This is a genomic window from Pseudoalteromonas sp. NFXS39, assembly GCF_040148775.1.
GTDB lineage: Bacteria > Pseudomonadota > Gammaproteobacteria > Enterobacterales > Alteromonadaceae > Pseudoalteromonas > Pseudoalteromonas apostichopi.
Genome location: NZ_JAGDEC010000012.1, coordinates 1 through 109,050 on the forward strand (window position 1 = coordinate 1; position 109,050 = coordinate 109,050).

At 40.8% G+C, this 109,050-nt stretch carries 102 protein-coding genes; 58 read left to right on the top strand and 44 right to left on the bottom strand.

Translation table 11 applies throughout. The features are described 5' to 3' along the window. The first annotated feature begins 431 nt into the window (after positions 1–431). The 5 genes from J3455_RS18090 to ihfA all read left to right on the top strand — a co-directional run bounded on the left by J3455_RS18090 (position 432) and on the right by ihfA (position 5,960). Positions 432–1,487, top strand: a complete 1,056-nt coding sequence (locus J3455_RS18090; protein ID WP_349562132.1) for a DUF2066 domain-containing protein — start codon at positions 432–434, stop codon at positions 1,485–1,487. Continuing rightward, the gene (gene hda / locus J3455_RS18095; RefSeq protein WP_178927468.1) at positions 1,487–2,197 is read left to right on the top strand and encodes a DnaA regulatory inactivator Hda; all 711 of its coding nucleotides are present in this window, start codon (positions 1,487–1,489) and stop codon (positions 2,195–2,197) included. Before J3455_RS18090 ends, hda begins: the two co-directional genes overlap by 1 nt. Before the next feature lie 77 nt (positions 2,198–2,274). Then, positions 2,275–3,255, top strand: a complete 981-nt coding sequence (gene pheS / locus J3455_RS18100) for a phenylalanine--tRNA ligase subunit alpha (protein ID WP_062568835.1) — start codon at positions 2,275–2,277, stop codon at positions 3,253–3,255. A gap of 15 nt (positions 3,256–3,270) precedes the next feature. Then, positions 3,271–5,658: a phenylalanine--tRNA ligase subunit beta gene (pheT, locus tag J3455_RS18105; protein WP_349562133.1), complete on the top strand. Its 2,388-nt coding sequence runs from the start codon at positions 3,271–3,273 to the stop codon at positions 5,656–5,658. A gap of 2 nt (positions 5,659–5,660) precedes the next feature. After that, a complete protein-coding gene (ihfA, locus tag J3455_RS18110; RefSeq protein WP_002960690.1) occupies positions 5,661–5,960 on the top strand; it encodes an integration host factor subunit alpha in 300 nt (99 codons plus the stop codon). Positions 5,961–6,022: 62 nt separating this feature from the next. Here the strand turns inward: ihfA and J3455_RS18115 are convergent, their stop codons facing one another. After that, the gene (locus J3455_RS18115; protein ID WP_130051796.1) at positions 6,023–6,829 is read right to left on the bottom strand and encodes a DUF2989 domain-containing protein; all 807 of its coding nucleotides are present in this window, start codon (positions 6,827–6,829) and stop codon (positions 6,023–6,025) included. 174 nt (positions 6,830–7,003) lie between these two features. Between J3455_RS18115 and J3455_RS18120 the strand changes: the two genes are divergently transcribed. The 9 genes from J3455_RS18120 (at position 7,004) to ccoG (ending at position 18,663) form a co-directional block, all read left to right on the top strand. After that, a complete protein-coding gene (locus J3455_RS18120; protein ID WP_239977884.1) occupies positions 7,004–8,446 on the top strand; it encodes a glyceraldehyde-3-phosphate dehydrogenase in 1,443 nt (480 codons plus the stop codon). Between the two features lie 202 nt (positions 8,447–8,648). Continuing rightward, positions 8,649–9,776, top strand: a complete 1,128-nt coding sequence (locus J3455_RS18125) for a M14 family metallopeptidase (protein WP_130051794.1) — start codon at positions 8,649–8,651, stop codon at positions 9,774–9,776. A gap of 287 nt (positions 9,777–10,063) precedes the next feature. Next, a complete protein-coding gene (locus tag J3455_RS18130; protein ID WP_130051793.1) occupies positions 10,064–11,566 on the top strand; it encodes an alanine/glycine:cation symporter family protein in 1,503 nt (500 codons plus the stop codon). A gap of 151 nt (positions 11,567–11,717) precedes the next feature. After that, positions 11,718–12,044 (top strand): hypothetical protein, encoded by a 327-nt coding sequence (locus tag J3455_RS18135; RefSeq protein WP_130052303.1) that lies wholly within the window; start codon positions 11,718–11,720, stop codon positions 12,042–12,044. A 1-nt stretch (position 12,045) separates the two neighbouring features. Next, complete coding sequence (locus J3455_RS18140) at positions 12,046–12,327, top strand: YeaC family protein (RefSeq protein ID WP_054561213.1); 282 nt, start codon at positions 12,046–12,048, stop codon at positions 12,325–12,327. Then, positions 12,317–14,998, top strand: coding sequence for a DUF349 domain-containing protein (locus J3455_RS18145; RefSeq protein WP_349562134.1), 2,682 nt, complete (start codon positions 12,317–12,319; stop codon positions 14,996–14,998). Before J3455_RS18140 ends, J3455_RS18145 begins: the two co-directional genes overlap by 11 nt. Before the next feature lie 54 nt (positions 14,999–15,052). Continuing rightward, on the top strand, positions 15,053–15,610 hold the full coding sequence (locus tag J3455_RS18150; protein WP_130051790.1) for a YceB family lipoprotein: 558 nt from the start codon (positions 15,053–15,055) through the stop codon (positions 15,608–15,610). 112 nt (positions 15,611–15,722) lie between these two features. Then, positions 15,723–17,129 carry a sigma-54 interaction domain-containing protein gene (locus J3455_RS18155; protein WP_349562135.1) on the top strand — a complete coding sequence of 469 codons (1,407 nt, stop codon included), beginning with the start codon at positions 15,723–15,725 and terminating at the stop codon, positions 17,127–17,129. A gap of 151 nt (positions 17,130–17,280) precedes the next feature. After that, the gene (gene ccoG / locus J3455_RS18160) at positions 17,281–18,663 is read left to right on the top strand and encodes a cytochrome c oxidase accessory protein CcoG (RefSeq protein WP_130051788.1); all 1,383 of its coding nucleotides are present in this window, start codon (positions 17,281–17,283) and stop codon (positions 18,661–18,663) included. 30 nt (positions 18,664–18,693) lie between these two features. Here the strand turns inward: ccoG and J3455_RS18165 are convergent, their stop codons facing one another. The 3 genes from J3455_RS18165 to J3455_RS18175 form a co-directional block, all read right to left on the bottom strand. Beyond that, complete coding sequence (locus J3455_RS18165) at positions 18,694–19,110, bottom strand: hypothetical protein (RefSeq protein ID WP_130051787.1); 417 nt, start codon at positions 19,108–19,110, stop codon at positions 18,694–18,696. Between the two features lie 183 nt (positions 19,111–19,293). Then, positions 19,294–20,199: a M14 family metallopeptidase gene (locus tag J3455_RS18170; protein ID WP_349562136.1), complete on the bottom strand. Its 906-nt coding sequence runs from the start codon at positions 20,197–20,199 to the stop codon at positions 19,294–19,296. A gap of 62 nt (positions 20,200–20,261) precedes the next feature. Beyond that, on the bottom strand, positions 20,262–20,852 hold the full coding sequence (locus J3455_RS18175) for a hypothetical protein (protein ID WP_130051785.1): 591 nt from the start codon (positions 20,850–20,852) through the stop codon (positions 20,262–20,264). Between the two features lie 152 nt (positions 20,853–21,004). Between J3455_RS18175 and J3455_RS18180 the strand changes: the two genes are divergently transcribed. Continuing rightward, the gene (locus J3455_RS18180; RefSeq protein WP_130051784.1) at positions 21,005–22,042 is read left to right on the top strand and encodes an AI-2E family transporter; all 1,038 of its coding nucleotides are present in this window, start codon (positions 21,005–21,007) and stop codon (positions 22,040–22,042) included. A gap of 59 nt (positions 22,043–22,101) precedes the next feature. Here J3455_RS18180 and J3455_RS18185 read toward each other — a convergent pair whose 3' ends face one another. The 5 genes from J3455_RS18185 to J3455_RS18205 form a co-directional block, all read right to left on the bottom strand. Then, complete coding sequence (locus tag J3455_RS18185) at positions 22,102–22,518, bottom strand: hypothetical protein (protein ID WP_349562137.1); 417 nt, start codon at positions 22,516–22,518, stop codon at positions 22,102–22,104. Continuing rightward, positions 22,505–23,842, bottom strand: a complete 1,338-nt coding sequence (locus J3455_RS18190) for an ATP-binding protein (protein ID WP_130051782.1) — start codon at positions 23,840–23,842, stop codon at positions 22,505–22,507. The genes J3455_RS18185 and J3455_RS18190 overlap by 14 nt, the downstream gene beginning before the upstream one ends. After that, the gene (locus J3455_RS18195; RefSeq protein ID WP_054552907.1) at positions 23,836–24,510 is read right to left on the bottom strand and encodes a response regulator transcription factor; all 675 of its coding nucleotides are present in this window, start codon (positions 24,508–24,510) and stop codon (positions 23,836–23,838) included. Before J3455_RS18195 ends, J3455_RS18190 begins: the two co-directional genes overlap by 7 nt. Before the next feature lie 2 nt (positions 24,511–24,512). After that, positions 24,513–24,764: a PepSY domain-containing protein gene (locus tag J3455_RS18200; protein WP_130051781.1), complete on the bottom strand. Its 252-nt coding sequence runs from the start codon at positions 24,762–24,764 to the stop codon at positions 24,513–24,515. A 152-nt stretch (positions 24,765–24,916) separates the two neighbouring features. Then, complete coding sequence (locus J3455_RS18205; RefSeq protein WP_175580462.1) at positions 24,917–25,216, bottom strand: YciI family protein; 300 nt, start codon at positions 25,214–25,216, stop codon at positions 24,917–24,919. Positions 25,217–25,392: 176 nt separating this feature from the next. Here J3455_RS18205 and J3455_RS18210 point away from each other — a divergent pair, with 176 nt between their 5' ends. Next, positions 25,393–26,817 carry a sodium-dependent transporter gene (locus J3455_RS18210; protein ID WP_130051780.1) on the top strand — a complete coding sequence of 475 codons (1,425 nt, stop codon included), beginning with the start codon at positions 25,393–25,395 and terminating at the stop codon, positions 26,815–26,817. Between the two features lie 70 nt (positions 26,818–26,887). Here the strand turns inward: J3455_RS18210 and J3455_RS18215 are convergent, their stop codons facing one another. After that, the gene (locus tag J3455_RS18215; RefSeq protein WP_167658624.1) at positions 26,888–27,526 is read right to left on the bottom strand and encodes a CPBP family glutamic-type intramembrane protease; all 639 of its coding nucleotides are present in this window, start codon (positions 27,524–27,526) and stop codon (positions 26,888–26,890) included. Between the two features lie 58 nt (positions 27,527–27,584). Then, positions 27,585–28,172: an inner membrane-spanning protein YciB gene (locus J3455_RS18220; protein ID WP_167658623.1), complete on the bottom strand. Its 588-nt coding sequence runs from the start codon at positions 28,170–28,172 to the stop codon at positions 27,585–27,587. Between the two features lie 192 nt (positions 28,173–28,364). Here J3455_RS18220 and J3455_RS18225 point away from each other — a divergent pair, with 192 nt between their 5' ends. Both J3455_RS18225 and J3455_RS18230 read left to right on the top strand, forming a co-directional pair. After that, positions 28,365–28,634, top strand: a complete 270-nt coding sequence (locus J3455_RS18225) for an HU family DNA-binding protein (protein WP_130051777.1) — start codon at positions 28,365–28,367, stop codon at positions 28,632–28,634. 136 nt (positions 28,635–28,770) lie between these two features. Then, on the top strand, positions 28,771–29,343 hold the full coding sequence (locus tag J3455_RS18230) for a type 1 glutamine amidotransferase domain-containing protein (RefSeq protein WP_167658622.1): 573 nt from the start codon (positions 28,771–28,773) through the stop codon (positions 29,341–29,343). 54 nt (positions 29,344–29,397) lie between these two features. Here J3455_RS18230 and trpA read toward each other — a convergent pair whose 3' ends face one another. Genes trpA through J3455_RS18260 form a run of 6 tightly spaced genes read right to left on the bottom strand, consistent with a single transcriptional unit; the run spans position 29,398 to position 35,958 of the window. Continuing rightward, positions 29,398–30,210, bottom strand: a complete 813-nt coding sequence (trpA, locus tag J3455_RS18235) for a tryptophan synthase subunit alpha (RefSeq protein WP_167658621.1) — start codon at positions 30,208–30,210, stop codon at positions 29,398–29,400. Further along, entirely contained in the window at positions 30,207–31,391 is a 1,185-nt protein-coding gene (trpB, locus tag J3455_RS18240; RefSeq protein ID WP_250661897.1) for a tryptophan synthase subunit beta, read from the bottom strand. The genes trpA and trpB overlap by 4 nt, the downstream gene beginning before the upstream one ends. Before the next feature lie 7 nt (positions 31,392–31,398). Continuing rightward, positions 31,399–32,763, bottom strand: a complete 1,365-nt coding sequence (trpCF, locus tag J3455_RS18245; RefSeq protein WP_130051773.1) for a bifunctional indole-3-glycerol-phosphate synthase TrpC/phosphoribosylanthranilate isomerase TrpF — start codon at positions 32,761–32,763, stop codon at positions 31,399–31,401. Then, positions 32,756–33,775, bottom strand: a complete 1,020-nt coding sequence (gene trpD, locus J3455_RS18250; RefSeq protein WP_130051772.1) for an anthranilate phosphoribosyltransferase — start codon at positions 33,773–33,775, stop codon at positions 32,756–32,758. Before trpD ends, trpCF begins: the two co-directional genes overlap by 8 nt. A gap of 9 nt (positions 33,776–33,784) precedes the next feature. Beyond that, complete coding sequence (locus J3455_RS18255; protein ID WP_130051771.1) at positions 33,785–34,390, bottom strand: aminodeoxychorismate/anthranilate synthase component II; 606 nt, start codon at positions 34,388–34,390, stop codon at positions 33,785–33,787. Beyond that, positions 34,390–35,958, bottom strand: a complete 1,569-nt coding sequence (locus tag J3455_RS18260) for an anthranilate synthase component 1 (RefSeq protein WP_349562138.1) — start codon at positions 35,956–35,958, stop codon at positions 34,390–34,392. The genes J3455_RS18255 and J3455_RS18260 overlap by 1 nt, the downstream gene beginning before the upstream one ends. 535 nt (positions 35,959–36,493) lie before the next feature. On the opposite strand from J3455_RS18260, the gene rnm reads away from it, so the two are divergent. From rnm to J3455_RS18300, 8 genes are all read left to right on the top strand, one after another. Further along, positions 36,494–37,333, top strand: coding sequence for an RNase RNM (rnm, locus tag J3455_RS18265; protein ID WP_130051769.1), 840 nt, complete (start codon positions 36,494–36,496; stop codon positions 37,331–37,333). Between the two features lie 9 nt (positions 37,334–37,342). Further along, positions 37,343–37,966: an L-threonylcarbamoyladenylate synthase gene (locus J3455_RS18270; RefSeq protein ID WP_167658620.1), complete on the top strand. Its 624-nt coding sequence runs from the start codon at positions 37,343–37,345 to the stop codon at positions 37,964–37,966. 8 nt (positions 37,967–37,974) lie between these two features. Next, positions 37,975–38,808, top strand: coding sequence for a segregation and condensation protein A (locus tag J3455_RS18275; RefSeq protein ID WP_502935103.1), 834 nt, complete (start codon positions 37,975–37,977; stop codon positions 38,806–38,808). Positions 38,809–39,010: 202 nt separating this feature from the next. Then, complete coding sequence (locus tag J3455_RS18280) at positions 39,011–39,373, top strand: hypothetical protein (protein ID WP_239977212.1); 363 nt, start codon at positions 39,011–39,013, stop codon at positions 39,371–39,373. 135 nt (positions 39,374–39,508) lie between these two features. After that, positions 39,509–40,360, top strand: coding sequence for a GNAT family N-acetyltransferase (locus J3455_RS18285; protein WP_349562139.1), 852 nt, complete (start codon positions 39,509–39,511; stop codon positions 40,358–40,360). Between the two features lie 89 nt (positions 40,361–40,449). Further along, complete coding sequence (locus J3455_RS18290) at positions 40,450–41,484, top strand: acyltransferase family protein (RefSeq protein ID WP_349562140.1); 1,035 nt, start codon at positions 40,450–40,452, stop codon at positions 41,482–41,484. Between the two features lie 250 nt (positions 41,485–41,734). Continuing rightward, complete coding sequence (locus J3455_RS18295; RefSeq protein WP_256854536.1) at positions 41,735–42,289, top strand: cytochrome b; 555 nt, start codon at positions 41,735–41,737, stop codon at positions 42,287–42,289. Position 42,290: 1 nt separating this feature from the next. Continuing rightward, positions 42,291–42,869 carry a YceI family protein gene (locus J3455_RS18300; protein ID WP_349562141.1) on the top strand — a complete coding sequence of 193 codons (579 nt, stop codon included), beginning with the start codon at positions 42,291–42,293 and terminating at the stop codon, positions 42,867–42,869. 32 nt (positions 42,870–42,901) lie between these two features. Here the strand turns inward: J3455_RS18300 and J3455_RS18305 are convergent, their stop codons facing one another. Beyond that, a complete protein-coding gene (locus J3455_RS18305) occupies positions 42,902–43,762 on the bottom strand; it encodes a TIGR02285 family protein (RefSeq protein ID WP_167658617.1) in 861 nt (286 codons plus the stop codon). 112 nt (positions 43,763–43,874) lie between these two features. After that, positions 43,875–44,042 (bottom strand): hypothetical protein, encoded by a 168-nt coding sequence (locus tag J3455_RS18310; protein ID WP_165381452.1) that lies wholly within the window; start codon positions 44,040–44,042, stop codon positions 43,875–43,877. Positions 44,043–44,405: 363 nt separating this feature from the next. Between J3455_RS18310 and J3455_RS18315 the strand changes: the two genes are divergently transcribed. From J3455_RS18315 to icd, 6 genes are all read left to right on the top strand, one after another. Next, entirely contained in the window at positions 44,406–44,981 is a 576-nt protein-coding gene (locus J3455_RS18315) for a dienelactone hydrolase family protein (RefSeq protein ID WP_250661903.1), read from the top strand. A gap of 46 nt (positions 44,982–45,027) precedes the next feature. After that, positions 45,028–45,969 carry an acetoacetate decarboxylase gene (locus J3455_RS18320; RefSeq protein ID WP_349562142.1) on the top strand — a complete coding sequence of 314 codons (942 nt, stop codon included), beginning with the start codon at positions 45,028–45,030 and terminating at the stop codon, positions 45,967–45,969. Positions 45,970–45,977: 8 nt separating this feature from the next. Next, a complete protein-coding gene (locus J3455_RS18325) occupies positions 45,978–48,209 on the top strand; it encodes an NAD(P)-binding protein (RefSeq protein ID WP_349562143.1) in 2,232 nt (743 codons plus the stop codon). Positions 48,210–48,351: 142 nt separating this feature from the next. Next, entirely contained in the window at positions 48,352–50,616 is a 2,265-nt protein-coding gene (locus J3455_RS18330) for a TonB-dependent receptor (RefSeq protein ID WP_297330762.1), read from the top strand. A gap of 37 nt (positions 50,617–50,653) precedes the next feature. Continuing rightward, on the top strand, positions 50,654–53,335 hold the full coding sequence (locus tag J3455_RS18335; protein ID WP_349562144.1) for a 7TM diverse intracellular signaling domain-containing protein: 2,682 nt from the start codon (positions 50,654–50,656) through the stop codon (positions 53,333–53,335). 92 nt (positions 53,336–53,427) lie between these two features. Continuing rightward, the gene (gene icd / locus J3455_RS18340; protein ID WP_349562156.1) at positions 53,428–54,693 is read left to right on the top strand and encodes an NADP-dependent isocitrate dehydrogenase; all 1,266 of its coding nucleotides are present in this window, start codon (positions 53,428–53,430) and stop codon (positions 54,691–54,693) included. Positions 54,694–54,698: 5 nt separating this feature from the next. On the opposite strand, the gene J3455_RS18345 is transcribed toward icd, so the two are convergent. Then, positions 54,699–55,142 (bottom strand): hypothetical protein, encoded by a 444-nt coding sequence (locus J3455_RS18345; RefSeq protein ID WP_130051758.1) that lies wholly within the window; start codon positions 55,140–55,142, stop codon positions 54,699–54,701. 111 nt (positions 55,143–55,253) lie between these two features. Next, a complete protein-coding gene (locus tag J3455_RS18350; RefSeq protein WP_130051757.1) occupies positions 55,254–56,201 on the bottom strand; it encodes a LysR family transcriptional regulator in 948 nt (315 codons plus the stop codon). A gap of 105 nt (positions 56,202–56,306) precedes the next feature. Here J3455_RS18350 and aceK point away from each other — a divergent pair, with 105 nt between their 5' ends. From aceK to J3455_RS18370, 4 genes are read left to right on the top strand one after another with little or no spacing between them, the layout of a single operon-like run. Next, entirely contained in the window at positions 56,307–58,136 is a 1,830-nt protein-coding gene (gene aceK / locus J3455_RS18355; protein WP_256854530.1) for a bifunctional isocitrate dehydrogenase kinase/phosphatase, read from the top strand. A gap of 51 nt (positions 58,137–58,187) precedes the next feature. Further along, positions 58,188–58,580 (top strand): hypothetical protein, encoded by a 393-nt coding sequence (locus tag J3455_RS18360; RefSeq protein WP_178926846.1) that lies wholly within the window; start codon positions 58,188–58,190, stop codon positions 58,578–58,580. An 8-nt stretch (positions 58,581–58,588) separates the two neighbouring features. Next, positions 58,589–59,551: a zinc-binding dehydrogenase gene (locus J3455_RS18365; RefSeq protein ID WP_178926847.1), complete on the top strand. Its 963-nt coding sequence runs from the start codon at positions 58,589–58,591 to the stop codon at positions 59,549–59,551. Positions 59,552–59,604: 53 nt separating this feature from the next. After that, a complete protein-coding gene (locus J3455_RS18370) occupies positions 59,605–59,865 on the top strand; it encodes a DUF2999 family protein (protein ID WP_130051754.1) in 261 nt (86 codons plus the stop codon). A gap of 60 nt (positions 59,866–59,925) precedes the next feature. Here J3455_RS18370 and J3455_RS18375 read toward each other — a convergent pair whose 3' ends face one another. Together J3455_RS18375 and J3455_RS18380 are read right to left on the bottom strand one after the other, a co-directional pair. Next, positions 59,926–60,132 carry a helix-turn-helix transcriptional regulator gene (locus J3455_RS18375; protein WP_349562145.1) on the bottom strand — a complete coding sequence of 69 codons (207 nt, stop codon included), beginning with the start codon at positions 60,130–60,132 and terminating at the stop codon, positions 59,926–59,928. After that, on the bottom strand, positions 60,133–60,591 hold the full coding sequence (locus J3455_RS18380; protein ID WP_294087154.1) for a hypothetical protein: 459 nt from the start codon (positions 60,589–60,591) through the stop codon (positions 60,133–60,135). A 186-nt stretch (positions 60,592–60,777) separates the two neighbouring features. On the opposite strand from J3455_RS18380, the gene lepB reads away from it, so the two are divergent. Then, a complete protein-coding gene (gene lepB / locus J3455_RS18385; protein WP_294087157.1) occupies positions 60,778–61,437 on the top strand; it encodes a signal peptidase I in 660 nt (219 codons plus the stop codon). Positions 61,438–61,521: 84 nt separating this feature from the next. Next, positions 61,522–62,337, top strand: coding sequence for a hypothetical protein (locus J3455_RS18390; RefSeq protein ID WP_130051751.1), 816 nt, complete (start codon positions 61,522–61,524; stop codon positions 62,335–62,337). A 71-nt stretch (positions 62,338–62,408) separates the two neighbouring features. Here J3455_RS18390 and metG read toward each other — a convergent pair whose 3' ends face one another. Further along, on the bottom strand, positions 62,409–64,433 hold the full coding sequence (gene metG / locus J3455_RS18395; RefSeq protein ID WP_167658608.1) for a methionine--tRNA ligase: 2,025 nt from the start codon (positions 64,431–64,433) through the stop codon (positions 62,409–62,411). 178 nt (positions 64,434–64,611) lie between these two features. Here metG and apbC point away from each other — a divergent pair, with 178 nt between their 5' ends. From apbC to J3455_RS18410, 3 genes are all read left to right on the top strand, one after another. Next, positions 64,612–65,691: an iron-sulfur cluster carrier protein ApbC gene (gene apbC / locus J3455_RS18400; RefSeq protein ID WP_130051749.1), complete on the top strand. Its 1,080-nt coding sequence runs from the start codon at positions 64,612–64,614 to the stop codon at positions 65,689–65,691. A 309-nt stretch (positions 65,692–66,000) separates the two neighbouring features. Beyond that, positions 66,001–68,652, top strand: a complete 2,652-nt coding sequence (locus tag J3455_RS18405; RefSeq protein ID WP_349562146.1) for a glycoside hydrolase family 16 protein — start codon at positions 66,001–66,003, stop codon at positions 68,650–68,652. 78 nt (positions 68,653–68,730) lie between these two features. Next, positions 68,731–71,682 (top strand): TonB-dependent receptor, encoded by a 2,952-nt coding sequence (locus J3455_RS18410; protein ID WP_349562147.1) that lies wholly within the window; start codon positions 68,731–68,733, stop codon positions 71,680–71,682. Positions 71,683–71,778: 96 nt separating this feature from the next. On the opposite strand, the gene J3455_RS18415 is transcribed toward J3455_RS18410, so the two are convergent. Continuing rightward, positions 71,779–72,105: a hypothetical protein gene (locus J3455_RS18415; RefSeq protein ID WP_349562148.1), complete on the bottom strand. Its 327-nt coding sequence runs from the start codon at positions 72,103–72,105 to the stop codon at positions 71,779–71,781. 281 nt (positions 72,106–72,386) lie between these two features. Here J3455_RS18415 and dcd point away from each other — a divergent pair, with 281 nt between their 5' ends. Continuing rightward, the gene (gene dcd / locus J3455_RS18420) at positions 72,387–72,974 is read left to right on the top strand and encodes a dCTP deaminase (protein WP_130051745.1); all 588 of its coding nucleotides are present in this window, start codon (positions 72,387–72,389) and stop codon (positions 72,972–72,974) included. Positions 72,975–73,107: 133 nt separating this feature from the next. After that, complete coding sequence (locus J3455_RS18425) at positions 73,108–75,603, top strand: EAL domain-containing protein (RefSeq protein WP_286258043.1); 2,496 nt, start codon at positions 73,108–73,110, stop codon at positions 75,601–75,603. On the opposite strand, the gene J3455_RS18430 is transcribed toward J3455_RS18425, so the two are convergent. After that, positions 75,569–76,345, bottom strand: a complete 777-nt coding sequence (locus tag J3455_RS18430; protein WP_167658604.1) for a CLCA_X family protein — start codon at positions 76,343–76,345, stop codon at positions 75,569–75,571. The genes J3455_RS18425 and J3455_RS18430 overlap by 35 nt on opposite strands. After that, positions 76,345–76,944 carry a tRNA-uridine aminocarboxypropyltransferase gene (locus tag J3455_RS18435; RefSeq protein ID WP_130051742.1) on the bottom strand — a complete coding sequence of 200 codons (600 nt, stop codon included), beginning with the start codon at positions 76,942–76,944 and terminating at the stop codon, positions 76,345–76,347. Before J3455_RS18435 ends, J3455_RS18430 begins: the two co-directional genes overlap by 1 nt. 129 nt (positions 76,945–77,073) lie before the next feature. On the opposite strand from J3455_RS18435, the gene J3455_RS18440 reads away from it, so the two are divergent. Next, positions 77,074–77,418, top strand: coding sequence for an Hpt domain-containing protein (locus J3455_RS18440; RefSeq protein WP_130051741.1), 345 nt, complete (start codon positions 77,074–77,076; stop codon positions 77,416–77,418). Between the two features lie 93 nt (positions 77,419–77,511). Continuing rightward, complete coding sequence (locus J3455_RS18445) at positions 77,512–78,729, top strand: pyridoxal phosphate-dependent aminotransferase (protein ID WP_130051740.1); 1,218 nt, start codon at positions 77,512–77,514, stop codon at positions 78,727–78,729. A 25-nt stretch (positions 78,730–78,754) separates the two neighbouring features. On the opposite strand, the gene J3455_RS18450 is transcribed toward J3455_RS18445, so the two are convergent. Genes J3455_RS18450 through J3455_RS18465 form a run of 4 tightly spaced genes read right to left on the bottom strand, consistent with a single transcriptional unit; the run spans position 78,755 to position 81,655 of the window. Beyond that, positions 78,755–79,222: an outer membrane lipoprotein gene (locus tag J3455_RS18450; protein WP_130051739.1), complete on the bottom strand. Its 468-nt coding sequence runs from the start codon at positions 79,220–79,222 to the stop codon at positions 78,755–78,757. A 12-nt stretch (positions 79,223–79,234) separates the two neighbouring features. Beyond that, complete coding sequence (gene lpoB / locus J3455_RS18455; protein ID WP_349562149.1) at positions 79,235–79,846, bottom strand: penicillin-binding protein activator LpoB; 612 nt, start codon at positions 79,844–79,846, stop codon at positions 79,235–79,237. Between the two features lie 10 nt (positions 79,847–79,856). Beyond that, complete coding sequence (locus tag J3455_RS18460; protein ID WP_054552954.1) at positions 79,857–80,282, bottom strand: YcfL family putative periplasmic lipoprotein; 426 nt, start codon at positions 80,280–80,282, stop codon at positions 79,857–79,859. 8 nt (positions 80,283–80,290) lie between these two features. Continuing rightward, positions 80,291–81,655, bottom strand: a complete 1,365-nt coding sequence (locus tag J3455_RS18465; protein WP_349562150.1) for a COG3014 family protein — start codon at positions 81,653–81,655, stop codon at positions 80,291–80,293. Positions 81,656–81,791: 136 nt separating this feature from the next. Between J3455_RS18465 and J3455_RS18470 the strand changes: the two genes are divergently transcribed. Beyond that, positions 81,792–82,661 (top strand): DMT family transporter, encoded by an 870-nt coding sequence (locus J3455_RS18470; protein ID WP_250661917.1) that lies wholly within the window; start codon positions 81,792–81,794, stop codon positions 82,659–82,661. Here J3455_RS18470 and J3455_RS18475 read toward each other — a convergent pair. From J3455_RS18475 to J3455_RS18505, 7 genes are all read right to left on the bottom strand, one after another. Then, positions 82,642–83,343, bottom strand: coding sequence for a M15 family metallopeptidase (locus tag J3455_RS18475; RefSeq protein WP_167658600.1), 702 nt, complete (start codon positions 83,341–83,343; stop codon positions 82,642–82,644). The two genes, J3455_RS18470 and J3455_RS18475, sit on opposite strands and share 20 nt — an antisense overlap. After that, a complete protein-coding gene (gene dapE / locus J3455_RS18480; protein WP_256854523.1) occupies positions 83,340–84,470 on the bottom strand; it encodes a succinyl-diaminopimelate desuccinylase in 1,131 nt (376 codons plus the stop codon). The genes J3455_RS18475 and dapE overlap by 4 nt, the downstream gene beginning before the upstream one ends. Next, positions 84,470–84,814 carry an ArsC family reductase gene (locus J3455_RS18485; protein ID WP_130051734.1) on the bottom strand — a complete coding sequence of 115 codons (345 nt, stop codon included), beginning with the start codon at positions 84,812–84,814 and terminating at the stop codon, positions 84,470–84,472. Before J3455_RS18485 ends, dapE begins: the two co-directional genes overlap by 1 nt. A gap of 5 nt (positions 84,815–84,819) precedes the next feature. Beyond that, positions 84,820–85,263: a PTS glucose transporter subunit IIA gene (locus tag J3455_RS18490; protein WP_233786733.1), complete on the bottom strand. Its 444-nt coding sequence runs from the start codon at positions 85,261–85,263 to the stop codon at positions 84,820–84,822. 57 nt (positions 85,264–85,320) lie between these two features. Then, positions 85,321–85,713 (bottom strand): ACT domain-containing protein, encoded by a 393-nt coding sequence (locus J3455_RS18495; RefSeq protein ID WP_130051732.1) that lies wholly within the window; start codon positions 85,711–85,713, stop codon positions 85,321–85,323. Between the two features lie 210 nt (positions 85,714–85,923). Further along, entirely contained in the window at positions 85,924–88,080 is a 2,157-nt protein-coding gene (pta, locus tag J3455_RS18500; RefSeq protein ID WP_130051731.1) for a phosphate acetyltransferase, read from the bottom strand. 4 nt (positions 88,081–88,084) lie between these two features. Further along, positions 88,085–89,299: an acetate kinase gene (locus J3455_RS18505; RefSeq protein WP_130051730.1), complete on the bottom strand. Its 1,215-nt coding sequence runs from the start codon at positions 89,297–89,299 to the stop codon at positions 88,085–88,087. A 290-nt stretch (positions 89,300–89,589) separates the two neighbouring features. Here J3455_RS18505 and yfbV point away from each other — a divergent pair, with 290 nt between their 5' ends. After that, positions 89,590–90,036, top strand: coding sequence for a terminus macrodomain insulation protein YfbV (yfbV, locus tag J3455_RS18510; protein WP_130052297.1), 447 nt, complete (start codon positions 89,590–89,592; stop codon positions 90,034–90,036). Here the strand turns inward: yfbV and J3455_RS18515 are convergent. Genes J3455_RS18515 through xthA form a run of 3 tightly spaced genes read right to left on the bottom strand, consistent with a single transcriptional unit; the run spans position 90,033 to position 92,283 of the window. Continuing rightward, a complete protein-coding gene (locus J3455_RS18515; protein WP_130051729.1) occupies positions 90,033–90,830 on the bottom strand; it encodes a putative RNA methyltransferase in 798 nt (265 codons plus the stop codon). The genes yfbV and J3455_RS18515 overlap by 4 nt on opposite strands. Then, complete coding sequence (locus J3455_RS18520) at positions 90,827–91,477, bottom strand: energy-coupling factor ABC transporter permease (RefSeq protein WP_152996508.1); 651 nt, start codon at positions 91,475–91,477, stop codon at positions 90,827–90,829. Before J3455_RS18520 ends, J3455_RS18515 begins: the two co-directional genes overlap by 4 nt. Continuing rightward, complete coding sequence (gene xthA, locus J3455_RS18525; protein ID WP_167658597.1) at positions 91,474–92,283, bottom strand: exodeoxyribonuclease III; 810 nt, start codon at positions 92,281–92,283, stop codon at positions 91,474–91,476. The genes J3455_RS18520 and xthA overlap by 4 nt, the downstream gene beginning before the upstream one ends. A 243-nt stretch (positions 92,284–92,526) precedes the next feature. Between xthA and J3455_RS18530 the strand changes: the two genes are divergently transcribed. From J3455_RS18530 to rluB, 4 genes are all read left to right on the top strand, one after another. Continuing rightward, a complete protein-coding gene (locus tag J3455_RS18530) occupies positions 92,527–92,961 on the top strand; it encodes an exonuclease III (RefSeq protein WP_130051726.1) in 435 nt (144 codons plus the stop codon). 205 nt (positions 92,962–93,166) lie between these two features. Next, complete coding sequence (locus tag J3455_RS18535; protein ID WP_130051725.1) at positions 93,167–93,688, top strand: EF-hand domain-containing protein; 522 nt, start codon at positions 93,167–93,169, stop codon at positions 93,686–93,688. Positions 93,689–93,819: 131 nt separating this feature from the next. Beyond that, positions 93,820–94,410: an SMC-Scp complex subunit ScpB gene (gene scpB / locus J3455_RS18540; protein ID WP_130051724.1), complete on the top strand. Its 591-nt coding sequence runs from the start codon at positions 93,820–93,822 to the stop codon at positions 94,408–94,410. Continuing rightward, the gene (gene rluB, locus J3455_RS18545; RefSeq protein ID WP_130051723.1) at positions 94,407–95,279 is read left to right on the top strand and encodes a 23S rRNA pseudouridine(2605) synthase RluB; all 873 of its coding nucleotides are present in this window, start codon (positions 94,407–94,409) and stop codon (positions 95,277–95,279) included. Before scpB ends, rluB begins: the two co-directional genes overlap by 4 nt. A gap of 95 nt (positions 95,280–95,374) precedes the next feature. On the opposite strand, the gene ald is transcribed toward rluB, so the two are convergent. Next, positions 95,375–96,496 carry an alanine dehydrogenase gene (ald, locus tag J3455_RS18550; RefSeq protein WP_130051722.1) on the bottom strand — a complete coding sequence of 374 codons (1,122 nt, stop codon included), beginning with the start codon at positions 96,494–96,496 and terminating at the stop codon, positions 95,375–95,377. Positions 96,497–96,638: 142 nt separating this feature from the next. On the opposite strand from ald, the gene lrp reads away from it, so the two are divergent. From lrp to J3455_RS18585, 7 genes are all read left to right on the top strand, one after another. After that, positions 96,639–97,118 (top strand): leucine-responsive transcriptional regulator Lrp, encoded by a 480-nt coding sequence (gene lrp / locus J3455_RS18555; protein ID WP_130051721.1) that lies wholly within the window; start codon positions 96,639–96,641, stop codon positions 97,116–97,118. Positions 97,119–97,259: 141 nt separating this feature from the next. After that, positions 97,260–99,752 (top strand): DNA translocase FtsK, encoded by a 2,493-nt coding sequence (locus J3455_RS18560; protein WP_130051720.1) that lies wholly within the window; start codon positions 97,260–97,262, stop codon positions 99,750–99,752. Beyond that, the gene (gene lolA / locus J3455_RS18565; protein ID WP_062565165.1) at positions 99,752–100,378 is read left to right on the top strand and encodes an outer membrane lipoprotein periplasmic chaperone LolA; all 627 of its coding nucleotides are present in this window, start codon (positions 99,752–99,754) and stop codon (positions 100,376–100,378) included. Before J3455_RS18560 ends, lolA begins: the two co-directional genes overlap by 1 nt. A 3-nt stretch (positions 100,379–100,381) precedes the next feature. Beyond that, entirely contained in the window at positions 100,382–101,719 is a 1,338-nt protein-coding gene (locus J3455_RS18570; RefSeq protein WP_349562151.1) for a replication-associated recombination protein A, read from the top strand. Then, positions 101,712–102,098 carry a fluoride efflux transporter CrcB gene (crcB, locus tag J3455_RS18575; RefSeq protein WP_130051717.1) on the top strand — a complete coding sequence of 129 codons (387 nt, stop codon included), beginning with the start codon at positions 101,712–101,714 and terminating at the stop codon, positions 102,096–102,098. The genes J3455_RS18570 and crcB overlap by 8 nt, the downstream gene beginning before the upstream one ends. A gap of 9 nt (positions 102,099–102,107) precedes the next feature. Then, positions 102,108–103,412 carry a serine--tRNA ligase gene (gene serS, locus J3455_RS18580; RefSeq protein ID WP_130051716.1) on the top strand — a complete coding sequence of 435 codons (1,305 nt, stop codon included), beginning with the start codon at positions 102,108–102,110 and terminating at the stop codon, positions 103,410–103,412. Between the two features lie 160 nt (positions 103,413–103,572). After that, positions 103,573–104,895: an ABC1 kinase family protein gene (locus J3455_RS18585; RefSeq protein WP_349562152.1), complete on the top strand. Its 1,323-nt coding sequence runs from the start codon at positions 103,573–103,575 to the stop codon at positions 104,893–104,895. 80 nt (positions 104,896–104,975) lie between these two features. Here the strand turns inward: J3455_RS18585 and J3455_RS18590 are convergent, their stop codons facing one another. Then, the gene (locus tag J3455_RS18590) at positions 104,976–107,345 is read right to left on the bottom strand and encodes an arylsulfatase (protein WP_349562153.1); all 2,370 of its coding nucleotides are present in this window, start codon (positions 107,343–107,345) and stop codon (positions 104,976–104,978) included. A gap of 15 nt (positions 107,346–107,360) precedes the next feature. Continuing rightward, a complete protein-coding gene (locus J3455_RS18595; protein ID WP_349562154.1) occupies positions 107,361–108,593 on the bottom strand; it encodes an anaerobic sulfatase maturase in 1,233 nt (410 codons plus the stop codon). Positions 108,594–109,050: the final 457 nt, after the last annotated feature.

Below are 109,050 nucleotides of genomic sequence, written 5' to 3' on the forward strand. Positions count from 1 at the left end.
CATGCCGAACTCAGTAGTGAAACGAAACAGCGCCGATGATAGTGTGGCATTTGCCATGTGAAAGTAGGACATTGCCAGGCTCCAAATTAAAGAAAGCCCGATTCGAAAGAGTCGGGCTTTTTTGCGTTTGGAGCTGTCAGCTTTCAGCCGTCAGACGTCAGCTGAAACACAGAGACATCAGACGTCAGATAATAAATGTCAGCTGAGCGGTGGGGGTGTTTAGTGAAGAGTCTCCCTCAGCAACAAAACCTTGTAGGAGGCACTTCAGTGCTGAATTAAGCCCATAATAAAACATGCATGGCTACGATTAGACTTAAAGCTTTATTCTTGCAACTCCCAATTCGCTCATCTGCCGTTCATTAAATTAACTTTGCTTTGTTTATGGCTTTGATTTAGGATCAAATCAGTTTAAAAGCAAGAACTAATGGCCTGTGTCTAGATTACTTATTTGTTTATTATTATTTTTTTCGAGTGCTTCAAGCTTTGCAGTTGAAGTGACTAATTTATATCAAGATACCCTCAAAGTTGCGGACAAATCACGTGATGCTCGTTTGGCAGCAAGTCGTGAAGCGCTGCTAAATGTATTGGTGAAAGTGAGTGGTGATACAAGCGCTGATCAAAACTCTGTAGCTAAACAGCGTATCCGCGACATTTCAGATTATATGCTCAAATTTGAATATGACGAAAAAGCAGATGGTAGTTTAAATCTGGTTGTTAAGTTTGAAGCTAACAAAATTAATGCATTGCTTAAAGATCTAGGCTTGCCATTGTGGGGCACGCGTCGTCCATTAGTGGCTATTTGGTTAGCGATTGAAGATAATTGGCGTCGTGAACTAGTTACACAAGAGTCGTATCCGCAGCTTGAGCAACTTATTTATGACAAAGCGGATCGTCGTGGTTTACCTGTAGTTGTACCATTACTAGATTTGCAAGACCGCGCTATCGTTGGCATTCCTGAAGTATGGGGTAACTTTTCTGAGCCCGTCGAGCAAGCTTCCAGCCGTTACAGCGCAGAGCGCAGTATTACCGCAAGAATGTATCAACAGGCTGATTCAGAAACGTGGATCCTTGATTGGCGTTTTACTAATGCAGAATTATTTGATACTAATCGTTTGATGGGTGATAAGCAGCAAATTGTTGCTGATATGATTGACAGTTTAGCGGGCGGTTTAGCACAAGAGTATGCAATCGATCCTACAATGATTGGCCAAATAGCTACAGCTACCTTTTATCTTAAAGGCATTAATAACTTCGTAGATATTGAATTAGCTAAACGCCGCTTAGAAAGCTTAAGTGTTGTTACACGAGCAGTGATATCTGTACGTACTCCAGATGCAGTGCAATTTACAGTAAATCATACTGGCAGCATGAATGATTTCAGAAAAGCGTTAGAGCTTGATACTGCCTTTAAAGCCCATCAGGATCCTCGTGACTTTTATCAGGTAGTCAACAAAGACGAACTTGAATATCAATGGAAGGGGCTTTAATCACAGTGCAAGAACCAATGCAAATGGCATTGCCAGTTACTTTGCCTGATGATGAAACATTTACCTCTTATTTTGGTGGTGAAAATTCTCTTGAAGTTAGTCACCTTAAAGATGCGTTTACAAAGCTTAGTAATAAATTTCAATATACCTACTTATGTGGATTAGGTGATTCTGGCAAGTCACACCTTTTGTATGCTACCTGTATTCACGCACAAGAGCGTGGCTTATCAACTATGCTGCTTTCGATGCGTGAAGTGATTGATTATGGTCCTGTTGTACTTGAAGGCCTCGAAAATCTTGATGTGCTATGTATTGATGATGTGCACCTGGTGGCCGGAAATGATGTATGGGAAAAGGGATTATTTAACTTTTTCAATCGGTTCAATGAGCCTGGTAAATACCTTGTTGTAACAGCTGATTTATTACCCGATATGTTGCATATTAATTTACCTGATTTAGTATCTCGTTTGAAATGGGGCACGACATTGCAAATTCGCTCAATGAGTGATGATGACAAAGCCGAAGCCTTAGTTCGACGTGCTCACATGCGTGGTCTTGAACTTACCGAAGAATGTGCACGCTTTTTATTAACGCGATTAAGCCGTGATATGCGCGCATTATTAGATGTTTTAGATAAACTTGACCATGCCTCAATGGCTGCACAAAGAAAATTAACAATTCCTTTTATAAAATCAACGTTAAAGCTTTAGTAGGGCTAGAATCTAGTCCTTGCTTTCAGTTATCATTAGCTATTACAAAAATCCTTCTGTGAAAGACCAGGTACTCAATGAACTTAGAAAATATTTTAGCGCAAGCACTAGAGGCTGTTGCCAGTGCGAATGAAATCGCGCAATTAGAAGATATCAGGGTTAATTACCTTGGTAAAAAAGGTGAAATCACCAACTTACTTAAAACGCTTGGCAAGATTGCCCCTGAAGAGCGTAAAGAAGCGGGTCAAGTGATTAACCAAGCAAAACAAGAAGTACAAACAGCGATAAACGAAAAGCGTGAGTTACTAGCAAGTAAGGCTCTTGAAGAGAAGCTAGCGGCAGAAACGATCGACGTAACTTTACCGGGTCGTGTTATGCCTACAGGTGGCTTACACCCAGTAACTCGTACAATTGAACGTATAGAAAGCTTTTTTGGTGAGTTAGGTTTTGCGGTTAAATCAGGTCCTGAAGTTGAAGATGATTTTCATAACTTCGATGCGCTAAATATTCCTGAGCACCATCCAGCGCGTGCTGATCATGATACTTTCTATTTCAACCCAAAACTTGTGTTACGTACGCAGACAAGTGGTGTACAAATTCGTACCATGGAAACTGAACAGCCACCACTGCGTATCATCTCTCCAGGCCGTGTTTACCGTAATGATTATGACCAAACACACACGCCAATGTTCCATCAAGTCGAAGGCTTAATGGTTGACACAGATGTAAGCTTCACTGAGTTAAAAGGTATTCTGCACGACTTCTTACGCAACTTTTTTGAAGAAGACATGGAAATTCGTTTCCGTCCTTCTTACTTCCCATTTACTGAGCCATCAGCTGAAGTTGATGTTATGGGTAAAAACGGCAAGTGGTTAGAGGTATTAGGCTGTGGCATGGTTCACCCTAACGTTCTTAAATCAGTGGGTATTGATCCAGAAAAATACACTGGCTTCGCATTCGGTATGGGTGTTGAGCGTTTAACCATGTTGCGCTACGGCGTAAACGACCTACGTGCATTTTTCGAAAACGATTTAAAATTCCTAAACCAGTTCCGTTAAGAGTGAAGATATAAAATGAAATTTAGTGAAAAGTGGTTAAGAGAGTGGGTTAACCCAGCAATCGACACGCAGGCTCTTTCGGAACAGTTATCAATGGCTGGTCTTGAAGTTGATGGTGTTGAGCCAACGGCTGCGGAGTTTACAGGCGTTGTTGTAGGTGAAGTTGTTGAATGTGGTCAACACCCTGATGCTGATAAGTTACGTGTGACGAAAGTAAACGTAGGTGGTGATGAGCTACTTGATATCGTTTGTGGCGCACCTAATTGTCGTCAAGGTTTAAAAGTAGCGGTTGCTACTGTAGGCGCTGTATTGCCAGGCGATTTTAAAATCAAAAAAGCCAAACTTCGTGGTCAACCTTCACATGGTATGCTTTGCGCATTCGTTGAGTTAGGTATCAGCGAAGAAGGCGATGGCATCATGGAATTACCAAGTGATGCACCAATCGGCACTGATTTACGTGAATACTTGAGCCTAGACGACAACATTATTGATGTTGACTTAACACCAAACCGTGGTGATTGTTTAGGTATCAAAGGTCTGGCGCGTGAAGTGGGCGTACTTAACAGTGTTGATGTAAATACACTTGAAATCACACCAGTTGCTGCAACGATTGACGACAAAGTATCGATTGAGCTTGTAAATGATGAAGCGTGTCCTCGTTATTTAGGTCGTGTAATCAAAGGTATCAACCTTGATGCAGAAACACCACTTTGGATGGTAGAAAAACTTCGTCGCAGTGGCATTCGCTCAATTGACCCGGTAGTTGATGTTACAAACTACGTGTTACTAGAGCTTGGTCACCCAATGCATGCATTTGATTTAAATGCGATTGAAGGTGGCATTAAAGTACGTAGCGCAAACGCGGGTGAAGAGTTAGTTTTGCTAGATGGCAACACTGCAAAACTTAACGAGTCTACACTTGTGATTGCTGATCACAACAAAGCACTTGCCATTGCAGGTATTTTTGGTGGTGAAAAGTCAGGTGTGACTGAAGCAACATCAGACATCTTATTAGAAAGCGCATTCTTTAACCCTGTCGCTATTGCAGGTCAAGCACGTAGTTACGGCTTACACACTGATGCATCACATCGCTACGAGCGTGGTGTTGATTTTGCACTACAAAAAGATGCTATGGAACGTGCGACTGCATTACTACTTGAGATTGTCGGCGGTGAAGCTGGCCCTGTAGTTGAAGCCGTAGCCACTGATAAATTACCAAAAGTGACAGAAGTGCGTTTACGCCGTGAGCGTTTAGACCGTGTAATTGGCCACCACATTGATGATGCAAAAGTGACTGACATCCTAACGCGTTTAGGTTTAGATGTGAAAATTGTTGATGGTGTATGGAGCGCTGACGTACCGAGTTATCGCTTTGATATTCGTATTGAAGAAGATTTAATTGAAGAAGTTGCGCGTGTTTACGGCTATAACAGCATTCCTAACGTTGCACCAACTGCTAAATTAAAAATGACTAACCATGACGAGTCTCATGTTGCGGTAACTAAATTCCGCAATACACTTGTAACACGTGGTTACCAAGAAGCAATTACTTACAGCTTCGTTGATCCAAAAGCACAAGCAATTTTACATCCGCAAAGTGATGCGCTTGTATTACCACACCCAATTTCGGTTGAAATGTCAGCAATGCGTGTGAGCTTAATGCCGGGTCTATTAGCGTCACTAGTTTACAACCAAAACCGTCAGCAACCACGCGTACGTTTATTTGAGCATGGCCTTAAATTCTTACGTGAGGAAAATGCTGAAAACGGTGTAAACCAAGTTGCTGTCATTGGTGGTGTAATCTCTGGTCTTGCACACGGTGAACATTGGGTTCAAGAAAAGCGTAGCGTTGATTTCTATGACTTAAAAGGTGATGTTGAAGCACTTTTAGCAATTAGTAACGATTCATCACGTTTTGAGATAAAAGCAGAGCAGTCTGATGGCTTACACCCAGGCCAATCAGCCGTTATTTATGTTGATGGTAAAAAAGTAGGTTTTTTTGGTGCAGTGCACCCACAAGTGCAAAAGTCACTAGATATCAATAACACAGCATTTGTGTTTGAAATCGAAATGTCTGCACTAGAAAAAAGAAAATTACCAGAAGCAGTGGCAGTGTCGAAATTCCCGTCAAACCGCCGTGATATCGCGATTTTAGTGGAAGATCACGTAAAATCTGGCGATATTTTAAATGTCATAGAAAAAGTTGGCGGAAATCAATTGGTTGACCTAAACTTATTCGATGTGTATAAGGGCAAAGGTATTGAGCCAAATTATAAGAGTTTGGCGATTGCTCTAACACTGCAAGCGGTTGATAGAACGCTCGAAGAGAAAGATATCAATCAAGTAGTTGATAATGTGGTGGCCGCACTGGCCGAACAATTTAACGCATCGTTGAGGGACTAGATATGGCGCTTACTAAAGCCGACATAGCTGAACACCTATTTGAAAAACTCGGGATCAATAAAAAAGATGCCAAAGATTTAGTTGAAGCGTTTTTTGAAGAAATCCGCTCAGCGCTAGAAAAAGGCGAGCAGGTTAAGCTCTCTGGATTTGGTAACTTTGATCTTCGAGATAAAAAAGAACGTCCAGGCCGCAATCCGAAAACAGGTGAAGATATTCCTATTTCGGCGCGCCGAGTTGTGACTTTTAGACCAGGTCAGAAGCTAAAAACTCGTGTAGAAGTTGGCACAAGCAAAGCAAAATAAGAAAAGGCAGCGTTAGCTGCCTTTTTTATTTGTTTAAGTATTTACTTGCGAGCTATCAAAAGCTAAAAACCGCGTGGTGATACGAAGTTTCCTCCTTGGATACTGTCGTAGGTTTTTTGTGCTAAATCATCTAAGCTGTCTAAGCTTTTACCTGCGGCAGCGAGTTGATGCTCAATAGGTAAAATATCGACATCTTCATACCCTGATAATTGTGCTACACGTGCAAAGGTGTAGGCATGCTTATACTTTTCATGTTTGTAGAATAAGCTCACGAGAGTAGGGTAGATCTCAGGGTTGGGTGTTGCACCTGCTTTATTTAGCTCTAGCGTTTTGTAAAGCAAATCAATGGTTTTTTCATCATCAAACTTCACGTAGTAGCTCGCTAAGAAAAACTGCATTTCGGCATCTTCAGTGACGCGTTTATCTTGTTTTTCTTCAAGGGCGAGTAACTTAGTTAATGCAGATTGGTCATTATTACGTGACCAATGGTAATACAACAAACCTGGGTGGTCAGTATTTTTGGTATCTTGAAAAATTCGCGTCATTTCTTTAATGCTCGTTAAATGGCCTTCAACGCGAGACGTGGTTTTTTCTTTTAGTTTTATATGCTCAATCTTGGCGGCAAGAGACACACATTGATCGTATTTCTCAAAATCCTTTAATAATTGGTATTTGTTCTCGTCTGTTGGTGACTTATATTCAACGTAACGTTGAATGATAACTTCGGCACGTTGCTCTTTACAGTGACTGTCTTTATTCAAATCACTACAGAAGCCAGGTGTTTCGTCGCACACTTTTGCCAGTGTAAGTGGATCTTCACAGCCTGCTAATGCCAATAAACCAAGCAACACACTTGCTCTTAATAACATTCCTTAACCTCAACTTAATTTGTACTACTTTATTCTAGCGCAATGATTTGTTCTGTAACAGTGGAGAATCGTTTGAGTTTAAATTAGAATACCCCTGCCTGAGATGTGTTGCTCTCAAATCACAGCACATTTTTTAAGGCTATCCGTTCAAAATTGTTTAATTAGGTAAAAAAAATGACCTCATCTCACGAGTTAGAATACACAAGCAGCTGGCAAGAACGTCAAGATTACGCAGAAAGTATGCAACCTATCATTGGTAGACTTTACCGTAATCGTGGTATCGAAATCGCTGTATATGGCCGTCCTCTCGTTAATGCCAGTACAATCGATATCATCAAAGCGCATAAAACAGTTGCTCAGTTTGAAGGTACAAAACTACGTCTACGTGAAAGCTTCCCTTTCTTAGAAGCAATTAGCAAAATGGACTTAAACTCTGCACGTATCGATATTGGTAAACTAGCGTATGGTTATTTGTTTAACGATGCTGCTAAAGGTCGTTCAGTTGAAGAGTACTTAACTGACGAACTCGCAGAAATCGCAAACTCTGAGCGCAAAGAGCCACGTGATGTTGTGTTATACGGTTTTGGGCGTATCGGTCGTTTATTAGCACGTCTATTAATCGAAAAATCTGGCCCTTACGCAGACCTGCGTTTACGTGCAATCGTTGTACGTGGTGGTAAAGACGGCGACCTAGAGAAGCGTGCAAGCTTACTTCGTCGTGACTCTATCCATGGCCCATTTAATGGCTCTATTACAATTGATAAAGAACGCAACGCAATTAAAGCTAACGGAAGCTACATTCAAGTTATCTACGCTAACTCACCAAGCGAAGTTGATTACACTGCTTACGGTATCGAAAATGCACTAGTTGTTGACAACACGGGTATCTGGAAAGACGAAGCAGGCCTTGGTCAGCACTTAGAAGCAAAAGGCGCGGCAAAAGTATTATTAACTGCACCAGCTAAAGGTAACATCAAAAACATCGTATACGGTGTAAACAACCAAGATATCAAACCTGAAGATAAAATTGTATGTGCGGCTAGCTGTACGACCAATGCTATTACGCCAACGTTAAAAGCGCTTAACGATAAGTTTGGTATCAAAAACGGTCACGTTGAAACTGTTCACTCATACACCAATGACCAAAACTTAATTGATAACTACCACAAAGCTGAACGTCGTGGCCGTGCTGCTGCACTTAACATGGTTATCACTTCAACAGGTGCTGCTAAAGCAGTTTCTAAAGCTTTACCAGAGCTTGAAGGTAAACTAACGGGTAACGCTATCCGTGTTCCTACACCAAACGTATCAATGGCTATCTTGAACTTAAACCTTGAAAAAGGTACAAACGTTGAAGAACTAAATGCTTTCTTACGTGAAACTGCACTTTACTCAGATCTTCGTGACCAAATCGATTACACAGCGTCTACTGAAATCGTATCTACTGACTTAGTGGGTAGTCGTTACGCAGGTGTTGTTGATTCACAAGCGACAATCGTAGATGACAACCGTGTTGTGCTTTACGTTTGGTACGATAATGAGTTTGGTTATAGCTGTCAGGTAGTACGCTGTATGCGTGATATGGCTGAAGTAACTTTCCCAAGTTTACCTCGCTAATACCTAAACTATACAGATTCAAGAAGCCAGCATTATGCTGGCTTTTTTAGTCGTGAAAGTTTTTGCAAATTTTCTGCATGTGATAGGCTGTTTAGGGTCTACACCATATTACTAACAAAACGTTCTAACTACAGAGCGTTGGCTTAATTCTTAACTAATAAGCGAGTAGCTAAGAATTATATTTAACCAATAGGTTTATAAAATGAAAATCACCAGCAATTTTGATAGTGGTAATATCAAGGTTATTGAAGCCGTTGATCCACTGAACATTCAATTAGAAATTAATAAAGACAATCAGTCTGATTTTTTCCAGTGGTTTCACTTTCGTCTTGAAACAACTGCGTTTCAAAACCATAAATTACATATTAATAATCTAGAAAATTCAGCCTATCCTGATGGCTGGGAGGGTTATCACACGGTTGCATCATACGACCGTCAAACGTGGTTCCGTGTTCCGTCTGAGTACGCAAACGGCACACTATCATTTGAAGTTGAGCCTGAGTGTAGCAGTATGTATTTTGCTTACTTTGCACCTTACAGCTATGACCGTCACTTAGATTTACTTGCATGGGCACAAAGCCAGCATGCGTGTGAATTAGAAACATTAGGTGAAACACTTGATGGTCGTGACATGAGTGTATTACGTGTGGGTATTCCTAGCAGTGAGAAGAAGAAAATCTGGATCACGGCGCGCCAACACCCAGGCGAAACAATGGCAGAGTGGTATGTTGAAGGATTACTTCATAAATTACTTGATGATGAAGACCCACATGCAGCTGCGTTACTATCTAAAGCAGTATTCTACATCGTGCCAAATATGAACCCAGATGGCAGTGTGCGTGGTCACCTACGTACTAACGCTAAAGGTGTCAATTTGAACCGTGAATGGCAAACACCGAGCATGGAAAATAGCCCTGAAGTTTTCTTAGTGCTTAACAAAATGCGTGAAACGGGCCTTGATATGCACTTAGATATTCATGGTGACGAAGCAATTCCTTATAACTTTGTTGCGGGTAGTGAAGGTATCCCAGGCTACGATGATCGCTTAAAAGAGTTAGAAGATAGCTTTAAAGCTGCGCTTTTAACTGTGACGCCTGAGTTCCAAGACGAACATGGTTATCCAAAAGATGAGCCGGGCCAGGCTAACTTAACTGTCGGTTCTTCTGCTGTCGCGCATGAATTTAATGCATTAGCTTACACGGTAGAGATGCCATTTAAAGATAACGATGATTTACCAGATCCAGATTACGGCTGGTCAGATCGTCGCTCGTATCAATTTGGTCAAGATACGTTAGCGGCTATCGTTAACGTGGTTGATAAATTAAGATAACGAACCTTACGGGCATCAGCAAAACTGATGCCCGTAATTGTATCTGTAGACTGAAAAATGACGGTGTAGAGCAAGATGCATCGAATGTTAACTAGGTGGGTACATTTGTCATATTGAAAATTAACTGTTAACAAACTTGGTTGGTTTAAGTTAATATTCAATATGTTCAACTGAGAAGTACCAAAATCTCATTTTTTTATTTCTCACAGTCATAGTGTCGCGCATTCTCACAAGCTCACGCTGAGTATCGTAACTAACAATAAAAAATATAATCATAGAGGATATCCATGGAAGCTTTAGTAAGCGCCGTTAATGACATAATTTGGAGTAGTGCACTCATTTATTTATGTCTAGGTGCAGGTCTGTTTTATTCCGTTTTAACCCGATTCGCACAAGTTAGACATTTCAAAGAAATGTGTAAATTATTGCTAAGCTCAAATAATTCAGATACGGGTATTTCTTCATTTCAAGCGCTAGCTGTATCGTTATCTGGCCGTGTAGGTGTAGGTAATATTGCTGGGGTTGCTGCAGCAATTGGCTTTGGTGGTCCAGGTGCGATTTTCTGGATGTGGATTGTTGCGTTTTTAGGCGCAAGTACTGCGTATGCAGAGTCAACACTTGGTCAGATTTATAAATCAGAAGAAGACGGCCAATATCGTGGTGGTCCTGCATATTACTTCGACCGTTGCTTACAACAAAAGTGGCTAGCCGTATTATTCGCGGTATCAGCGATTATCGCCTGTGGTGTATTCCTTCCAGGCGTTCAAGCTAATGCGGTAGGTAATGCATTCACTCAAGTTTTCGGTGAAGGTACACTGGTTAGCACCAGTTTTGGTGAAGTAGGTAGCTTCAAGTTAGTAGCCCTTGCAATCATCTTAATTGTGCTGGCATTTATTATCTTTGGCGGTATTAAACGTATCGCAAACTTCACCCAAATTGTAGTGCCGTTTATGGCGTTAGGTTACATCGTTTTAGCTTTAATAGTGGTGTTCTTAAACCTTGATAAAGTACCGGGTATTTTCTCAATGATTTTATCTGATGCCTTCACAGCTCAAGCTGGTTTTGGCGCAGCAATTGGTTGGGGTGTTAAACGTGGTATTTACTCAAATGAGGCAGGTCAAGGTACCGGCCCACATGCAGCATCAGCTGCTGAAGTAGATCACCCAGCACAACAAGGCTTAGTACAAGCATTCTCTGTTTATGTTGATACTATCTTTGTATGTACAGCAACAGCGCTAATGATTCTAATCACTAAACAATACAACATTGTTGGTGAGTTACCTGCAGGTCAATTCATTGTTCAAAACGTTGATGCTGCAACTGAAGTAGGCTCTGCTGCTTTCACGCAAATGGCATTATTTAGTGTATTCGGTGGCTTTGGCGAAGCATTTGTTGGTATTGCTTTATTCTTCTTCGCATTTACCACAATTCTTGCTTATTACTATATTGCTGAAACCAATGTTGCTTATTTAAACCGTTATTTCAAAGGCAATATTCCGTTAGTTATCGTAAAGCTAGTTATTATGTTTATGGTGGCTTATGGGATGGTGAATAGCTCAGGCTATATCTGGAATATTGGTGATATAGGTGTTGGTTTAATGGCGTGGATCAATATTGTTGGTATCTTGGCTATTTTCTTTGTCGCTAAACCTGCTCTTAGTTGTTTACGTGATTATGAAGACCAAAAGAAAGCCGGTGGTGAAATCACTTTTGACCCAGTTAAATTAGGCATTAAAAATGCTACTTTCTGGGAAAAGCGTCTAGCTGAAAAGGCGAAACAGAAACAATAAATCAGGATTTTGAGTTTTTGTGATGGATTTAATTGTGCAGGTTTTCGAATCTTCACAAATGAATGAAATTCAAATAAGACATCGACTCATAAAACAAGTACAATAAAGGGCGCCTTAAGGCGCCTTTTTTATGCGTAGTATGGAGAAAGATATGGCGATTATTAGTTGCCCGCAGTGTGCAAAACCAATATCTGACAAACATAAACAATGCCCGCATTGTGAATGCCAAGTCACCGATCTAAGCAATGAGCAATTGCAGCAAATGCAAAAAGAAACGCGTATTCGCAGACAACAAAAGTTTATGAATCAGTCTTTCCTCGCACTGATTTTATTTTTAGGGGGCTTTTTCTGTTATTACTTTATGCACCCCGAAGCAAAGTCTCTTGAGTGGTATGCTTATACATCGGCAATGGCAGTCGGTTTTGTATGGTATCTCGTAAGTCGCATCTATTTAGTTGTTTTAAAAAAGAAAAAGTAACATGAATATTGATCATATCGTTAAAAATATCACCCCAGAAGTATTTGAACGTCTTCAGTATGGTGCCTCAACCGGTAAGTGGCCTGATGGCACGCCTTTGTCTGAAGAGCAAAAACAACAAACCGTTCAACTCGTGATGCTTTATCAAGCTAAAGTTTCGCAAAGCAATGAGCAGTTTACCATTGGCGCAAATGGTGAAATGGTGCAAAAGAGCAAAGCTCAATTGCAAAAAGAATTCGCATCAGAAAATGAAATAGCTAGGTTTAGTGAAAATGATCTTTAAACACCTGTTTACTCCAAAATGGAAGCACCCTAAAAATCAAGTTCGTTTAGCTGCGGTTGAACGTCTTGATACAGAGCGTGACCTTAGTATTTTAAATAGCATTGCTCTTGAAGACAGTTCTGCTGAGATCCGTAAAAAAGCCCTGAACAAAGTCAATGATATTGTTCTATGGTGGCAAGCATACAAACAAGATCAAGCACTTAAAGACGTTGCAGAGCAACATATAAACCAAGCGGTGTTAAACACTGATAGCAAACTAGATGCAAACATCAAAAATGAGTTTATTGAGCGTTATGCACCAGTAAAAACGCTTGAAAAACTGGCGTTTGCAGAAAAAGAAATTCAAGTTCGGGTTAAATTATTAAAACGCTTAGCAAATCCAAGTTTAATTGATAAAGCCTTTAAAGAAGGCCGCGAAGAACTGCAATTGCAACTTGTTGAGCTTGTCATTAGTCACCAACTTGCTAAATCATTACTTAAACATGCAAAAGGTGAAGCGTATTCACAGCTAGCCGCTTACCTTGAAAATGAACGCCTAGCAACCGAAATGCCTGCAAAAGTTGAAGCAGATACACGTGTAGTATTAGCAAAGCTGAATGCACTTCGTGATAAAAATGATTTTCAGTTGGTATCAATGCAACAAGCTGAGTTATTACAGCAGTGGCAAGCTATTGAATTAAAATGGTTAAGCGATGAGCAAGTAAGCACGCTTGATAAAAAGTATTCAGCGATTACGCAAAAGCTTGAGTCTCATATTGCACAACTAAGCAAAGAGCATGAAGCGGCGCAGCAAGCTTTAGCTGAGCAACAGCGTCAGGTCTTAGCATTAGCAAGCCTTGAAGCAATTGGTGAAGAAATTGAAAATGCATTGCAACTGGGTTTAGAAACGCCAGAACAAATTCAGCAAGACTGGCTTGAAGCTAAAGTTGCACAAGCAAAAGATGCGTTAACAGAGGCGAATCTACCTAATAACCAAAATGTTCGTGATGTAAAACAGCACTTAACAAATTTATTCAACCAAGTTGAAGAGTTACCGCAATTAGTTACTGCTATCGCTGAGTTTAAAGATGCATTTGATAAATTAAACACGGTTGCGACAACAGAAGAAGAAAGCGAGTTTGACGGCCTGAAACAGCAGTTTGAACAACAGCAAAAACTTGCACGTAAAAAGCTGGCAAGTATCCCTAATCGCTTACAAGGTCGCTTTAAAGCAAATTTAGCTGAAGCAGTAAATAGCTGGCAGCAAGCGATGGCACCGCTTACTAATAAGTTTGAGAAGAACCAACAAACAGCAAAGCGTAAAGCACGTGATGTAAAACGCTTAATTGACCAAGGGCGCTTTAATGTTGCATTTGGTGTGTTTAAAGGTTTTGAAGAGTTATACGCTACGCTAACAGAGTATTACAAGCAGCCATTAAATAGCCTAAAAGCTGATTTGGAAGCGCAATTAGCAGAAGCAAAAGATTGGCAAAAATATGCTTCAGCACCAAAGCGTGAAGCATTACTTGCTGAAGTAAACGAATTAGCCGCAACAGAATGTACAGACCCTAAACAACGCGCTGAGCAAGTTAAACAGCTGCGTCGTCGTTGGAATGAATTAGGCCGTTTAGACACTGATACAGAGAAACAACAAGGTGAGTTATTCGATCAGCAAATAGAGTTGCTGTTTGCACCATGTCGTGAGTATTTTGCTGAGCAAGAGCAACAGCGAGAACAAGCTAAGGCACAGCGTCTTGATACAATCAAGCAAATGCAAGAGCTAACAGATCTTGATACGTCTTCTGACGAGTTCGATTGGAAGCAGTTTGAGAGTAAGTTCAATCGTACCGCTAAAGCTTGGCGCTCAGCAGGAAATGTTGATCCTAAAACGTATCGTGAACTACAAGCGCAATTCAAAGCTGCGCAATCACTAGTGCAAGCACAGCTAGCTGCCTTCCATAAAGCAAATGCTGAGCAAAAAGCAGCGCTGGTAGAGCAGGCAACACAGTTATCTCAAAGCGATGATTTAGCGTCTGCGTGCCAAGAACTCAAGGTATTGCAACAAACTTGGCAAACTATTGGCTTTGCAGGAATGAAAGCAGAAAATACCTTATGGCAGCAATTTAGACGTGTTAATGACGACACCTTTGCAAAGCGCAGCGCCGAGTTTGAACAGCAAAAGCAAGTACAGCAGCAAAATGATGAAGTTGCAGCAGCGCAGTTGAGTGAGCTTGAGTCAGCACTTGAAACAGTGGTGCATCTTGCACAGCTTAAAGATTTGACAGTGAAGCTGGCTGAACTTGAGTACTCAAAAGCATTATCAGCACGAGTGAGTCAGTTAGAGACAGCGATTAGTGCAAAAACAGCGCACATTAGCAAGCAAGCAGAGCAGTCTAAGTTAACGGCTTTATTTGCTGCTCTTGAGAGCGGCAGCGAACTTCCTTCGCAATTCCAAGCTGCATTAACGACAAACTTAAATGCTGCGCAGCTCTTAACTCGTATCGAAATTTTGGCAGGCGTTGAGTCAGCTGATAGTCAGTTACGTATGACAGAGCAAGTTGCGATGTTAGATGATAAACACCGTGGTGAACATGCAGATGTTTATTATTACTTAAAGCAATTACTTGCAGTCAGTAAGGGTTCAGTTTCAGCTGACACACTAGCAAGGCTTAAAACAATATTTGCAATTTAACGAGTAAAACCGCTTTTTGAAGCGGTTTTTTTCCGTGTGTTTTTGAGGAAAACAATGAGAATTTTATTACTACTTACCTGTTTATTTTTAGGGGCATGTAAAAGTACAGATCAAGGAATGTCGGTGTACTCGTTTACTAATTCAGAAATTGAAGCAGCCCTTGCTAATCAATTACCAAAACTAAGTGAACAGATTAAGCTGATGGGCTTACCTGTTGATTTTGCTGTAAACGATCTGAGTGTCAATGTCGGCCCAGATAAGCGTGATGTGGTGGTTTTAGGGGCTGATTCTAGTGCTGTCATCAAAGCTTTCGCGCTTAAGTATCCAGTCCGCTTAAAGCTTCAAATCGAAGGTAGTCCATTTTATGACAGCGAGAAAAAAGCGGTCTTTTTACGAAATGTAAAACTGGTTGATACAACTTTAGATACAGCGGGTTTTAAGGGCAGCTTAAACTTATTAGATGATCAAGCAATGCAAGTGATTAACGGCTTTTTAGCGGTTAACCCTGTTTATAAATTAAATATGAACGACCCTAAAGTTGCACTACTGAGCAAATTGCCATTAGATATGAAAGTATCTCAGGGCGAAATTATCTTAGTACCTAGACTATAAAAAATATTAAAAATTTTTAAAGCGGCCTTGAGCCGCTTTTTTGTAATTACTTGTTAAGCAAGTTCAACCTTGCCATAATTGCTCGTGATATTTCGCGAAACAAGTAATTGCTATGATCAAGGAATTTTTAAACGACCCTACGTTACTGTTAAATGCAGTTGGTGAAGGGATCTATGGCTTCGATTTATCGGGTAATGCGGTTTTTGTAAACCCTGCCGCTGAGCGCATGACAGGCTGGAAAGCAGACGAGCTACTTGGTAAAAAAATACACCAATATCATCACCATACTCGTAAAGATGGGTCACCATATCCCGCAGATGAATGCCAAATATATTGCACTATGTTCGATGGTAAACATCGTCATGTAAACGATGAAGTCTTCTGGCGTAAAGATGGTAGCTATTTTGCCGTCGAGTATACTTCAACCCCAGTTTATAAAAATGGCGCCTTGATTGGTGCGGTCGCGATTTTTCGCGATGTGTCAAAACAGCAGCAAACAGAAGTGGCATTGCGCGACGCTCTAGCGCAAGTTCAGCACTTGTCTGAGCAACTACAAGCTGAGAATGCTTACCTTATTTCAGAGTTAAACGAAGATTGGCAAGATTCCGGTTTGGTTGGTCAAAGTCATTCATTCCAAAGTATGCTCGAGCAAATTACCTTGGTAAGCCAAACTAATAGTACAGTTTTGATTTTAGGTGAAAACGGCACGGGTAAAGAGCTGGTGGCACGAAACCTTCATCGCTTGAGTAGCCGTGCTGAGCAACCTTTTATAAAGGTCAATTGTGCTGCGTTTTCAGCTAATTTAATTGAGTCTGAACTATTTGGTCATGAAAAAGGGGCATTTACTGGTGCAAATGAACGTAGAAAAGGGCGCTTTGAATTAGCTGACAAGGGGACTTTATTTCTAGATGAAGTGGCAGAGCTGCCATTAGAAGCGCAAAGTAAATTACTTCGCGTGCTACAAGAACAAGAGTTTGAGCGAGTTGGTGGCAGTCAAACTATAAAAGTTGATATTCGCGTGTTAGCTGCAACAAATCGAAACCTGTGGCAAATGGTTGAGCAGGGTAGCTTTAGAATGGACTTGTATTATCGCTTAAATGTGTTTCCTATTCGTGTGCCAGCTCTACGTGAACGCAAAGAAGATATTCCACTTTTAGCGGCAAACATAATAACTCAGCTTAATAAGCGCTTAGGTAAGCAGTTAAAGGGGCTTAGCAAAGCAACGCTCACTAAGCTGGGTAATTATGATTGGCCTGGCAATATTCGTGAATTACAAAATATCCTTGAGCGTGAAGCTATTTTATCTAAGCAGTCTGTACTACAACTCTCTGCTCCGTTGAATAATGAACAACCGGATGAGCAGGTTGTCTCGCTTGATGCTGTACAAAAGCAGCATATTCTCCAGGTGCTAAAGCGTTGTAACGGACAAGTATCAGGTGATAATGGCGCTGCAACTTTACTGGGTCTTCCAGAAAGTACCCTCAGGTCAAAAATGAAAAAATTGGCTATAACACGCTAATTCGTGATATATCGCGAATGTTCGTGATATTTCGCGATTTTAATATTCTTAAATTTAAATTTTCCCTTTTATATCAATGGTTTGATTTTATTTTTTGTTGGCCTGATAGTTGCTCTGTCAGGTTATTACCGACACAATAGTAAGTAGCAAAATGAAATTTGATATAAAAGAGCAAGACTTAATCATCAAGCCCTACAACCAAGATGGGCCAATTTATATTCGAGAGCAAAAAGGGCATTTCCAACGTATCCGCCGTTACTTAGGCTGGGTGCTGATGCTGACTTTTATAGCTATTCCGTGGATCCCATATGATGGTCGACAAGCCGTATTACTTGATGTAGCAAGTCAAAAATTTACCCTGTTTGGATTAACGTTGTTACCGCAAGATTTTATGATCTTAGCCATGTTATTTATGACTGGTGCGTTTGCTTTGTTTTTCGTCACTAACTGGCTAGGTCGTGTTTGGTGTGGTTACACTTGCCCGCAAACAATCTGGATGCTTATGTTCACTTGGGTTGAACACAAAGTTGAAGGTAACCGAAACCAGCGTATTAAACTTGATAAAACAGCTTGGTCAGCAAGTAAATGGCAAAAGAAAATCACTAAACATGCCGCTTGGCTTGTGATCTCTTTACTCACATCAATGTCATTCATGGCTTATTTCATCCCGGCTAAGTCTTTGTACATGAGCCTATTTACCCTAGAAATGTCTGGCATTGTAAGCTTTTGGGTATTCTTATTCGCATTTTGTACGTATGGGAATGCGGGATTCTTGCGTGAAAAAATGTGTACTGTTGCTTGCCCATATTCGCGTTTTCAATCAGTAATGTTTGATAAAGACACCTTGGTGGTCACGTATGATCAAGAGCGAGGAGAATCTCGCGGTGCTCGTAAGCGTAAAGCCGATCCAAAAGAGTTAGGCTTAGGTGACTGCGTAGACTGTAATTTGTGTGTAGAAGTATGTCCAGCTGGTATAGATATTCGTAATGGCTTGCAATATGAATGCATAAACTGTGGTTTATGTATTGATGCCTGTGATAGCACAATGGAAAAGTTCAACTATCAAAAAGGGCTGATCAAGTACGCCTCGGAAAAACAAATGGAAGGTAAAACGACCAACCCATTTAGACTAAAACTTCTTGGTTATGGTGGTTTGACGGCGCTATTTGTCGTTGGGATGGTTGTGTGGATGGCAATGCGCACACCAATCGAGGCCTCTGTAATTCGTGACCGTAATGCACTGTACCGAGTTAATTTTGAAGGCTTGGTAGAGAATCCATATACCTTATCAATCATCAATAAAACGCAGCATAGTTTGAGTTATTCAATTGGTATAAGTGGTATCGAAGAAGCAAGCTTACAATTGCCTGAGACTATCAAAGTTGAAGCAGGTCAGATGAAGCGAGTACCTGTTACTGTGGTTGCTGATGGCTATGACTTAAAGTCAAAAGTAACGCCTATCAGTTTTCACATTCAAGCATTAGAAGATGCCAATATCGCAATTACTAAAGAGACTAAGTTTTACCGAGATTAATCCAACCCCAAAATGAAAAATGGCTTGTTTTTAACAAGCCATTTCTGCAAATTCGAGTTTCTTTAGCACATGGGCTTTAGCGCTATCTAAATCATCAAATAAACAGTCCATTATCTGAATTGGTGATTGTGCTTGTGCAATGATGCGTTTCATTTGATTGAGTACAATTGATGAGCTAAACATGTATGCGGTAGCGACACAGTTAGTGCTTTGTAGAGCACGTAACAATTGGATAAACCCGCGTTCGGCCTCAGGAGTAGTAGCAAGTAATTGGGTAGAATGACTAATATAAGCCCACGGCTTTCCAGCTAGATCAGAAATATGCTTTTTTATATCTACTGCAAAGTCATTGACTAAACGTGCGTTAATATTACCAGAAAATTGTCCAATTATAATTGGACCATCAGTGATGATACTGACACTGCCATAGTGATTCTTAAATTCCAATTTGCTTCCCTTTTGAATTAAAAGAGCGCGAATTTTATACAATTCTATGTATGTGTCTAGTTATTTAATATACAATTATTAAAAAACATAAATAATTCAATTTAGTTGTTTATTTGTGTGTTTTATCCATTAAAGTGGTTTGGAGTAAATTATTTATTTACTCCAAATTTAAAATATAACTAACTATTTATTAACAATATAGTTCAATGCACCGGTAATCGAGGCTACTTGTGCATCAATACAGACTTCATCATTTGCCTGTGGGCTATCAGGGTAAACTTCTGTTGTTGTCACAAATTCAGCATCAGTGAGACCCATACATAAGCCGATTTTTTTCGCTTGGTAATGAATAACACCCAATTGGGTTTGCGGTACACCAATCAACTGGTTATTCTCATCGCTAGGTGCGATATGAGTTACTTTTTCAACAGACTTAATAATCGCTGCCTGAAACGCGTCATGTGGACGTTCACTATCAGCAACGAGATAAAAGCCATCTGGGATGTTCCAGTTATCGTGAGTGGTTGCATCACGTGCTGCAAGAGCAGGACGAAACTCACTATTATCAGTATCAGTTGTTTCATGTAGGTCGATATGCACGTAAGGTGCAATGGTATTGTCAGCTAAATACTGCATGATTGCTGCAGACTCTTCAGCTGGGCTGTCAGCGTAGAATGAGCGGTTTGGATCTGTCGCATTAGGGTTCCAGCGATTAATTGTTTCATAACTCCACGGGCTGATACACGGTGCTACTAAAATATTAAAATCGGCAAAGTAGTCTTTAGCTTTGTTCTTAGCAAACGCTAATGCGCCATGCACACCACTTGTTTCATAGCCATGAACGCCACCGGTAACCAATACTGTCGGTTTATCAGCTTGCCATTGCTTGCTCTTTAAAATGTAAAGAGGGTACTTGTCGCTGTCGTAACTTAATGCACCATACTGTTCAATATTGAAATCGATTGATAAAGACTCTAATTGCGATACAACATCATCTATATAGCTACGTTTTACTGTCTGTGATTTAAACCATGCTTTTTTATCTGCTTCGTTCCACGGTTTACCAGGGGTTCCTATAGGGTAACTCATAAAATACCTTATTCGACTTGCTGCAAAACGCCAAGCTTATCTAAGCCGTTAAGTCACTGCAACTAGATAAGTTCAGTGGTAAAGGTACCTTGCTCATACAGCTTTGCGTGATGGTGCTTATGGGCCTCAAATAAGTATCTACGAAGTTCCTCTTCACCTTTGCAAACCTTTACGATCTTACCTGCAATCCCTTTACTAGTGGTTCGAATTGGCTTCACACTAAGAATAATGTGATCTCTGCTAGGTAAATCAAATGCGAGTAATATGTCTTTGTTTAGCTCTGGAGCTTGACGCTTAGGCTTGAGTAACACGCCAGTACTTGATAAAGACAATATTTGAAATTGCTCGGTATGTATTTCGAGATCAGGAGTTCGCCAGCTGCGTTCGATCCCTTTGGTATCTATCACTTCTGGAGCACTGAGTAAGGGTATCAGCTGGCCATTTTCGTCATTGATAAACTCAAGTGGAAACCAAAGCTGATAAATACCCACCTCGGCAAGTAAAGTTAGTTTGGAATTTGCTAGTAAGCCGTTTAATTTATTTGGCAAGTTGAGCCTAACAGACATTTTTGTATCGGTTGGATCGCCATCAAGGTTTTCAGCCTCGAATAAACGGTTGAAAAAAGTAAGTTCTTGTTCGGATAAATGTGCCATATAAAGCTCCTTCTTTAGCACGCTTACTTATATGTATCATAAATTGTTCAAATTATGCACGTATAATGAGCATTAATTATGCCAGAAGCTTTGTGATTTATTTTGCGGCGTATTTCACTTACACTGATAAAAAAGTTAACAAGGATTTTATTTTGTCGAGCCTGACTGGTGTAAATAAAAGTTTAGTAATATTTGCTGCTTTAGTCGTTGTTTTAGCGGGTATTAAAGCTGCAAGTGTGATTGTTATTCCATTTGTGTTGGCGGCCTTTATCGCTATTATTTGTAATCCCTTAATCCGTTTCTTTGCCAAATACGGTATCCCTAAAGGTATTGCTGTGGTTTTTGTGATGCTGATGATTGTCGGTATAGGGATAAGCCTTGCCGGTCTGGTTGGGCAATCTATGACCGATTTTTCAGAAAATTTACCTGAGTACAAGGCACAACTCAAAGAAGAGTTTGTCTGGGTGGTTAACGTTGCTGCAAGCTATAACATTTTGATTGATAAAGAGCAGATTATTTCTTTATTTGATCCAGGTAAAATGATTGATGTTGCAACTAATATGCTCACCGGGTTAGGTGGGGTGATGGCGAACCTGTTTTTAATCATATTAACTGTCGTGTTTATGCTATTTGAAGGGCCAATGCTCAGCAAAAAAGTGCATTTAGCACTCGATGACCCTGAAATGAAAATGCAGCAAGTTGACCGTTTCTTAGATTCAATTAATTCTTATCTAGCCATAAAAACAATGGTTAGTCTAGGCACAGGTGTTCTTGCAGGATTCATGTTGTGGGCACTTAATGTTGATTATTTTGTGCTCTGGGCTGTGGTGGCGTTTATGCTTAACTATATTCCTAATATTGGTTCTATTATTGCTGCAGTACCAGCTGTGTTACTTGCTTTAATCACGCAAGGCCCATTGGTAGCAGGGTTTATCGCTGGTGGATATTTAGTTATTAACACAGTGATGGGTAATATTGTAGAACCGCGCTTTATGGGGAAAGGGCTGGGCTTATCGACGCTAGTGGTGTTTTTATCGTTGATTTTCTGGGGCTGGTTGATGGGAACAGTTGGTATGCTATTGTCAGTTCCATTAACTATGATAGTTAAAATTGCTTTAGAAACCAGCCAAGAAGGGCGATGGCTTGCTACTTTGCTAGGTAATGGTGAAGAGCTAAAACTTGAGGATTAAAAAGGCGCTTAAGCGCCTTTTTATTTTTCAAAATGATTAACGATTATAGCGACTTGGTATCACTTTAGAGGTTGTTGTAAAACCTTTACATGGTTTTTGAGAATTTCAATCTCACATTGTTTGTAGGCAATAGCGGCACTAGTGCCATTTGGCATTTTTTGTAAGTAGCGCCAACGACAACTGTCTTCTAAATAACGCTCTTGGTTTTTTATACTGCGATTAAAAATTGGTAGCAATTGGCTATTACCGGTATCTTCTTTTATTTTTTCAAGATCCATAGTGAGCTTATTAACCCACATTTTTTGGTCACGTTGCAGGTCTGCAATAACTTGATCAAGGCATTGAATATACCGCTTGGTGTCATCAGTATGGTTGCTCGCGAGCTCACAAGCTTGCTCTGCTTGAGCCTGTGATGCAGTCGTAATTAAACCTAAAAAGATGCTCTTAACGGATATGGATGTTTTATTTTTTATCATGGTAATTAAACTCTAATATAAACTCAGCGCCGGCTAGCTTCTCTGCATCTTTAATGGTTAATGTGCCATTATACGAGTTTACTAAATCAGATACGATAGCCATGCCAACACCATGGCCACTTTCGTAAGTATCGAGTCTGGTACCGCGAGTCAGTAATGATTCGCGTTTGTGCTCAGGAACACCTGGGCCATCATCACTTATGCTGAGTGTTAACTTTTTGTTCTGTTTAACCTTTATATCGACCTGTGAACGGCAAGCTTTACAGGCATTATCGATTAAATTACCGAGTAGTTCCATTAAATCGGTTTTATCACCTAAGAAATAGTCTTTTTCACTAACCTCAGAGGTAAAAATAATATCTTTATCGCGATAAACCTTGCTCATCGCGCTTAAAATTGAATCAATAACAGGTTTAATATGGGTTTGCTTTTTCCAAGTATCAGAAGCACCCGTTGCAGCTCGTTTTAATTGATGTTCGATCATCACATTAATACGATCTAACTGCTCTTGTGCATCGGCATCATTGGCTAAAGGGCTTGATTTAAGGACTGCCAAGGGGGTTTTTAATGCATGAGCAAGATCGCTTAACGAAGCCCTATAGCGCTCTTTTTGGCGCTGTTGCGATTCAAGTAATAAGTTTAAGTCGGCTTTTATGGTTTGCAGCTCTACTGGGTAGAGACCTTTTATTTGCTGATTATCGCCCGATTCAATGGCTTTAATTTCTTTATCAAGACGTTGCAATGGCCTTGCACTCCAAACAAAACCAATCGCCATAAGCGCTGCAATGGCCACACCCATTACATACATCCAATTTACTAACGTTTGTTTAAAGCCATCCATCAGCCTGAGAAGTGCATCATTACGTTTTAATAAGATAAAACGCGCATGCTCCGATTGGTCAATGTTTTCTAAAATAACGGTAAGGGTTAATTGCCAGTACACGGTCTTGTTGTATTCAACACGGCGAAAATCCGCAGAGCCTGCTGGGGCTTCAAAGTTATCTGGAATAAAATTGATGTTGGTGGCTGATTCAGAATACCAAACAGGAAGATCACCACGATAAATCATTGCATAGGTATCTGAATTTAAACGATTTAGCTCTGGAGTTAAGATGGTGCTCGGCATTACAATGCCGCGTTCAGTGAAGTCAACTTCAGAAATAAGAGAATATAAATGAGCTTCGAGGGTTTTTTCGGTCGCTTCGACCAAAGAAGCGTAGTAAGCCTTACCAATTGAGAAAAACAGAATTGGCAAGGCTACTAATAAAACAAAGACAAGGATAAATCCTTGCCTTACTTTAAGCGGTATTTGCGATGCTACCACTGACTTTTAAGCCTATAACCACGGCCACGTAATGTTTCAACTGGGTTAAGGGTACCGTCAGGGTCAAGCTTCTTACGTAAACGCAATACGAAAACTTCTATTACGTTTGAGTCAAGGTCGAAGTCTTGATCATAAATGTGCTCTGTCAATTCAGATTTAGAAATTACCTTTTGTGGGTTAACCATTAGATATTCTAAAACTTTGTATTCGTATGCAGTTAAGCTAAGTTCTTTATCATTAACCCAAACTTGTTGTGAGCGAGTGTGTATTTTGATAGGACCTGCTGTCATTTCTGGGTTTGCTTTACCTGCGCTGCGGCGGATAAGTGCATTACAGCGTGCAATCAGCTCTTCAACATGGAAAGGTTTAGTTAGGTAGTCATCAGCACCTGCATCTAAGCCTTCTACTTTATCCTGCCAACGGTCACGTGCAGTTAAAATCAAAATAGGGATAGTAATCCCCTGAGCACGGGCTTTGGTAATTAATTCGATACCATCTACTTTTGGTAAGCCTAGATCTACTACCGCCATATCAAGCGGGTACTCGGTAATATGGAATAAACCAGCTTCACCATCGTGACAAAGGTCAACGCTATAACGCTCTTTTTCAAGTGCATTACGGAGGTTATCTGCTAAGTGTAAATCATCTTCAATAACTAAAATTCGCATTCTTAATCCTTTTTCACTTCGCCAGTCTTTTTGTTCACATGGACATCAACCACATGGCCGTTCGTTTTTAAAATTCTTACGGTAAATACTTTATCTTGCTCTGTGATTTTTAGGGTTCGGCCGTCCTCAGATTTTTTTGCAATTGTCACAGCCTGTTTTTTAGTCACTTCAGAGACTTGTTTCTTACTGGCATCAGCATGAAAGCTTGATAATGCAAATAAAAGACTAAAACTGAAGGCTAATAATATGCGCATGACGGGGAACTCCTAAACCAGACCCATTTAGTTTAATTAACCAATTAACTAAAATTCAAGTAATTACGTTCAATTCTGTAATTTCAATAGGCAAATCTTAGTTAATAAGCCGTGAACAAACACTGAATTAATGATTCAGTTAAGTTCAGACGTTAACCAAATACTTTTTTAAATGGTTTTACAACTGAGTTGTCGTAAACACCTGCAGCAATATAAGGATCATTTGCTGCCCATTCACGAGCTGCTTCTAATGACTCAAACTCAGCAACGACTAACGAACCTGTAAAACCAGCTTCAGCGGGATCTTCACTATCAATGGCAGGAAGCGGACCTGCTGTGAATAAACGGTTTTGTTCATCTAATTCTTGTAGACGTGCTAGGTGAGCAGGACGCGCAGATTTGCGTGCTTCTAAACTATTTTCAACATCAGTTGAATAAATCATATACAGCATGGTGTGTTCTCAATGTTATTTTTAAAAAATAGTAGCATATTCTTAGCAATAGACGAGAGAATATTCGCGTAATAATCTTTACACAAACCCATATAACTTTAACTTATAAAGCTTGAAATACGCGGTGTAACACTGGTAGAGTCGCTGGGTTGAGAAAATAATAATAAGGTTTTTAAATGAGCGAAAAACGCGAGCATTTTAGCTCCCGCCTCGGTTTTATTTTAGCGGCAGCCGGTTCTGCTGTAGGTATCGGAAACTTAGTGGGTTTTCCTGTTTCAGCTACAAAAAACGGCGGTGGTGCTTTCCTATTAGTTTATGCATTGTTTGTCATTTTCATCTGTTTACCAGTGATGATGGCTGAAATGGCAATGGGTCGTAAAGCGCAAAAAGATCCTCTTGGTTCTTACAAATTATTAGCGGGCAACGATCCTAAATGGAACTTTGCAGGCTTTTTAGCAGTATTAACGCCATTTATGATTGCTGTTTTTTATATGGTTATTACTGTATGGATTTTTGGTTATTTATCGCAAACTGCATTTGGTAATTTAGATGCTTTGGCTCAGCCAGATAACTTTGGCACTTTTATTAACAGCTACACCGTGTTTGGCTATATGGCAGTGGTTGCTATCATCGTTAACTTGATTTTGGTTGGCGGCGTAAAAGAAGGTATTGAAAAAGCAGCTAAGTTTATGATGCCAGCTTTATTCGTTCTACTAACAGCGTTGGTTATTTATGTATTAACACTTGATAACGCGATGGCTGGTGTGAAGTACTATATAGTGCCTGACTTTTCAAAAATGGATGCAAGTGTATTAAATGGTGCATTAGCACAAGCGTTTTTCTCATTGTCGTTAGGTATGGGTATTTTAATGACCTATGCATCTTATATTTCAAAGAAAGACGACATTGTTGGTAGTGCTAAAATGGTTGCTGTAACCGATTCTCTTGTTGCATTTATTGCGGGTCTTATGGTTCTTCCTGCTATATTTAGCTTTAACCCAAACACTGACCCAAGCACTTTATCTGACTCATCGGTATCGATGATTTTTGTTTATTTACCAAAAATTCTATTAGCGTTACAAGCTGATATTGGTTATGTAGGTGCATCAATTGTTGCGTTTGTATTCTTTTTACTCGTCTTTTTTGCTGCAATTACGTCGCTTGTATCAATTGTAGAAGTTCCAACAGCAACATTAAGTGACCGCAAAGGTATTAGCCGTAAAAAAGCGTTGCTTATCTTAACTTTATCTACAGGTGTATTAACTGTGCTTTGTACGATGTCGTTTGGTATGGTTGAATCACTCACTAAGTTTGTTAGTTATGGCGGCGCAGATAAGAGTTTATTTGATATTGTTTATGATGTGTTTTACGACACAATTTTACCGCTTAACGGTTTAATGGTGTGTTTATTCGTTATGTACCGTTGGAAAAAAGCAAACTTATCAGCAGAGCTAAGCCAAGGCTGTGACGGCTATGTTGGTAGCTTCACAGAGAAGTATGTGAACTTCTCACTATCAACGTTTATCCCTGCCATTTTATTACTAATCTTTGTAAATACGGTGGCGACTAAATTCTTTGCATTTAGTATTTTCGGATTTTAAAAACCAGTTCAATACTTAGCCGCGCACTTTGCGCGGCTTTTTATGCCTGCTATTTGTTGTGCTTTAATAATCAAAATGCTCCTGCATCAAGCACATCACCCAAGCCAAGGGTAAACATCCAAAGTCCCCACAAACTGTGTTCAATTACACACACGAAGGTAGAGCGGCTTTGCGAATAAGTATATGAGAACAACAGTCCACCTAAAAATGCTAGAAGTACGGCCAATACATTCGCATAGACAATATGCGCCAACGCAAACACCGATGCGCTGACAATAATACGCACCGTTTTACTTGGCATAATGCGTTTATAACGATGGAAAAAATAGGTTCTAAAGATAAGTTCTTGCGGCATCACCGATAAGATAGGGTAGAGCAGTAGCAACATTAGCCAATCGTTGAATGAGTTTCGTGGTAGTGAAAACCAGTTTTCTTGATTCATGATGCCGTAAAACATCCCGGAGAATAGCGCTCCTAAAAAGAAAAAACTAAATAAACGACGTTTTACCGCACTAAATTGCCCGAGGCTTGTTAAGCGAAAACGCTTAAAGTGGGGATCAGACAGAAGCAGCATGCCACATACAATCATTAAGATAATAAGTGCGGGAATGAGCCAGTTAGCGAGGTAGGCACGCAAAAAGAAGCCTAAGAGCGGCAAAGAAACAAATATGAGGGTAAATTCAAACCAGCGGTATTGGTTAGCGTTCAATGTCGTCTCAGCGTTTTTTTTGTTTACGCTAACAAGCTAAGACGACAGTTTTATGACACTAAGATTGCTTTGAATCTTTCTCTTCGTCATCTTCTGGTAAGTATTTGAATAGGGTGATGATTGTTGCTAACACGCAGACAAAGGTAATACCCATTAAGCCAAACACTTTAAAGTTAACCCAAAAGTCGAGTGAGAAGTTATACGCAATGTAGATATTAAGCGCAGAAATACCCGCAGTAATTGCAACCCAAAACAGGTTAAGCTTGTTCCATAATGCTTCTGGTACCTTTATTTCTTGTTTACTCTCAGAGGCATTTTCTAAAATCGAGCTAAGTGCTTTTTTCACTAGGTTTTTGCCAAGTACATAGCGGCTTACTAACAAAGTGACACTGAAAATTGCATATACAATGGTGGCTTTCCATTTGACAAACTGTTCATCGTGAAAAACTAAAGTAAGTGTACCTAACACCACCGCGATGGCAAAAAACAGCCAATGTCTGGTCGGCACTTTGCCATCCTTAAAATAACAATAAGCAACCTGTATTAAGGTGGTTAGCATCAGCAATGCTGTTGCCCAATAAATATCAACTAACTTGAAAACCGCAAAGAACAAAATCAGCGGGATGTATTCAATAATCGCATGCATAGATTTATAAATGCTCTATTTTAAAAAGATACTGGGTTGTATCAAGTTATTGCGCAAGATACAAGGTTGACTTAGTAGAGCTGAAAGCTTAGCCTCCCGAGCCAATCTGGCCTAAACCTGCGTTTAGGTTGTTTTACCTTATCTTTTTCCGCTTAACCTCAGATGATTAAGTGGCGTATTTTGGAGCATTTTATGAATAAAGCCGCGTTAGTATCACAAATGGCTGCCCACAGTGAATTAACAAAAAAAGACACACAAGCTGCCTTAACTAGTATGTTAAATGCTATCGAAAAATCACTGTCTGAAGGCGATCAAGTGCAAATTAATGGCTTTGGTACGTTTGCATTGAGTTATTACCCAGCACGTAAAGGTCGTAATCCACAAACAGGTGAAGAAATTGAAATTGAAGGCGCTAACAAGCCTGTTTTTAAACCTGCTAAAGCATTAAAAGACGCCCTATAAGCAGGATTTGCAAATTCGTTGTAGCATTTACACACTGAAACAGAATATTTTTAAATTAAGTTAATACTTTCAATGTGTTAAATTTGGCATGTTGTCTGCTGCTATTACTTTAGGTTTACCTAAATAAGGAGATAACATGTCAAATTTAAACAGCCAACTTAATGGTAAAAAGATTGCCATTCTAGCAACCAATGGTTTTGAGCAAAGTGAGCTATTATCACCACGCAGCGCATTGTTAGAAGCAGGTGCACTTGTAGAAGTCGTGTCTCTTGAACGTGGAGATATTACTGGCTGGGATGAAAACCAATGGGGTGAAAGAGTCACAGTGGATCGTGTGGTTAGCGAGGCTGACTCAAGTGAATATGATGCCCTATTGCTACCTGGTGGTTTATTCAACCCAGACACACTGCGTCAAGATAGCGAAGCAAAGGCCTTTGTTGATGGTTTCTTCAGTGCAGGTAAAAATAAACCCATTGCAGCGATTTGTCATGGACCATGGCTACTAGCTGAAGTTAACAAATTACGCGACCGCAAGGTGACGTCATACCCAAGCATTAAAACCGACTTAATCAATGCTGGCGCAAATTGGGTTGATCAAGAGGTGTGTGTTGATGAAGGTATAGTCACAAGCCGAAGCCCAGCTGACTTAGAGGCTTTTAATCGAAAATTCATTGAAGAAATTAAAGAGGGTGTGCATCGCCATCATTAATAGTTAGATACAATAAAGGGCCTATAAGGCCCTTTTTTAAGTAAACTAAACAACTTATTTTGTAGCTGCTTTCATACTGGCTACAAACTCTTTCAACCCACTTAGCATCGCTGCTTGGTCATCAAGGTTTGCTTCTATGATTTTAACTACTGCAGAACCTGAAATCGCCCCAGCGGCCCCTGATTCGAGTGCTGATTTAACATCTTCCGGTGTTGATACTCCAAAGCCTAATAAAGCTGGTGCAGCATGATAATCTTTTAGCTTTTTAACTAACGAGTCTGCTGGCATTTGTGCTTTAGTTTCTGTTCCCGTAACGCCCGCGCGTGATAACAGATAAGTGTAACCACGGCCATATGAAGCACACTCGCGTAAAGTGTCGTCATCAGCATTAGGCGTTGCAATAAAAATTGGGTCTATGCCATTTTTCATTGCTGTTTGGCGAAATAGCTTTGATTCATGTAGCGGTACGTCAGCCACTAAAATTGAATCGACACCTGCTTCTTTAGCATCTTGATAAAACTTTTCGATGCCACGCTTAAACACCAGATTTGAATACAATAATAGGCCAATTGGAATATCTGCATTGTATTCACGCACTTGTTTGATGATATCAAAGCAATCTTGGGTATTAATGTTTTCATCAAGCGCACGAATGTTGGCCGCTTGGATAACAGGGCCATCTGCAATCGGATCAGAAAATGGAATACCTAACTCAAGGGCATCAGCGCCGCCATCAATTAAGCTTTTGATGATTTCTACACTCAGTGCTTTATTAGGGTCGCCAATGGTCACAAACGGCACAAACGCACCTTGGTTTGTTTCATTTAATGTGGCGAACAGTTGTCCGTAACGGTTAGTCTGGCTCATAGTGCGCCTCCTTCTGATAAAACACTGTGTACGTGAGCCAAATCTTTATCGCCTCGGCCGCTTAGGTTAACCACTAAAATAGTGTCTTCGGTTTGTTGCTCGGCATATTTAAGGGCATATGCTAGGGCGTGGCTTGACTCAAGGGCTGGAATAATCCCTTCGTTTTTAGCTAATAATTGGAATGCCTCTAGAGCTTCAGTATCGCTAATACCAACGTATTGTGCACGGCCTGTTTCATGTAAATGAGCATGCTGTGGACCAACAGCAGGGTAATCAAGACCTGCTGAAACAGAGTAAGACTCTTCAATTTGACCATCATCATTTTGCATAATGTAGGTATAGGTACCGTGTAAGATGCCTTTTGTGCCTTTACATAAGGTGGCACCATGCTGGTGGGTGTCTAAGCCCTTACCAGCAGGCTCTACACCAATCAGTTTTACGCTTGGCTCATCAATAAAGTCTGTGAACATACCAATTGCATTAGAGCCACCGCCAACACAAGCAAGCACGGCATCCGGTAATCGACCTTCTGCTTTTAACACTTGTTGTTTTGCTTCTTCTCCAATCATTTTTTGGAACTCACGTACCATGGTTGGGAATGGGTGAGGGCCTGCTGCAGTGCCCAGTAAATAGTGAGCATCTTTGTAATTAGCAGACCAATCGCGTAGTGCTTCGTTTACTGCGTCTTTTAAAGTACCAGAGCCTGCTGTGACAGGAATAACCTCTGCACCCATTAGTTTCATTCGAAATACGTTTGGTTGCTGACGTTCAACGTCTTTTGCGCCCATGTAAACACGGCACTTTAAGCCAAGTAGGGCACACGCGAGGGCAGTTGCAACACCGTGTTGGCCAGCACCTGTTTCTGCAATGACTTCTTTTTTCCCCATGCGCTTTGTAAGTAGTGCTTGACCAAGTACTTGGTTGGTTTTGTGCGCACCGCCGTGGAGTAAATCTTCACGCTTTAAATATAGTTTTACCTTTGGGTTTTTAACTAAATTACGTGTCAATGTTAGTGGCGTAGGGCGACCTGCGTATTCATTTAATAGTTTTTCAAATTCAGCCTGAAAAGCTGGATCTTTTTGTGATTTATTAAACTCTGCTTCTAGTTGCTTGAGTGCAGGCACAAGCAACTGTGGTACAAACATACCACCGAATTCACCAAAATAAGCTGGATTTTGCATTATAACCTCAATAATTTCTGATATGCGAAAACGCATTTTGTAATTTTGTTTGGCACTTTTTACCCGCTGACGCTTCAACGCCAGAATTTAGGTCAAGGCCATTGGCACCGCGATAAAGCGCTGCATGAATATTCTCTGGATTTAAACCACCGGCTAACATAAATGGCACCGTTGCCGTTTCTAGTACAGACCAATCAAATGTTTCGCCTGTGCCGCCTTTTTGGCTTTTGCTGTAAGTGTCGTATAAATGGCGGTCAACCCCTTCGAGCGGTTTTGGTAATTCGCCTTTAACGGCTTGTGCTTTCCAAATTTCACAGCCAAGCGGTAATTGCTTTCTGAGAGTTTGAATATATTCGCTATTCTCGTCACCATGTAATTGCACTGCAGCTAGCTTTAAACTTTGTGCATAATCTACTACTTGTTCAACAGGCGCATTGACAAAAACACCAACATAAGCGAGCGGGGCACTTTGTGTTACTTGCTTGGCGCAGTCGATATCGACATAACGTGGTGACTTAGGGTAAAAAATTAAACCGCCATAAACAGCACCACTCGCGTAGGCTGCCATCGCGTCTTGTGAACGGGTTAAGCCACACACTTTATTTTCACCTAAAATCACTTTACGACACGCGGCTTCTAAGTCGCGCTCAGCCATGAGTGAGCTACCGATTAAAAAGCCGTCGCATAATGGCGCTAGGCGTTTTACATCTTTATGGGTATAAATGCCCGACTCTGAAATGACCACTTTGTCATTTGGGATAAGCTGGCGTAATCGCTCTGTTGTCGCAAGATCAGTACTTAAATCACGAAGGTCGCGGTTGTTAATGCCAATAAGGCTGGCATTAAGTGCAAGTGCGCGGCTTACTTCTTGCTCATTACTGACTTCAGTGAGTACCGACATATTCAAAGAATCAGCCACTTTATGAAGCGCTAAATATTGTTCGTCATCAAGGACAGAGAGCATTAATAAAATAGCATCACCACCAGACAAGCGTGCTAAATAGACTTGGTACTCATCAATAAAGAAGTCTTTACAAATTAGCGGCTGCTCAACTTGGCTGCGCACATATTCAAGGTACTGATAGCTGCCTTGGAAATATTTTTCGTCAGTAAGCACACTCATGCAGGTTGCGTACTTTTTATATACCGAAGTAATTTCGTCTAAATTAAACGGCTCGCGAATAAGCCCTTTTGACGGTGATGCTTTTTTACACTCTAAAATAAATTGTGTGCCAGTTGCTGCTAACGCTGCTTCAAAGTCTCGCTTGGTTGGTACAACATCCTCAATGAATGACTCAAGCGGGCGCTGTGCTTTTCTTTGTTCTAATTCAATGCGTTTGTCGGCAACAATTTTGTCTAACACGTTAGCCATGACTTACCTCAATAATTGCGTTCAATGTGTCCATCGCTTTGCCTGATGCTAATAATTCACTTACTTGATCTGCGGCTGCTTTTAAATCACTTGTTTTATCGGTTAAATAAAGAAGTGCCGCAACGTTGGCTATAATAGCTGCGTTATGCGCCATTTCACCTTGACCTTGTAAAATCGCTAAGCTTGCTTTTGCGTTATATTCTGGCCCTTGGCCTGCTAGTTGTTCAAGTGAATAGTTTGCAAGACCAAAATCGCTCGCTGTTAGCGTGTATTCGCTTAGTTCACCGTTATTTAGCTCAACCACTTTGGTTGTCCCGTGCAAGGCAATTTCGTCAGTGCCTGCACCATGAACCACCATGGCGCGTTTAGTGCCAAGGGTTTTTAAGGTTTCTGCCATTGGTAAACACAGTGAAGCGTCATAAACACCAAGCAATTGAACCTCGGGTGCAGCAGGGTTGGCAAGCGGCCCTAAAATATTAAAAATTGTGCGGCTTTTAAGGGCTGTTCGCACGCCCATCGCATGGCGTACACCACTGTGATAATGCGGCGCAAATAAAAATGTGAAGCCAGTATTTTCTAAACAAATGGCTGCTTGCTCAGGGCTCATATCGATATTGATACCCAAGGCTTTTAGTAAATCCGCAGAGCCAGAATTACTCGATACACTACGATTACCATGTTTGACCATGTTGATGCCCGCAGCGGCGGCTACAATAGCAGCAGTGGTACTAATATTAATTGTGTTTGAGCCATCGCCACCGGTACCACAGCTATCTGCAAGCAAGGTTTTGCTGGTTTTAAATGGCACTGCATTGGCGCGCATTGATGCTGCCGCACCGGCGATTTCATCACTCGTTTCGCCTTTTAGTTTTAGGGCGATAAGTGCAGCGGTTAATTCAATATCATTAAGCTGACCATTCATGATGGCGTCAAACAATGCAGTTGCTTGCAGAAATGATAAATCTTGCTTTGCTAATAATTGGTTTAACTGGGTTTGGGTTGTTGCTTCCATGTTATTCCTCTACTGCACGCGTGCGGTTAAAAATTCAATGCTTTGCTGTAATAGCAATGCGCCATTTGGCGTTAAAATTGACTCAGGATGAAACTGATAGCCAAGGGCATTATCTTGTTGGTGGTAAATTGCCATCGGAATAGTCTCATAAGAAGCAATTACTTCAACGTCATCAGGGACTTTGGTTGCCATTAATGAATGATAACGAGCAACCGGCATTTTATCGCCCATACCTGCAAATACTGGGTGCTCAGTCAACGCAATAATTGATGACTTGCCATGCACTGTTTCACCTGCATGACCAATAATCCCACCGTAGCTTTGTGTTAGTGCTTGCTGTCCTAAACAGATGCCCAGCATCGGGAAGCGGCCTTTACACAGTTCAATGAGTTCCATTAAACAACCCGCATCCGATGGTGCGCCAGGGCCGGGTGAAAGCACTAATAACACGGGCATTGTCTCTTGGCACATTTTGTCAAAGATGCTTTGTGCACTGATGTTATTACGGTATACCACTAACTCGCACCCTAACATAGAAAGTTCATCGACTAAGTTATAACTAAATGAATCAAAGTTATCTAAAAAGTAGATTTTATAGGCTGATGTTGTTGTCATTATTGTGCCTCGTAGGTCGATTGAATCGCAGTGATCACGGCTTGCGCTTTAGCACGAGTTTCATTGGCTTCTGATTGTGGTTCTGAATCAAACACCACACCTGCACCTGCTTGCACGAAGGCTGTGCCGTTTTTAACAAAGGCAGAGCGAATAACAATGCAGCTATCCATGGCACCATCACCCGTTAAATAACCTACTGCACCACCATAGCTGCCACGGCGTTTTTGTTCGGTTTGACGAACTAATTCAGCGGCACGTACTTTAGGTGCGCCCACTAACGTGCCCATGTTCATACAGGCTTGGTAGGCATGGAGCGCATCTAATTCTGGCTTTAAAGTACCAACAACACGTGAAACTAAGTGCATCACTTGTGAGTAGCGGTCTACTTTTAATAACTCTTTAGCGTGGCGTGTGCCAGGTACGCTAATACGAGCTACATCATTTCGCGCTAAATCTACTAACATTAAGTGCTCAGCACGTTCTTTTTGATCGTTGCGAAGCTCAAGCTCAATGCGGCTGTCTAGGTCTGGATTAATTTGTCCGTTAGCAAACTTGCCACGAGGGCGAGTGCCGGCAATAGGGTATACCTCAACTTGTTTACTCTCTGGACAATATTTGAGGGCTGACTCGGGCGATGCACCAAATAATACAAACTCTTCATCGCGCATGTAAAACATATATGGGCTTGGGTTTTGTTGTTTTAATTGGCTGTAAGCATGAAGTGAGTCAGGGCAGGCGAGAGAAAAAGTACGTGATGGAACAACTTGGAAAATATCACCATCAACAATGTTCTTTTTTAACCTGATAACATGTTCACAGTATTGCTCGTCGCTAACATCGATAGAAATAGGGTTTGAGCCTGTTTGTTTTTGCCCTTGGTAGCTTTGTGCATTGTCACATACGGTATTTAAACGTTCTAACTGTTGACCCACTTCAAAGCAGTTAGCGTGTACTTCAGGGCCGTTAAACACATTGCCGATTAGTTCTGTTGTTTTTGCCTGATGGTCGATGACAACTAACGTTTCAGCTAAGTAGAAAACATAATCTGGGCAGCTATTTTCGCCGTCAGGTACATCAGAAAGGGTTTCGAAATTAGCAACCATATCGTAGGCAAACACACCGCCTAAGAACACAGAAAACGGGTTGTCTGTGGTACTTTTAATACTGTTAATGCAGCTACGTAGCGCACTAAATGCGTTATCTGCTACTAATTTACTGGCTTCATCAATTTCGCTTGCGATCTCGTTGTAGGTTAACGTTAACGTGTCATCTACAAGCTCAGCAGAACAGTTTTGCACATGACTTTGTAAATAAGGCAGTAATTGTTTGCCATTATTTGACTGTGCTGTGAGTGTGACCTGTTTGCCTTGGCAAACAATACGTAGCGCTGAGTCAACCAAAATTAGACTTTTTACACTGTCTTTTGAATCAATTTCAGCAGACTCTAATAGCAGTGAATTAGGCTTATCGAGTAAACTGTATAACGCAAGTGGGCTACTAATGTAGTCACGCACTTGAGTGATACTGGTTACTTCACCCGGTGTCGTCGTTATATGACTAAAAATCAAACCTTATTCTCCCTCATTCCCAAAAACTCTTTAAAAAACAAAACCCCGCGAAGCGATGCTTGGCGGGGTTCGTATAAAGATGCCTATAAATTAGATAGACCCTTACCGTCCCGCTAAGCCAGGCGCCACCACCAATGATGTGTAAGAGTTGCTATGTAATTCATTATAAAACCTTAAAATTTAGATATAAAAAAACCCGCTACATGAGCGGGTTTTGAAATCGTTAGACACGACAATTCGTCACCCGCTAGTTACGAGTGCCACCACCAAATTGTGATTTGAATTGTTTTGTTCATTGTTATTTCTTATTTAACGTGTCTGAAAGTGCCTACAGTAAAGCGTACCTAAGCCGATACTGTCAAGCATTAATTTACATATTAATACGAGTTCGGCATTTACCCATCGTAATTGCCCATTTATGAGGGTAAAACACACAGTTATATATCTTACTTAAAAAGATAATCACGCCCTCGCACTAAATTTTTGTTATACTCACATCATTGATTCAAGAACTTACGTAAAGCAGTCTTTCCCTTTGATAAAATACGATTTACATAGTCACACCACATACTCAGATGGTCAGCTATCAGTCGAGCAATTGTTACACCGCGCGGTTGAGAAAAACATAGATGTGTTTGCAATTACCGATCACGATACGTTAAGTGCGATAAAACCAGCACGCAAAGTCATTGCAGATGATAATTTACCGCTTAAATTGATTGCTGGTGTTGAAGTATCAACAAAATGGGAAAGCTTTGAGATTCATATTGTTGGCTTAAATATTGATGATGAGAACAATTCACTGCTGTCATTATTACACGCGCAACAAGCCAAGCGTGAAGAGCGAGCCACCGAGATAGGTCGCCGCCTTGCTAAAAATGGTTTTGAAGGCATTTACGACCAAGCAAAAACATTCGCTGAAAACGCACAAATCACACGCGCGCATTTTGCTCGTGCACTGATAGAACGTGGCGTAGCTAAAAACTTCCCTGGCGTATTTAAAAAATACTTAGGGCGAGGAAAAACAGGCTATGTACCAAGTAGTTGGTGCGATATGCAAACGGCAATTGCTGCAATTCACCAAGCTGGTGGGGTTGCAGTACTCGCTCACCCTGGGCGATATCAAATGTCTAACAAATGGCTGCGTAAGTTAATTATTGAATTTAAAGACGCGGGTGGCGATGCAATGGAAGTAGCACAACCACAACAAGCACCGAGTGAGCGCCAGTTTTTAGGTGAACTTAGTCGTGAATATGGTTTACTTGCGTCGCAAGGGTCAGATTTTCATTTTCCGACCAGTTGGTTGGAGTTAGGTAAAAATTTATACTTGCCAAAAGATTGCCAAGGGGTTTGGCAAGCATGGGAAGGGCAATAGGAGCGTGTAATGAGTCAGTTTTTTCATATTCATCCAGATAATCCGCAACCACGCTTAATCAGCCAAGCGGTTGATATTATTAAGCAAGGTGGTGTTATTGTATACCCAACCGATTCGGGTTATGCACTTGGCTGCAGCATTGGTAATAAGCAAGCAAAAGAGCGCATCGAACGTATTCGTGGTATTGAAAAACACCATAATTTTACCTTAGTTTGCCGCGACCTATCGGAGCTATCTACTTATGCTCGCGTCGATAACCAGCTATTCAGATTAATTAAAAATAACACGCCGGGGCCTTATACGTTCATCTTTAAAGGCACAAAAGAAGTACCAAAGCGTTTATTAAACGAAAAGAAAAAAACCATTGGTATTCGTGTTATCGAACACCCAATCACCTGCGCTTTATTGGCTGAACTAGGGGAGCCGTTAATGTCGTGTTCTTTGATTTTACCGGGTGAGCAATATACCGAGGCTGATCCTGATGAAATTCGCGATCGCATTGAAAAGCAAGTTGATTTAATTATTCATGGTGGTTATCTTCCTGAACAAGCAACCACAGTGATTGATTTGTCGGATGATGATATTGAAATCTTACGTGTGGGTTGTGGTGATACTAAACCATTTGAAATGTAGAGACTTCGTTGACTAGCCCAGAGCTTGATGCCCCAGATAATATACAAGAGCCAGTTCAGCAAAAGCTGCCACTGGCTTTTTTGCATGGCAAAGCGGTAGTCGACAAACCTGAAGACTTATACATTCCACCTGATGCGTTAGAGATCATTTTAGAAACCTTTGAAGGGCCTCTCGATTTACTTCTGTATTTAATCAAAAAACATAAACTCGATGTGCTAGAGCTCTCTATATTTAGTATTACTGAGCAATATGTTAGTTATGTTGAAATGATGAGTGAATTTCAGCTTGAACTAGCTGGTGAGTACCTTGTGATGGCGGCGCTATTAGCACAAATTAAATCACGATTATTACTGCCAAAACATGAAGAGCTTGAAGAGGAAGAAGATCCAAGAGCTGAGCTTGTAAGACGTTTACAAGAATATGAGCAATTTAAAAAAGCAGCGGAGAATCTTGATGAGATCCCTCGCGAAGGCCGCGATATCTTTGTAGCCGAAGCGCTGGTGCCAGAATTCAGTGAACGTGAGGTACTGTTACCTGATGTTGACATGAAAGACTTGCTCGTTGCGCTAAGCGACGTTATGGCCCGAGCTAAAACATTTGAACACCATCATATTACCGCAGAAGCTTTATCGACCCGTGAACGCATGAGCTTAATATTAGATAAGCTCTCAGAAGCGCAATCACAGCTGCCTTTTAGTACTCTTTTTACCATTGAAGAGGGCAGAAGTGGTGTTGTCGTTAGTTTTATCGCCATGTTAGAGCTGGTGAAAGAAAACCTGATCAGCTGCTTTCAGGTAGATGCCAATAGCCAGATTTATGTTGGTTTGGTGGAAGAAAGCTAATCGTTTTAAGCGGTAAGTTCTAAGTTTCAAAAGCTGTACCTGCTTTAATAGCAAGTAGGTATTCACCACTCAAAAAATAGATATTTCCATACAAATGAAGCGCTTAACTAACAGAGAGTTAAATAATTGCGCCAAGGCTCAGTACCTGTTAAGTTGTTTTTCCCACGCTTCTAGGTATAAGCCTACTATTAAGGAAAATATGATGAAAAAGTTAGGAATGGTACTGTTATCTCTCGCGGCATTTGGAGCCTCTGCTGCAGAAAATTTGCAATTAGACCTTAACCTTTATTTGAATAACCAACTTGTAAAAACGCACGCAGTTAAAACTGAAGAAGACAAAATTCAAACAGTGACTGCAGATGGCATTCTTAAATTTGATGTAACCCCTTCGTTGAACAACCAAATTGTGACACTGACATCAACACTATATAAATTTGAAAATGGCTCTTACAATAAATTTCAAGAACCTAAGTTAATGGTAAACCTTAATAAACCTGCAACGATTGAGGTTGGTACTGAGGGTGTTGAAGTTTATAGGATTGAAATAACAGCAAGTAAAATATAGCTGCTCTGAAATTTACTATACATTTTTATAGCGGCTAGATTTAGGTATGCGTTTAATAAATAGATGTATTTTGAGTGGCATCATAATACAAATAGCTATTGAGTTAGAGGTATTTCAACTTTTTAAGGAAAGCAGATGCAAAGTAAACACTTTACAATCAAAACCATGACCAAGAAGGAAGTCGATCTCATGATTGATTGGGCAGCAGCAGAGGGGTGGAATCCAGGCCTTAATGATGCTGATTGTTACTTTGCTGCTGATCCTGAAGGGTTTTTTGTTGGTTTTCTTGACAATGAGCCTATAGCGACAATTTCTGCCATTAATTACCACGATGTATTTGGCTTTATCGGCTTCTACATTGTTAAACCCGATTACCGTGGTAAAGGTTACGGAATACAAATCTGGAAGGCCGCTTTAAAACGTCTTGAAGGCTTGAATATTGGCCTTGATGGTGTGGTGGAACAGCAAGAGAACTATAAAAAGTCTGGTTTTAATCTGGCCTATCGCAATATTCGCTTTGCAGGAGTAGGTGGAGGTAAGTCGCCGCAAAATGCAGACATTGTTGATCTTAATGCTGTGCCATTCGAAATCATTGACGCATACGAACAGGCATTTTTTCCTGTGAATAGGTCAAACTTTAATAAAGCATGGTTAAGCCAACCCCAGTGCGACGCGTTTGGCATAATGAATAACGGGAAATTGGCAGGGTACGGCGTAATTCGCAAATGCCAAAACGGCTTTAAAATTGGCCCTTTATTTGCCGACTCACCAGAATTGGCCGAATCTTTGTTCCTTGCTTTAAAATCTAAAGTGAGTGCATCTGAAGCTATTTTCCTTGATACGCCAGAAATCAACCAAGCTGCTGTCGCTTTAGCACAGAAATACAACATGCAGGTGTCATTTGAAACCGCCAGAATGTATACCAGCGAATGTCCGAGCTTGCCATTAAATCGTATTTTTGGTGTTACTTCTTTTGAAATCGGCTGAGTTAAATCTTATAGCTATTCAATTTCACTAGATATTCAAAGCTCGATTAAACATTAATATAAGTTCTTACATTTATCCAAGGACGTATTTTGGAAATTAGAAAACTTAACTCACTACGTGCTTTAGCTGCGCTCATTGTCTTTTTCACTCATTTTAGCGACATAACTAATTGGCTTGGTGGTGTGTTAGGAGGAGGCTCAGGGGCATACGGGGTGATGCTTTTCTTTCTTCTTAGTGGCTTTTTGATGTCTTATCTATATATAGAAAAAGGCTTTAATAAAGATAATATTGTCCGCTATTTTTCTGCTCGTTTTGCTAGAGTTATTCCTTTGTATTTAGTGGTTGTTCTTGCCTCTTACTTGTTATCGAATAATGGTAGTTCTGTTCTTTATAACATTCCTGATACCGAGACCTTAATAGCTCATTTACTGTTTATTTATGGCGAAAGTGTTCTGTGGTCAATACCGCCAGAAATACACTTTTATTTTATATTTACACTTTTTTGGGCAATGTCGAAAAATAGAACAGGGTATATTTATCTTTCAATTTTAGCTGTAATGCTATTGTTGTTCTTTACAAATTATCCACGTATTTATGGTGATATTAATGGTGTTCCATACAGTCTGTTTAGTGTATTAAGGACATTACCCTTCTTTTTTGTCGGGGTTATCTTGGGTATGAACTATCGTTCATTAACTATTCCATATTACCTGCGAAAACATTGGTTTGTATTAACGCTTGGTTTTATTCCTTTGCTGTACCCAGCATTTTCTCCCATAAATACTGCTGATAAGGTAAGAATGTGGTTGAGTTATGAAGTTCTGCTTGTAATGAGCTCTGTTTTCTTTTGTGTTGTTTTCCTCGTGCCAGACAATAATATATTGCTCGCTAATCGATTTGGTGATTTTTTTGGTAAGATATCGTATTCGCTTTACTTGCTCCATATGCCAATAATCGCAAAAGTGAACCAATTAGACGCCTCGATTGAGCTAAAACTCTTGCTATCTCTGCTGCTGAGTGTCATAGCAGCAGCTATTTCATATCAATTTTTTGAAAAGCCAGTAGCAAATTTAATTCGAAAAAAAGTATCTAATCGGTCAAATTCAGCCACCAGCTCAGCTTAGCGAAACTACATTCGTTTTTACTGAAGATACATTTTTACATTGCGGTAATAAGTTCTCCATAATCTGCTAGCACCTAGCACCTAGCACCTAGCACCTAGCACCTAGCACCTAGCACCTGTTTTCCTTTTTTCTTACAACTTTTGCCTGGAGTGTGCATATACGCACAGAAGCTGTTCGTTTTACGCTATTTTCATTATTTAACCCATCGGTTAATCTGTATTTAGTTTCACGATTCTCATGGGAAATGAGTATGTTAAAGAATTCAAAGTCAAGTTATGGCTGGGTGGCCATCTTAGTGCACTGGTTAATGGCACTTGGGGTGTTTGGTTTATTTGGCTTAGGCGTTTATATGGTTGAGCTAACCTATTACGACGCTTGGTACAAAGGCTCTTTGGACTTGCATAAAAGCGTGGGTATTACCTTAGCGGCATTATTGTTGTTTCGTTTTGGTTGGCGCTTGTTAGGTACTCAACCTGAGCCTGTTGCAGGTAGCTCGAAAGCAATGAATCGGGTTGCACACTCAGTACATAAACTGATTTATTTAGCTTTAATTGTCATTGTGACATCGGGCTATTTAATCTCTACGGCTGATGGCCGTGCAATTGAAGTATTTAATTTATTTGCTGTACCGGCAATACCAGAGTCGGTCGCGAATCAAGAAGATATTGCAGGTAAAATTCACTTTTATGCCGCGTATGGGCTAATAGCTGTGGTTGTTTTACATGCTTTAGGGGCACTAAAACATCATTTTATCGATAAAGATAAAACCTTAATTAGAATGATCAAACCATTGAAGGATGATTAACATGAAAAAATTACTATTAGGCACAGCACTAAGTGCTGCACTTTTCTCAACTGCTAACGCAAATGCAGCTGAGTACGTTATTGATACAGACGGTGCGCACGCATTTGTAACTTTTAAAATTAAGCACTTAGGTTACAGCTGGTTACATGGTCGTTTTAATACCTTTTCAGGTGATTTTAGCTATGACGATAAAGCGCCGAATGCGTCTAAAATTAATGTAACGATTGAAACTAAAAGCATCGACTCAAATCATGCTGAGCGTGACAAACATTTACGTAGCAAAGATTTCTTAAATGTTGATAAGTACCCAACCGCAACATTTAAAAGTACTTCAATCAAATTTGATGAAGACGGTGATGAAGCTGATGTAACGGGTGAATTCACCTTAAATGGTGTCACTAAAACCATTACCTTTGAAATTGATAAAATTGGTGAAGGTAAAGATCCATGGGGTGGTTATCGTGTTGGCTTTGAAGGCGAAACAAGCCTAAAACTAACTGACTATGGTATCGACTACAACCTTGGTCCTGCTTCGACACATGTTGATATAGGTTTATTTATTGAAGGCGTACGTAAGTAAGTTTATCAATGTTTAATTAATAAAAGTGCCGCTTAGTGAGCGGCACTTTCGTTTCTATCTTTTAATCTCTTTTCTAAAATTGGCTGCAAATTATCAGGTAGCCAGCGCACTAACACATCATGAAAAGCATCTGTATGAGCGATTTTCTCAAGTGTTTGATCTAATAATTTTACCGTTACCTCACCTTGCTTGTTTTTAGTGCAGCCTACATAGCCAATGCTTAACGCTGGTGCTTCAGTAAGTGTGATTTGGGTTAGTTCATCTTCAAAGCCCATGGAATGAGCAAGATAATAATGCTCGCTTGGGTAGCCAAGTAATATATCAATACGCTTTTTTTGTAGCATATAAGTCAAGCTTGCGAGGGTGTCTCTGCCGGGGCGTGAGATAATATTAGCGTCATGACTTTCGTTAATCACCTTGTCGATATTAGTCCCGAAAGAGCGGCTCATTGATACCCCTAATGCAAGGTTTTCGGCTAATAATGATTTTAGTGACACAGGCTTTGTGACGTCTAACTCAAGTTTTGCGGCTAACTCTTTACGTATTGCAATAGACGGCGACAAACCTACAGTTGATGAATGTTCAGTAAACTGAATATGCTGCTTACGGTGCTCGTTTTGATATAACGACAGCATACAGTAATTATTGTGTGGGTTTGATAGTTCATGCACAGCACGACTGGCTGGCAATAAAGTGCGTTTAAATGAAACCTCAGGCAGTGCTTTTTCTAATAATTTGATCACACTTTCATCACGACCTGTGCCTTCATATTTATCATGCATGATGTAGTAGGGGGCAAAATCAACCATGATCCACTCAATGGCTTTAGGTTGCTTATTTGCATAAGCTGGCAAGGAAAAAAGTAATAGTAAAATAGACCACACACTACGCATAGTTACTACCTATTTAGGAAATAAAATATAAGTGTAGCAGGAATATAGGCTTATGCTGGCTGGTGGTGAAAACTAAAACGCCAGCTTGTTGGCTGGCGTTTATCGGTAGGGTTTAGTTGGCTTTTAACCACTTCACAAATTGGCGTGCATCACTCGCCTTTTGGAAGATGGCATTTTTTAAGCCCTGCGTGTCGCTAAAAATTACACGCTGTTTGTTTACCGAGATTGATTGCACTGGATGTGCGATCTGGATCAAAGATCCGTTGTATTTATATGACATAATAAAACTCACTTTTTCTTTTGTCTGTGTCTGTAGAGCTTTAATAGGCATTTAAAAAATACAGACCGACATTTGTTGTCTTGCTAACAGTGTTGACTAAGTTTGTGACAGTTTGGTGATGATTTGAAAATTCATCAAAATGTCATTTAGCGAACAAGCTGCAAGTATTTATACGAATATGCGGGAATTACTGGATCAAGGTAAGGGGTTAACCGCGTGGTTTCTAAAAACCAGACAATCAGAGTACTGTAAGAATCAATTAAGCGCAAGGTTTATTTTTTAAACATCAAAAATAATCTCTGGATGTTTAACAGAAACAGGCGTATTGTGATTAGGCACAAAATAACAATAAGAAGTATGCTTATGAATTACCTTTTGGTATCAGATATATTCGGTAAAACAGCGCATCTATCGCTGCTTGCTCAGCAGCTTCGCGGTAAAGTTAGCTTTTGTGACCCTTACATGGGGGAAATTCAGCTCCCCATAAATGAGCAGTTTCAATATCAACATTTTATGACTCAATGCGGCCATGACAGTTATTTTGAGCTAGTGCATTTAAAAATGGCGACTGTCCGTCAGCCAACCACGATTATTGCATTTAGTGCAGGCGCTGCCGCTGTGTGGCGTGCTCAAGCAGAATTAAAAGATTCTTTCATTAAAAAAATCATTGCCTTTTATCCATCACAAGTTAGACATCATCTTGAGCTTGAGGCTAACGTTCCTTGTCGATTTATTTTTCCTCACAGTGAAGAGCATTTTGATATTAAGCCTGTGATTGCTTCATTAAAAAGTAAAGCCAAGGTGAGCTGTGAAGTAGCCGACTATGCTCATGGGTTTATGAACCCGCTATCTGAGAATTTTAATCAGCTCGGCTATCAGCAATTTACCGAACAGCTATTAAAAGAGTGTTGTAACTCAGAACTTGTCCCCAACGATTAAAAAACTGGTCTATAGTCATTACTAAACAACAATATAAGTAATGACTATGACGGACCAAACAAATTACAGCCACTTCTTATCTAACCCGGTTGCTAAACCACCTTGTCGAATGATCAACGCGCAAATGTATGGTTTTTTTGTGTCTGGCTGCGAGCAAAAAATGCAGCAGTATGTTGATGCAACTTTAAATCTACTAGCAACTGAATCAACCTCGTTTAATGTGTTAGGGAGTGCTTGTTTACTTACCTTCACTGATATCGAAAAAATTTCTTCGTTAACGCCACCGTTTTCTGAGCATGGCTGGATGCAAGAAACCGATATTATTATTTGGCTTCCAGTAGCAAAAATGCAAGATGGTGATATTAGCCATTTATATTGGTATCCGGCTTTTATTAGTGTGAATAATATCTATGCCTTAATTAATGGCAGAGAGGCTTGGGGTTACAATAAATACTTATGTGAATACCAAATGCCTACAGCTGTGAGTGATGCGGGGCCCTTTAGTATAACTTTAGAATGTTTTGATGTGTTTAACCCAGACTCTAAATTAGCGATGCATGAGCTATTAACCGTTGAGCAAACACAGGCAAGTACCAAGGAAAACTTACTCGATAACTTATCGGAATTTTCTAAGCACGTAACAGACTTGTTTGATGCGCAAATTAAAGGCATTGATTTATTGCTTCTTAAACAATTATTAGACGGGTTTATTCATCCGCAGATGGATCAGATTTTATTTAAACAATTTCCCGATGGTGTAGGAGAAAAAGTGGTTTATCAAAGCGTGGTTCACTCTCCATCGTTAATCAAAAAAATTCACCAATTAAAACTTTTACACAATGATTTTAGTCTTGATGTAAAAGCGCTTGCGAGTTTTCCTTTAAATGACATGTTTGGCATCGCACTTGGCAAGCAAGTTGTTCATTTACCTTTTTACGTCAATATGGATTTTGACCAGCTTGGCGCAACACAACTGTTACCAGCATAGAGGTGACCATGGAAAAAGAAAAAATCACTATTGTCGGGGGCGGTGTTGCAGCGATGACTGCGGCTGTGTACTTAACCGAGCAAGTTAATTGGCAAAGCCAGCGCGAAATTACTGTCTATCAACAAGGCTGGCGTCTTGGCGGGAAAGGGGCAAGTGGCCGTAACGCCCATTTCGGACAGCGAATTGAAGAGCATGGTTTACATGTTTGGTTTGGCGCATACGTGAATAGTTTTCGCACCTTAGAAGGTGTATATAATTCACTCAATAGACCCGCTAGTTGTTCATTGGCTACTTGGCAGCAGGCCTTTAAACCACACAGCTTTATTGCCTTACAAGAGTTTATTGATAACGAATGGCAAACTTGGCCGATTGATTTTCCAACCGTTGCAGGTAACCCCGCTGATGGCAGCCTAGATATAACAGTGTGGGACTTTGTCACCATGACATTAGCATGGCTAAAAAAATGGACCGAAGGCATTGAGCATGTTTGTCAGCAGCAACATGCTCAAACTACGTTAGTGACTAAAAAATCACGGGATCAATCGTTACTCAAGCACATGTATCAAGAAATCAAAGCAGATATTGATACCCATTTAAATGGCGCAAAGCAGTTTATTGATGATATTGAAGCAGGCGCAACTGAAATTGCCTCGAACCCACGAACATTGATAACCCATTTGCTACAGTTCACTGAAAAGCAGGCTACGCACACCGATAATCAAGCTGATCGCTTGGTGATTTGGTATATCGTCAGAAAGTTAAAACGTTGGTTCAAAGATCAAGTGATTGATTTACTGGATGACAACCCAGAGCTGCGTAGACTTTATATTTGCGCCGATCTTGCTATTGCAATGCTCACAGGACTGATTAAAGACAAGGTCTATCGAGACGGTTTTGGCGTCATTAATTGCTACGATTTTCGTCAGTGGCTAGAAAAAAATGGTGCTAACAAAACTTACAGTGTCGATTCAGCGCCAGTACGTGGCTTTTATGATTTGGTGTTCGCTTACCCAAAAGGAGACTTTAATAAACCCAATGTTGAAGCCGGCGTTGCCGCCCTTGCCATGTTACGAATAGGCCTTTGCTACAAAGGTGGCGTGATGTGGAAAATGCAAGCTGGGATGGGCGATGTCATTTTCGGTCCAATTTATGAGCTTTTAAAGCAGCGCGGCGTTAAGTTTAAGTTTTTTCATCAGTTAACTAACTTATCGGCAGGACAAAATGACCAAGGTGAGCCGCTGGTAAGTGAAATTAAACTTTGCCAACAGGTGAGTTTAATTGGCCAAGATTATGAACCGCTTATTGATGTAAAAAAGCTACCTTGCTGGCCTAGTGAGCCATTGTATGAGCAAATCAGCCCTGAACAAGCGCACTTATTACAAGAATATCAGATCAATTTAGAGTCATTTTGGAGTAATTGGCCCGAGGTGTATCAAGAGCACTTTAGTAGCCCATTGCCAACAGTGACGCTTCGCCATGATATTGATTTTGATACGCTTATTTTAGGTGTGTCGGTTGCCTCACTTGAACATGTAGCCTCTGAACTTTTAGCTGTAGATTACGCGCTTTCTCAACAAGCAACAAAAGTGCAAAGTGTGGCGACCCAGGCTTGCCAAGTATGGTTGAATAAAACCGAACCACAACTTGGCTTTACGCAAACTAATGCCGCTGATGAAGGGCCTATTTTAAGCGGCTTTGTTGAGCCGTTTGATACTTGGGCCGCAATGGGCAATTTGCTAGATAAAGAAGATTGGCCAAGTGAAAATGCGCCAGTGAACATTGCCTATTTTTGCAGTGCGTTTAGCTGCGAAAACTACCCACCTGCCAGTGCACATCAATTCCCAGAGCAAATGAAAGCCGAAGTCAAATTGAATATGCATAATTTGTTTAGCGCAGATATGCGGCCACTTTGGCCCGAAGCCTATATTGATAACAAGTTTGATTGGCAGGTTTTTTATAGTGATCCACACAGCATTTTACCTGTACTTGAGCAGCAATATTGGCGCGTTAATGTAGACCCTAGTGAGCGCTATGTTTTATCTGTGGTTGATTCGAGTAAATACCGCCTTGCTACAGATGGCAGTCAGTTTGTCAATTTACGCATCACTGGCGACTGGATAAAAACAGGGGTTAATGCAGGCTGTGTTGAGGCCGCTGTGATGGCAGGTATGCAAACAGCGCGGGCAATATGTGGTTGGCCAACTAAGATCAGCGGAGAGCACGCATTCGAAAAAGGTTAGTGTGAGTAAAGTTGTAAATAAGTATGCATATAAGTCATGAAATTCCATGATTTATATGCGACTTTAATTGATTGTTTGGTCTATACTTACCACTAAATTACAACAATTTAACAAGTTTCCCTCTTTTAAGGTCTAAAAGCTAATGAAGCGACCCTTTCTGAAAGATCCTAAGTTTATGATGTTGTCGAGCACCAGCTTGGCGGCATGTGTAATGGCAAGCGCTGTTGCACAAGGAGCTGAGATTGAAAAAGACATGGAAGTTATTAGCGTTTATGCACAAAAACGTCCGCAAGCAATTGAAGACGTGAGTGTAGCGGTAAGCCAAGTGGATGGCGAAATTTTAAAAGCTCAGCATTTTAAAGATTCAACTGAAATTGGTTTGTTTGCGCCAAATGTAAAAATAACCCAAAACGCCGCAGAAGGAACGCCACCTGCTGTTAGTATTCGAGGGGTAGGGTTACTTGATTACAATACGGCGAACACCTCGCCTGTGACGATGTATCTTGATGGCGTTGCGGTGGGGTCTGCCAATAATCAAATTGTTAACTTGTACGATATTGAACAGCTCGATATTTTACGCGGCCCACAAGGCACTCTGTTTGGGCGCAATTCTACCGGTGGTGCAATTCTGATTCGCTCAAACCGCCCTGAGTTTGATAGCTATGGTTCATTGACATTAGGCATTGCCAATAATAACGCTACTAGCATCGATGGTATGTGGAACCAACAACTATCAGATTCAAGTGCAATGCGTATTGCTGTTAACTATCAAGACTACGAGTACTCAACAAATAATATCTATACAGACTCACCAACAGCAGGTATGGAGCAAAAAAATGCCCGTGTGTCTTTTCTATCTGAGTGGGATGAGGTTGATCTTTACTTGCAAGCGCATATTGAAGACTGGGATGGTATTGCCCAGCCTGTTGGCAGTATTGGTATCGTCGCCAACCCTTTAACGGGTGAGCTGTGTTCACCAGCAGATGCAGGCTCAACACGTTGCTTTGATAACTTTGGTTTTAATGATGGCAGTGATGATTTCTTTGCGGTAAGCGTCAATAATGACTCGCCTCATAAATCTGATGGCTATGGCTTTATTGCTGAAGTAAATTGGCATTTAAACGAGCAAAGTACTTTTACAATGCTTTCGAGCTTTAACGATCTCGAAAGAAGCCATGCTTTTAATTGCGATGGCTCGCCAGCTCGCTTGTGTGAAGGAGTATTAGGGTTAGATACACATCTAATTAGCCAAGAATTCAGATTACTTAACGAATTTGCTGATTACACGTTAACCAGTGGGGTGTATTTTGCAGATGAAACAATTGAGCAAGATAATTTAAATGATATTTTGCGCGATTTTCGTGGCATTTTACCCACAAACTTAACCGCGACCTTTATCTACGATAACGAAATCGAGATGCAAAATTTGGCAGTATTTAGCCAAATTGAAGTGCCTGTCGCAGATAAATGGATGATCACCGCGGGTCTTAGATATGACTATGAGTCACTTGAGTATGACTCAATCGCCACGTTAAATACGGTGCTTGATGTGAACGACTTAGACGGTGTGCTTGTACCATTTTATCGCGTCACGGATGAGCAATCAGATAATGGCTTTAGCGGGCAATTTGCAATTAATTATCGTTATTCAGATGCAAGCAATCTTTATTATCGTTTTGCAAATGGTAGTAAAAGTGGCGGCTACAATGGTGGCTTTTTATCATCTGAAGAACAAGCAATGTTAGCGAACTACGGCAAAGAGCGCTTAAATGCCCATGAAGTTGGCTTGAAGTCGTTCTGGCCTAGCCAGCAATTAAGAATGAATTGGGCAGCGTTTTACTATGATTATAACGACCAACAGGTGTTTATGAACCAAGCGTCAGAAACTCCGCAAATGCCTCCTGTGCAATTACTTGAAAATGTTGCTGATTCAACTATTTATGGTCTTGAAACTGAAATTAATTACCAAGCAACTAAGCAATTAGCCATGCTACTTTCAGTAGGTTATATCCCCCATGCTGAATTTGAAGAATACGTTGACCCACTTGGTAACAGTATTACCGATAACCAACTGCCATTTACCTCTAAATGGAATGTTTCAGCGGGGATAAAATACGATACCAGCTTGGCGTCGTATCCGTTATCGGCCAACATTATTTACGATTATCAGTCTGAGTTCTATTTTGATCAGAATATGAATCCATATGCTCGCCAAGACGGCTTTAGCATTGTGAATGCGCATCTAAAATACGATGTTGATAATTGGTCATTTACTTTGTGGGGCAAAAATTTATTTGATACTGAATATAGTCAGTTAAAGTTCGATTTAAGTTCGTTCCTAGGCATGCTTGAAGACTTTAAAGGGGAAGGGCGTCGCTATGGCTTTGATGTTTCACTACAATTCTAGTCGTTGCCATCACCACAATGGTACAGGGGTTTTGTGAATGCGGTTAAAGCTGTATTTAAGTACTCTGCTGTTATTGTTTATATTAAGTGTTTCGGCTAATGCACAAGATACGTTTGTCTACACTGATGCTGTAGCTGATCAAAACCTCCATGATGTCGGTGAAGTGTTTATGGCGAACGATAATATGTTCCCGCAATCTGTGGCTGCGATTGATGCTTGGCGAGTCAGCAAAAAACCGCAATCTCGAATAAGCTCTGTCGGTGGTAGCTATTGGTTAATTGTTGAAATTGAAAATCAAAGTGATATCGAAGATTTAGTCCTCTATCCGTATAACACTTTGGTTTCGAAAATAGAAAGCCGCATTTATGATATATCTGATCCAAGTGCCCCGATACAGCACTTTGTCACCGGTGGGGTCGAGCCTAACCAATTTGCTTTTCACTATGGCAATCGTTTATCTCTTGAAAAAGGTAAGCACTACACGTTAATCACTTATTTTGAGAGTGACTACTTTTATACTCCCGCAAAGCTGGTATTAACGCCTTATCAAGATTATTTTCAGAACATAACCGTCGAAAATATGATCATGATGCTGTGCTTTGGGGTGGGCATTGCACTTGGTTTATATAATTTATTAATTTACTTGGTTTCCCGTGATGTTACACACCTGTATTACGCATTATTTACTGCATCCTGGGTGTTTGCTTGGAGCCATTTTTTCCATATTTCTGATCAGCTGTTTGGTTACTATAATCCTCATCTTCACTGGCTCGGCTTTGCCCTCACACCATTAACCAATATTCTGTTTTACAACAACTTACTTAAACTCAAAGAAACATTTCCGAAACTGGCGCAATTATCACTCACGGTGGGTGTAATTGCCACTTTGGGTATTCCGTTTTGTATCTTATGGCCAAGCTTTGGTTTTTATTGGTCAACGTTAGTAACGGGTGTTGCTTTATGTTTAGGCTTATACATAGGTATTCGCTGTATGCTCATTGGCTTTAAGCCAGCACGCTATTTTGTGTTGGCTTACATTGCCATGATGCTACCGAATATGGTGGGTAATTTAACTAATTTAGGCTTGCTGCCAGCTACTTCCATTAATTTATATTTATTGGGGTTGATAGGCACAGCCATGGACGCCATGTTGCTGGCGTTTGCTGTGGCCGATAAGTTTAGGCTGCTTCACGATGACAACGTAGAGCTCAATAAAAATCTAGAAGAAAAAGTACATTTAAGAACCTTGGAGCTTGAAGAGCTTGCCTCTGAGCTTCGCGATGCGAATGAAGCTAAAAGTCGCTTTTTAGCGAATATCAGTCATGAGATTCGCACCCCAATGACATCAATTATTGGCTATGCAGATGGCATTATGCTCGGGGACATTAAGCCTCATGAGCGCAACCATGGGATTGGCGTTATATTGCAAAATAGCCGCCATGTTCTTGGATTAATAAACGATATACTCGATATGTCGAAGATTGAAGCCAACAAGCTAGAAATAGATTTAGTCGAAACAGACTTGTTTGCCACGATTGCCAATATTGAGTCACTTATTGGCAAGCAAATCCGTGATAAGGGCTTAAAGTTCAGTGTTGATTATCAGTTCCCGTTGCCAGACTACCTAATTACTGATCCGAGTCGATTAAGGCAAATCTTATTAAACCTAACAACCAACGCCCTTAAGTTTACTCAAGTCGGGCGTATAACCTTAACGGTGAGCTGTCATAGCGATAAGTTGTCGATAAGCGTAAAAGATACCGGTATCGGCATGACAGACAAAGAGCAACAAGCCTTGTTTAGTGCCTTTTATCAAGCGGATTCAAGTATTTCTCGCCAGTATGGCGGCACTGGTCTTGGCCTTAATATTTCTAAAAGCCTAGCCAAAAAGTTGGATGGGGATATCAGTGTTAAAAGTAATGTCGGTTCTGGCAGTGAATTTATTTTTACCATGTCGGTTTATACCACAGATAATACACGTTGGCTCAATGATATGAGTGAAGTTAAACTTGTTGAAACCTCACCGTTTAGTAAGCTTGATGCACCTGAGAACTTAAAGGGTAGTGTACTACTTGCTGAAGACCACCCAGACAACCGGCGTTTAATTGCGCGAATATTAGAGCGTATGGGACTGACAGTAACAACCGTTGAAAATGGCAAAGACGCAGTCCAAGCAACCCTAGAAGAGAGTTTTGATCTTATTTTGCTTGATATTCAAATGCCAATCATGGACGGCCAAGAAGCATTAAAGATGATGCAAGCTACAGGAGTGAGCGTTCCTATCGTTGCACTTACAGCTAATACCATGAAGCATGAAATTGCCCGTTATATGAAGCAAGGGTTTAATGATTTAATAGCCAAACCAATTGATAGAAATGCGTTTAGTCATAAAATTGCCAGTTACTTAGATTGCGATGAATTAGCTGATATTAAATTACCTGAAAAAGAGTTTCAGGCGCTTAAAGATGATTATATAAAGGGCCTTGAAGAACAATATCGAGAAATGCGCGAGCAATATAAAAACATGGATATTGATGGCTTAAGCAGAAATGTTCATATGCTTAAAGGCGCTGCAAACATGTTCGAATGTGAAATGCTCTATGTTAAAGCGGTTGCCGTTGATACTGCGCTTAAAAAAGATACCGTCACGCTCGATACGCAGCTTATTGCATCCTTATTTTGTGCCATGCAAGACGAGATAACTAAGGTAACGCATTGATTGCTTGAATAGCGGCTATTTCTTTGTAAGCACAGACAAATTAGCTATTTCTTGATATTAATATTATTAAAACACCTTGCTGGGAAGGCATGATGCAGTATCAACACATTTCGGTACCCTCGAATGGCGCGCAAATTACTATCGATAGTAAGGGTCAATGGTATATTCCTGATAACCCGGTTATTGCTTACATTGAAGGTGATGGTGTTGGTCAAGATATCAGCCCGGTGATGCGTGATATTGTCGATGCAGCAGTGAATCATGCTTATCAAGGTGATAAACAAATACATTGGATGGAAGTGTTCAATGGTGAAAAAGCAGCAGCGCTTTACGATGGCGACTGGTTCCCGCAAGAAACCCTGCATGCGGTTAGGCAGTATAAAATTGCCATAAAAGGGCCGCTAACAACTCCCCTTGGCGGTGGTTTTCGCTCTTTAAATGTGGCTCTTCGTCATGAGATGGATTTATTCGTTAACATGCGGCCCATTCGCAGTTATCCGCATTTACCATCCCCCTTAAAAGAGCCTGAAAAAACTCAAATCACAGTAATACGTGACAGCTCAGAAGACGTTTACTCAGGCATTGAGTGGCAGGCTGGCAGTATTGACAACGAGCGGATGCTTGATTTTCTGTGTCAAGAAATGGGTGTCACCCGACTACGTTTTGATAACCAATGCGGCATTGGTATTAAAAACAGCTCGAAAGAGGCGGCAGAACGCTTGATGCGCTATGCCCTTAACTTTGCCCTTAAAGAGCACAGTGAATCACTGACTGTGGTGCACAAAGGTAATGTACTTAAATTTACCGATGGCGCTTTTAAACGCTGGGCATTTGCCCTTGCTGAGCAAGAGTTTAACGCTATAGCGCATGACAATGGTCGTTGGTTAGTTATCAAACGTGAAGAGCAAGATGATTTAATCATCAAAGAAGTCATTGCCGATAACATGTTACAACAAGCGCTGCTCACTCCTGAGCAATTCGATGTGGTGGTAACAACCAATCAAAACGGCGATTACTTAGCTGATATGTTAACAGCACAAGTCGGTGGGGTAGGAATTATGCCTGCGGCAAACTTAAATAATGAAGTAGCCTTTTTTGAACCGACTCATGGCACATTTAATCGCATTGCCGGTGAAGACAGTGCAAATCCAACAAGCAGTATTTTAAGTGCGGTAATGATGCTACGTTTTATGGGCTGGCATCAAGCTGCGAATAGAATAGAAAAAGCTCTAGAAGAGACGCTTAAAGCAAATGAAATGACGTTTGACTTGGCTAATTTAGTAGCCGATGCGACGATGCTTAGTTGCAGTGATTTTGCAAAAAGCATCATCGCGCGAATAAGTAACTCAAATAATTAACCATATTATGCGGCACTGGCGCTTTTAACTGCGTAGACACATGGTTTACCTGTTAATTGTGCTGCACGTTGGTAAATATGTTCTGCACCTGGTTCATTGCTTGTCATGCCTGTTAATGTGTCCATTAACGCAACCACTAAAATAGCTGGTACTTGGCAGCAGTATTCATCGAGTACTGCAGTTGTTGTTTGAGCATCAACATGACAATGCGGGTGAGTGCGTACTGTGCTGTATGCTTTTAACAGTGTGTCCGCTTGTAAAACATCATCATCTTGATGTTTGGTTTTACGGCATTGGCAACCAAACTCATCAACCATAGTGGCTAATGTTTGGTAAATTTCTTCACAAGGTAAATTACTTTTTTTACAAAGTTGTTGCTCGATGAATGAGTGTAATTGACCATTAATGTAAAGGCCGTCCTGTTGAGTGAATTGCGCTGAAGTTTCCATAATCATTTTCTCTTTGTTTATGTGCTTAACTTCACTCTAGCCCTTCACTCATTATTAATGAAATTGTTGTTTTCAATAACTGATATTGATTTTATCAATATTACGCTGTTTTTAGCGATCAGCCACGGTGCTGGCAAAGGCAAGTAGCTCTCTGCGAAGCCACTGGTGCGGGTTTGCGTGATGTAACAAAGGGCTCCATAACATTTTCACTTCAATAGGAACAATTTGAAAAGGTACTGGACTTATTACCAAATCAGTGTGTTTTGCTAATAGCATGGCTTGTCGACGAGGTAATGTGGCAATCAGTTTTGGTGATTGACACAGCAAGCTTGCCACCATGTAGTGGCGGGTGAATACGCGAATATTGCGGGTTTGTTCTAATTGCCATAATGCCTCATCGACCCAGCCGAGTTTTTGACTACCTGATTTATTCGTCAATGCCGCTTCTACGCCCCAACCTGCCCGATTCACCCAAATGTGCTCTTGTGCAAGGTAGCCTTCAAGATTTTGCTGTTGTAAGTAGGGATTGTCTGGGTGTGTTAAGCAGCAGTAATTATCGCGCCAAACACTGGCTTGGTGGAATGAGCGGGGCAGGCCGTTAAAGCGGTTTATGGCAAGGTCGATGGTGCCTTTTTCCATATCTTGAAGATTAACATCGCTTGGGCTCAAAATATCAAAGTTAAGTCCCGGATTTTTTTCCAGCTGCTGCGTGATAAACGGCGCAATTAGGGTTGATTCAAGGTAGTCGTTTGCCATAATCCGAAATGTAATTTTAGCTGTGCTAGGGTCGAATACTTCACTTGGCTGAGTAATTTCTTCGGCCATTTTTAACAGTGATTCTATTTCAGGTTTAAGGCTGAGCGCTTTTGCTGTCGGCGTCATCGTGCCAGCGGCTCTCACTAATAATGGATCATCAAATAAATCACGTAAACGCTTAAGGGCATTACTCATTGCTGGTTGAGTCAAAGCCAGTTTATTGGCGGCTTTTGACACACTTTGTTCATCAATGAGGACATTTAAATACACCAATAGGTTGAGGTCGACGTGCCTAATATTCATTTGATCAATCTTATTTATTATCTTTATTAATTACCTAAATTAAAGCGCGCTTGCTATTGTGTGTAAACAAGGCGACTAAAATAATCAGCATAAGCGATAAAAATAATGCCACAGCAGAGCTCACATTTGGCTGTTAAATCACACAGCGAACAGTTAAATCAGGTAGTAGCGACTAAGCTTGCCCGCGCGGTGTATGCTGGCTTTGAGGCTATGTTTGCAGAGTTTTTAAATATTACCCTCGGTGCACAAAGTCGTTTTGAACAGCGCCAGTGGCATCAAGTTCAAGGGGCTATGAAATCGCGATTACAGGTTTACGAAGGGCAAGTAAAAAAGGTAAGCCAAGCAGTAAAAATTATTGCTTATAGCGAGGTAGATGACCCTGCAATTTGGTTACTAGCCAAAAAAATATACGCAGAAATGGTGCAAAGCCATGAAAATCAGCCGATTGCTCATACTTTTTTTAACTCAACCTTCGGTGCTATTTGGGACTCACGAAAAATCCGCAATGTACATTTGTTTGTACTAAAAGCACGTTATCAACTTGGGCCGCGGCCTTTTGATTCATTGGTTAGCCGCATTTCTTTACAAAATGGTTTTGAAAGTGCCATCAGTAGCTTAATAAAACGCCATGTGTTTCGTTCACAATACGCTGATTTTACTGGTGATGTTGCCATGTTGCAGCGTACTTTAATTGCGGGTGCAAAACTGCAATGCCCGCAAGTCTATGAGCTACTTGCACTCAACGATGGTTATATTGAATACGCAAATTCTTTGTTTTTCAGAAATAAAGCGTGTTACATCATAGGTCGATGTATTGCTAAAAATGGCGATAACATGCCATTTGCGATTGCGTTGTTAAACAGTGAAAAAGGTCTGCACATTGATGCTGTGATGATGGGAGCTGACCAACTTAGCTTATTGTTTGGCTTTGCGCGTACTTATTTTATGGTCGATACCGACCAACCCGCACGATACGTTGATTATCTCAGTGTTTTAATGCCCCATAAGCAACGCTTTGAGTTGTTTAATGCCATAGGCTTTATCAAACATGCTAAAACCGAGTTCTATCGTTACAAAGTTGATACCACGCGCAATAGCCCTGTGGATGATAAATACATTATTGCACCAGGAACGCCGGGCATGGTAATGCTAGTATTTACAACCCCAGGCTCAGATTATGTCTATAAGGTAATCAAAGATAAATTCAGTGCACCGAAAACAGCCACCAAACAGCAGGTCATGGCCAAATACGATTTTGTTAAACAAGCCGACAGAGTTGGCCGGTTAGTTGATACACATGAATTTCGTTATTTAGCGTTTGATTTAAGTCGATTTAGTGAAGAGCTAATAAAGACAATGCAGCAGCAAATTGGTGATAGTTTAGTAATTTCGGGGAATGCACTTATATTGCGCCATGTTTATGTAGAACGCAAAATGACGCCGCTTAATTTGTATATCAATGACTGTGATGAGCGAAAACTGCAGCAAGTCATGGTTGATTACGGTAAAGCAATAAAAGAGCTCGCGGGGGCTAATATATTTCCCGGTGATATGCTGATGAAGAACTTTGGTGTCACTCGTTGGGGAAGAGTAGTGTTCTATGACTACGATGAAATTTGCCCAATGACAGAATGTCAATTTAGAGAGCTGCCAAAAACTGATGACTCATTGGATGAGCTCAGCAGCGAAAGCTACTTTGACATCGCAGAAAACGATGTATTTCCTAGCCAGTTTAAAGTATTTTTTAGCGCCAATAAGCGGGCGTTTGATTATTTTAATGCAGCCCACCAAGATATTTTCACAGCCACTATGTGGCAGCAATTACAAGCGGCTATTAACGATGGGCAATTGCTTGATGTTTATCCTTATAAGCAGTCTTGGCGCTTTTCTTCGATGAAAGCTCAAATGAAAAAATCTCAACCTGTAACTGTTTAATCGAAACATAGTGTTAGCGTATGCTATTGAATAAATGCTAAGGAACGCACTATGAAAAACACACTTTTAATATCGAGTTTATTTATTTCATCAATTGTAAGCGCCAATCCGTTATTAGGTAGTTGGCAATTTGTTGAAGGTAAATATGCAACCAGTGATGGTTATGTAACGGCAAAAGCGCCAGAAATAACCTCTGTTAAACTGATTACACCCAGTCATTTTAGCTATATCACCCAAAAGCAAGGCAACTTTCATTATGCTGGTGGTGGCAAATATGTTTTGCAAGACCAGCAATTTATCGAAACTTTTTCCTATGGTAATGTACCTTCACTACTTGGTAAGACCATGGCATTTGATTACAAAGTTGAAGGTGACTTATGGCACCACACCTTGTATGAAAATGGCAAATTAGTCGAAGCTGAGATCTGGCAACGAATTAAATAGAAGGTGATATGCGTTATATTAAGCACGAAGACTCACAGTTACATTTTGCGCAAACAGATAAACCAGCCCTAAAAGATAACGAAGTTCTTATTGCTGTTGCAGCAATCGGCGTTAATCGGGCAGATTGTTTACAGCGACAAGGTAAATATCCTGCGCCCAAAGGTGACAGTGAAATTCTAGGGTTAGAATGCGCCGGTACCATTGTTGAGCAAGGTAGTGCAGTATCCGGTGACTGGCTTAATAAACGCGTTTTTGCCTTGTGTGCGGGCGGTGCTTACAGCGAGTATGTTGCCGTTGATGCTGCGCAAGTGATGCCTTTACCAGATGAAATGACAATGGCCCAAGGCGCTGCTATCAGCGAAGTTTACTTAACGGCATTTTCTGCTTTGTTTCAATTTGGTCAGCTTAAAGCAGGGCAAACGGCACTTATTCATGCAGGAGCCAGTGGCGTAGGCGGTGCCGCAATTCAAATGGCAAAACGCGCTGGCGCTCAAGTGGTGATCACCGCCGGAAGCGATGAAAAGTGCGAGCATGCCAAACAGCTGGGTGCTGACCATACCATCAATTATAAAACCACCGACTTTGTAGAATACTTCAAAGCAAATAATTTACAGGCCAATACCATTGTTGATCCAGTTTCAGGGAGCTATTTAAACAAAAATGCCGCCGTTGCAGCAATGGATTGCCAAATTGTGATGTTAGCGTTTTTAGATGCGCGCTTTGCTGAGGTTGACTTTGCAAGGCTGCTTAGTAAGCGTATTTCATTTCATGCATCAACCTTACGAAACCGTTCAATTGAATTTAAGCGCGATTTAAAAGAGCAGTTTATAACCCGCTTTTATGATGATTTGGCACAAGGACTGTTGGATTGCAATATCTATAAAACGTTAAATTGGCAAGATGCAAATGAGGCTCATCGTATTTTAGATAACAACGAAAATTCGGGAAAAGTGGTAATGTTAGTTGAATAACATTAATTTGCCCATATTATTGGTTTTATTAGTAGTTAAAAGTAAAGGTTAGTATGAACCCAATTATTGCAATGCTCAAAGAGCACAATGTAAGTGACGAAAAAGTGCGTGAGCTGTTCCAAGCATTTATGGAAAACCCAATGATGGCAATGGGTTTGGTTCAACAGTTAGGTATCCCACCAGAAAAGCTTCAACAACTTATGGCATTAGTGATGACACAGCCACACCTTATTAAAGAAGCGGCTGAATCAGTTGGGATCAGTGATGACGAAGTTGAACAAGCCAAAGCGCAGTTCAAAAATCAGCAGCCGTAAGATTTTACGATGCTTACTGAACAAAAAAGGTTAGCTAAATAGCTAACCTTTTTTGTTGGCCTATTGATATGAAAAAACATCATCCAGCTTCTTATCAAACAATTGAGCAATCTTAAAAGCCACTTCGAGCGACGGAGAATACTTACCTTTTTCAATCGCTACTATGGTTTGCCTTGAAACGCCAACAGCCTCTGCCAATGCTTGCTGAGTCATTTCATAGTGATGAAATCGAAGTTCACGAATGGTATTACTGAGCTGTTTTGTCATTTAGCTATCTCTTCGATATAAATACGCTTTGCTAGCATTAGTGATAATTTCACTAATTAAAAAACCTATAATAAGTAAATGCATAATATTATATAGATCAGAGACCTCAGGTAACAACATACGGTCTGACACACGCTCAATTTGAGTCGTTAGAAATACACACATTAAGATAATTGCAGAGCAAAACCAGTGTCCAAGTTTGGTACTTTTTAATTCAATGAGCTTATCGCGTTCATCATCACCTAAGTCTGCTTCTTTGTGTTTGGTGCCTGCAAGTATCGATTGCATGATTATCTCTAAGATTACCGCTACAACAACGACCTTATATAAGTATGAAACCATGGTATCTTGGCTAAGATTTCCAGCAGCTTGTAGTGAATTAATACCTAGGAGGTAATAACTTAAAAGGCCAATTGTCACTACTAAAGTGCCCCAAATTGTCATTTCTTTGTAGCTCATCTTTCATAATCCCATGTAAAATATATTTGACTTGATGTTAAGTAAACTACTCATCGCTTGCTGTGTCAAATATTTTTAACATCATGTATGATATTTTTATCTTTGACGTATCTCGTTACATTTAGTTAAGAACTAATTCTCAGCTAAAGGCTCTTAGTAAAACAAACCACAAAATAAGGAATGACTATGAACTGGATTGTAAAAGTATGGAAAAATAACCGTTCATTGATTGTATTTATCTGCTTGATGAGTGTTTTTAGAAGTGCGGTAGCTGATTGGTATGAAGTGCCAACAGGTTCAATGAATCCGACCATTGTCGAAGGGGATCGTATTTTAACGGATAAAATGGCTTATGATCTGCGTGTGCCATTCACTCATATTTCGCTTATGCGCACCGATGAGCCAAAAGCCGGGGATATCATAGTATTTGATTCCAAGGCTGCAAATAATCGTTTAATAAAGCGTGTTATTGGTGTGCCGGGCGATACAGTGACTTTAGTAGATAATAAATTGATTATTAACGGTAAAGCGCTTAATTACGCATTAACTGATGACAAGCAAGAGCAGCAGACACTGATTGAAAACCTTGCAGGTGTTCAGCACGCCATCCAGGTATCAAAAGCCTCTTCGGTGATGCAGCATTTTGCACCTGTCGTAATTCCTAAGGATATGTATTTAGCGATGGGTGATAATCGCGATCATAGTGCAGACTCGAGAGTGATTGGTTTAGTGCCTCGCAGTGAGTTGTTAGGTAAAGCTAAAAGAGTCATAGTGTCACTTGATTATGATGACTATTATTTACCTCGAAAAGAGCGAGTTTTACATGATTTATATTTAGCACCTTAGATGAAAATCGTATAAAAATTGGCAATTTACAGTTTTATGTCTCAATATTAACGACATAAAAATAATAAGCCAAAAAGGTTAAATATGATCAATGATAAGCTTGCTAGGTTAATTCGATGCTATTTGTTACTAGTCATTTCATTTAGTCTCGTTGCATGTGGTTCAAGCTCAAAAAGCGAAACTACAAAAGTCGATGAGCCTGACAGCTCCACCCCAGATACAACTGTTGGGCTAGTCGATAACAGTGGTAGTGCTGACTATAAAGTTATTATTTACGGTAATAGCCATAGCGCTAAATTAGGGGATTTGCTTGAACAGCTCATTTCAAGTGAGTTAACCAACGCTCAAGTATCAACCCTTACCGTCAGTGGTCGCTTTTTAGATGAGATAGTTAACGAATCGGGCAATGTTGAAAAGCTACAGCAAGACAATTGGAGTCATGCTATTTTTCAAGGTCAGAAATATTCTCAGTCTGGCTCTGTTAACTATTCTACGAGTGAGGCAGAGCGATTGATTGCAAGTGCGAAAGAGCTGGATATCACACCCATCTTATTTCCTGAGCATCCACAGCGAGGTGACAGCAAAGAAGGGGAGCTTGTCTATCAATTACACTTGTCTATTAGCGAAAAAGAAACAAGCTGTGTTGCACCTGTCGGTTTAGTTTGGGACAAAGCAATAGCTGCATTACCAGATCTGAATTTTTACAGTGCCGATGGTAATCATGCTTCAGATGCAGGGCACTTACTTACCGCAATGACTTTTTATGAAGTAGTAACCGGTGAGCTTGCTGACACTCTCGCTTACAATGCTGCTTTTGCTATCACAGAGCAACAACACCAGCAGTTCGGGCAAATAATTACTCAAGTACTGACTGAGCACCCGGCATGCCCAAGTTCATAACCATACATTCAACATAAAAAAACCGTTGTGCCTAAAACACAACGGTTTTTTAGTAGCTAGTAATTGTGCAATTACATTACGCGCATGCCAGGCTCTGAGCCTTCATCTGGGTTAAGAATATAAATTTCTTTACCGCCAGGGCCAGCTGCTAATACCATGCCTTCAGACATACCAAAACGCATCTTACGAGGCTTAAGGTTCGCTACCATTACCGTTAGCTTGCCTTCGATGTCTTCAGGAGCATATGCAGATTTAATACCTGCGAAGACTTGGCGCGTTTCGCCACCTAAATCTAAGGTTAGTTTTAATAACTTATCTGCGCCTTCAACGTGTTCTGCTTTAGCAATTCTTGCTACACGTAAATCAACTTTAGCAAAATCATCAAATTCGATTTCTGGGCTGATTGGCTCTTTTGCTAGCGGGCTGTTTGGATCAATCTTGTCTTTTTCAGCAACTAGGCTTTCTTTAGATTCTTCAATCATTTTATTTACTTTATCCATTTCAACACGTTGCATTAACGGTTTGAATTTATTAATTGCGTGACCTACAAGCGCTGTTTGCGCACCTTGCCATGTTAAACCGTCGTTTAAGAAGGCTTCTACGTTAGCAGCCATACCTGGAAGAACTGGTTTTAAGTAAGTGATAAGTACACGGAACATATTTAGACCAAGAGAGCATACATCGTGTGCTTCTTGTTGTTTTGTTTCGTCTTTAATTAACACCCACGGCGCTTTAGCATCTATAAATTGGTTTGCTTTATCAGCAAGGGCCATGATTTCACGAATTGCACGGCTGTAATCACGGTTTTCATAGTGATTTGCAATGCTTGCAGAAGCCGCTTGGAACTCACCTAACAGTGCTTCATCCATCACTGTGTCGCTAAGCTTACCGTCAAATTTCTTGGTGATGAAACTTGCACAACGGCTTGCGATGTTAACAACTTTACCTACTAAGTCAGAGTTTACACGCAGTGCAAAGTCTTCAAGGTTTAAGTCAAGGTCAGTGATGCCGTTGTTTAGTTTTGCTGCGTAGTAATAACGAAGATACTCAGGGTCTAGGTTATCAAGGTAAGTACGCGCTTTAACAAAGGTGCCTTTTGATTTAGACATCTTTGCGCCATTTACTGTCACAAAACCGTGGGCAAATACGTTTGTTGGCTTTCTGAATTTTGCGCCATCTAACATTGCCGGCCAGAATAAGCTGTGGAAATAGATGATGTCTTTACCAATGAAGTGGTAAAGCTCTGCATCTGAGTCTTCACTCCAGAATGCATCAAAATCGATACCTTTTTTATCGCACAGGTTTTTAAAGCTCGCCATGTAACCAATTGGAGCATCTAACCATACGTAGAAGTATTTACCCGGTGCACCAGGGATTTCAAAGCCAAAATAAGGTGCGTCACGGCTGATATCCCACTGCTGTAAGCCATCTGCAAACCATTCATCTAACTTGTTCGCCATTTCTTGTTGAATCGTACCTGAGTGTAACCACTCTTTAAGCATGTCTTCAAAAGCAGGAAGATCGAAGAAGTAATGCTCAGAATCTTTTAAGATTGGCTCAGCACCCGACATTACAGAACGTGGGTTGATAAGCTCAGTTGGGCTGTAAGTAGCACCACAAGAATCACAGCTGTCCCCGTTTTGATCTTCTGACTTACACGTAGGGCAAGTACCTGTTACAAAGCGGTCTGGTAAGAATATACCTTTCTCTGGGTCGAACAGTTGAGAAATAGTATGCTTTTTAATGTGACCCGCTTCATTTAAACGATTGTAGATTAATTCACTAAAGTGACGATTCTCTTCACTGTGCGTGCTGTGATAGTTATCAAATTCAATGTTGAAATCAGCAAAGTCGCGTTGACGCTCAACACTCACGTTTTTAACCATTTCCTCAGGCGTGATCCCTTGTTTTTGCGCATTAAGCATAATTGGTGTGCCGTGGGCATCATCCGCGCAAACGTAGTAGGTTTCATGACCTTGTTGTTTTTGGTAACGCGCCCAAATATCAGTTTGGATATATTCTAGTAAATGACCTAAGTGAGTCGGGCCATTGGCATAAGGTAATGCGCTAGTAATCAGGATCTTTCGCTGTGCCATAATCATTCCGAATTGAGATTAGTTCGATGCAAACATGCACGAATATCATTATTTAATTCATTGTGAGTTGCTTATATACAACCTAAAGCAATGATATTATCTAATTGTCTGGTTTTAATGCCTTGAATGTTACATAATTCCGCAGCACTTTTCATCAAAGAAACGCTAATTTATTGCTATGTTTGGACTGTCAAAACTATTCTCAAGTAAATCGACTGAAAAAGCACCGATCATTGATGCCTTCGCCGCCTATCGTAGTAGCGCATTTGCCATTGGTATTGAGCAAAGCTGGCTCGAAGAGCTTAATCAAAACAGCGATAAAAGCTGGCAAGTAAAACTAAGCCTACCTTTTGCTGGCTGTGGTGAAATCAACGAAATTGAAAAGTTTGTCGCCGATAAATTATCAGTGCCTGTGTCAATTAGCGCCAAAGTCAAATTACCTAATTCTTATAGTTTTAAGCAAATTAAACATATTGTTCTAGTTGCATCAGGTAAAGGTGGAGTTGGCAAATCAACCACGGCAGTGAATCTCGCCTCGGCTTTAGAGCAAGAGGGTGCACAAGTAGGTATTCTCGATGCCGACATTTATGGCCCGTCTATTCCATTACTTTTAGGTCTGCAAGGAGCTGAACCTAAAACAGCAGATAATAAAAACTTACTTCCTTTTGAGGCACATAATCTCAAAGCGCAATCGATCGGCTTTTTAGTTCCAAGTGATGATGCCACCGTTTGGCGTGGTCCTATGGCATCAGGAGCACTTAATCAATTAATGAACGAAACCGTTTGGGGAGAGCTTGATTATCTAATCGTTGATATGCCCCCTGGTACGGGTGATATTCAATTGACGATGAGCCAAAAAGTGCCTGCTAGTGGTGCTGTGATCATTACCACCCCTCAAGATTTAGCCCTTGCCGATGCACAAAAAGGTATAGCTATGTTCAATAAAGTAAACGTCCCTGTGCTTGGTTTAATTGAAAATATGAGCTACTTCTTGTGTGGCCATTGTGGGCAACCAAACCATGTATTTGGTAAAGATGGCGCCGTAAAATTAGCTCATCGCCATGGTGTGCCTGTACTTGCTAATATTCCGTTGGCCATTGAAATTCGTGAAAGCTCAGAGCAGGGCAATTTAATAGCGAAAGATAACGCGGCTCAAATAAGTGAAACATACAAAACAGCTGCCCGTGTACTTGCTAGTAGCTTGTATTATCAGCAGTCACACACAAGCTCCGTTGAAATTGTTATTACTGAAGATTGATTGTTGCAAAGATTTTGTTAATGGGTTTTTCTTATTAACAAAGACTTGATTATTTTGTACTAAATTCACTCCCAACCACGCTTTTAGCAGCATATAGCCTAAATTTGCGTAAAACATGTCAAAAAATTTGCAGTAATTGTTAATAATTTATTGACGTTTTAATAACCATGCCATACTCTAATGTAAGCGCTTACATTAATGGTTCTTTTTATTTAATCTGTTTTGTAAGCGCTTACAATTAACTGATTAAAATAATACTATATGAATCAGTTGAGTACTAACAAACACATAATGTTAGGGTTCAATGCAATGAACAAATTCAAAACACACTTAACACAACTAGCAATGGCGCTTTCAGTAGTGACTGTAGCTGGCTGCGGTGGCTCTGCCACAGATACAAAAATAGATACTGTAAACCCGACTGAGCCAGTTTCAGATTGGGTTATGGTTTGGGAAGATAACTTTGACGGCGATGCCATAGATGACAACAAATGGAATTTCGAAATAGACTGTGCAGGTGGTGGTAATAACGAAAAACAATGTTATACCGATAGTGAAGAAAACGCCTTTGTTGCAGACGGTATTCTTAATATTGTTGCATTACCTGCAGAAGAAGGGGCAGCAAAACCTTATACGTCTGCACGTATCAATACTCGTTACAAAGCTGATTTTAAATATGGTCGCTTTGAAGTAAGAGCTAAATTACCAAGTGGCCAAGGCTCTTGGCCTGCGTTTTGGATGATGCCAACCGATGAAGTTTACGGTGGCTGGCCTCGTTCAGGCGAAATTGACATTGTTGAGTCGGTTAACTTGAAAGTTCCAACCGAGGATGGTGTCGAGTCAAACATCTACGGAACACTTCATTATGGTAAAGAGTGGCCAAATAACGATCAAAGCGGCAAAGCTTACACATTTGACCAAGGTGTAAACCCTGCTGATGACTTTCATACCTATGCTATTGAGTGGCAAGAGGGTGAAATCCGCTGGTACGTCGATGACTACTTGTATGCCACGCAGCGCAAATCAGAATTACTTTACAATGCAAATGGTGAGGCGCTTGCTCTAAAACATAAGGGTTGGTATACCGAGTATTTTGATCAAACAACGGGTGAGTTAGAAACTCATTGGGACACAGCCCCATTTGATCAAGAGTTTTATTTAATTCTTAACTTTGCAGTGGGCGGTGACTGGCCAGAAAACGTTAATGCTTTAGGTATTGATGCTAGTGCATTCGAAAATGGTCAGACTTTTGAAGTTGACTATGTTCGTGTTTATGAATGTTCGCAAAACCCAGACACAGGCAAAGGCTGTGAAACAGTTCGTCCTGGTTACGACAATCCAGAAGATGCACTTGTGCAGGGTGCAGCACCAGCTCCGACTCCACCGAGTGATGGCACCGTAACGCCACTCACCATTTTTGATAACAGCTTTAATCCTAACTGGCCTGCATGGGACTGCTGTGGCGGTTCAACACCTGCGCTAGTAGAAGATGCTGAGCGCGGTGATGTGGTTGAGTTTGTTGTTGGAGCAGAACCTACTGTAAATGGTTTCATTAGTCGTGATGCTTTTATCACAGATGAAAACGGAGAAGCCTCACCTTTCGATGCTAGTGCTATGTTAGAAGACGGTTATGTAACTTTTGACATGCAAGTAACTTCGCTTCCTTCAACTCCAGATGCACCTTGGTTATTTAAAATTGAGAGCGATGAAGGCTCGACTGCGGTTGAGTTAAATCTAAGTGCGAGTACTGAAGGTGTAAGTCCAGTTGCCGGTGAATGGCAAACCTATACATTCCCTCTGCAAACACTGGCAGATGCAGGGCTAAATGTTTCACTGATTGATGTGATTATGATTTTTCCTGCATGGGGTCAAGGTGAGGGCGCAGTTTACCGTGTTGATAACGTAGAGATCACCTATGGTGCAACGACGACATTACCTTCATTAACCTTATTTGCAGATGAAATGAACCTTGATTGGCCGTTATGGGATTGTTGTGGCGGTTCAACGCCTGTCGAAGTAGTCGACGATGAAGAGCATGGTGTGACAGCTGAGTTCTCTATTGGTGCTCAACCAACAGTAATGGGCTTTATCAACCGTACTTCATCAGGTGGTAGTGGTAGCCAGTTTGATGCATCAGCATTAGTTGATGATGGCATGTTGCAATTTGAAATGAAGATCACGTCTTTATCGTCAACGCCAGATGCACCTTGGCTTTTAAAAGTAGAGTCAAATGAAGGTGCTACAGCGGTTGAATTAAACCTTAACACGAGTGCTGAAGGTGTTGATCCTGTTGCTGGAGAGTGGCAAACCTATACATTCCCAATTAGCACCTTATTAAACGCTGGTTTAGATGTCAGTACAATTGATGTAATTATGATTTTCCCTGCATGGGGGCAAGGTGAAGGTGCGGTTTACCGTGTTGACAATGCCCGCATCTATGCACCTGAGCAAGATACGGCTGCGTCAGAGCTAACATTATTTGCTAATAATGTAGCTGACCAATGGAGTATTTGGGATTGTTGTGCAGGTAGTACGCCAACAGTTGAAACTGACGACGAAGCACATGGCTCAGTTGCTGAGTTTCAAATTGGCGCTCAACCAACAGTTATGGGCTTCTTAGCTGATGACGGCGTAAGCTTTGATGCTTCACACTTATTATCACAAGGTGTGGTTCGCTTTGAAATGAAAATAGTTTCAAACGCCAGCAACCAAGATGCTCAGTGGTTATTCAAAATTGAGTCAAACGATGCAGCTCAAGCTGTGGAGCTTGCGTTAAGTGCAAGCCAAGAAGGTGTCGAGCCTGTAGTTGGTGAGTGGCAAACGTATACCTATACACTTGCTGATCTACTAAGTGCAGGTCTTGATATTAGTGCAATCGACGTTGTTATGGTGTTCCCGTCATGGGGGATGGGTGAAGGTGCGGTTTACCGTATTGATAATGCAGTTATTGCAAACCCGTAATGAACATTGGCAACAAGTGATGGGTGCTGATTAAGGCACCCTGTATCCATGACAACATATTGCAAAAGCAGGTAAATCATGAAAAGCACAAAATTTATTAAAACACCTCTTGCAGCGTCAGTTGCGATGATTTTAACCGCAGGGCTAGGCACTATGTCGGCTTATGCACAGGATGAGCAAGAGAAAGCTGATAACGATATTGAAGTTATCGAAATTAAAGGTATTCGTGGCAGTATGATCCGCGCCATGGATATGAAACGTGATGCAACAGGTGTTGTTGATGCGATTTCAGCAGAAGAGATGGGTAAATTCCCAGATACTAACTTAGCTGAATCATTACAGCGTATTACCGGTGTATCAGTGAGCCGTTCAAACGGCGAAGGTAGCGAAATTACAGTACGTGGTTTTGGCCCTGAATTTAACCTAGTAATGCTTAATGGCCGTCAAATGCCAGGCACAGGTTATACGCGTTCATACGCCCTTGAGAATATTGCCGCTGATGGTGTAAGTGCACTTGAAGTAGCAAAATCAGGTCAAGCTGATGTACCAAGTGGTGGTCTAGGTGCTACTGTAAATATTATTACAACTCGCCCATTAAATAGCCCAGGCGAAAAGTTTAGCTCGTCTATTAAAGCTATTCATGACTCGTCAAATGAAAAAGGTGATGATGTAACGCCAGAATTTTCAGCGATGTACAGCAATACCTATGCTGATGATACATTTGGTTTTGCGGCATCTTTCTCACATCAAGAACGTGACTTTCAACAGCAAAGTGCCAATATTCAAGGTTGGCAAGCTAACGTTGATTTACCAACTATTGATGAAGGAGAGTACATTGACCCGCGTCCATTAGATAGCGAAGGCAACCGTGTCGGTAATCATTTCTTCCCGAAAGACATGAACTACAGTATTGCTGATGTTGAACGTGAGCGTACTAATGGCCAAGTAACTTTACAGTACTCGCCAGTTGAAAGCTTTACTGCAACAGTTGATTACACAGCAAGCCGTGCTATTACTGGTGTGAATACCGTTGGTTGGGGTATCTGGAATGAGTTCGGTGGTAACATTAATGGCTATGAGCTTGATGAAAATGGTACTGCACTTTATGCCGATATCAGTGGAAACGACGGCTCATTTACTGCAAGCCGTGTTACTACAGAAGTTAAAGCGCGTTCAATCGGTTTAAACCTAGAGTGGCAAATTAACGATCAGTGGGAAGTTGAGTTCGATTATCATGATTCGAAAAACGAAACAGATAATGGTGCAGATGACGGTTTAGGCTCAGACGGTCAAATTATCCTTGGTTCTGACCAGTTAAAGAGCAAAGTATATGACTACCGCACAGGTGAAATTCCGCACGCATACGTTAACTGGAACAACGGCACAACAGTACTTGACCCAAGTGAAATTGATTCAAACTTCAGCCAGTTTAGTTATTCGCCAGGTGAGTCTAAGGTTGAGCAAGCCCAGCTTCATACAACTTGGTTTAATGAAAGCTTCGAAATTCCATTAGTTAAAGTAAAATTTGGGGCGGCAAATACCAAGCAAACCATGGGTGGTTTCACGGCCTGGAGTGGCTTAAGAGGCGGTCCGGGTTTTAATCCATCATTTACCGAAATTCTCCCTGACGGCATGTTCACTTATAACGAAACTGGTGACATGCTTGACCAGTTCGCTGGTGGTGGTAGTGCCCTTGAGCCAAATTACTATTACACCTATAGCTTTGAAGAGGCGTTAGCTCGTCAGCTTGCTTTTTTAAATGAAGATTTATTGGGTGATAATCAATATTCAATTGACCCATTCTTTGATGGTATCGACAGCGAAAGCTATGTAGAAGAGAAAACGCAAAGTTTTTATGTGAACAGCTTGTGGGAATTTGATGTAGCTAATTACTTCGTTCAGATTAACGCAGGTCTTCGTTATGAAGAAACGGATGTAACCAGTACGGTTCGCCAACGCGTTGAAAGCCAAGTGAACTGGGTGAGTGCATCTGAATGGATTATGCAGTACGAAACTGGTGGCACAGATAATTTTTATCAAGAAGAAGGTAATTACGATATTTGGTTACCTAATATCGATGTAAAAGTTGAGATCACAGACGAGCTTGTGGGGCGTGTTTCATGGGGTAAAACCATGGCCCGTGCACCGCTTGGTAACCTTGCTGGTGGCCGAAGCTTATCAGGTAGTCCTAAACCGGGTTCACGCACTGGTGGCCAAGGTAACACTAGTCTTTTACCTTTTGAATCAACTAACTTAGACTTATCGCTTGAATATTACTACGGTGAAGGTAGCTATGCATCGCTTGGCTACTTCAAAAAAGACGTTGATAACTTTATTCAAACACAAATTACTGAAACAACGATTGATGGTTTACATGACATCTTAAATGGTCCTCGTTACCAAGAGGCTGTAGCGTCAGTTGAAGCGCGCGGAGAGCAGGCTACGAGTGATGCTATTTTCAATGAAATGTTAGCGCTTGGTTATGGCAATGCGGATGGCGCTATTGAACCGACGAGCTCAGACCCCCTCATGGTATGGAACATTTCTCAGCCACAAAATACCGACAGCAAATCAGTCGATGGCTTTGAACTTGCTGTTCAACACTTATTTGGTGAAAGTGGCTTCGGTTTAGGTGTGAATGCCACATTTGTAGATGGTGATGTTGAATTTGATGTTGATAGTTTGACCCAACAAGCTCCGTTATCAGGTTTGAGCGATTCAGCTAACTTCCAAGCCTTTTATGATAAAGATGGCTTGTCAGTTAAAGTAACTTACGCATGGCGTGATTCGTACTTGATTGGTGTGGGTCAGTCACAAGGTTCATCTGATGCGCCGCCACAGTTTGGCGACACTTACGGTCAATGGGACTTAAGCGTTAACTATGACATTAACGAAAACATGACCGTTTTCTTTGAAGGTATAAATCTTAACAACGAAACTGAGCGTGGCTACGGTCGTTACGAAGAGCAATTCTTATTTGCTCGTCAATACGGACCTCGTTACACAATTGGTGCCCGTTATAGCTTTTAATATATGATCCCTGATAGAACCAAAGCCGCTCAATGAGCGGCTTTTATTTTTATTAAACTAATGGAGATAAGCTAATCGATTTAAAATAGCAGGGCTTTAAAAGAGTTTATTACGATAAAAAAAGTAACCAGAAAAATAGCAAAAAATAGCAATGCCAGGATTAATTAAAAAATTTGGCATAAACACAATATCGGTTTCACCAAAACAGTAGAAGTAAAAGGCAATACTGAGCAATGAAGGTAGTGGAAAAAAGAAAGTTTCGTTAGCAACTAAGCCAACCACCGACCAGCTAGTTAATAGTAGTGAACCTACAAAAACGAGAAAGCCATACCATAAATCGTGCTTTTTAGCGTAATGTTTGGCGATTAAAATTGCGACAACGCATGCTGGCAATGTTATTACGGATAAAATAACGTAATCCATAACAACTTATCCTCATACTCCCTGTAATCGGGGAATTAAAACAAACCTCAGCAGTTCAGATAAATCGGAAATAGCTGATGTTATTAGCTGAGATGGCTTATCTTATTTTGTTGAGAATTATTCGCGCAACACGCTGTTGATTTGTGTAATATATGTCACACTATATCCACCCCATTTGGCTTTACTAATACACACGCGACTTTTGCAGTGTTTAGTTTAAAGCTTAGCGTGTTTTTTCAGCTTAAAATCAGATGTTTAAGTTGTTTTAGGTAGAATAATTAATGAGATTATCAGACACCCATATTCAGCAGTATATTGACGAAGGCCGCATTGTTATTGAGCCAACACCGAGTAAAGAAATGATTTCAGGTGTGACTGTGGACTTACGTTTGGGCAATAAATTTCGAGTCTTTCAAGATCATACCGCAGCTTATGTTGACTTAAGTGGTCCAAAAGATCAGCTAAACAAGGCGATGGAATCAATCATGAGTGATGAAATTGTGCTTGCAGAAGAAGAAGCTTTCTTCCTTCATCCTGGCGAGTTAGCTTTGGCTATCACTTATGAAAAAGTGACTTTGCCCGCTGATATTGTTGGTTGGTTAGATGGACGTTCATCATTAGCTCGCTTAGGCTTAATGGTACACGTAACCGCTCATCGTATTGATCCAGGTTGGTCTGGAAATATTGTCTTAGAGTTTTATAACTCAGGCAAATTGCCGTTAGCACTTCGTCCGATGATGAAAATTGGTGCTATGAGCTTTGAAACCATGACAAGCCCTGCAGAAAATCCATATAACACCCGTAAAGACGCGAAATATAAAGATCAAAATTCGGCCGTTGCAAGTCGTATCAGTGATGATAATAAATAATCGTATATTATGTGGCTTGAGTGCCACATAATATTTTGTTGCCAAACTTTTTACCTAATTTAGTTAACTATAATTGGCAATTTAAGCTTATCACCCCCATACTTTTAGCTGGTGTTTAAAGCACGGAGCTAAAATGCACTTTATTGGCAAGCAAGTCAGTCGGATAATTACAAAGCTGCTCATATTATGGTGTTGTGTATTGCTACACAGCGGCATTGTTTCTGCTGCTAATGAAGATTTGCCTGTATGGTTGCTTAATTCAGAGCAGCCACTTGCCAAACTGAGCCAATCCCTCGAAGCATCGTTACAAAACGCAAAAAAATTAAATGCGTTAGAAACAAGCTCGATTCGCCTTGCAGCAAAAACATCTCATTGGCTGATCATCGATTTATATCAATTACCCAAGAACAAAAACTATGTTGTTTTTCTCGGCGAGCCAAACTTAACATGGGCTAAATTTTATCTTTTAGATGAAAATTTTCAGGCTACTAATAATCAGCGGCTTGCTTCACTAGAAAGCTTATCGAATGTTCGCCCTCATTGGTTGATTGAGCATGGCCAAGGGCATCGCTGGGCATTGGTTAATTTTGTGCATGATAGGGCGTTGACCATTGAGGTAGGAGTTGTTGCTGCAAAAGTATTTGAAGCCAACTTACACCAAACAATTTTAGGTTACGGTGCTATTTTAGGTGTACTTATTTTATGTATCTTAGTAAGCGCAATGTACTTCTTTGTATCGAAGCAACCAAAATATATGGTGTTAAGTGCTTACTTTGTACTGGTTTGTATCGGTTTCTTGATTGATAACGGCCTGATTAGCTACCTGGTTGACGGCTTAGATTGGGAAGCTAAATGGCCTGTTAATGAGCTTGCATTGTGCTTTGTTAGCTATTTTTTATATCACTTTTTAGCGATTCATACTTACACAGCTAAGTTTAAAAAAGCTTGGCAAGCAATGATGGCTTGTTTGTTGATTGCGGCCTTGCTCTCATCAATATTGCCTCAATTTAATCGTCAGTGGCTATTTATAGTCAGCTGTTTGGGCTTTTTGGGCTTTGTTGCAGCAATCTTTTACAGTTTGATTAAGCGTATTAACAACCGTACTCATCTGCGTGTTTTTATGCTTTTAACTATCGTTATTCAAGTATTTAGTTTATTCATTTGGAATGGCTTTGGCATTGGTTATCATGACGTTCATAATACCATTTTGCTTATTACTTCATTGGCGATTTGTTCTGTGCTGTTGTTAAAAGATCGCCAACAAATTTCAGCATTTAGTTATTCGATGCTGCATGATGTAGATACTAAACTGCCAAATAAACAATTTTTGATCGCGCAAATTGTAAAAAAAGTATCGCAGAAACAACACTTTTCAGTTTTATTATTTAAGGCTCATGTACTTTCAAATGCACGCTCTACTTTTGGCTTTGAACAAGCCAATATTTGTATCAATGAAAGATTAAGTATTTTAAATAGTCAGCTGCAGAGTATGAATGCATTGAAACTCGAAATTCAAGCCAGCAGAAGTGCATGGCTCGCTCATGTTGATGACAGTACCTTTGGCTGTTTAGTAATGGGAGAACTTGAGCTAAGTCACATAGAGCAGTTTGCATGTTTGATCCATGGCGTGTTTGAAGAAGGACTAACTCATGAAGAGATTAATTTAGTCGACAGTGTTGATATTGGTGTTGCGTATTACCCTATGCATGGCAATACTGCGAAGCAAATTTTTCAATGTGCTATACAAGCGATGTCGGAAAAGCGTTTACAAGGTGAGCGTTGGCGTATGTTCGACTCTGAAAGTGCGCGTCTTTCTGAGCAAAGGTTATCTATTGCTGCGGCTCTTAAAATTGCAATTGATGAAAACCAACTTAGCTTGCATTTTCAGCCGCAGATATGTCTGAAAACAGGCAAAGTAGTGGGTTGTGAAGCATTACTGCGTTGGCAGCATCCAGTATTTGGCGCAGTAAGCCCTGATGTGTTTATTCCAATAGCAGAGTCAGCAGGGGTGATCAATCAGTTGACTGAATGGGTTGTTGAAAGAGGTATTGAGTGGCAAGCGAAGTTTTGCAAACTGATACCCGATCACGTTATTTCCATTAACATATCAGCAAAAGATCTATTAAATAAAGACTTACCGGTGCTTTTAATCACCATTTTAAATGAGCAAAAAGTATCGGCTGACTCAGTGATGTTAGAGCTTACAGAATCAGCAACTTTGGAAGAAAGTAAAAAGATTAAAGCAACACTGGATGACTACCGTTTAATCGGATTAAAGCTCGCGATTGATGATTTTGGTACAGGTTATTCTTCACTTGCTTATTTAAGTCAGCTTGGCTTTGATGAAGTAAAAATAGATAAGCAGTTTGTATTGAATTTGCCGTTTTCGGTTAATGATCAAAGTATCTGTAGGGCAACCTGTGATATAGCCACTACTTTAGGGGCGCATGTTGTAGCTGAGGGTATCGAAGATGAGCAAAGTCTGGCTATGTTGCAAAGTTATGGCTGCCAGTTTGGGCAGGGGTACTATTTTTCAAAGCCGCTCTGTGCAGATGATTATTTAGATTGGATAAACGAGGTGCAGAAAGTTGAAATTAGTCTTGATGCAACAGCGAACCTAATTGATTAAAGTAATTAAGTAGCGCTGCAAAACAGCGCATGGTATGTTGCTCATCTGGGTAAATTAAGCCACTTGTTGATAAACCACTTACCAAAAAGCTATTTTTTATATCAGGGTGCCTGTCAATACACTGTTCAAAACAGCGGGCCGCGAGTTCTTCAGGCATACTCATATAAAGTTGCTTAACCTGCTGATCAAAAGCGATAGATTGCTTCACAAACTCATTTGGGTTCGCACCTGAGTTGTCTAAAAATACCTGGTGATAAAACTCATTTAAGCGCTGATTAAGTGGATGACTTAAATCTGGTGACCGTTCGAGCCATAGCGCTGAGCAAAATTGCATACTCTTTCTGTCGCTAAACAAATGCTGACAAATATGGTGGTCAAAAGCATGAAACCATTCATGGGCGAGTGCGCCACCACCGGCATTTTTAGCCAGAGCAAGAGTTTGACTATTGGCATTATAATGAGCCTGCACACCTTTTTGGCCGCCATGACCAAAGGCAAAATTAAGCTTCCCCCTAAGACCAATTGCCGTTGGTGGTAAAGTCAGTATTTGCGCAAGATCAGCTAAGGCATCGTAAATTAAATTTGCCGCTAATAAACGTTCTTGTTTGTTAACCCAATTGCCAACCACCATTGTACGAAAGCCAAATGTATCGCGAATATCGTCAAAATCGACCTGATCATCAAAGCGATAATCGGGTCCCTGACGATGAAAACCCGCACTAAGTCGTTTTGATACTCGCATTATAGATAGCGCGCCTTAACATTAGCTGGCATATGCTGAGTTTGCTTATCGACCAGCGCAGCTAATAATCTATATAGTGGCGTTACATCAAGGCCTTCAATTAATTTAAGGCTATGAGCCACAGCTTCTAAAGTTGATAAACTATCTGCTCGTGGCGCTTTGCGAATGACGTATTTGTTTTGTGGTACCTGTTTAAAACTCACAGCCTCAAATGCGTGGAGGCTTGGGGTTAATTGCAGCATTTTGTAGGCTTTTTTCCATGTGCCATCAATCACGATTAAATGGGTCAAAGACTGTTTGAAAGCATCAGTAGTGGCAGTGTGCTCGTCTAAATTTAATGCGTCATCCGCAGGGTAGAGTACCGCTGTTGTTGCCTTTGGTAATGTTGCAAGCTGCAAAAAGTCCCGTTCTGACTCGCCTGCGATGATTTGGCAATTCTCTAAGCCTAAATTCAGTAAATTAGCGGTGTTTTTAGTAATTTTTTCCTCATTAGGGTGGCGTAATATAATGATTTTTAGTTTATTATTGATTATGCTTATTGAATCACATAAACAGGTTTTAACTGAAAAGCCACAATGTGAGCACAATTCTCTAGCCATACGAACTCAGGTGTAAATCAAAACTATGCCTAGTATACATGAGCTTAACTCGCAAAGCAGGTTTGCTTTTTAGCTATGAACGGCTAAAGTTGCGATTTATATAATTACGTTTTTGATTAAGGGATAAAGATGACGACAATCACAATCGATGAGAGTGCACTTGAAGGGATGGAATCACTTTTAGGTGACCAATTTGCCGACACCTTGACCTTTTGTTGTAGTGAATTTCAGCGTTTAGGCTCTGAGGTACTTGCAAATCTTGGTTCAGATAACGAAGCTGCAGCACGACATGCACACAGTTTAAAATCAAATGCAGCCCAATTTGGTGCTGCGAGCCTGTCTAAACTTGCGCAGTCAATCGAACAAGCACTTAATCAAAATGATCTAGCAACTGCAGAGCAAAACTCACAGAGTTTAGATGTTCAAGTATCAGGTTCTGTAGAAAAACTACAAGCTTGGTTTGCTAATCGCTAAAAACTTGAATTTATTTCAGTTATAACCGCAAAAATCCTCTGGCGTGGTGGCCCCGTACTAGGTTAGTCTTAAGGCTAATTAGTAGAGGTAACCATGTCACAAATCAAAAAGAGTCACAAACTAGACGGTGTCTGTTATGACATACGTGGGCCTGTGCTTGCACAAGCTCGAAAAATGGAAGATGAAGGGCAAAAAGTATTAAAGCTAAACATTGGCAACCCGGCTGCCTTTGGCTTTGATATGCCTGAAGATATGCACAAAGATATCATTCGTAACTTATATTCAGCCCAAGGCTACTGTGACTCTAAAGGCCTCTACTCAGCCCGTGTGGCTGTCTATCAACACTATCAGCAACGCGGTTTATTTAATCTTGATGTCGATAATATTTATATCGGCAATGGGGTCAGCGAATTAATTCAAATGACCACCCAAGCATTACTTGATAATGACGACGAAGTGCTTATTCCTGCACCGGATTATCCGCTGTGGACAGCATCGGTTAAATTAGCAGGGGGTAACCCTGTGCATTATCTATGTGATGAAGAACAAGATTGGTTCCCTGATATTGCTGATATAAAATCGAAGATCACTTCAAAGACCAAAGCACTGGTGCTTATTAACCCTAATAACCCCACCGGTGCGGTGTATAGTGATGATCTTTTGATGGAACTTATCAATATTGCTCGTGAACACAAGCTTTTGCTATTGAGCGATGAAATTTACGAGAAAATCTTGTACGACGGTGTCACACACAGCTCTATTGGTGCATTGTGTGATGATGTGCCAATCATCACTTTTAATGGCTTAGCCAAAACGTACCGCGCTGCGGGTTTGCGAATGGGTTGGATGGTGTTAAGCGGTCGTACTAGCATGATGGACGACTTAAGTCGTGGCCTAGATATGCTGGCGTCTATGCGATTATGTGCCAACGTACCTGCACAATATGCTATTCAGCAAGCGTTAGGTGGTGTGCAATCGATTGATAATCTTATTAACCCAGGTGGTCGGCTGTACGTTCAGCGAGATATTGCATGGCGTGGTTTAAATGCCATTGATGGTATTAGCTGTAAAAAGCCTAAAGGGGCGCTATATGCATTTGCGAAAGTGGATACAGCACACTTTAATATCAAAAATGATGAACGCATGATTTTAGATTTACTCAAAGCTGAGAAAATCTTATTAGTGCATGGTCGCGCATTTAATTGGCCTGATCCTGATCATTTCAGATTGGTGTTTTTACCAAACAAAGATGATTTAACAGAAGCCATGAGTAAGATGCAGCGATTCTTCGCTGATTATCGACAAAGCTAAAAAAAGCGAGCCGAGGCTCGCTTTTTTAATACGCTTTATCAACACGTACCGTGTTATCGGTGAGGTACACCAGGCGTACTTTATCACCTTGGTTAAACAGCATTTGGTTATCTTTGTCTTGCACAACCATGAACTGCTCGCCGCTTTCTACTTTGATCATCAATTCAACGAGCTGATATTGTATAACGCGACTGTTTTGTTGACGGTTGTGAGCAACAGAGCCACCAATCATCGAACCTAAAATGGTTGCTACAGTGCGGCCACTGCCGCCACCGAACTGGTTACCGATAACGCCGCCAATAAGCGCACCACCAAACGTTTCCCAGCCGTTTGTTTTATCTCTGACTAGCTCTTGTTCGGTAATGGTTCGTACGGATTGTACAGAGCCAAACAACACCTGTTGTACTGGTACTGCTTTGTTACGCTGATAATCAGCATAACTAGGCGAGCTCAGTAATAAACAGCTTGCTAGGATAGTAATTAGGTATTTCATATACCCTCCTGGCTACCAGCCAAAAGTTGATTTCTCACGAGTTTTACGGATTTCAGTTTCATCAGCCCATTCAACTAGACCGCTTTTTAAATCCATTAAACGCATTGTGAATTTGTAATAAACATCAGCCTTGTCAGCATTTGATTTAACAATGCTCGATAAGTTGCCGTATAACATATATTGCGCACCAACTTGCTGGCCAAAAGCAATCGCTGTATTTGGGTCGACAAGTGGATCGACGTTTTGGAAATTAAGTTGTTCACGCACAGCTTCAACACGGGTCATATCAACAAAGCGGAACTTACCACTGCGTAATAACTGTGTTGAGATTGAATCAGTAATTGATTCAGTATCAATATGCTCGCTCGTTTTGTTTTTAATACGCTCAACAAACACGATAGGGCGAGTATTTGTTGTCATGGTGCCAACCACAGGTGAAGCAAGTAATGAGTCTGTCATCTGGCTTGCTACTTTTTGTAGATCCGTTGAGCCAAAATTTATATCAGTAGTTTCAACAGCTTGTGCATCACCATAGCTAACAACGGCTTTATTTGCACAACCAGACAGCAATAAAGCGCTTGTCATTGCAACGGCCGCAGCCGACTTAACAGAAAGTAATTTCATTGTAGTATCCTTAATCTTCAAATTCTTGTGCTTCTGTTGACACTTCACGCACTGCAAGCGAGAAGGTGACAGCATTTGCTGTCGGGGCTAGGCCCGGTAACTGGGTTTTAGCAAATCCAAATAAAGTGATAGGTTGCCAAGGCGAATGGTTGCCGCGAATAACAAAGCCATCAGCGTCATACCAAGTAAATTGATATTGTAAGTATTGAGACTTTTTATATTGGCTTGCCAGTGTCACAACAACATCAGTTAAGCCATTTGTTTGACGTGTTTTTACATCTGTAATGGCTAATTTCTTACCAAGTTCAGGGTTATTAACAATCAGTTGTTGGTTATACTGTTGTGATGCCTGCTCAACACCAATGCCAGAAGTGGTAGGGCGTGAGGAGCAAGCCGCAACAAGTAAAATGGTTAATAGTGGCACTAAGTATTTCATCATTGCTCCTAGAGTTGTACGACATGTGTGTCGTAGTAGTTATTTATAGAGGTTAGAAAAATCAAGGTTAACCTTTGCTTACTAACCGTAAAGTCTATTTCGCTATGTCCTGGCACGCTTAAAGCGTGCTGACCTGCTGGCATCGCGTGCTGAGCAATACTCAGTTGACTTGGTAAAGTCGACCAGCTTCGCGTATCAGCCTGCTCTGATGCAATGTTATAAATATTCGCTAAAATATTACCGACATCGCCGCCGCTTCTTGCCAATTCTGCACGCATCTTTTCTTTCGCAACCAATCGCATAACCTGGCGGGTTATTCTGCCAGCACTTTGATCTTTTAAAGTTTTTGCTGCCAGCGCTTCAAGCCTAACAATGGGTGTCAGCGGTAAGTTTTCGCCATCGAGACTCACTGTTTTATCACTGCCCGAATAAGGCGCATCGCGATAAACAGGCATGGCAATACTGTAAAAGCGTGCATCACCCCGGGAGGTATAAATGGGTAATCGTAAATGAAACTCTTGCCTTGCTGGTATTAACCCTTGCTCTGCAATTACAATTACTTGGCCTGTGTTTGCTTGAGTTTGCTTTAGCTTGCCAAAGCGTTTGCTAAATTCTTCAAAATCCTGATCAAACCCTTGCTTTTTGGCAAGGCGTAACACTGTTTGCTGTAAGTAGCTATTTTCGCTATTTATTTCGAGTGCTTTCTTATAGTCGATATAGGCATCATCAAACTGTTTATCTGCCTCATAAAGTAGACCAGACAAATAAAACGTAAAGGCATTTTGAAAGCCATTTTTGACATTACCAATTAGCTCAGCCATATCAGGGTAGCCTTCGGCTGCCTTTTCTGCTTGTTCATCAAGTACAGCTTGGTTGTCTTTTAATGCATCTTCTTGCACTTTATTAGCACGTCTAACTTCAACTAATGCAGATTCAAGTTGTTTATCAAATACATAGCTCAGTGCTTTGTAGCTATGCAACATAGTCATTTCATAGGCTGCTGGCTCATAACCAATCACTGAATCATTGGTCAATAATGAGTTTGTTTGTTCAAGGCCTGCACTTAGCTGTACTTTGGCTGCTTGACGCTTTTTTTCCATATTTTGATAAACAGCTTCAAAGGTCTCATTGGCCTCGGAATTTTGTTTAGCCAAAAACTCAAGACGGGCCGTTTCAAGCTGATTCAATAAATAGTTACTATGGCCTCGGCTGTTACTCGGCAAAAGTTGCTGAGCACTTGCTATGTTATTTTGAGAAACAGCTTGGCGCACAGGTTTTAGCTGCGTCGCATAATCTTGGAATAGATCAGTAATACCTATGGTACTGCAACCAGATAACAGTAAAGCAGCTCCAATAAATAAACGTCGATGCACTGAACACTCCTTTTAAACAATGTAATCAGATTAGCATACGCGGCTTAACCTTCTATGATAAATTATGTAAAAAATCGTAAGTTAATAGACAACTTTCTGGTCTTCTGTTTTGTAACGTTAAAGGACACTGCATTTGTTGAGCACCATACTGTATACCTTGATTGCACTTAGTGCTTTTGCAGCTAATTCTTTGTTGTGTCGAATGGCATTACAAAGTGGTGATATTGATCCTTTGAGCTTTACTGCTATTCGCTTAGCAAGTGGGGCATTTATGTTGCTTGGCTTACTGTTATGGCAAGCAAAGTTAAGGCAATTAAAATCGCAAAGGGCTAAACCTTTATCCGATAAAGGTAATAATATCAGTGCCCTTAGTTTATTTGTTTACGCGCTGTGCTTTTCAGTTGCTTATGTTGATTTAAATACAGGTACAGGCGCACTTATCTTATTTTCTGCAGTGCAGTTAACCATGATAGGCCATAGTGTTTTAAATAAAGAGCCGCTCAGTAAAGTGCAGTGGGGGGCTTTATTTGTCGCTTTTGCGGGTTTTATTTACCTAATGCTGCCCTCAGCGACGGTGCCTTCTTTCATGCCAGCAATGCTCATGGCGTTAAGTGGTGTAGCGTGGGGTGTTTACAGTATTCGTGGAAAATCATGCAGCTCACCTTTGCAAGCAACCAGCTTTAATTTTCTAAGAAGTTTAATACTTGTGCCAATTTTAGTCTTTCTAGCCGTTGTCGATTGGCAGGGGATCACAGCAACAGGCGTTTATTTGGCGATAGCTTCAGGAGCTTTAGCATCAGGCCTTGGTTATAGCATTTGGTATATTGCACTACCAAGGCTTAAAAGTAGCCAAGCAGGTGTGGTACAGCTAACGGTTCCAGTGCTTGCTACGTTAGCTGGGGTGGTATTTTTAGATGAGCAATTAACAGCGCGTTTAATCACAGCCAGCGCCTTGATTCTTGGCGCTGTACTGGTGTTTTTAATAACTAAAAAGCGCAGCCTTTAGATTTTGGCGTATTAATATTTAACACGTAGCGTTCATACAGGGTGTTTAGTTCGGCTAGTATCGCTTGCTTGCCAATAAGTTCACTTTGTTCAATACATTGCTGTAATGTTTCAACTGACAAATATTGCATCATCTTATGCGATGCATTGATATGACTGATATGCCAAGGCTCAGGGGCAACCCCCCCTTTATATTCTTGGTAAGGGCGATAAAAACCATACTTTTCGAGGTTATCATCAAGCCATGCAGCAAGCTTTGCAAACGGCCCAGTGGCCGAATACTCGTCTGGCGTTAATTGCAGCTGATAATCATCGTCAATAGGGCGGTTATCGTAGATGTCGAGGTCGGTGCCAAAGTGATGTCTGCTTGCCCCAGGTAGTGCGGAGTAAAGCATTATAGCGTGGCACTTTTCAATATCACTCAAGCTTTCTAAGTCTACCGTTTTTTGTGCAAGGGTATAAACTGGTCGAAGGCCCTGAAATTTTGCATTCCAAATAGCGCTTTGACGTTGAAAGTCACGAAAGCTTGAGGCAATTGTCAGATCAATACCCGCTTCTTTCGCACCTTGCTGAAGAGCTAAAAAATCATCGACAATATCACGATGCAAGCGATGGTGTTGTAGCTCAACTAAATGTGAGCTACATGACCCGGTGGCGCATTGTTTAAGCTCAGCTTGGTTCATGTAAGCAGTTGCTCTAAAATGATTTCGTAGATATCAGCAAGTTGAATTAAATCCTCTGTGCTAACACATTCGTTTACTTTATGAATGGTTTCATTACGCGGGCCAAGTTCAATGACTTTAGCACCTGTTTGTGCGATAAAACGACCATCAGATGTCCCACCAGTGGTTTCAAGCGCTGTTTCGCGTCCAGTCACCTGCTTAATAGCATGCACAGTTGCATCAACTAACGGGCCGTGGTCGGTTAAAAACGGCAGTCCATTTACAATCCAATTTAACTCATAATTCAGATTGTGTTTTTCAACAATATCAACGACTCGTTGTTGTAGCTGCTGGTGTGTAACTTCTGTGCTAAAGCGGAAGTTAAATTGAATCTCAAGTTCACCTGGGATCACATTTCCGGCACCGGTGCCACCGTTAATATTCGAAACCTGAAAGCTCGTTGCAGGGAAAAATTCGTTACCTTGATCCCACTCGGTTTGACTTAGCTCAGTTAACGCAGGGGCGGCTAAGTGAATCGGATTTTGAGCAAGATGCGGATAAGCAACATGGCCTTGCACACCTTTAATGGTTAAAAAGCCAGTTAATGAGCCACGTCGACCATTTTTTACCACATCGCCAAGTTCATCCCGTGATGATGGCTCGCCGACTAAGCATAAATCAATCTTCTCACCACGCGCTTCAAGGGTATCGATAACACGGGTTGTGCCGTTGATGAACGGGCCTTCTTCATCTGAAGTAATTAAAAACGAAATAGATCCATTATGATCTGGGTGCTTAGCCACAAAACGCTCGGTGGCAACCACCATTGCAGCTAAAGAACCTTTCATATCGGCTGCACCGCGACCATGTAACATGCCGTCTTCTACTAGTGCCGAAAAGGGCGGGTGCTGCCAATTTTTCTCGGGACCAGTTGGTACAACATCGGTGTGACCCGCAAAACAAAAATGCGGTGACGCATCTCCCTTACGAGCCCAAGTATTTAAGGTATCAGTGAAAAACAGTGATTCTATATTAAACCCTAGCTTTTCCAAACGTTCGTTCATTAACGCTTGGCAACCGGCATCTTCAGGCGTTACTGATTCACGCTGGATAAGTGCTTGAGCAAGTTCAATAACAGGGTGAGTCATTAGGCAAAAATCTCATCGTATTGAGCTGCTTTAAAACCTAAGTAGTACTGGCCGTTATGCACGAGTACCGGACGCTTGATCATTGCAGGTTGCTCAACCAGTAATGCTAATGCTGATTCTTTATCTAGGTTTTGTTTCTGCTCATCAGATAATTGGCGGTAAGTTGTGCCGCGTTTATTAACTAAATCTTGCCAATCAATATGTGCTGCAAACTCATTAACTAGCTCAGCACTAATGCCGTCTTTACGGTAATCATGGAAAGTAAATTCTTGGTTGTTATCAGTTAAATATTTCTTGGCTTTTTTAATTGTATCGCAGTTGCTGATACCGTACATGATAGTCATAAATTCTACTTTTTAGTTACAGTGAGTAATGTGTCTACCCCAGCAATGACCTGAGATAGTGAATAATACAGAGGGCCAAGGTGTTGGCTATTGAGTACGCAAAGAGTACCGAGCATTGGGCTGCTCAGCTCGCGTAAATCAAAATAGGCTAACCGTTCACCCTGGCTAATTTTACTGCCATTTAATTTTGCAATATTGGTGTGATTAATATGTTCTTCAACCGATGAAAACGATAAGTTTAATAAAACTTTTAAACCGTTTTTTGCCTGTAAAATGTATTCTTTACCGGCATTTTTAACTTGTAATAGGGTGCCATCGAATGGTGCGATGATGTTGTGACTAGTTAATTCAACACTAATACTTGGTCCAAGTGTCGCAAAGCGGAAAAATGGCTCTGGGTGCTCGCTAATGCTTTTTACACGCCCAGTAAATGGGCTTTTAATAGCCATGCAGCGCGCTTTTCTGAGGCTGCGTTCGGGTAAATATTGAACTTCGTTAGTCATGGCTTATTTAACATCACCTAGCACATGGTAACCGTCTTTTTTCAGGGCTGTAATTGCCTTGGCCATACTTTGCTTCTTCACCAGTACATAATCGGTATCGTAAGTTGATAAAGCAAAAATCGAAATCGACGCTTTTGCCAGTACTCCAGAAATATTTGCCATGATACCTGTTAGTGAAAAACCAAGAGGGCCAATCACCTCAAGTGCCAACCAATCCGTTTCTTGATCAAGACTGTCTAGCTCAAAACTACTTGGACACACTATAGACAACTCATCAGCGGTTTTAGCAATAAAGAAAATAGCTTGTTGAAGTAGGGTAGGATCAATCGTCGCATCGACATCTAAACTATGAATGGTAAGTTCTTCACTATGAAGTTGTAACGTTTGTTTTGACATCTGCGATCCTATCTTTGAAGCCTTTGAATTTATAGTATAGGTAAACAAAGTTAAGATAAAGCGCAATAATTTTGATTGCTGAGGAAATACTCAGCTCAGTCTTTAAATGTTGTCCACAGAATCTGTGGATAAATATGGGAATAGGTCAGTATAAAGAAGCTAATAGGCTAATTTATAAAGGTTTTATAAATTAGCCTAAATTTTGAAGGGTTAATTTTCTATGCTTTCGACTTGCTTAGCTTGAATCGCTGTAAGGGCAATGGTGTAAACAATATCGTCTACTAATGCACCACGACTTAAGTCATTTACCGGCTTGCGCATACCTTGAAGCATCGGGCCAATACTAATTAAATCAGCACTACGTTGTACTGCTTTGTAAGTTGTATTACCAGTATTCAAGTCTGGGAATACAAACACAGTTGCTTTACCTGCCACAGGGCTATCGGGTGCTTTCTTAATTGCTACATTTTCCATAATAGCTGCATCGTATTGAAGCGGGCCATCAATCACTAAGTCTGGGCGCTTTTGCTGGGCAAGCTTAGTGGCTTCACGGACTTTCTCTACATCAGCGCCTGAGCCTGACGTACCCGTGCTGTAGCTGATCATTGCAACGCGAGGTTCAATGCCAAATGCGGCAGCTGAATCAGCCGATTGAATAGCAATATCAGCTAATTGCTCAGCGGTAGGATCTGGATTGATAGCGCAGTCACCGTAAACAAGTACTTGATCAGGTAATAGCATAAAGAATACCGATGATACTAACGATGAACCCGGAGCCGTTTTAATCAATTGTAGCGGTGGGCGAATCGTGTTAGCTGTTGTGTTAACAGCACCTGACACCAAGCCGTCTACTTTACCTTGTTCAAGCATCATGGTGCCAAGTACTACGTTATCTAGTAATTGCTCTTGTGCGACCACTTCTGTTAAGCCTTTGTTTTTACGAATCTCTACCATAGGCGCCACGTAATCGTTGATTACATCAGCTGGCTCAATAATGGTTACGTTATCGTTAAGCTCAACACCTTGTTGTTCAGCAATACGTAAAATCTCTTCTTTATCGCCAAGAAGGATTGTTTTAGCAATACCACGTTGACCACAAATAGCAGCAGCTTTAATAGTACGTGGCTCATTACCTTCTGGTAAAACAACCGTTTTATTCGCTTGACGGGCTTTATCCGTTAGTAAGAAGCGAAATGCTGGAGGAGACATTTTACGAGTACGACCAACACTTTGTGCAAGGCTGTCTAACCAGTCTGAGTCAATATGGCTGGCGTTGTGATCTTTTACTTTATCGATGCGTTGATCATCATCACAAGGCACTTCCATATTGAAGTTATGCAGTAACAGTGAGGTACGCCACGTATCTTCTTCTGTTGCGATAATTGGTAAACCTGTATCCATCGCTTGTTCACATAATTTCATAATGCGATCTTCAGGTTTAAAACCACCAGTTAATAAAATTGCCCCAAGCTTGGTGCCATTCATGGCTGATAAACAAGCTGCAACTAATACATCAGAGCGATCGCCAGGAGTTACCAGCAATGCTCCAGGGGTAAAGTGGCTTAAGATATTCGACACTGTACGGGCACAGAAAGTGACGCGACGTAAACGGCGGTGAGCCATGTCACCTTCGTTAATTACTTCAGCTTTTAAGTATTCACATAAATCTCGTACACGCGGTGCTACTAGGTCAAAATCCCAAGGAATTGAGCCTAATAACTTAAATGGGTGCTTTCTGAAAATAGGCAGCGATGCTAAACGGTTTAATTCGTTCTCGAGTTGTTCAGGTTCATGGGCCTCAACAAGATCTGCACGTGCACGACCTTCGTCATCCAATGGCGCATTTACTTTATTGAAAATACAGCCTAACACGCGAGGGTGATTAACACCGCCATAGTTGCCAGAGGCGATTTCTAAACGGTCTTCAATTTGGTCATTGCTATCATTACTAGGCGTTAAAACAAAAACAATATCAGCACCTAGCGTTTGCGCAATTTCACGGTTTACGCGTCCAGCATAAGGCTGACGACGTGTTGGCACCATACCCTCGATAATGGCGATTTCGTCTTCTTTAATGGTGCTTTCAAAGCGCTCTACGATTTCTTCTAGTAAGTCGTCGCCTTTACCATCACCAATCATTTGCTCTGCATAGCTCAAATCGAATGGTGTCGGTGGATTAATTGGCGAGCCATGGGTAACAATTTGCGTCGACTTTTCTGGGCCTGTATCGCCAGAGCGTGGCTGTGCAATGGGTTTGAAAAAGTTAACTTTAAGCGCTTTTTGCTCTAGCGCACGTACCAAACCAACAGAAACAGATGTTAAACCAACCCCAGTTGAAATAGGGATCAACATAATTCTACGTGCCATTTACTTAAGCCTCCTTTGCAATGCGGGCTGCATCGTTAGCAATAACCCATTCTTCATTTGTTGGGATCACAAACGCTTTAACATGCGCTTGGCCTTTTGAAATTAGGCCTTCTTTACCAAAGCGAGCAGCCAAGTTAGCAGCTTCATCACACTCAAGGCCTAAAAAGCCTAAGTGTGAAATCACTTTGTCACGAATGATGTCTGAGTTTTCACCAATGCCACCGGTAAAAATAAGCGCATCAAGGCGTTGCAGAGGCACCAAGAACGCAGCGATTTGTTTTGCTAAGCGGTAACAGAAAATATCGAGAGCAAGGTTTGCTTGTGGGTGGCCTTCAACAGCCGCTTCTTCAATAGTGCGACAGTCATTTGATAATTCACTAATGCCTAACAGACCACTTTGTTTATTCAACAAATCATCAATTTCTTGAACTGAATAATTAAGTTGTTGAGTCAAAAAGGTGAATAAACCAGGATCGATGCTACCACTGCGCGTACCCATGACTAAGCCTTCCAGTGGGGTAAGCCCCATACTGGTATCAACACTCTTACCATCTTTAATAGCGCACACAGAACAACCATTACCTAAATGCGCACTGATCACATTAGTTTGCTGGCGTTCTTTGCCGAGTAATTTCGCCGCTTCACCGGCAACATAATAATGGCTCGTGCCATGGAAACCATAACGTCTTACACCATGTTCTTTATAAAGCGAGTAAGGTAATGCATATAAGTAGGCAATTTTTGGCATAGTTTGATGAAACGCAGTATCAAACACCGCAATTTGTGGTAGTGTCGAGAACGCTTGCTGTGCGGTGCGAATACCTAATAAATTCGCTGGATTATGTAAAGGCGCTAATGCTGCCGTTTTCTCGATTTCTATTAATACGTCATTATCAATTAATACTGACTCGGTAAAATGTTCGCCACCATGTACGACCCTATGGCCCACGGCAACTAACTTATCCTCAAGACCTAAGTTTTTGACCAGGTAAACAAGTTTATTAATTGCTGCATCATGGGCTTGTCCTTTTGCAAGTTCAATAAGTTGTTTTTCACCATTATATTTATATTTTATTGAAGGCGTATCTGATCCAAGGCGTTCAGCTAATCCTGAAATAACTTCGTCAGAAGTGGTGGCATCTAAAATGGCAAATTTTAAACTCGAACTACCACAGTTTAGTACTAAAACGTGATGTGGTGAGCAAAGGTGCTTCGGCATAGCTAGGTCCTAAAAGTACGATATCAGTCAGTGTGTATTAAGGCTTGATAATTAGAATTCTTTGCCAGTATAGTAAATAAGTATTTTGTTGCTACACTTAACAAAGCTAGGCTGTAATTACACTAAAGTCTAGTTGACTTAAGCCGATAACATTTTATCTCATTTAGACTTTAAACGTTAGTCTCATTACCATTAATTTGGTATTAGAACTAGGACAGGTTTTGCAGGGATTGTATCCGGGAGTGTGTTACACTCGGTTGTGAAACGAGATGAAAACCCTAGGAGTGATGATGCAAAAAGGTGTCATGTCACAAGTGCAAACAGGTCGTCAGTACGCTAAAAAATGGCCGATGCGACAAGAGCTCGCTCCATTGTTTGCCGAATTTAGAGTGATCAAAGCTACTGATCTGGCAATTACTGTGATGCCAATTTTGGCAATGCTGACCGTATTCATGCAAGTTAATTACTTAGGCAGTGATTATTTTCCCCAAGCTATCACTATTGCGCTATTCTTTTTGTCACTTCCGCTGCAAGGTTTGTTGTGGTTAGGAAGACGTGCTCAAACCAGATTAGAACCAGCGATGCTAAGTTGGTATACAGAATTGCACAGTAAAATGAAGGCGCATGGTTATCAGTCACAATTAACGACTGAAAAACCACGCTATATAGATTTAGCTCAACTGTTAAAGGATATGTTCGAAAAAATGGATAAAGCCTTCACTAAAGAGCATTTTTAATCCCGAATAAACTGGCTCACATAAAACGATAACGTAATTTTTTGTGGGCCTTGCTGCTCTATCTGCTGCCAATGCTCTGGGCGAAACTTCCATGCAAACGGCGTCATCATAATTAAATGTTTAATCTCATCGACAGATAACAACACCTGTTGCTCTAGTAAATTCGTCGACTCTTTGCTGAAACCCGCTGGTGGTTCTATCTCAGTATGTGGTTTAACATCGGAATAAATAAATGCTTTTAACTCTTTTAGGTGCCAAGGGCCAGGGCTTGCAACAATTAAGCTAGCTTGTGGTTTGGCAAGGCGGGCAAGTTCTTGTGCAAATAGTGGTGCAAACACACTAACAAGCACATCCGCTTTGGCATCTGCAAAAGGGGCTTGGCTAATTGAGGCAACGCTAAAATGCGCATTTTCATATCGCTTAGCAGCGTATTTTACCGCGGGTTTCGAAATATCGACACCATAGACATCGGCACTCGATTGCGTTGCTATTGCTTGAGTGTAAAAGCCTTCACCACAGCCTAAATCAATCACTGAAGTTGGTTCGAGTGATGTCACTAAATCTGCTAAAGCTTGCTGTAAAAACAAATAGTGCCCGGCACTTAAAAATGCGCGGCGAGCCTGCACCATTTCAAGGTTATCGCCCGGTTGTTTAGACTTTTTATTTTGCACGGGAAGTAAATTGACATAACCCTCTTTGGCGATATCAAAACTGTGGTTGTTGTCACAACGGTAAGTTTTGTCGGTTAGAGTAAGTTCAAGTTTGCAAAGCGGGCAGTGATAGTGAAGACTCATGAGTCTAAATAGTCCTTATCATAAAAGGTTTTAACCCAGTGAGGGCGATAGGTGATCATCAAGGTAATAGCCATGCCATTGAGCATTGCTTCAGGAAACCAAATTATGGCACACAGGATCAGATAGTTTTCTGAAATCTCAATAAAACTGTAATCACCAAGCAAGTAATAAAACACACCGCTGGTAAGTATTTTAATACAGGCGATAACAGCAGCGGTTAAAAACGCGCATAAAAAGATATAAATAAAAAAGTGTCTCGGCAGATAGCTATAGCAAAGCACAAAACACAAATAGCTCAATGTAATTGGTAAAAAAGCAGTAAACAATAAATGCACTGGCAGTATTGATACTGGCAGCTGAGCGACTAATACCAAGAGTAAACTTGCAAGAAGGCTTGCAAAAATGGCCAGTCGCCAACCTAAAATCAGGGTCACTGCAGTGACCCCTAAAATATGCAATTCGAGGCCTGGCAATATCCCCGCTTTAATACGCCACAGTACCGCAAGTACTAAAGCACAAGCGAGTACACCAACTTGTCTTATTGGTGTTGCCAATAATTGTGATGCGCTTTGTTTATCGAAACTCAGCCAAAGTATTAAAGCCACACAGCTCCACAAAGGGAGCTGCCATTGCAGTGTGTCTATCATGCGTTAAAAGTTGACCAAATTGGGGCATGATCAGATGGCTTTTCGATACCACGTAATTCGTAATCGATGCCAGACTCAACACAACGTTTAGCAAGCGCTGGAGTTGCTAAGATCACATCAATACGTAAACCGCGGTTGTCATCAAAACCTTTTGAACGGTAATCAAACCACGAATATTGCTCGGTTTTTTCTGGGTAAAGCTCTCGGAATGTATCTTTAAAGCCCCAGTTTAATAAAGTGCTTAGCCATTCACGCTCTTCTGGTTGGAACGAACACTTACCTGTTTTTAACCAGCGCTTACGGTTTGGTTCACCAATACCAATGTCGAGATCGGTCGGTGAAATATTAATATCGCCCATCACGATAACATCTTGCTCAGGCGTGTGGTTATCTTCTAAATGGGTCATTAAATCTTTGTAGAACTGACGCTTATATGGGAACTTGGTTTCGTGGGCAATATTATCGCCTTGCGGGAAATAGCCATTCATCACCGTTAATTCACGGCCATTTTCTTGTGTCACAGTAACACTAATCATACGGCGCTGTGACTCGTCAGTATCAGTTGCAAAGCCTTTAACGACTGATTTTGGTTCTTGCTTACATAACATAGCCACGCCGTAGTGCGCTTTTTGACCATGAAAATAAACGTGATAACCCATTTTTTGCACGTCTTCGAGAGGGAAGGCCTCATCATGCACTTTGATTTCTTGTAAGCCAATAATATCTGGTTGATGTTTATCAATTACGGCTTGCAACTGGTGTAAACGGGCGCGCAGGCCGTTAATGTTAAATGAGATTACCTTCATGGTGCACCTATTATTTTTGTTTCAGTGTTTAGCGCAATTCTATCATCAAACTAGGGCTTATTCATGAGCTAATTACGAAAATCAAATTGGGTAAATGTTGATCAATTGCTGCTTAATTTAAAAACATTGTTAACTCACTATTAATTATTAAATTAAATAAATAATTCAGTTGATCTACTTATTTTTGTTTATATAATGCGCGCAAACCATCCGTTCATATTATGTACTATTTAAAGGTAAACCATGAAAAAACAATTAGTGATGCTTTCTCTTGCATGTATCTCATTTGGCTCATTAGCAAGCAACCCGCACTACTTTTCAGCTGATAACCGTATTGAATCTAAATTATGTAGCTTAAGTGCGAATGAAGGGTTTACCGCTGCACGTAAAGAAGCAGCAAAGCATGGCATTTCAATGTCGCGTTTTTCAAAAAGCATTTTATGCAACGGTACTGACATCCGTGACATTGCTAAAAAAGCACAATCACAAAATTCAGCATCAAAAGCAGCAGTTGAAGTGTTTGCTAAAAATGAGCAAAAAGAAACTCAACTTTGTATCACAGCACTTAAAAAAGGTTTAACACCTGTGCGTGAAAAAATTGGTAACTTAAACACCTTAAAATGTAATGGCGAAGCTGTAACAGACTTCGTTAAGCGTTACCAAAACGCAGCTATCTAATAGCGATATTATGGCTATATGGAAAAGCGCTCATATGAGCGCTTTTTTTATGAAAAAATTACAGCAAGCTATGAAAAGCTTGCTAAATCATAGGCTTAACCTTAGCTTAACTATTTTGTAAGTGCTTGATTTTAGTCAGTAAGACATTTTGGCATTCAACTTGTAATAGTCAAAGTGAATCTAATCGACTACAAGGAAATGTCTTATGAACAAGTTAACTCTAGCATCAACAATTTTGGCAGCATTAAGCCTATCAGCATGTTCTGCAAGTAACTCTTTAGCAAAAATCGACAGTGATTTTGGTAGCCTAGATAATGACAATGACGGTTATATCTCTAAAGTAGAAGCTGATGACGATGCAATTTGGGATCATTTTTCAAATATCGATACCAACATGGATGAGCAAATTAGCCGCACTGAATTTAATACTTATATGCAGTTAAATACAGGTAAAGTGGCAACTGATAGCGAGGTGTCTGAATCAGCATTTAAAGCAGAAATTGCTAGATTTGACCGCATCGAAAATGACTTTAAATCGTTAGATAACGATAAAAATGGTTATGTATCAATTGAAGAAGCAGATGACGACGACATCGCAAATCATTTTGGCTATATGGATAGCAACAAAGATAAGCGTGTAAGTCGTACTGAATTTATCAACTACATTAGCAAATATGGCAGCGATGTTGCCGAAGATGATGCCCTTGAAATGGTTAAAAACAGCTAATTTCATTATTCATTTTTGAAATATCCCCCAAAGCCAGTGTTTTACACTGGCTTTTTTATAATAATTTTTCCAACCTTGGCTGACTTCTGTCATAATAGAGCGTTAGTGATTTAAAATGACCTTTAGTAACGATGGCCACAAAACGTATCAGTGATGAACAGTTAGTCGAAATCATAGAAGCTGCGATTTTTGTTGCTGGAAAACCCGTGTCTAAACGGCATTTAAAAGAAACAGTATTAGCTGATTTAAGCGTATCTATGCCACGCATTAATAATGCAATTGAACAGATTCAAACGCATTATCAAACCAGAGGTATCAAGCTTGTTGCAGTAGGTAGCGGTTATAGATTTCAGGCCTGTGCGAGTTTAGCACCTTGGCTGGCAAACTTATGGCAAGAGCGCGCACCTAAATACTCAAGAGCACTATTAGAAACTTTATCCTTGATTGCCTACAGGCAACCTATTACCCGTGGTGAAATTGAACAAGTACGGGGAGTAACCGTTGGCTCAGGGATTATTAAAACCTTATTAGAAAGAGAGTGGGTAAGGGTTGTGGGCCACAAAGAAGTGCCAGGTCGCCCTGCTTTGTATGCAACAACATCCGCTTTCTTAGACTATTTTTCATTAGCTGGTTTAGATGAATTACCACCATTACCTGAACTTCAGGAGAGTAAAATCAACCAGCTATTGAGCGATCCTTCTGTGAGAGAACTATCTGAATGAGTAATTTAGAAACTGAAAAGTTACAAAAAGTATTAGCCCGTGCAGGCGTGGGTTCACGTCGTGAAATGGAAAAATACATCGATGCCAACCGCGTGAGCGTGAATGGTAAAGTGGCGCGTTTAGGCGACCGTGTAGAAACAACCGATGTGATTCGTGTTGACGGTCACGTGGTAAAAATTGAAGACAAAGCTGACCGTATTTGTCGTGTGCTTATGTATAACAAACCAGAAGGTGAGTTATGTACACGTAAAGATCCGGAAGGCCGCCGTACGGTATTTGATCGCTTACCACGTGTTGATGGCGAGCGCTGGATAGCGGTAGGTCGTTTAGATATTAATACCGCAGGATTAATGCTGTTCACCAATGATGGTGAACTTGCAAATCGTTTAATGCACCCAAGTTACGAAGTAGAGCGTGAATACTCTGCTCGTGTATTCGGCGAAGTAACTAATGATACGCTGCGCACTTTAACAAAAGGTGTTGAACTTGATGATGGCCCTGCAAAATTCTTGAACATCAAACCTATGGGTGGTGAGGGGATCAATCGTTGGTTCAATGTCACATTAACTGAAGGTCGAAACCGCGAAGTACGTCGTTTATGGCAATCACAAGATGTTGAAGTATCGCGTCTTATCCGTATTCGTTACGGTAAGTTAGAGCTTGATAAGCGCTTACCTCAAGGTGGTTGGGCTGAGCTTGATTTAGATACGGTAAACTATTTACGTAAAACAGTACAACTAGGCCGCGAAACGCAAACTAAGCTGTCGGTTATTCCTGAAAAGCGTAAAGACAAGCGTGCTAAAATTAACCAAATTCGTAAGGCGGTTAAAAAGCACAATCAACGCGCTAAACAAACTAAGCGTCGTTAATCAATAATATAGCGGTTTGCAGATAAAGCGATTTATTTGCAAACTGGCATAAAAAAAGCAGCGATATCGCTGCTTTTTTTGTTTCACAATGCTAATTAAGCATTTTCAACAGCTGTACGTGGGTCAACATATTCCATGTTGAAAGCTTCAGCTACTTCTTTATAAGTAACTTGGCCTTTGATCACGTTTAAGCCTTTTAAGAAGTTTGCATCGTCAAGAAGCGCTTTCTTGTAGCCTTTGTTAGCAAGGTTGATGATGAACGGTAATGTTGCGTTGTTAAGTGCAAACGTCGAAGTACGTGGTACAGCACCTGGCATGTTAGCAACACAGTAGTGAACAACTTCATCAACGATGAAAGTAGGATCAGCATGAGTTGTCGCTTTAGAAGTTGCGATACAACCACCTTGGTCGATTGCAACGTCAACGATTGCAGAACCAGGTTTCATTGCTTTGATGTGCTCAGCCGTAACTAGTTTAGGCGCTGCAGCACCAGGGATTAATACGCCACCGATCACAAGGTCAGCTTCTAGTACGTGTTTTTCTAACGCGTCAGCTGTAGAGTAGATAGCTTTAACTTTATTACCGAACTGCGCATCTAATGCACGTAATACATCGATGTTGCGGTCAAGAACAACAACATCAGCACCTAGGCCAACAGCCATTTGCGCTGCGCTACGACCAACCATGCCGCCGCCGATAACAACTACTTTAGCTGGCTCAACACCTGGTACACCACCAAGTAACATACCACGGCCGTGGTTTGCTTTTTCAAGCGCTTGTGCACCAGCTTGAATAGACATACGACCTGCAACTTCACTCATAGGAGCTAGAAGTGGTAAACCGCCACGTGAATCAGTTACTGTTTCGTAAGCGATACATACTGCGCCACTTTTAACAAGGTCTTCAGTTTGTGGAAGATCCGGTGCTAAGTGAAGGTAAGTAAATAGAATTTGGTCTTCGCGTAACATAGCACGCTCAACAGCTTGTGGCTCTTTTACTTTAACGATCATTTCAGCTTTAGCAAAAACGTCTGCTGCTGTTGGTAAAATTTCAGCACCAGCCGCAATATAATCTTCGTTCGTAAAGCCAATGCCCATACCAGCATCAGTCTCAACAAACACTTGGTGGCCATGGTTTACTAGTTCACGAACACTCGCAGGAACCATACCTACACGGTATTCATGGTTTTTGATTTCTTTAGGTACACCAATAATCATAGTTTTTCGCCTTAATAGAACGGGATAAAATTTTTGACTATTATATTCATGACTAGCCAGTGTGTCTCACCTTTTTTTAATGTGCTTCTAGTGATATAATCTAAAAATAACTTAAAAACAGTGCAAAACTCTGGTTTGGCTTATGCATCAATTACTCGACAGAATAGACCGTAAAATATTAATGGAATTACAGCACGATGGTCGGATCTCTAACGTAGAGCTGGCAAGGCGTGTAGGGCTAAGTGCCACCCCGTGTTTAGAGCGTGTAAAAAAGCTTGAAAGGGAGGGGTATATACTCGGATATAAAGCGGTAGTAGATCCTGCTAAGCTTGGGCAGGGTTTATCCGTTTATGTAGAAGTGACCATCACCAAAACATCACCTGATGTGTTCGAAGAGTTTAACGCCGCTGTTAAAAAGCACGACGAAATTATTGAATGTCACTTGGTGTCGGGTAATTTCGACTTTTTATTAAAAACGCGGGTAAATGATATGTCGGAATATCGAAATGTACTAGGCGATATTCTACTAAAACTACCTAATGTCAGTGAAAGCCGAACGTATGTGGTAATGGAAGAAGTAAAAGGTGAAGAAGGGGTCATTATTCGCCCATATATTGCTTAAACTGTTAAAATACACATAGAGTAACAAAAACTTGTTCATTATCAGTCCATCAAGGCTAAGATAAAGTGCATCAAACGGCATTTCCTGCTAAGGTATTTCACTGCTAATCGATCAGTAAAGAATAATAAGGAATAGGGAGCTATGCGCCTAAATGGTGTTCAAAGACTGTTAGAAACGGGGCTAATCATCAGCACCTTTGCTGCAGTATTTATTTTATGTGCATTAATCAGTTTTGATCCTGCGGACCCTTCATGGTCGCAAACCGGTGAATTTGTTAATGTTAAAAATATTACCGGCACTGCGGGGGCCTGGGTTGCAGATATCCTATTACTCACTTTTGGCTGGCTTGCTTATTTAGTCCCTGTTGCTATTCAATTATTTGGTTATTTATTGTTTAAACAGCCACATCGTATTTTTCAGCTTGATTACACCACACTTGCCTTACGTGTCATTGGCTTTGCGCTGTTTATTACTTCAGCGACTGCCATTAGCAGCATTAACTTCGACGATATTTATAACTTCTCATCTGGTGGGGTAGTAGGGGATGTCATTGCAACAGCAATGATGCCGACCTTTAATTTTACCGGCACCTCGATTCTATTACTGTGCTTTTTCTTTGCTGGATTAACCCTATTAACGGGGATTTCTTGGGTGCAATTTGTCGATTTTGTCGGCAAGTGGGTAATGAAATTATTCTACTTTTTACGTGAGCAATTTTCTGCTTGGATGCACCGTGAAAAAGAAGCAGTTAAAGATGTCGCCACCACAGAGCCTGACGCCAACTTTGTAGAACCAGAAAACGAGCCAGCTATTAGCTTCAATGATGCTGATGAAGATGAGCCAAAAGCGACCAAGCAACAGCAAAAGTCTGCTGAAAAAGCAGATGAAGACTTCAAAGGCTTTGATGAGCTTGATGATATTCTTGACCAAGAAATTGGATTCAGTGCTCTTGATGATGAATCATTCGATACCGTATCGGCACTTAATGCGCTTGATCAGAGCCCTGTAGTAGAGCAAGAAAAGCCTGTAACAACGGTTGTTTCGCCTGCTCGCCCAATGCCTAAACCGAAACCTGCGTATCAGCCACCACCAACAGCGAAAGAAAAATTCGAAGCCTTGCTCGAAGAGCAACCGCCTGTAAATCCGTTACCATCGCTGGATTTATTAGATCGTCCAGATAAAGCGAAAAACCCATTATCACAAGAAGAATTAGATGGTATTTCTCGTTTAGTTGAAACCAAATTACTTGATTTTAACATTCAAGCTGCGGTTGTGGGTGTATACCCAGGTCCGGTTGTAACGCGTTTTGAGCTTGATTTAGCGCCGGGTATTAAAGTAGCTAAAATCACTGGCTTAGCTAAAGATTTAGCGCGTTCACTCTCTGCAGTAAGCGTACGTGTTGTAGAAGTTATTCCGGGTAAAACTTATGTTGGTTTAGAGTTACCTAACAAACATCGTGAAATCGTGCGTTTAAGTGAAGTTATTAACGCACCTAAATTTGAATCAAACCCATCACCACTGACTATGGTGTTAGGTAAAGACATTGCTGGCGAGCCAGTGTGTGCTGACCTTGGCAAAATGCCACATTTACTTGTTGCGGGTACAACTGGTTCAGGTAAGTCAGTGGGCGTTAATGTAATGATATTAAGCTTACTATACAAATCGGGCCCTGATGATGTTCGTATGATCATGATCGACCCGAAAATGCTTGAACTTTCTGTGTACGAAGGCATCCCACATTTATTATGTGAAGTTGTTACTGACATGAAAGAAGCAGCCAATGCATTGCGTTGGTGTGTAGGCGAAATGGAACGTCGTTATAAGCTGATGTCGGCACTTGGGGTGCGTAACTTAAAAGGTTACAACCAAAAAGTGTTGGATGCCAAAGAAGCGGGTCAACCAATTCTAGATCCACTGTTTAAAGATACCGACGGTATGGCCGATGGCCCTGAAGAGCTAGATAAACTACCAAGTATTGTGGTGGTTATTGACGAATTTGCCGACATGATGATGATCGTGGGTAAAAAAGTGGAAGAGCTGATTGCACGTATCGCACAAAAAGCCCGTGCTGCAGGTATTCACTTAGTATTAGCAACACAACGCCCATCGGTTGACGTTATTACAGGTTTGATTAAAGCGAATATTCCAACACGTATGGCGTTCCAAGTTTCAAGTAAAATTGATTCGCGTACCATTTTAGATCAGCAAGGTGCTGAAAACTTACTTGGTATGGGTGACATGCTTTACTTACCGCCAGGTACTAGTGTACCAGTGCGTGTGCATGGCGCGTTTGTTGACGACCACGAAGTTCATGCGGTCGTAGATGATTGGAAAAAACGTGGCAAACCAAATTATATAGATGAAATTTTGAGTGGCGATGCCACAGAAGAAATTCTACTACCAGGAGAAACCAGTGAAGACGGTGATGAAGAGTCAGATCCGCTTTACGATGAAGCAGTATCATTTGTAATTGAAACCGGCAAAGTGTCGGTATCGAGTGTACAGCGTAAGCTTCGTGTAGGTTATAACCGCGCAGCTCGTTTAGTTGAACAAATGGAAACATCAGGCATTGTTAGCGCACCAGGACATAACGGTGCCCGCGAGGTCTTAGTGCCAAATGGTGGAGCAAATTAATGAAAAAAATTAAATACCTAGCCCTAATTATGGGTTGTTTATTAAGCGGTCAAAGTTTTGCAGACGACAGCGAAGCATTGCAACAACAACTGGCTGCGATTAAAAGTTTTAAAGCAGAGTTTTCGCAGCAAGTTACCGATTCGCAAGGCGAAGCTATCATGCAAGGTGAAGGGAATATTGCTCTTCAACAACCTATGATGATCCGCTGGCAACAGCAAAGCCCAGACGATACCTTGTTTGTATCTAATGGCGACAAAACTTATTACTTCGATAGCTTTGCTGAGCAAGTAACGATTATGAATACCCACAGCTTGATTGATTCAACACCGTTTGTATTGTTGACCTCTAAAGATCCTGAGCAATGGGCTAAATACCAAGTTGTGGCAACCGATGCAGGCTTTAGCGTAACACCAAACAAAGGCGTTGAGAGCCAAGTTGAAAAGTTAGACATTAGCTTTAATGCTAAAGAACAAGGCCTAGCATCACTGACAGTATTAGATACCTCTGGTCAGCAGTCTTTATTTACCTTTAAAGATGCTAAAGTAAACGAAGCACTTGCAACTCAAACCTTTGAATTTACCATTCCTGAGGGCGTTGAAGTTGACGACCAAAGCCAAGGTGATTAAGGCTTGAGTAATCTCGGATTTAATTTTGGTCCTGATGTGCGCCCACTTGCGGCGCGCATGCGACCCGAAACACTCAATGACTACATAGGTCAGCAGCACCTTTTAAGCCCCGATAAACCTCTTTACCAAGCCATTCTTGCAGGTCGATGCCACAGCCTCATTTTGTGGGGGCCGCCAGGCGTTGGTAAAACTACGTTAGCGCAAATTATTGCGAACCATGCCGATGCAAGCCTTATTCAAATGTCGGCGGTCACAGCAGGTGTCAAAGACATTCGTGAAGCGGTAAGCGAAGCAAAAGCAAATCTTGCAGGGCGAGGACAACGCACCTTACTGTTTGTCGACGAAGTGCATCGATTTAATAAATCTCAGCAAGATGCATTCTTACCACATATTGAAGATGGTACTTTTATTTTTGTTGGCGCGACCACCGAAAACCCATCATTTGCACTTAATAACGCGATACTTTCTCGTGCCCGTGTTTATGTATTAAAAGCACTTGAGCAAGCCGATTTATTTACTGTGATTGAGCGCGCTTTACGCGAAGACGTTGAGCTAAGCCAAAAACACATTGAAATTGCCGATAACGCCAAACAAGCACTTTGCCAAGCAAGTGATGGCGATGCTCGTAAAGTGCTTAACTTACTAGAACAAGCTGTTGATTTAACCACTGAGCAGCAGGGCAAATACCATGTTGATCAACATGTTTTAAGCCAAGTTCTACCAACTCACTTAGCCAAGTACGACAAAGGCGGCGATGAGTTCTACGACTTAATTTCAGCGTTTCATAAATCGGTGCGTGGTAGTTCTCCTGATGGCGCCTTATATTGGTACTGCCGAATTTTAGCAGGTGGCGGCGACCCGCTTTATGTAGCTAGGCGTTTATTAGCGATTGCTACAGAGGATATCGGCAATGCCGACCCACGTGCAATGGAAGTAGCACTAAATGCATGGGATATTTTTCAACGTGTTGGTCCAAGTGAAGGTGAGCGCGCTATAGCTCAGGCCACCATTTACTTAGCCAGCGCACCGAAAAGTAACGCGGTGTATATGGCGTTTAATCAAGCAATGCAAGATGCTAAAAATGAACCCAGTTATCCTGTGCCAGAGCATTTACGTAATGCGCCAACAAGTCTAATGAAAGATTTAGGCTATGGTGCAGAGTATCGTTATGCACACAATGAAGAAGGCGCATTTGCTGCTGGCGAGAAGTATTTCCCAGAAGCAATTCATGATCGTCAGTATTACTTCCCAACAGATCGCGGGCTTGAACAAAAAATAAAACAAAAGCTGGAATATTTAACCCAGCGCAACGAGCAAAGTGATATTAAACGTTATGAATAGTTTGAAACTTTACATGATGATTGCAATGGGTGGTGCTTCTGGGGCGTGTTTGCGCTATTTTCTTAGCGAAACCATGCTAAAACTGCTCGGTAGGGGATTCCCTTTTGGCACGTTGACAGTTAATATTCTTGGTTCATTGTTAATGGGCATATTATACGGCTTGATTGAAAAAGAAATAATCGCTGTTAGCCCCGCTAAAACCTTAATTGGTATTGGCTTTTTAGGTGCATTGACCACCTTTTCAACATTCTCAATGGATTCGTTGTTGCTAATGCAACAAGGTCACTTTTTTAAAATGGCCCTCAATATCACCTTAAACGTGGTGGTGTGTATATTTATGGCTTGGCTGGGCCTTCAGCTGGTAATGCAAAAAGGTTAAAAATCAAACATGTTAGATTCTAAATATTTACGTCAAGATATCGAACAAGCGGCTGCACGTTTAGCAACACGTGGTTTCGAACTTGATATTGCAGCGGTAACTGCACTTGAAGAAAAACGCAAAACATTACAAGTAAAAACGCAAGAACTTCAAAGCGAGCGTAATGCAAGTTCCAAAGCTATCGGCCAAGCAAAAGCGAAAGGCGAGCACGAGAAAGCACAACAGTTGCTTGATTCAGTAAGTACTCTTGGTGACCAACTAGACAGCGTTAAAGCAGAGCAAGACGCTGTATTAGAAGAGCTTAAGCAAATCGCGCTAGCTATTCCAAACTTACCTGATGAGTCTGTGCCAGTTGGTGAAGACGAAGAGCAAAACGTTGAAATTTTAACGTGGGGCACGCCTAAGTCATATGATTTTGAAGTAAAAGATCACGTAGATGTTGGTCAAGACGTAAACGGCCTAGACTTTGAAATGGGTGTTAAAATCAGTGGCGCACGTTTTACTGTTATGCGCGGCCAAGTGGCCCGTATGCACCGTGCTCTTACTCAGTTTATGCTTGATACGCACACAGAGCAAAATGGCTACACAGAAATGTATGTGCCTTACCTAGTAAATAGCGCAAGCTTATACGGTACAAGCCAATTACCTAAGTTTGCCGGTGACTTATTCCATACATTAGGTTTAGTGGATGACGACGGTCAGCAACAACCTGGTTTTAGCTTAATTCCAACTGCTGAAGTACCGCTTACAAATAGTGCCCGTGACGAAATCTACGACGAAAGCGATTTACCAATTCGCTTAACTGCTCACACACCATGTTTCCGTAGTGAAGCTGGTAGCTATGGTCGTGATACACGTGGTCTTATTCGTCAACACCAATTCGACAAAGTTGAATTAGTACAACTTGTAAAACCAGAAGATTCAATGCAAGCACTAGAAGAACTAACAGGTCACGCTGAGCAAATCTTACAAGCATTAGAGCTTCCTTACCGTAAAGTAATTTTATGTACGGGTGATATGGGCTTTGGCGCAGCAAAAACTTACGATTTAGAAGTTTGGTTACCTGCACAAAACACCTATCGTGAAATCTCATCATGTTCAAACATGGTTGATTTCCAAGCGCGTCGTATGCAAGCGCGTTTCCGTCGTCAAGGCGAGAAAAAGCCAGAGTTACTACACACACTAAATGGTTCAGGTTTAGCGGTTGGTCGTACACTTGTAGCAATCTTAGAGAACTACCAACAAGCTGACGGCTCGATTGTTGTTCCAGAAGTATTACGCCCATATATGGGTGGCTTAGAAGTTATTAAATAACTTTAATTATTCTGAGCTTTAAAGCCGCATCGGGAAACCATGCGGCTTTTTTGTTGGCTAAATTAAATAGAACAAAAGAGAGTAAAGCGATTAAGCTAAAGTCGATCTAAACCTCGACAATCAACGTATTCAAAGCATTAAGTTAATAGTGTGAAGCAATATGAGTAATAAACAAAAGTCTGTGCCAACATCACGGTTTTCACGCGCTGCTCGGCTTGGTTCTTTAGCTGGTAAAGTCGCGGGTAATATGTTGTTTGAAGGCACAAAAGCATGGGCTATGGGTAAGCAAACATCACGACAAGAGTTATTGTTACAGCCAAAAAATATTCAACGCTTTGCAGAGCAACTTGCAAACCTGCGTGGCGCAGCAATGAAATTGGGGCAGCTACTGTCTATGGACAGTGGCGAATTACTTACACCTGAGTTATCTGCAATCTTAGCAAGGCTGCGTGCAGAGGCGACAGCTATGCCGCAAAAGCAGCTAGTTAAAGTAATGCGTGAGCATTGGGGCGATGCATGGCTAGAGCACTTATCGCACTTTGAACTCAGACCATTTGCTGCAGCATCGATAGGGCAAGTGCATATTGCTTACCGAGAATCGGGCGAAAAACTAGCAGTTAAAGTTCAATACCCAGGTATTGCAAAAGGTATCGCCAGTGATGTTGATAACTTAGCTTACCTTCTTAAGCTCAGTGGCTTATTACCCAAAGAGGTAGAAATACAGCCTCTTATCGATGAAGCAAAACAACAGCTTATAAACGAAGCTGACTACGAATTAGAAGCTAATTATTTAAAACGCTACAGCGAGTGTTTAAAGGGTGACGACAATTACCTTATTCCAAATGTGGTAGATTCGCTTAGTTCTTCTCAAGTGTTAGTCATGAGCTTTGTTGAAGGACAAGAGCTAGATGAACTGGCAACCACAGAGCAAGCGCTACGTAATAAAGCGGTTGAACAGTTACTAAGCCTATTTTTACGTGAATTATTTAGCTTTAAACTAGTTCAAACAGATCCAAACTTTGCCAACTATCAATATCAAATCGACAATCAACGCTTAGTGCTTTTAGACTTTGGCGCTACCCGTGAGCTACCTCAGCATATTAGTGATGGCTACTTACAGTTATTATCTGCTGCAATAAATAATGACAGAGCAGGGGTTGCAACAGCTGCGCAGCATATTGGCTATTTTCAACAAGGGCTAGCTCAAGAATATATAGATAATGTTGTCGAGATATTTCTACTTGCCTGCGAGCCACTGCGCCATCAAGGTGAGTATGATTTTGCAAATAGCGACTTACCAAAACGCATCAAAGAACTCGGCATAAAAATGAGTACAGCCTCTGAGCACTGGCACGCGCCCCCTGTAGATGCCTTATTTGTTCACAGAAAACTCGCAGGACTCTATTTAATCGCTGCAAAGCTAGGCGCAAAAGTGAATGTAAACAGTATTTTTGAAGAGTTTAAGCGGCAGAAGAGTAGATAATATATCAAAGTAGGTTAATCAAAAGTCCCGCAAATGAAATGCGGGACTCTTAGAGTTAACCTTTATCTATTGCATCTTATCTATTGAACAATAGAAGTCGTTACTTGTTCTATTTTTTTGTTAAAAGTAAAAGGGGCTTCATAGTCAAGACTTACGGCACCACCCTCATCTTCACCAATACCCACACCATCATCAAGTGAGAATAAGCTGGCAATTGTATTTGGGATCAGCTTTTTAGCTGCAAGTTTGCCGTTAACGTATAAGTATACATTACCACCTTTTCCTAAACCTACGGCGTTCCCTTTACCCCCTTTGCCATCTTCATCATAACGAAACTCAACTTTGATCTCATTTTCACCCTTTTTGAGTTCCGAACCAGAGACTTTAGTATACTCATACGTCAACCAATTATACTCGAATGTTGGTACTCCGTTTTTAACAAATAAAGTCCAACCAGCGAAGTTACCGCCTTGTGCAATAACAACACCATTGGTGTTTTTCACATCATCAGTAATGACTTTTGCAACTAAATCAAAAGATTTATTTTTGATATTTAAAAAAGAGTTTTCAGGAATACCTTTAGCCCCTTCATATAAAGTCAAACTCTGTTTACCAAACATCGCATCGGGTCGGCCAGCTATTTCTGCATTCATACGCTCAAGCGTGCGGTCATCAATTGGGTAAACATGATTCTCTTGTGCTTCTTTATCGAAAAGCTTTTTCATTTCTTTGAGTTTCTTGGGGTACTTATCAGCTAAATTGTTAGAAAGAGACCAATCCTGTGTGGTGTCAAACAACTCCCACTCATCTTTTTGCAAGGTAGTGAAGTTCGCTGATGATTCGGTTAATGCCCAATGTGTAACCCTTGCTAACCAGCCATCTTTGTAAATAGCTCGATTACCAGCAAGCTCAAAGTATTGAACTTTGTGATCTGTTTCTGCATCGGGGTTGTTAAATGATTGCGCAAAACTCACCCCAGCCATAGGGATTTGCTTAATACCTTCGACTTTCTTAGGAAAAGGAAGTTTAGCTGTTTCTAATACTGTCGGAGCGATATCAACGACATGTGACCACTGGCTACGGATGTTTTGACCATTCTTTTTAATGCCATGAGGCCAACTTACTACCATGGCGTTTCGTGTACCGCCATAATCTGATGCCATGCCCTTAGTCCATACAAAAGGCGAATCACCAGCGACAGCCCAACCTGAAGCGTAATGTGGAAAACTTTCTGGCCCACCGAGTTTTTCGATATTTTCCAGAGCATATGAAGACGGTTCGTCAATGCCATTATAGAAAGCTAGCGAGTTGAAGCTACCATTTCTATTCCCCTCTGCACTTGCTCCATTGTCCCCTACGATGTAGAAAATTAGGGTGTTGTCGAACTCGCCATTTTTCTTAAGTGTTTCAACAACTCGACCTATTTCATGATCCGTATGTGCTAAATAGCCAGCATATACTTCCATTTGTCGTTCAAATACACGCTTTTCGTCAGCAGTGAGCGAATCCCATCTAGGAACAAAATCTGGCATGGGCGGCAGTACCGTATTTTTCGGAATAATGTTATTTGCTTTTTGTCGCTCAAATGTTTCTTGTCTCAATTTATCCCAGCCCATTGAGAACTTACCTTTGTACTTATCAATCCATTCTTTGGGAGCATGATGCGGCGCATGTACGGCGCCAGGCGCATAGTAAATAAAGAAGGGTTTATCGGCATTATAACTTTGTTCTAAATTTAGCCATTCAATGGTTTTGTCTGTCATATCCTCAGTAAAGTGATAATCTTTCTTACGTGGCGTTTTTATGCGAGTAATACCATCAATTAATACTGGTTGATATTGGTCCGTTTCCCCACCAAAAAAGCCATAAAACTTATCAAACCCGACTTCTTTTGGCCATAAGGTTTGAACCCCAGCTGGACCTGTTTCCCATGCTGGGATCTCATGGTTTTTACCAAACATAGCCGTGCTATAACCGTTGTATTTCAAAATTTTAGGTAATGCTGCGATGTAATTAGGTCTTACACCGGTATTTCCAGGAAAAGCTGTTGCCGTCTCGGCAATAGAGCCCATGTTATTTTGGTGATGATTACGTCCTGTTAATATTGCTGTGCGCGTAGCAGAGCTAACGCCAGTCGTATGGAATTGGTTATACATTAAGCCTTGTTTAGCCAGCGCACTTAGCGTTGGCATGTCAACAGCACCACCAAACAGTGATGACTGACTAAAACCAACATCATCGAGTAATATTACAAGTACATTGGGGGCTCCATCTGGTGCTTTCACACGGGATGTTGGATCTGGTCGCTGTACATCTCTAACATCTAATTGAGAGTAAGTTTGAGGTCTTACATCCGGAATTGGAAGCTGAGTTCTATCAGGTGTGTCAGCACTGGCTATATATGGAGTGAGTGCGCTAGTTAAAACCACTGATTTTTTAATTATATCCATTTAGTTTTATCCCTTTTAATTGTTAGAAGATTTCAGAATTAACGGACCATTTAATGCTTGCATGACATAACTAGCAGGGTAACCGTTAGCCAGTAATTGAGTCATAGCATGTAAATACTTTTGGATTGAGTTGAAAAAATGAAAATACCCGTCGCACAGAACATTCTCATACTCGCCAGTATCTGCAAGGTAACGATGTTTAGGGCAACCCCCATTACATAACTGACGAACATTACATTTTTTACATCGTTCAGATAAACGAGATTCTTTATTGAAAATATCTTTATTATTTGAAGCAATATCTTGAAAAGAACTCGTCATCACATTACCTATTTTTGACTCGGGATAAGCAACATGATCACAAAAATAAACGTCGCCATTAGCCTCTACGGCATAAGATGAGCCGCAATTTTTTGCGTGAATACAGTTAGGTGAGGGGTTACCAATATATTGAGTTAACGCCTGCTCAAAGTTTAAAATAAAAACCTTACCTACATCTTCTTTGATCCAAAGGTTAAATATATCGACAAGAAACTTTCCGTATTCCTTTGCATCTACAGCCCAAGAAAGTGGGTTATATTTATTTTGTTGGTAGGATTTAGCAGTAGAAAAAATGAGATTACTGGCAAAGTGCTGACCTCGAGATTGTTCATCTTTTGAGGGGAGTGATTCTACAACTGGGGAAAACTGAATATGTTTAATCTTATGCTTACGAAAAAAGGTATAAATTTCTTCACCATGTTGGCAATACTCTTTAGTAACACAAGCTAATACGTTGTATTGCACATTCATTTTCTGTAAAAGCTTAATCGCACTGAGGATCTCGTTGAATGCGCTCTTACCTTGTTTAGTACGGTATTTTGCTTGTAGCCATTCGGGGCCATCTAAGCTAATTCCTACAAGAAAGTTATTTTCTCTAAAAAAACGACACCAATCGCTATTCAATTTGGAGCCATTAGTTTGGATGGTGTTTTTAATAACTTTTTGGCCTGCATATTTTCTTTGAAATTCGACAGCTTTTTCAAAAAAATTAAGCCCAACTAATGTGGGTTCACCGCCGTGCCAAGCAAATTCAACCTCGGGTGTGTTTTGACTATTGATGTAATTACGTACGTATGCTTCGAGAGTATCCTGTTGCATCGACTTATTAGATTTCAGAAGGGTATCTTTCTCTAAGTAAAAACAATATTCACAATCGTAATTACATTTTGAACCTACAACCTTGACGGTGGTATGAAGTCCACTCATAAATATTCCATTATCATGTATGTACCTTTTAAGGTTAGTACGAATTTATTTTTATTCAACTGATATATATAAAAATTATAATTTTATTCACAGCATTTATATAAATTGATGTATGGAAAGAAGAAAGTTCAGAAAAACTTTTCTAGCCCTCAGAAAGCCCAAATTGATTAGTTATTTTTGAGGGTTTGAAAAACCTTTTAAAGTAAAAGGCAGTGTGGGTTTCCAGAGTTTTACAAATTTAAATGTGCGCAATACACAGGGAAGTCCAATTAATAGAACTTAATCAAACTTGAAAGTCGCAAAATGTTATGAGCGGAACTTAAGAGGGTGTAACTCATTAATTAGATGGTACGCCCCACCCATTAGCTAAACTAACAGAGTTGGCTATTATTGGAGGAAACCATTATGTCAGTTGTTAAAGTTATAGGTATTGATTTAGGTAAATCAACTTTTCATT

What these genes read in the sequence shown, in the direction of transcription:
- pheS (WP_062568835.1), top strand. Translation starts at nt 2,275, where the DNA reads ATGAACTTAGAAAATATTTTAGCGCAAGCACTAGAGGCTGTTGCCAGT.
- pheT (WP_349562133.1), top strand. Translation starts at nt 3,271, where the DNA reads ATGAAATTTAGTGAAAAGTGGTTAAGAGAGTGGGTTAACCCAGCAATC.
- ihfA (WP_002960690.1), top strand. Translation starts at nt 5,661, where the DNA reads ATGGCGCTTACTAAAGCCGACATAGCTGAACACCTATTTGAAAAACTC.
- J3455_RS18115 (WP_130051796.1), bottom strand. Translation starts at nt 6,829, where the DNA reads ATGTTATTAAGAGCAAGTGTGTTGCTTGGTTTATTGGCATTAGCAGGC.
- J3455_RS18120 (WP_239977884.1), top strand. Translation starts at nt 7,004, where the DNA reads ATGACCTCATCTCACGAGTTAGAATACACAAGCAGCTGGCAAGAACGT.
- J3455_RS18125 (WP_130051794.1), top strand. Translation starts at nt 8,649, where the DNA reads ATGAAAATCACCAGCAATTTTGATAGTGGTAATATCAAGGTTATTGAA.
- J3455_RS18130 (WP_130051793.1), top strand. Translation starts at nt 10,064, where the DNA reads ATGGAAGCTTTAGTAAGCGCCGTTAATGACATAATTTGGAGTAGTGCA.
- J3455_RS18135 (WP_130052303.1), top strand. Translation starts at nt 11,718, where the DNA reads ATGGCGATTATTAGTTGCCCGCAGTGTGCAAAACCAATATCTGACAAA.
- J3455_RS18140 (WP_054561213.1), top strand. Translation starts at nt 12,046, where the DNA reads ATGAATATTGATCATATCGTTAAAAATATCACCCCAGAAGTATTTGAA.
- J3455_RS18145 (WP_349562134.1), top strand. Translation starts at nt 12,317, where the DNA reads ATGATCTTTAAACACCTGTTTACTCCAAAATGGAAGCACCCTAAAAAT.
- J3455_RS18150 (WP_130051790.1), top strand. Translation starts at nt 15,053, where the DNA reads ATGAGAATTTTATTACTACTTACCTGTTTATTTTTAGGGGCATGTAAA.
- J3455_RS18155 (WP_349562135.1), top strand. Translation starts at nt 15,723, where the DNA reads ATGATCAAGGAATTTTTAAACGACCCTACGTTACTGTTAAATGCAGTT.
- ccoG (WP_130051788.1), top strand. Translation starts at nt 17,281, where the DNA reads ATGAAATTTGATATAAAAGAGCAAGACTTAATCATCAAGCCCTACAAC.
- J3455_RS18170 (WP_349562136.1), bottom strand. Translation starts at nt 20,199, where the DNA reads ATGAGTTACCCTATAGGAACCCCTGGTAAACCGTGGAACGAAGCAGAT.
- J3455_RS18175 (WP_130051785.1), bottom strand. Translation starts at nt 20,852, where the DNA reads ATGGCACATTTATCCGAACAAGAACTTACTTTTTTCAACCGTTTATTC.
- J3455_RS18185 (WP_349562137.1), bottom strand. Translation starts at nt 22,518, where the DNA reads ATGATAAAAAATAAAACATCCATATCCGTTAAGAGCATCTTTTTAGGT.
- J3455_RS18195 (WP_054552907.1), bottom strand. Translation starts at nt 24,510, where the DNA reads ATGCGAATTTTAGTTATTGAAGATGATTTACACTTAGCAGATAACCTC.
- J3455_RS18200 (WP_130051781.1), bottom strand. Translation starts at nt 24,764, where the DNA reads ATGCGCATATTATTAGCCTTCAGTTTTAGTCTTTTATTTGCATTATCA.
- J3455_RS18205 (WP_175580462.1), bottom strand. Translation starts at nt 25,216, where the DNA reads ATGCTGTATATGATTTATTCAACTGATGTTGAAAATAGTTTAGAAGCA.
- J3455_RS18210 (WP_130051780.1), top strand. Translation starts at nt 25,393, where the DNA reads ATGAGCGAAAAACGCGAGCATTTTAGCTCCCGCCTCGGTTTTATTTTA.
- J3455_RS18220 (WP_167658623.1), bottom strand. Translation starts at nt 28,172, where the DNA reads ATGCATGCGATTATTGAATACATCCCGCTGATTTTGTTCTTTGCGGTT.
- J3455_RS18225 (WP_130051777.1), top strand. Translation starts at nt 28,365, where the DNA reads ATGAATAAAGCCGCGTTAGTATCACAAATGGCTGCCCACAGTGAATTA.
- J3455_RS18230 (WP_167658622.1), top strand. Translation starts at nt 28,771, where the DNA reads ATGTCAAATTTAAACAGCCAACTTAATGGTAAAAAGATTGCCATTCTA.
- trpA (WP_167658621.1), bottom strand. Translation starts at nt 30,210, where the DNA reads ATGAGCCAGACTAACCGTTACGGACAACTGTTCGCCACATTAAATGAA.
- trpB (WP_250661897.1), bottom strand. Translation starts at nt 31,391, where the DNA reads ATGCAAAATCCAGCTTATTTTGGTGAATTCGGTGGTATGTTTGTACCA.
- trpCF (WP_130051773.1), bottom strand. Translation starts at nt 32,763, where the DNA reads ATGGCTAACGTGTTAGACAAAATTGTTGCCGACAAACGCATTGAATTA.
- trpD (WP_130051772.1), bottom strand. Translation starts at nt 33,775, where the DNA reads ATGGAAGCAACAACCCAAACCCAGTTAAACCAATTATTAGCAAAGCAA.
- J3455_RS18255 (WP_130051771.1), bottom strand. Translation starts at nt 34,390, where the DNA reads ATGACAACAACATCAGCCTATAAAATCTACTTTTTAGATAACTTTGAT.
- J3455_RS18270 (WP_167658620.1), top strand. Translation starts at nt 37,343, where the DNA reads ATGAGTCAGTTTTTTCATATTCATCCAGATAATCCGCAACCACGCTTA.
- J3455_RS18280 (WP_239977212.1), top strand. Translation starts at nt 39,011, where the DNA reads ATGAAAAAGTTAGGAATGGTACTGTTATCTCTCGCGGCATTTGGAGCC.
- J3455_RS18285 (WP_349562139.1), top strand. Translation starts at nt 39,509, where the DNA reads ATGCAAAGTAAACACTTTACAATCAAAACCATGACCAAGAAGGAAGTC.
- J3455_RS18295 (WP_256854536.1), top strand. Translation starts at nt 41,735, where the DNA reads ATGTTAAAGAATTCAAAGTCAAGTTATGGCTGGGTGGCCATCTTAGTG.
- J3455_RS18300 (WP_349562141.1), top strand. Translation starts at nt 42,291, where the DNA reads ATGAAAAAATTACTATTAGGCACAGCACTAAGTGCTGCACTTTTCTCA.
- J3455_RS18305 (WP_167658617.1), bottom strand. Translation starts at nt 43,762, where the DNA reads ATGCGTAGTGTGTGGTCTATTTTACTATTACTTTTTTCCTTGCCAGCT.
- J3455_RS18310 (WP_165381452.1), bottom strand. Translation starts at nt 44,042, where the DNA reads ATGTCATATAAATACAACGGATCTTTGATCCAGATCGCACATCCAGTG.
- J3455_RS18315 (WP_250661903.1), top strand. Translation starts at nt 44,406, where the DNA reads ATGAATTACCTTTTGGTATCAGATATATTCGGTAAAACAGCGCATCTA.
- J3455_RS18320 (WP_349562142.1), top strand. Translation starts at nt 45,028, where the DNA reads ATGACGGACCAAACAAATTACAGCCACTTCTTATCTAACCCGGTTGCT.
- J3455_RS18325 (WP_349562143.1), top strand. Translation starts at nt 45,978, where the DNA reads ATGGAAAAAGAAAAAATCACTATTGTCGGGGGCGGTGTTGCAGCGATG.
- J3455_RS18330 (WP_297330762.1), top strand. Translation starts at nt 48,352, where the DNA reads ATGAAGCGACCCTTTCTGAAAGATCCTAAGTTTATGATGTTGTCGAGC.
- J3455_RS18335 (WP_349562144.1), top strand. Translation starts at nt 50,654, where the DNA reads ATGCGGTTAAAGCTGTATTTAAGTACTCTGCTGTTATTGTTTATATTA.
- icd (WP_349562156.1), top strand. Translation starts at nt 53,428, where the DNA reads ATGCAGTATCAACACATTTCGGTACCCTCGAATGGCGCGCAAATTACT.
- J3455_RS18345 (WP_130051758.1), bottom strand. Translation starts at nt 55,142, where the DNA reads ATGGAAACTTCAGCGCAATTCACTCAACAGGACGGCCTTTACATTAAT.
- J3455_RS18350 (WP_130051757.1), bottom strand. Translation starts at nt 56,201, where the DNA reads ATGAATATTAGGCACGTCGACCTCAACCTATTGGTGTATTTAAATGTC.
- aceK (WP_256854530.1), top strand. Translation starts at nt 56,307, where the DNA reads ATGCCACAGCAGAGCTCACATTTGGCTGTTAAATCACACAGCGAACAG.
- J3455_RS18360 (WP_178926846.1), top strand. Translation starts at nt 58,188, where the DNA reads ATGAAAAACACACTTTTAATATCGAGTTTATTTATTTCATCAATTGTA.
- J3455_RS18365 (WP_178926847.1), top strand. Translation starts at nt 58,589, where the DNA reads ATGCGTTATATTAAGCACGAAGACTCACAGTTACATTTTGCGCAAACA.
- J3455_RS18370 (WP_130051754.1), top strand. Translation starts at nt 59,605, where the DNA reads ATGAACCCAATTATTGCAATGCTCAAAGAGCACAATGTAAGTGACGAA.
- J3455_RS18375 (WP_349562145.1), bottom strand. Translation starts at nt 60,132, where the DNA reads ATGACAAAACAGCTCAGTAATACCATTCGTGAACTTCGATTTCATCAC.
- J3455_RS18380 (WP_294087154.1), bottom strand. Translation starts at nt 60,591, where the DNA reads ATGAGCTACAAAGAAATGACAATTTGGGGCACTTTAGTAGTGACAATT.
- lepB (WP_294087157.1), top strand. Translation starts at nt 60,778, where the DNA reads ATGAACTGGATTGTAAAAGTATGGAAAAATAACCGTTCATTGATTGTA.
- J3455_RS18390 (WP_130051751.1), top strand. Translation starts at nt 61,522, where the DNA reads ATGATCAATGATAAGCTTGCTAGGTTAATTCGATGCTATTTGTTACTA.
- metG (WP_167658608.1), bottom strand. Translation starts at nt 64,433, where the DNA reads ATGGCACAGCGAAAGATCCTGATTACTAGCGCATTACCTTATGCCAAT.
- apbC (WP_130051749.1), top strand. Translation starts at nt 64,612, where the DNA reads ATGTTTGGACTGTCAAAACTATTCTCAAGTAAATCGACTGAAAAAGCA.
- J3455_RS18405 (WP_349562146.1), top strand. Translation starts at nt 66,001, where the DNA reads ATGAACAAATTCAAAACACACTTAACACAACTAGCAATGGCGCTTTCA.
- J3455_RS18410 (WP_349562147.1), top strand. Translation starts at nt 68,731, where the DNA reads ATGAAAAGCACAAAATTTATTAAAACACCTCTTGCAGCGTCAGTTGCG.
- J3455_RS18415 (WP_349562148.1), bottom strand. Translation starts at nt 72,105, where the DNA reads ATGGATTACGTTATTTTATCCGTAATAACATTGCCAGCATGCGTTGTC.
- dcd (WP_130051745.1), top strand. Translation starts at nt 72,387, where the DNA reads ATGAGATTATCAGACACCCATATTCAGCAGTATATTGACGAAGGCCGC.
- J3455_RS18425 (WP_286258043.1), top strand. Translation starts at nt 73,108, where the DNA reads ATGCACTTTATTGGCAAGCAAGTCAGTCGGATAATTACAAAGCTGCTC.
- J3455_RS18430 (WP_167658604.1), bottom strand. Translation starts at nt 76,345, where the DNA reads ATGCGAGTATCAAAACGACTTAGTGCGGGTTTTCATCGTCAGGGACCC.
- J3455_RS18435 (WP_130051742.1), bottom strand. Translation starts at nt 76,944, where the DNA reads ATGGCTAGAGAATTGTGCTCACATTGTGGCTTTTCAGTTAAAACCTGT.
- J3455_RS18440 (WP_130051741.1), top strand. Translation starts at nt 77,074, where the DNA reads ATGACGACAATCACAATCGATGAGAGTGCACTTGAAGGGATGGAATCA.
- J3455_RS18445 (WP_130051740.1), top strand. Translation starts at nt 77,512, where the DNA reads ATGTCACAAATCAAAAAGAGTCACAAACTAGACGGTGTCTGTTATGAC.
- J3455_RS18450 (WP_130051739.1), bottom strand. Translation starts at nt 79,222, where the DNA reads ATGAAATACCTAATTACTATCCTAGCAAGCTGTTTATTACTGAGCTCG.
- lpoB (WP_349562149.1), bottom strand. Translation starts at nt 79,846, where the DNA reads ATGAAATTACTTTCTGTTAAGTCGGCTGCGGCCGTTGCAATGACAAGC.
- J3455_RS18460 (WP_054552954.1), bottom strand. Translation starts at nt 80,282, where the DNA reads ATGAAATACTTAGTGCCACTATTAACCATTTTACTTGTTGCGGCTTGC.
- J3455_RS18475 (WP_167658600.1), bottom strand. Translation starts at nt 83,343, where the DNA reads ATGAACCAAGCTGAGCTTAAACAATGCGCCACCGGGTCATGTAGCTCA.
- dapE (WP_256854523.1), bottom strand. Translation starts at nt 84,470, where the DNA reads ATGACTCACCCTGTTATTGAACTTGCTCAAGCACTTATCCAGCGTGAA.
- J3455_RS18485 (WP_130051734.1), bottom strand. Translation starts at nt 84,814, where the DNA reads ATGACTATCATGTACGGTATCAGCAACTGCGATACAATTAAAAAAGCC.
- J3455_RS18490 (WP_233786733.1), bottom strand. Translation starts at nt 85,263, where the DNA reads ATGGCTATTAAAAGCCCATTTACTGGGCGTGTAAAAAGCATTAGCGAG.
- J3455_RS18495 (WP_130051732.1), bottom strand. Translation starts at nt 85,713, where the DNA reads ATGTCAAAACAAACGTTACAACTTCATAGTGAAGAACTTACCATTCAT.
- pta (WP_130051731.1), bottom strand. Translation starts at nt 88,080, where the DNA reads ATGGCACGTAGAATTATGTTGATCCCTATTTCAACTGGGGTTGGTTTA.
- J3455_RS18505 (WP_130051730.1), bottom strand. Translation starts at nt 89,299, where the DNA reads ATGCCGAAGCACCTTTGCTCACCACATCACGTTTTAGTACTAAACTGT.
- yfbV (WP_130052297.1), top strand. Translation starts at nt 89,590, where the DNA reads ATGCAAAAAGGTGTCATGTCACAAGTGCAAACAGGTCGTCAGTACGCT.
- J3455_RS18515 (WP_130051729.1), bottom strand. Translation starts at nt 90,830, where the DNA reads ATGAGTCTTCACTATCACTGCCCGCTTTGCAAACTTGAACTTACTCTA.
- J3455_RS18520 (WP_152996508.1), bottom strand. Translation starts at nt 91,477, where the DNA reads ATGATAGACACACTGCAATGGCAGCTCCCTTTGTGGAGCTGTGTGGCT.
- xthA (WP_167658597.1), bottom strand. Translation starts at nt 92,283, where the DNA reads ATGAAGGTAATCTCATTTAACATTAACGGCCTGCGCGCCCGTTTACAC.
- J3455_RS18530 (WP_130051726.1), top strand. Translation starts at nt 92,527, where the DNA reads ATGAAAAAACAATTAGTGATGCTTTCTCTTGCATGTATCTCATTTGGC.
- J3455_RS18535 (WP_130051725.1), top strand. Translation starts at nt 93,167, where the DNA reads ATGAACAAGTTAACTCTAGCATCAACAATTTTGGCAGCATTAAGCCTA.
- scpB (WP_130051724.1), top strand. Translation starts at nt 93,820, where the DNA reads ATGGCCACAAAACGTATCAGTGATGAACAGTTAGTCGAAATCATAGAA.
- rluB (WP_130051723.1), top strand. Translation starts at nt 94,407, where the DNA reads ATGAGTAATTTAGAAACTGAAAAGTTACAAAAAGTATTAGCCCGTGCA.
- ald (WP_130051722.1), bottom strand. Translation starts at nt 96,496, where the DNA reads ATGATTATTGGTGTACCTAAAGAAATCAAAAACCATGAATACCGTGTA.
- lrp (WP_130051721.1), top strand. Translation starts at nt 96,639, where the DNA reads ATGCATCAATTACTCGACAGAATAGACCGTAAAATATTAATGGAATTA.
- J3455_RS18560 (WP_130051720.1), top strand. Translation starts at nt 97,260, where the DNA reads ATGCGCCTAAATGGTGTTCAAAGACTGTTAGAAACGGGGCTAATCATC.
- lolA (WP_062565165.1), top strand. Translation starts at nt 99,752, where the DNA reads ATGAAAAAAATTAAATACCTAGCCCTAATTATGGGTTGTTTATTAAGC.
- crcB (WP_130051717.1), top strand. Translation starts at nt 101,712, where the DNA reads ATGAATAGTTTGAAACTTTACATGATGATTGCAATGGGTGGTGCTTCT.
- serS (WP_130051716.1), top strand. Translation starts at nt 102,108, where the DNA reads ATGTTAGATTCTAAATATTTACGTCAAGATATCGAACAAGCGGCTGCA.
- J3455_RS18585 (WP_349562152.1), top strand. Translation starts at nt 103,573, where the DNA reads ATGAGTAATAAACAAAAGTCTGTGCCAACATCACGGTTTTCACGCGCT.
- J3455_RS18590 (WP_349562153.1), bottom strand. Translation starts at nt 107,345, where the DNA reads ATGGATATAATTAAAAAATCAGTGGTTTTAACTAGCGCACTCACTCCA.
- J3455_RS18595 (WP_349562154.1), bottom strand. Translation starts at nt 108,593, where the DNA reads ATGAGTGGACTTCATACCACCGTCAAGGTTGTAGGTTCAAAATGTAAT.